100 protein-coding genes, 1 tRNA gene and 10 pseudogenes (1 of these 111 running past the window's edge) are annotated in these 115343 nt (G+C 61.5%); 54 read left to right on the top strand and 57 right to left on the bottom strand.

What is annotated here, in order from left to right; translation table 11 throughout:
* The 12 genes from AB3X94_RS03950 to AB3X94_RS03895 form a co-directional block, all read left to right on the top strand.
* A protein-coding gene (locus AB3X94_RS03950) for an efflux RND transporter permease subunit (RefSeq protein ID WP_368610828.1) crosses the window boundary here: on the top strand, positions 1–21 show its 3' end. It extends 3105 nt beyond the left edge of the window; only the last 21 of its 3126 coding nucleotides appear in the window; its start codon lies off the left edge, out of view; it ends in the stop codon at positions 19–21.
* The gene (locus tag AB3X94_RS03945) at positions 18–3332 is read left to right on the top strand and encodes an efflux RND transporter permease subunit (RefSeq protein WP_176106905.1); all 3315 of its coding nucleotides are present in this window, start codon (positions 18–20) and stop codon (positions 3330–3332) included. The genes AB3X94_RS03950 and AB3X94_RS03945 overlap by 4 nt, the downstream gene beginning before the upstream one ends.
* Positions 3329–4957, top strand: coding sequence for an efflux transporter outer membrane subunit (locus AB3X94_RS03940; RefSeq protein WP_368610827.1), 1629 nt, complete (start codon positions 3329–3331; stop codon positions 4955–4957). The genes AB3X94_RS03945 and AB3X94_RS03940 overlap by 4 nt, the downstream gene beginning before the upstream one ends.
* Positions 4958–4966: 9 nt before the next feature.
* The gene (locus AB3X94_RS03935; protein ID WP_176106903.1) at positions 4967–5590 is read left to right on the top strand and encodes a chromate transporter; all 624 of its coding nucleotides are present in this window, start codon (positions 4967–4969) and stop codon (positions 5588–5590) included.
* Positions 5591–5634: 44 nt separating this feature from the next.
* Complete coding sequence (locus AB3X94_RS03930; protein ID WP_176121023.1) at positions 5635–6171, top strand: chromate transporter; 537 nt, start codon at positions 5635–5637, stop codon at positions 6169–6171.
* 234 nt (positions 6172–6405) lie between these two features.
* The gene (locus tag AB3X94_RS03925) at positions 6406–7803 is read left to right on the top strand and encodes a PLP-dependent aminotransferase family protein (RefSeq protein WP_368610826.1); all 1398 of its coding nucleotides are present in this window, start codon (positions 6406–6408) and stop codon (positions 7801–7803) included.
* Between the two features lie 182 nt (positions 7804–7985).
* Entirely contained in the window at positions 7986–9017 is a 1032-nt protein-coding gene (gene eutB / locus AB3X94_RS03920; RefSeq protein WP_176106901.1) for a hydroxyectoine utilization dehydratase EutB, read from the top strand.
* Positions 9014–10018 carry a cyclodeaminase gene (locus tag AB3X94_RS03915; RefSeq protein ID WP_368610825.1) on the top strand — a complete coding sequence of 335 codons (1005 nt, stop codon included), beginning with the start codon at positions 9014–9016 and terminating at the stop codon, positions 10016–10018. The genes eutB and AB3X94_RS03915 overlap by 4 nt, the downstream gene beginning before the upstream one ends.
* Before the next feature lie 53 nt (positions 10019–10071).
* Complete coding sequence (gene doeB / locus AB3X94_RS03910; RefSeq protein ID WP_176121026.1) at positions 10072–11097, top strand: N(2)-acetyl-L-2,4-diaminobutanoate deacetylase DoeB; 1026 nt, start codon at positions 10072–10074, stop codon at positions 11095–11097.
* Between the two features lie 7 nt (positions 11098–11104).
* Complete coding sequence (locus AB3X94_RS03905) at positions 11105–11596, top strand: Lrp/AsnC family transcriptional regulator (RefSeq protein WP_013092605.1); 492 nt, start codon at positions 11105–11107, stop codon at positions 11594–11596.
* A gap of 168 nt (positions 11597–11764) precedes the next feature.
* Entirely contained in the window at positions 11765–13288 is a 1524-nt protein-coding gene (locus AB3X94_RS03900) for an NAD-dependent succinate-semialdehyde dehydrogenase (protein ID WP_368610824.1), read from the top strand.
* Positions 13289–13332: 44 nt separating this feature from the next.
* The gene (locus AB3X94_RS03895; RefSeq protein ID WP_368610823.1) at positions 13333–14730 is read left to right on the top strand and encodes an aspartate aminotransferase family protein; all 1398 of its coding nucleotides are present in this window, start codon (positions 13333–13335) and stop codon (positions 14728–14730) included.
* 56 nt (positions 14731–14786) lie between these two features.
* On the opposite strand, the gene AB3X94_RS03890 is transcribed toward AB3X94_RS03895, so the two are convergent.
* The 5 genes from AB3X94_RS03890 to doeA all read right to left on the bottom strand — a co-directional run bounded on the left by AB3X94_RS03890 (position 14787) and on the right by doeA (position 19973).
* Positions 14787–15191: a hypothetical protein gene (locus tag AB3X94_RS03890; protein ID WP_368610822.1), complete on the bottom strand. Its 405-nt coding sequence runs from the start codon at positions 15189–15191 to the stop codon at positions 14787–14789.
* Positions 15192–16361: 1170 nt separating this feature from the next.
* On the bottom strand, positions 16362–16925 hold the full coding sequence (locus tag AB3X94_RS03885) for a paar repeat-containing protein (RefSeq protein ID WP_368610821.1): 564 nt from the start codon (positions 16923–16925) through the stop codon (positions 16362–16364).
* Positions 16918–17367, bottom strand: coding sequence for a hypothetical protein (locus tag AB3X94_RS03880; protein ID WP_368610820.1), 450 nt, complete (start codon positions 17365–17367; stop codon positions 16918–16920). The genes AB3X94_RS03885 and AB3X94_RS03880 overlap by 8 nt, the downstream gene beginning before the upstream one ends.
* 228 nt (positions 17368–17595) lie before the next feature.
* Positions 17596–18687, bottom strand: coding sequence for an alcohol dehydrogenase family protein (locus AB3X94_RS03875; RefSeq protein ID WP_368610819.1), 1092 nt, complete (start codon positions 18685–18687; stop codon positions 17596–17598).
* A gap of 65 nt (positions 18688–18752) precedes the next feature.
* Positions 18753–19973, bottom strand: a complete 1221-nt coding sequence (doeA, locus tag AB3X94_RS03870) for an ectoine hydrolase DoeA (protein ID WP_176106892.1) — start codon at positions 19971–19973, stop codon at positions 18753–18755.
* Positions 19974–20304: 331 nt separating this feature from the next.
* Between doeA and ehuA the strand changes: the two genes are divergently transcribed.
* The 5 genes from ehuA to eutA all read left to right on the top strand — a co-directional run bounded on the left by ehuA (position 20305) and on the right by eutA (position 24308).
* Positions 20305–21207, top strand: coding sequence for an ectoine/hydroxyectoine ABC transporter ATP-binding protein EhuA (gene ehuA / locus AB3X94_RS03865; protein WP_281374989.1), 903 nt, complete (start codon positions 20305–20307; stop codon positions 21205–21207).
* 83 nt (positions 21208–21290) lie between these two features.
* Complete coding sequence (gene ehuB / locus AB3X94_RS03860) at positions 21291–22133, top strand: ectoine/hydroxyectoine ABC transporter substrate-binding protein EhuB (RefSeq protein WP_176378668.1); 843 nt, start codon at positions 21291–21293, stop codon at positions 22131–22133.
* A gap of 74 nt (positions 22134–22207) precedes the next feature.
* Complete coding sequence (gene ehuC / locus AB3X94_RS03855; protein ID WP_368583082.1) at positions 22208–22867, top strand: ectoine/hydroxyectoine ABC transporter permease subunit EhuC; 660 nt, start codon at positions 22208–22210, stop codon at positions 22865–22867.
* A gap of 4 nt (positions 22868–22871) precedes the next feature.
* On the top strand, positions 22872–23531 hold the full coding sequence (gene ehuD / locus AB3X94_RS03850) for an ectoine/hydroxyectoine ABC transporter permease subunit EhuD (RefSeq protein ID WP_176106888.1): 660 nt from the start codon (positions 22872–22874) through the stop codon (positions 23529–23531).
* A 3-nt stretch (positions 23532–23534) separates the two neighbouring features.
* A complete protein-coding gene (eutA, locus tag AB3X94_RS03845; protein ID WP_368610818.1) occupies positions 23535–24308 on the top strand; it encodes an ectoine utilization protein EutA in 774 nt (257 codons plus the stop codon).
* Between the two features lie 27 nt (positions 24309–24335).
* Here the strand turns inward: eutA and AB3X94_RS03840 are convergent, their stop codons facing one another.
* On the bottom strand, positions 24336–25439 hold the full coding sequence (locus AB3X94_RS03840; RefSeq protein WP_368610817.1) for a poly(3-hydroxybutyrate) depolymerase: 1104 nt from the start codon (positions 25437–25439) through the stop codon (positions 24336–24338).
* A 267-nt stretch (positions 25440–25706) separates the two neighbouring features.
* Here AB3X94_RS03840 and AB3X94_RS03835 point away from each other — a divergent pair, with 267 nt between their 5' ends.
* Positions 25707–27062, top strand: a complete 1356-nt coding sequence (locus tag AB3X94_RS03835) for an MFS transporter (RefSeq protein ID WP_176106886.1) — start codon at positions 25707–25709, stop codon at positions 27060–27062.
* A gap of 62 nt (positions 27063–27124) precedes the next feature.
* Here AB3X94_RS03835 and AB3X94_RS03830 read toward each other — a convergent pair whose 3' ends face one another.
* Together AB3X94_RS03830 and AB3X94_RS03825 are read right to left on the bottom strand one after the other, a co-directional pair.
* Positions 27125–27514: a hypothetical protein gene (locus tag AB3X94_RS03830; protein WP_176106885.1), complete on the bottom strand. Its 390-nt coding sequence runs from the start codon at positions 27512–27514 to the stop codon at positions 27125–27127.
* Positions 27515–27775: 261 nt separating this feature from the next.
* A complete protein-coding gene (locus AB3X94_RS03825) occupies positions 27776–29554 on the bottom strand; it encodes an arabinofuranosidase catalytic domain-containing protein (RefSeq protein WP_368610816.1) in 1779 nt (592 codons plus the stop codon).
* Between the two features lie 22 nt (positions 29555–29576).
* Between AB3X94_RS03825 and AB3X94_RS03820 the strand changes: the two genes are divergently transcribed.
* Positions 29577–29819, top strand: a complete 243-nt coding sequence (locus AB3X94_RS03820) for a hypothetical protein (RefSeq protein WP_246391957.1) — start codon at positions 29577–29579, stop codon at positions 29817–29819.
* Between the two features lie 383 nt (positions 29820–30202).
* Here AB3X94_RS03820 and AB3X94_RS03815 read toward each other — a convergent pair whose 3' ends face one another.
* The 5 genes from AB3X94_RS03815 to coxB form a co-directional block, all read right to left on the bottom strand.
* Complete coding sequence (locus AB3X94_RS03815) at positions 30203–30901, bottom strand: hypothetical protein (protein ID WP_368610815.1); 699 nt, start codon at positions 30899–30901, stop codon at positions 30203–30205.
* A 20-nt stretch (positions 30902–30921) separates the two neighbouring features.
* The gene (locus AB3X94_RS03810; RefSeq protein WP_176106882.1) at positions 30922–31692 is read right to left on the bottom strand and encodes a tetratricopeptide repeat protein; all 771 of its coding nucleotides are present in this window, start codon (positions 31690–31692) and stop codon (positions 30922–30924) included.
* Positions 31693–31884: 192 nt separating this feature from the next.
* Positions 31885–32220, bottom strand: a complete 336-nt coding sequence (locus tag AB3X94_RS03805; RefSeq protein ID WP_176106881.1) for a hypothetical protein — start codon at positions 32218–32220, stop codon at positions 31885–31887.
* Complete coding sequence (gene ctaD / locus AB3X94_RS03800) at positions 32217–34754, bottom strand: cytochrome c oxidase subunit I (RefSeq protein WP_368610814.1); 2538 nt, start codon at positions 34752–34754, stop codon at positions 32217–32219. The genes AB3X94_RS03805 and ctaD overlap by 4 nt, the downstream gene beginning before the upstream one ends.
* The gene (coxB, locus tag AB3X94_RS03795; protein WP_176106879.1) at positions 34751–35437 is read right to left on the bottom strand and encodes a cytochrome c oxidase subunit II; all 687 of its coding nucleotides are present in this window, start codon (positions 35435–35437) and stop codon (positions 34751–34753) included. Before coxB ends, ctaD begins: the two co-directional genes overlap by 4 nt.
* A gap of 96 nt (positions 35438–35533) precedes the next feature.
* Here coxB and AB3X94_RS03790 point away from each other — a divergent pair, with 96 nt between their 5' ends.
* The gene (locus tag AB3X94_RS03790) at positions 35534–36001 is read left to right on the top strand and encodes a DUF2231 domain-containing protein (protein ID WP_246391955.1); all 468 of its coding nucleotides are present in this window, start codon (positions 35534–35536) and stop codon (positions 35999–36001) included.
* Here the strand turns inward: AB3X94_RS03790 and AB3X94_RS03785 are convergent.
* On the bottom strand, positions 35965–36477 hold the full coding sequence (locus AB3X94_RS03785) for a CopD family protein (RefSeq protein WP_176106877.1): 513 nt from the start codon (positions 36475–36477) through the stop codon (positions 35965–35967). The two genes, AB3X94_RS03790 and AB3X94_RS03785, sit on opposite strands and share 37 nt — an antisense overlap.
* Entirely contained in the window at positions 36474–37199 is a 726-nt protein-coding gene (locus tag AB3X94_RS03780) for a cytochrome c oxidase assembly protein (protein ID WP_368610813.1), read from the bottom strand. The genes AB3X94_RS03785 and AB3X94_RS03780 overlap by 4 nt, the downstream gene beginning before the upstream one ends.
* A 324-nt stretch (positions 37200–37523) precedes the next feature.
* On the opposite strand from AB3X94_RS03780, the gene AB3X94_RS03775 reads away from it, so the two are divergent.
* Entirely contained in the window at positions 37524–37682 is a 159-nt protein-coding gene (locus AB3X94_RS03775) for a hypothetical protein (protein ID WP_176106876.1), read from the top strand.
* 108 nt (positions 37683–37790) lie between these two features.
* Here the strand turns inward: AB3X94_RS03775 and yfcF are convergent, their stop codons facing one another.
* On the bottom strand, positions 37791–38423 hold the full coding sequence (gene yfcF, locus AB3X94_RS03770; protein ID WP_368610812.1) for a glutathione transferase: 633 nt from the start codon (positions 38421–38423) through the stop codon (positions 37791–37793).
* A gap of 534 nt (positions 38424–38957) precedes the next feature.
* Here yfcF and AB3X94_RS03765 point away from each other — a divergent pair.
* The 3 genes and pseudogenes from AB3X94_RS03765 to AB3X94_RS03755 all read left to right on the top strand — a co-directional run.
* Positions 38958–39042, top strand: a tRNA-Leu gene (locus AB3X94_RS03765).
* Positions 39043–39215: 173 nt separating this feature from the next.
* Positions 39216–40167, top strand: a pseudogene (locus tag AB3X94_RS03760) (tyrosine-type recombinase/integrase); the annotation flags it as partial.
* Between the two features lie 12 nt (positions 40168–40179).
* Positions 40180–40530: pseudogene (locus AB3X94_RS03755) on the top strand (IS30 family transposase); the annotation flags it as partial.
* Positions 40531–41073: 543 nt separating this feature from the next.
* Here AB3X94_RS03755 and AB3X94_RS03750 read toward each other — a convergent pair.
* The 4 genes from AB3X94_RS03750 to AB3X94_RS03735 all read right to left on the bottom strand — a co-directional run bounded on the left by AB3X94_RS03750 (position 41074) and on the right by AB3X94_RS03735 (position 45052).
* Positions 41074–41430, bottom strand: coding sequence for an MFS transporter (locus AB3X94_RS03750; protein ID WP_368610811.1), 357 nt, complete (start codon positions 41428–41430; stop codon positions 41074–41076).
* A 254-nt stretch (positions 41431–41684) separates the two neighbouring features.
* Complete coding sequence (locus tag AB3X94_RS03745) at positions 41685–43133, bottom strand: amidase (protein WP_368610810.1); 1449 nt, start codon at positions 43131–43133, stop codon at positions 41685–41687.
* Positions 43134–43151: 18 nt separating this feature from the next.
* On the bottom strand, positions 43152–44264 hold the full coding sequence (locus AB3X94_RS03740) for a GTP-binding protein (RefSeq protein ID WP_368610809.1): 1113 nt from the start codon (positions 44262–44264) through the stop codon (positions 43152–43154).
* Between the two features lie 86 nt (positions 44265–44350).
* The gene (locus AB3X94_RS03735; RefSeq protein ID WP_176106871.1) at positions 44351–45052 is read right to left on the bottom strand and encodes a cyclase family protein; all 702 of its coding nucleotides are present in this window, start codon (positions 45050–45052) and stop codon (positions 44351–44353) included.
* Between the two features lie 300 nt (positions 45053–45352).
* On the opposite strand from AB3X94_RS03735, the gene AB3X94_RS03730 reads away from it, so the two are divergent.
* A complete protein-coding gene (locus AB3X94_RS03730) occupies positions 45353–46186 on the top strand; it encodes an IclR family transcriptional regulator (protein ID WP_368610808.1) in 834 nt (277 codons plus the stop codon).
* A 216-nt stretch (positions 46187–46402) separates the two neighbouring features.
* Here the strand turns inward: AB3X94_RS03730 and AB3X94_RS03725 are convergent, their stop codons facing one another.
* From AB3X94_RS03725 to AB3X94_RS03710, 4 genes are all read right to left on the bottom strand, one after another.
* Entirely contained in the window at positions 46403–47809 is a 1407-nt protein-coding gene (locus AB3X94_RS03725) for an MFS transporter (RefSeq protein ID WP_368610807.1), read from the bottom strand.
* A 144-nt stretch (positions 47810–47953) separates the two neighbouring features.
* Positions 47954–48700, bottom strand: coding sequence for an SDR family NAD(P)-dependent oxidoreductase (locus AB3X94_RS03720; protein WP_176106868.1), 747 nt, complete (start codon positions 48698–48700; stop codon positions 47954–47956).
* A 37-nt stretch (positions 48701–48737) separates the two neighbouring features.
* Positions 48738–49175: an SDR family NAD(P)-dependent oxidoreductase gene (locus tag AB3X94_RS03715; RefSeq protein WP_217709885.1), complete on the bottom strand. Its 438-nt coding sequence runs from the start codon at positions 49173–49175 to the stop codon at positions 48738–48740.
* Positions 49165–49383: an SDR family NAD(P)-dependent oxidoreductase gene (locus tag AB3X94_RS03710; protein WP_217709884.1), complete on the bottom strand. Its 219-nt coding sequence runs from the start codon at positions 49381–49383 to the stop codon at positions 49165–49167. The genes AB3X94_RS03715 and AB3X94_RS03710 overlap by 11 nt, the downstream gene beginning before the upstream one ends.
* A gap of 478 nt (positions 49384–49861) precedes the next feature.
* On the opposite strand from AB3X94_RS03710, the pseudogene AB3X94_RS03705 reads away from it, so the two are divergent.
* The 3 genes and pseudogenes from AB3X94_RS03705 to AB3X94_RS03695 form a co-directional block, all read left to right on the top strand.
* Positions 49862–50191 (top strand): annotated as a pseudogene (locus AB3X94_RS03705) (LysR substrate-binding domain-containing protein); the annotation flags it as partial.
* Positions 50192–50888: 697 nt separating this feature from the next.
* Positions 50889–51215, top strand: coding sequence for a hypothetical protein (locus AB3X94_RS03700; RefSeq protein ID WP_176110485.1), 327 nt, complete (start codon positions 50889–50891; stop codon positions 51213–51215).
* A 157-nt stretch (positions 51216–51372) separates the two neighbouring features.
* Positions 51373–51660, top strand: coding sequence for a GYD domain-containing protein (locus tag AB3X94_RS03695; protein WP_176106867.1), 288 nt, complete (start codon positions 51373–51375; stop codon positions 51658–51660).
* A 270-nt stretch (positions 51661–51930) separates the two neighbouring features.
* On the opposite strand, the pseudogene AB3X94_RS03690 reads toward AB3X94_RS03695, so the two are convergent.
* From AB3X94_RS03690 to glcD, 6 genes and pseudogenes are all read right to left on the bottom strand, one after another.
* A pseudogene (locus AB3X94_RS03690) lies at positions 51931–52140 on the bottom strand (DUF1269 domain-containing protein); the annotation flags it as partial.
* A gap of 204 nt (positions 52141–52344) precedes the next feature.
* Positions 52345–53226 (bottom strand): NmrA family NAD(P)-binding protein, encoded by an 882-nt coding sequence (locus tag AB3X94_RS03685; RefSeq protein ID WP_176106865.1) that lies wholly within the window; start codon positions 53224–53226, stop codon positions 52345–52347.
* A 151-nt stretch (positions 53227–53377) separates the two neighbouring features.
* A complete protein-coding gene (locus AB3X94_RS03680; protein WP_176106864.1) occupies positions 53378–53950 on the bottom strand; it encodes a TetR/AcrR family transcriptional regulator in 573 nt (190 codons plus the stop codon).
* 572 nt (positions 53951–54522) lie between these two features.
* Positions 54523–55788, bottom strand: a complete 1266-nt coding sequence (gene glcF / locus AB3X94_RS03675; protein WP_368610806.1) for a glycolate oxidase subunit GlcF — start codon at positions 55786–55788, stop codon at positions 54523–54525.
* Positions 55789–55823: 35 nt separating this feature from the next.
* Positions 55824–56891 carry a glycolate oxidase subunit GlcE gene (gene glcE / locus AB3X94_RS03670; protein WP_368593462.1) on the bottom strand — a complete coding sequence of 356 codons (1068 nt, stop codon included), beginning with the start codon at positions 56889–56891 and terminating at the stop codon, positions 55824–55826.
* Positions 56891–58390: a glycolate oxidase subunit GlcD gene (glcD, locus tag AB3X94_RS03665; protein ID WP_368610805.1), complete on the bottom strand. Its 1500-nt coding sequence runs from the start codon at positions 58388–58390 to the stop codon at positions 56891–56893. The genes glcE and glcD overlap by 1 nt, the downstream gene beginning before the upstream one ends.
* Positions 58391–58639: 249 nt before the next feature.
* Between glcD and glcC the strand changes: the two genes are divergently transcribed.
* The 3 genes from glcC to ggt all read left to right on the top strand — a co-directional run bounded on the left by glcC (position 58640) and on the right by ggt (position 62913).
* The gene (glcC, locus tag AB3X94_RS03660; protein WP_368610804.1) at positions 58640–59404 is read left to right on the top strand and encodes a transcriptional regulator GlcC; all 765 of its coding nucleotides are present in this window, start codon (positions 58640–58642) and stop codon (positions 59402–59404) included.
* 326 nt (positions 59405–59730) lie between these two features.
* Positions 59731–60291 carry a hypothetical protein gene (locus tag AB3X94_RS03655; RefSeq protein WP_368610803.1) on the top strand — a complete coding sequence of 187 codons (561 nt, stop codon included), beginning with the start codon at positions 59731–59733 and terminating at the stop codon, positions 60289–60291.
* 888 nt (positions 60292–61179) lie between these two features.
* Positions 61180–62913 (top strand): gamma-glutamyltransferase, encoded by a 1734-nt coding sequence (gene ggt / locus AB3X94_RS03650; RefSeq protein ID WP_368610802.1) that lies wholly within the window; start codon positions 61180–61182, stop codon positions 62911–62913.
* A 101-nt stretch (positions 62914–63014) separates the two neighbouring features.
* Here the strand turns inward: ggt and AB3X94_RS03645 are convergent.
* Positions 63015–63098 (bottom strand): annotated as a pseudogene (locus tag AB3X94_RS03645) (oxidoreductase); the annotation flags it as partial.
* A 210-nt stretch (positions 63099–63308) separates the two neighbouring features.
* Between AB3X94_RS03645 and AB3X94_RS03640 the strand changes: the two are divergent.
* Together AB3X94_RS03640 and AB3X94_RS03635 are read left to right on the top strand one after the other, a co-directional pair.
* Positions 63309–64220 (top strand): dienelactone hydrolase family protein, encoded by a 912-nt coding sequence (locus AB3X94_RS03640; protein ID WP_368610801.1) that lies wholly within the window; start codon positions 63309–63311, stop codon positions 64218–64220.
* Between the two features lie 205 nt (positions 64221–64425).
* A complete protein-coding gene (locus AB3X94_RS03635) occupies positions 64426–64863 on the top strand; it encodes a LysR substrate-binding domain-containing protein (RefSeq protein ID WP_312883557.1) in 438 nt (145 codons plus the stop codon).
* Here the strand turns inward: AB3X94_RS03635 and AB3X94_RS03630 are convergent.
* From AB3X94_RS03630 to AB3X94_RS03590, 9 genes and pseudogenes are all read right to left on the bottom strand, one after another.
* Positions 64835–66259, bottom strand: coding sequence for an amidohydrolase family protein (locus tag AB3X94_RS03630; protein ID WP_368610800.1), 1425 nt, complete (start codon positions 66257–66259; stop codon positions 64835–64837). The two genes, AB3X94_RS03635 and AB3X94_RS03630, sit on opposite strands and share 29 nt — an antisense overlap.
* A gap of 10 nt (positions 66260–66269) precedes the next feature.
* Positions 66270–67085 (bottom strand): ABC transporter permease, encoded by an 816-nt coding sequence (locus AB3X94_RS03625; RefSeq protein WP_176110482.1) that lies wholly within the window; start codon positions 67083–67085, stop codon positions 66270–66272.
* A gap of 29 nt (positions 67086–67114) precedes the next feature.
* A complete protein-coding gene (locus AB3X94_RS03620) occupies positions 67115–67939 on the bottom strand; it encodes an ABC transporter ATP-binding protein (RefSeq protein ID WP_176106857.1) in 825 nt (274 codons plus the stop codon).
* 4 nt (positions 67940–67943) lie between these two features.
* Positions 67944–68981 (bottom strand): Rieske 2Fe-2S domain-containing protein, encoded by a 1038-nt coding sequence (locus AB3X94_RS03615; protein ID WP_368610799.1) that lies wholly within the window; start codon positions 68979–68981, stop codon positions 67944–67946.
* Between the two features lie 30 nt (positions 68982–69011).
* Complete coding sequence (locus AB3X94_RS03610) at positions 69012–69992, bottom strand: ABC transporter substrate-binding protein (RefSeq protein ID WP_176106855.1); 981 nt, start codon at positions 69990–69992, stop codon at positions 69012–69014.
* 973 nt (positions 69993–70965) lie between these two features.
* Positions 70966–71340: a VOC family protein gene (locus AB3X94_RS03605; RefSeq protein ID WP_368593473.1), complete on the bottom strand. Its 375-nt coding sequence runs from the start codon at positions 71338–71340 to the stop codon at positions 70966–70968.
* 27 nt (positions 71341–71367) lie between these two features.
* The gene (locus AB3X94_RS03600; RefSeq protein WP_176106853.1) at positions 71368–72090 is read right to left on the bottom strand and encodes a YafY family protein; all 723 of its coding nucleotides are present in this window, start codon (positions 72088–72090) and stop codon (positions 71368–71370) included.
* A 413-nt stretch (positions 72091–72503) separates the two neighbouring features.
* The gene (locus tag AB3X94_RS03595; protein WP_368611016.1) at positions 72504–72755 is read right to left on the bottom strand and encodes an HNH endonuclease; all 252 of its coding nucleotides are present in this window, start codon (positions 72753–72755) and stop codon (positions 72504–72506) included.
* 608 nt (positions 72756–73363) lie between these two features.
* Positions 73364–73582 (bottom strand): annotated as a pseudogene (locus tag AB3X94_RS03590) (FAD-linked oxidase C-terminal domain-containing protein); the annotation flags it as partial.
* Here AB3X94_RS03590 and AB3X94_RS03585 point away from each other — a divergent pair.
* The 3 genes and pseudogenes from AB3X94_RS03585 to AB3X94_RS03575 all read left to right on the top strand — a co-directional run.
* Positions 73570–73827, top strand: a pseudogene (locus tag AB3X94_RS03585) (hypothetical protein); the annotation flags it as partial. The pseudogenes AB3X94_RS03590 and AB3X94_RS03585 overlap by 13 nt on opposite strands.
* A gap of 90 nt (positions 73828–73917) precedes the next feature.
* On the top strand, positions 73918–75969 hold the full coding sequence (gene fusA / locus AB3X94_RS03580; RefSeq protein WP_368610798.1) for an elongation factor G: 2052 nt from the start codon (positions 73918–73920) through the stop codon (positions 75967–75969).
* Positions 75970–76471: 502 nt separating this feature from the next.
* A complete protein-coding gene (locus AB3X94_RS03575; RefSeq protein WP_368593478.1) occupies positions 76472–76975 on the top strand; it encodes a hypothetical protein in 504 nt (167 codons plus the stop codon).
* Positions 76976–77316: 341 nt separating this feature from the next.
* On the opposite strand, the gene AB3X94_RS03570 is transcribed toward AB3X94_RS03575, so the two are convergent.
* From AB3X94_RS03570 to AB3X94_RS03535, 8 genes and pseudogenes are all read right to left on the bottom strand, one after another.
* Positions 77317–78516, bottom strand: a complete 1200-nt coding sequence (locus tag AB3X94_RS03570) for an acyltransferase family protein (RefSeq protein WP_368610797.1) — start codon at positions 78514–78516, stop codon at positions 77317–77319.
* A gap of 536 nt (positions 78517–79052) precedes the next feature.
* Positions 79053–79139, bottom strand: a pseudogene (locus tag AB3X94_RS03565) (IS3 family transposase); the annotation flags it as partial.
* Positions 79135–79977 (bottom strand): annotated as a pseudogene (locus AB3X94_RS03560) (IS30 family transposase); the annotation flags it as partial. The pseudogenes AB3X94_RS03560 and AB3X94_RS03565, both read right to left, overlap by 5 nt.
* A 695-nt stretch (positions 79978–80672) precedes the next feature.
* On the bottom strand, positions 80673–81692 hold the full coding sequence (locus AB3X94_RS03555; RefSeq protein ID WP_368610796.1) for a D-cysteine desulfhydrase family protein: 1020 nt from the start codon (positions 81690–81692) through the stop codon (positions 80673–80675).
* A gap of 73 nt (positions 81693–81765) precedes the next feature.
* On the bottom strand, positions 81766–82962 hold the full coding sequence (locus AB3X94_RS03550) for an aminotransferase class V-fold PLP-dependent enzyme (RefSeq protein WP_368610795.1): 1197 nt from the start codon (positions 82960–82962) through the stop codon (positions 81766–81768).
* A gap of 27 nt (positions 82963–82989) precedes the next feature.
* The gene (locus AB3X94_RS03545) at positions 82990–83463 is read right to left on the bottom strand and encodes a RidA family protein (RefSeq protein WP_176121049.1); all 474 of its coding nucleotides are present in this window, start codon (positions 83461–83463) and stop codon (positions 82990–82992) included.
* 104 nt (positions 83464–83567) lie between these two features.
* Positions 83568–84479 carry a transcriptional regulator GcvA gene (gene gcvA / locus AB3X94_RS03540; protein WP_176106847.1) on the bottom strand — a complete coding sequence of 304 codons (912 nt, stop codon included), beginning with the start codon at positions 84477–84479 and terminating at the stop codon, positions 83568–83570.
* Between the two features lie 80 nt (positions 84480–84559).
* Positions 84560–85855 (bottom strand): L-fuconate dehydratase, encoded by a 1296-nt coding sequence (locus AB3X94_RS03535; RefSeq protein ID WP_176121051.1) that lies wholly within the window; start codon positions 85853–85855, stop codon positions 84560–84562.
* A 193-nt stretch (positions 85856–86048) separates the two neighbouring features.
* Between AB3X94_RS03535 and AB3X94_RS03530 the strand changes: the two genes are divergently transcribed.
* The 9 genes from AB3X94_RS03530 to AB3X94_RS03490 all read left to right on the top strand — a co-directional run bounded on the left by AB3X94_RS03530 (position 86049) and on the right by AB3X94_RS03490 (position 96173).
* Positions 86049–86810 carry a GntR family transcriptional regulator gene (locus tag AB3X94_RS03530; RefSeq protein ID WP_368610794.1) on the top strand — a complete coding sequence of 254 codons (762 nt, stop codon included), beginning with the start codon at positions 86049–86051 and terminating at the stop codon, positions 86808–86810.
* A gap of 90 nt (positions 86811–86900) precedes the next feature.
* Complete coding sequence (locus AB3X94_RS03525) at positions 86901–88418, top strand: sugar ABC transporter ATP-binding protein (protein ID WP_176106844.1); 1518 nt, start codon at positions 86901–86903, stop codon at positions 88416–88418.
* Positions 88419–88431: 13 nt separating this feature from the next.
* On the top strand, positions 88432–89460 hold the full coding sequence (locus AB3X94_RS03520; protein WP_013092574.1) for an ABC transporter permease: 1029 nt from the start codon (positions 88432–88434) through the stop codon (positions 89458–89460).
* A 119-nt stretch (positions 89461–89579) separates the two neighbouring features.
* Positions 89580–90521: an ABC transporter substrate-binding protein gene (locus AB3X94_RS03515; RefSeq protein WP_176121054.1), complete on the top strand. Its 942-nt coding sequence runs from the start codon at positions 89580–89582 to the stop codon at positions 90519–90521.
* 330 nt (positions 90522–90851) lie between these two features.
* Entirely contained in the window at positions 90852–92801 is a 1950-nt protein-coding gene (locus tag AB3X94_RS03510; protein ID WP_368610793.1) for a putative bifunctional diguanylate cyclase/phosphodiesterase, read from the top strand.
* 29 nt (positions 92802–92830) lie between these two features.
* On the top strand, positions 92831–93253 hold the full coding sequence (locus tag AB3X94_RS03505) for a hypothetical protein (protein WP_176106841.1): 423 nt from the start codon (positions 92831–92833) through the stop codon (positions 93251–93253).
* A 115-nt stretch (positions 93254–93368) separates the two neighbouring features.
* Positions 93369–93593: a hypothetical protein gene (locus AB3X94_RS03500; protein ID WP_368611015.1), complete on the top strand. Its 225-nt coding sequence runs from the start codon at positions 93369–93371 to the stop codon at positions 93591–93593.
* Positions 93594–93826: 233 nt separating this feature from the next.
* Positions 93827–95533, top strand: a complete 1707-nt coding sequence (locus AB3X94_RS03495; RefSeq protein ID WP_368610792.1) for a fibronectin type III domain-containing protein — start codon at positions 93827–93829, stop codon at positions 95531–95533.
* Positions 95534–95732: 199 nt separating this feature from the next.
* Positions 95733–96173 (top strand): hypothetical protein, encoded by a 441-nt coding sequence (locus tag AB3X94_RS03490; RefSeq protein WP_176106839.1) that lies wholly within the window; start codon positions 95733–95735, stop codon positions 96171–96173.
* A gap of 66 nt (positions 96174–96239) precedes the next feature.
* Here the strand turns inward: AB3X94_RS03490 and AB3X94_RS03485 are convergent, their stop codons facing one another.
* Positions 96240–97391, bottom strand: a complete 1152-nt coding sequence (locus AB3X94_RS03485) for a peptidyl-alpha-hydroxyglycine alpha-amidating lyase family protein (RefSeq protein WP_368610791.1) — start codon at positions 97389–97391, stop codon at positions 96240–96242.
* Between the two features lie 263 nt (positions 97392–97654).
* On the opposite strand from AB3X94_RS03485, the gene AB3X94_RS03480 reads away from it, so the two are divergent.
* Positions 97655–97948 carry a DUF1330 domain-containing protein gene (locus AB3X94_RS03480; RefSeq protein WP_176106837.1) on the top strand — a complete coding sequence of 98 codons (294 nt, stop codon included), beginning with the start codon at positions 97655–97657 and terminating at the stop codon, positions 97946–97948.
* A 47-nt stretch (positions 97949–97995) separates the two neighbouring features.
* Here the strand turns inward: AB3X94_RS03480 and AB3X94_RS03475 are convergent, their stop codons facing one another.
* From AB3X94_RS03475 to AB3X94_RS03465, 3 genes are all read right to left on the bottom strand, one after another.
* The gene (locus AB3X94_RS03475) at positions 97996–98847 is read right to left on the bottom strand and encodes a carbohydrate ABC transporter permease (RefSeq protein ID WP_176106836.1); all 852 of its coding nucleotides are present in this window, start codon (positions 98845–98847) and stop codon (positions 97996–97998) included.
* Positions 98844–99734, bottom strand: a complete 891-nt coding sequence (locus tag AB3X94_RS03470; protein WP_176106835.1) for a carbohydrate ABC transporter permease — start codon at positions 99732–99734, stop codon at positions 98844–98846. Before AB3X94_RS03470 ends, AB3X94_RS03475 begins: the two co-directional genes overlap by 4 nt.
* A 172-nt stretch (positions 99735–99906) precedes the next feature.
* Positions 99907–101139, bottom strand: a complete 1233-nt coding sequence (locus AB3X94_RS03465; protein ID WP_176106834.1) for an ABC transporter substrate-binding protein — start codon at positions 101137–101139, stop codon at positions 99907–99909.
* A gap of 320 nt (positions 101140–101459) precedes the next feature.
* Between AB3X94_RS03465 and AB3X94_RS03460 the strand changes: the two genes are divergently transcribed.
* The 7 genes and pseudogenes from AB3X94_RS03460 (at position 101460) to AB3X94_RS03430 (ending at position 109253) form a co-directional block, all read left to right on the top strand.
* A complete protein-coding gene (locus tag AB3X94_RS03460; RefSeq protein ID WP_368610790.1) occupies positions 101460–102245 on the top strand; it encodes an SDR family oxidoreductase in 786 nt (261 codons plus the stop codon).
* A 64-nt stretch (positions 102246–102309) separates the two neighbouring features.
* Positions 102310–103392: an ABC transporter ATP-binding protein gene (locus tag AB3X94_RS03455; protein WP_176106832.1), complete on the top strand. Its 1083-nt coding sequence runs from the start codon at positions 102310–102312 to the stop codon at positions 103390–103392.
* Positions 103393–103462: 70 nt separating this feature from the next.
* A complete protein-coding gene (locus tag AB3X94_RS03450) occupies positions 103463–104326 on the top strand; it encodes a MurR/RpiR family transcriptional regulator (RefSeq protein WP_176106831.1) in 864 nt (287 codons plus the stop codon).
* 417 nt (positions 104327–104743) lie between these two features.
* Entirely contained in the window at positions 104744–105979 is a 1236-nt protein-coding gene (locus AB3X94_RS03445) for a YbfB/YjiJ family MFS transporter (protein ID WP_368610789.1), read from the top strand.
* Positions 105980–106023: 44 nt separating this feature from the next.
* Positions 106024–107226, top strand: a pseudogene (locus AB3X94_RS03440) (CpaF family protein); the annotation flags it as partial.
* A 52-nt stretch (positions 107227–107278) separates the two neighbouring features.
* Positions 107279–108256 (top strand): type II secretion system F family protein, encoded by a 978-nt coding sequence (locus AB3X94_RS03435; protein ID WP_176106829.1) that lies wholly within the window; start codon positions 107279–107281, stop codon positions 108254–108256.
* Between the two features lie 28 nt (positions 108257–108284).
* Positions 108285–109253 (top strand): type II secretion system F family protein, encoded by a 969-nt coding sequence (locus tag AB3X94_RS03430; protein WP_368610788.1) that lies wholly within the window; start codon positions 108285–108287, stop codon positions 109251–109253.
* Between the two features lie 10 nt (positions 109254–109263).
* Here the strand turns inward: AB3X94_RS03430 and AB3X94_RS03425 are convergent, their stop codons facing one another.
* From AB3X94_RS03425 to AB3X94_RS03405, 5 genes are all read right to left on the bottom strand, one after another.
* On the bottom strand, positions 109264–109908 hold the full coding sequence (locus tag AB3X94_RS03425; RefSeq protein ID WP_176106827.1) for a trimeric intracellular cation channel family protein: 645 nt from the start codon (positions 109906–109908) through the stop codon (positions 109264–109266).
* Between the two features lie 57 nt (positions 109909–109965).
* The gene (locus AB3X94_RS03420; protein ID WP_176106826.1) at positions 109966–110421 is read right to left on the bottom strand and encodes a MarR family winged helix-turn-helix transcriptional regulator; all 456 of its coding nucleotides are present in this window, start codon (positions 110419–110421) and stop codon (positions 109966–109968) included.
* 96 nt (positions 110422–110517) lie between these two features.
* The gene (locus AB3X94_RS03415; protein WP_176106825.1) at positions 110518–111045 is read right to left on the bottom strand and encodes a GNAT family N-acetyltransferase; all 528 of its coding nucleotides are present in this window, start codon (positions 111043–111045) and stop codon (positions 110518–110520) included.
* Positions 111042–111629 carry a helix-turn-helix domain-containing protein gene (locus tag AB3X94_RS03410; RefSeq protein ID WP_368610787.1) on the bottom strand — a complete coding sequence of 196 codons (588 nt, stop codon included), beginning with the start codon at positions 111627–111629 and terminating at the stop codon, positions 111042–111044. Before AB3X94_RS03410 ends, AB3X94_RS03415 begins: the two co-directional genes overlap by 4 nt.
* A gap of 148 nt (positions 111630–111777) precedes the next feature.
* Complete coding sequence (locus tag AB3X94_RS03405) at positions 111778–112974, bottom strand: M23 family metallopeptidase (RefSeq protein ID WP_368610786.1); 1197 nt, start codon at positions 112972–112974, stop codon at positions 111778–111780.
* Between the two features lie 651 nt (positions 112975–113625).
* Here AB3X94_RS03405 and AB3X94_RS03400 point away from each other — a divergent pair.
* The coding region (locus tag AB3X94_RS03400; RefSeq protein ID WP_368610785.1) for an ESPR-type extended signal peptide-containing protein at positions 113626–115343 on the top strand (1718 nt) is incomplete at its 3' end.

Genomic DNA, 115343 nt, shown 5'->3' with positions numbered 1-115343 from the left:
GGCGCGGAGGGCACGCGGTGAACATCCCGGCGCTCTTCATCCGGCGACCGGTCGCGACGACGCTGCTCGCGATCGCGATCCTGATCTCCGGCACGCTCGCCTATTTCCGCATGCCGGTCGCGCCGCTGCCGAACATCGCGTTTCCGGTGATCGTCGTGCAGGCCAACATGGCCGGCGCGAGCCCGAACATCATGGCGTCGACGGTGGCCGAGCCGCTCGAACGGCGGCTCGCGACGATCGCCGATGTCGAGGAGCTGACCTCGATCAGCTACGTCGGCTCGTCGATGATCATCGTCGAGTTCGGTCTGAAGCGCGACATCAACGGCGCCGCGCGCGACGTCGAGGCGGCGATCCAGGCCGCGCGCGCCGATCTGCCCACCACGCTGCGCAGCAATCCGAGCTACCGCCAGTACAACCCGGCCGACGCGCCGATCGTGGTGCTGTCGCTGACCTCGGACACGCTGACCAAAGCGCAACTCTACGACTCCGCCGATTCGGTGATCCAGCAGCAGTTGTCGCAGGTGCAGGGCGTCGGTCAGATCACGCTCGGCGGCGGCGCGTTGCCGAGTGTGCGCGTCGAGTTGCAGCCGGGCAAGCTCAATAGCTACGGCATCGGCATGGAAGACGTGCGCGCGGCGATCAGCGCGGCCAACGCCGACAGCGCGAAGGGGCATATCGACGTCGGCGATCAGCGCTACGTGGTCACCTCGAACGATCAGATCACGCACGCGGCGCCGTATCGCGATCTGGTGGTCGCGTATCGCGACGGCGCGCCGGTGAAGTTGCGCGACGTCGCCCAGGTGCGCGACTCGAACGAAAATATCCGCAATGCGGGGCTTTTCAACGGCAAGTCGGCGATTCTGGTGATCGTCTATCCGATGCCGGGCAGCAACGTGGTCAGCACCGTGCAGCAGATCCGCAACGTGCTGCCGGCGATCGAAGCGACGTTGCCGAGCAGCGTGCACGTGGATGTCGCGATCGATCGCTCGCAGTCGGTCACGTCGTCGGTCGGCGATACCGAGCGCACGCTGTTCATCGCGGTGCTGCTGGTGGTCGGCGTCGTGTTCATCTTCCTGCAGTCGCCGCGCGCGACGCTGATTCCGGCGGTCGCGTTGCCGCTGTCGATCGTCGGCACCTTCGGGCCGATGTATCTGCTCGGCTATAGCATCGACAACCTGTCGCTGATGGCGCTGACCATCGGCACCGGCTTCGTCGTGGACGACGCGGTCGTCGTGCTCGAAAACGTCGTGCGGCACATGGAGCTGGGACTGAGTCCGAAAGAGGCCGCGGTGAAGGGCGCGGGCGAAGTCGGCTTCACGGTGATTTCGATGAGCCTGTCGCTGATCGCGGTGTTTCTGCCGATCATTCTATTTCCGGGCATCGTCGGACTGATGTTTCATGAGTTCGCGATCACGCTGTCGATCGCGATCCTGATCTCGCTGGTGATCTCGCTGACGGTCACCCCCGCGATGTGCGCGTACGTGCTGAGCCGCGACAACACGGGTCATTCGAAAGCGCGCTGGGCGCAGTGGATCGAGCGGCAGTTCGATCGCTTCAAGGATGTCTATGCGCGCTCGCTGACGGCCGTGCTGGATCATTCGCTGCTGGTGATCCTGCTGCTGTTCGCGCTGCTGGTCGGCAACGTGTTCATGCTGAAGCTGGTGCCCGCCACCTTCTTTCCCGAGCAGGACACCGGCATCGTGATCGGGCAGATCATCGCTGATCAGAGCATTTCGTTCACGGCGATGCAGAAGAAGCTCGCGCAGTTGCAGTCGATCGTGCAGAGAGATCCGGCGGTGCAGTCGGTCGCGGGCTTTACCGGCGGACGCGCGCTCAATACCGCGAACGTGTTCATCGAGTTGAAGCCGCTGTCGCAGCGGCACGCGACGGCCACCCAGGTCGTGAACCGCCTGCGTCCGAAGCTCGACGAAGTGTCGGGCGCGCGGCTCTTTCTGCAGGCGCAGCAGGACTTGCGCATCGGCGGGCGGCAATCGGCGGCCGAGTACCAGTACACGCTGACGAGCGACGATTCCGCAGCACTGTTCGCGTGGACGCCGAGACTCGTCGCCGCATTGTCGAAGGAGCGCGGACGGCTGCTCGACGTGAACTCCGACTTGCAGCAGAACGGCCTGCAGACCTACCTGACGATCAATCGCGCGACCGCCGCGCGCTTTGGCTTCGCGCCGAACCAGATCGACAATGTGCTGTACGACGCGTTCGGCCAGCGCACCGTGTCGACGATCTATAACCCGCTGAACCAGTACTTCGTCGTGATGGAGGTCGCGCCCGAGTACTGGCAGTATCCGGAGACGCTGAGCCGGATCTATCTTAGCGCGTCCGCGGGTAATCCGACCGGCACGGCCGCGACGCAGATGCCGCATGGCACGGTGTCGGCGACGACTCGCGCGACCACGGCCAGCGCATCGTCGAACACGAACTCGCGCAACTCGGACGCGCAGTCGAACGCGACCAACAACAGCATCGCCAATAGCAAGGGCGGCAGCTCGACCGGCAGCGCAGATAGTACGGCTGCCGAAACGATGGTGCCGCTTTCGGTGCTGACGTCGTACAGGAACAGCCATACGTCGACGCAGGTGAACCACCAGAGCGGGCTCGTCGCCGCGACGATCTCGTTCAACCTGCCGGCCGGCGGGTCGTTGAGCCAGGCAGGCGCGGCGATCAACGAGACGATCCGCGACATCGGCATGCCCGCGAGCATTCACGGCTCGTTCGCGGGCGCGGCGGCGGCCTATTCGCAGTCGCTGGGCGTGGTGCCGCTGCTGATTGTCGCGGCGCTCGGCGTCGTCTACATCGTGCTCGGCGTGCTGTACGAAAGCTCGATCCACCCGCTGACGATCCTGTCGACGCTGCCGTCCGCGGGCATCGGCGCGACGCTCGCGCTGCTGATCTTCGGCACGCCGTTCTCGGTGATCGCGATGATCGGCATCATCCTGCTGATCGGTATCGTCAAGAAGAACGGCATCATGATGGTCGACGTCGCGATCCAGTTGCAGCGCCACGAACGGATGCCCGCGCGCGACGCGATCCACGCGGCCGCGCTGATCCGTCTGCGGCCGATCATGATGACGACGTTCGCGGCCGTGCTCGGCGCGGTGCCGCTCGCGATCGGCATCGGCCAGGGCGGCTCGCTGCGCCAGCCGCTCGGTATCACGGTGATGGGCGGGCTGATTCTGAGCCAGATGTTCACGCTCTATACGACGCCGGTGATTTATCTGTATCTCGACCGTCTGCGCGCACGGCTGGTCAGATGGTCCGCGGGTCTGCGCTGGAACCGCGACGCGACGCCGGGACAACCGGATACGAAGGCATGACGATGAAGATTTTTTCTGAACGAATGACGGGGCCGCGCGCCGGGTTGCCGGGCGTCGCGACGCTGGCCGTCGCGCTGCTCGCGCTGTTCAACGCCGGCTGCATGGTCGGCCCGGACTATCACCGGCCGCAGGTCAGCGTGCCCGCCACGTACTCGGAGCTGCCGGGCTGGACCCAGGCCGAGCCGAACGCGACCGGCCCGAAGGGCAGGTGGTGGACCTCGTTCAACGATCCGCTGATCGACGAACTCGAACCGCTCGTCGCGGTGTCGAACCAGACCGTGCGCGCGGACTACGCGAACTACCAGCAAGCGCTCGCCGAAGTGCGCGCCGCGCACGCGGCGCTGTTCCCGACGATCGGCGCGACCGGCTCGGCGACGCGCGAACGCGCGAGCAGCGGTTCGGTCAGTGCAGCGGGAAGCTTCGTCAATGGTACGTCGACGCGCATCGTCAATTCGGGTTCGCTGGAAGGCAACGTGAGCTGGGCGCCGGACCTGTGGGGTCAGGTGCGCCGCACCGTCGAGGAAAACGCCGCGAGCGCGCAGTCGAGCGAAGCGACGCTCGCGAACGCGACGCTCTCCGAACAGGTCGCGCTCGCAACCGCGATCATCGAATTGCGCACCAGCGACGCGAACATCGACCTGCTGCAGCAAACGGTCGTCGCATATCAGCATGCTCTCGACGTCGTCACCGAGCAGGATCGCGCGGGCACCATTCCACCGAGCGACGTGATCACCGCGCGCAGCCAGTTGAATACCGCGAAGTCCGATCTGATCGCGCTCGGCGTCGCGCGCGCGCAGCAAGCGCATGCGATCGCGGTGCTGGTCGGCAAGAACCCGGAGGAGCTGTCGATCACGCATAGCACCGCGATGCCGGCGCTGCCGTCGGTGCCGGTCGGCGTGCCGTCGACGCTGCTCGAACGGCGGCCCGACATCGCCGCCGCCGAACGCAAGATGGCCGCGCAGAATGCGGCGATCGGCGTCGAGGTGGCCGCGTATTACCCGGACATCTCGCTGTCGGCCGCGGCGGGTTTCACGCAGTCGCCGCTGTCCGGTCTGCTGAAGGTCGCGAACTATGTGTGGTCGCTCGGCGGCAGCGCGACCCAGACGCTGTTCGACGGCGGCCTGCGCAGCGCCGACGTCGATGCGGCGAAGGCGGCCTACGACTCGGCCGTTGCCAACTATCGCGGCACGGTGCTGGGCGCGTTCCAGAACGTCGAGGACGATCTGTCCGGCCTGCGCATTCTCGCCGAGCAGGCGGACGTGCTCGAAACGGCGGTGCTCGATGCGGACCGAGGCGCGGAGATCGCGTTCAACGAGTACCAGGCGGGCACCGTCGATTACACGACGGTCGCGACCGCGCAAGCGACGCAGCTGACCACGCGGCAGACCGCGCTGAACGTGCAGGAATCGCGCTTGCTGCACGCGGCGTCGTTGTTTGGCGATCTGGGCGGCGGGTGGTCGACCGGTGAGCTGCATGATCCGCGGCATCCGGCGGCGGCTGCATCGTCGGCAGCGTCTGCGGCTTCCTCGCCTTCGGCGGCGTCTGCTCCATCGGCTACGTCAGCGGGGACATCTGCGGCTATCATGCCGGGCGCGCGGCAAGCGCGGCACGATCAAAACGACTAAGGACGAGCATTGGCCAAAGGCATCCACGGGCACCACGTCAGCGGCCCGGTATCGGCACCCGAAGATGACGCGCCACACCACACACCGCCTCGCGATGTGACCTCGCTGGGCCTCTTTCTGATCTTCGCTCGCATCGGTCTGACGAGTTTTGGCGGCGGCTTGAGCGGCTGGTTCATGCGCGAGTTCGTGCACGACCGGCACTGGATGAGCGAAGACGAATTTCTCAACGGCCTCGCGTTGTCGCAGGCGCTGCCCGGCGTCAACGTGAAGAATCTGGCGATCTGGATCGGTTACCGGCTGCTCGGCTGGCGCGGCGCCGTCGCGGGATTTTTTGGCATCATTTTTCCGGCCGCCGTCGTGATCATTCTGCTGGGCGCGTTCTTTTCGGCGATCGCGTCGTTTCCGCTCACGCATATCGCGCTCGCTGGCGCCGCGGCCGGTGCGATCGGGCTGTCGCTGTCGATGGCGATCACCGCGGCGCGCCGCTTGCCGCGCCGCGTGTTTCCCTATCTTGTGCTGCTCGCGACGTTCGCGGCCGCCGCGGTGTTTCGCGTGTCGCTGGTGTGGACCGTACTGATTGCCGGCGCGTTGAGCGTTGGCTACGAGTACGTGCGCGAGGCGCGCCAGCCCTGATCGGCTTTTGTCGCCACAAGTCAAACTCCCCTAAAGCTTCCGCCGTGCTCAGAACTCTTATCGCGCTGTTTTCGGTTTTCGCGCCGCTGTCGATCGTCACCGTCGGTGGCGGGCAGGGGATCATCCCCGAAGTGCAACGCCAGGTCGTCGACGTGCATCACTGGATGACCCACGCGCAATTTCTCAGCGACTTCGCGATCGCGCGGCTCGCGCCCGGTCCCGGCTCATTGCTTGCGACGCTGATCGGCTATCAGGTCGGCGGCGTCGGTGGCGCGCTCGTCGCGACCGTTGCGCTATTCGGGCCGACGGCGTTTCTGATGTATGGCGTCGTGCACGTATGGAATCGGCACGAAGGCGCGCGCTGGCTGAATGCGTTGCAGGCTGGATTGCGCCCCGTGGCCGCCGGGCTGATTCTCGCGGCCGTCTATGTGCTGATCAAGGACCTCGAAGGCGGCTGGATTGCGTGGCTGACCGCGGCAATCGCGACCGTGCTCGTGATGAGGACGCGTATCAATGCATTGGTGCTGATCGCGGGAGGGGCGATCGTTTTTGTGCTGATGCATTTTGCGGGGTTGCTGTAGCGCGGGGGGAACACAACTACCTTCGCCAGTCGAAACGTTCAGTATCTGACGCGATTTTCCGCCGTGACTGTGCTCAGGCGATGAACCGAATCGCCTGCATCCCACCCCACATTTTTTCGCCCCAATTGCTCTAGGACAATTATTTTCCGCCCCGTTTTTGCCTCACTATTGGAGATCAGGCAAGGCGACACGACTTCAAACGGAGCCGGCGTCGCGATAAACGGAGGAGCAACTGTGATCGAGCAATGGCGCGATGCCGTGCGCGCGGTGCACGGCGTGGAGTCGAAATACAAGCGGCTGGTCAAGGCGATTGCCGGCGACATCGAGAACACGTCGCTGCCGCCTGGCGCGCGCCTGCCGCCGCAGCGCGACGTCGCCGCCGAACTCGCGATCAGCGTGCAGACCGTGACCAACGCATACAAGGAACTGGAGCGGCAAGGGCTGATCCGCTGCGAGGTAGGGCGCGGCAGCTTCGTCGCGGCGCGCGTCACCGAAACGATGTCGAGTTACATGCTCGATACGGCCGAGCGCTCGGTCGTCGATTTTTCGATCGCGCGCATCATTCACACGTCCGAGCACGATGCGATGTGGCGCAAGGTCTGCGCGACGCTCTCGACGCTCGACGATCAACCGTGGATTCGCGCGTTCCGGCCGATCGCGGGCTTCGAGCATCATCGCCAGGCGGGCATTGCGTGGCTCGCGTCGCTCGGCATGCCGGCTTCGGCCGATACGCTGCTCGTCACCAACGGCGCCGCGCACGGCATCTTTCTCGCGCTTGCTTCGCTGGTGGGACCGGGCGACACCGTGCTGTGCGAAAGCCTGACGGATCACGGCGTGATAGGTTCGGCCAACGTGCTCGGCTTCACGCTGAAGGGCCTCGAAATCGACGAGTACGGCATACACCCCGAACACTTCGAGGAGATGTGCGACAGCGAGCGCATCTCCGCGCTCGTCTGCACGCCGACGCTGAACAACCCGACCGTCGCGCTGATGCCCGATTCGCGGCGTCGCGCGATTGCGAAAATCGCCGAACGCTACGGCGTCTACGTGATCGAGGACGACGTGTACGGCCCGTTGCCCGCCAAACATTCCACGCCGATTTCGAGCCTGATTCCCGATCTGTCGTTCTACTGCACGAGCTTGACGAAGTCGGTGATGGCCGGTTTGCGCATCGGCTATATGACGACGCCGCGCCGGCTCGCGCTGCGCGCCGAGAGCGTGCTGCGCGTGAGCAGCTGGATGGCGACTCCGCCGATGGCCGAGATCGCCACGCGTTGGATCGTCGACGGCACGGCCGCGCGGCTCGTCGAAATTCAGCGTGAACGGCTCGGGCGGCGTCAGGCGCAATTGCAGCAGACGCTCGGTAAATATGTCCTGGGCGCGCATCCGCAGGCATTGTCGGCATGGTTGCGGGTGCCCGATCACTGGCGCACCGACCGGCTGGTGCGCGAACTGCGCAACCGCGACATCGCGGTGACGTCGCCCGATCCATTCCTCGTGCGCGACGCGGACCGGCCTAATGCGGTGCGCGTTTGCGTCGGCGCCGAGGTTAGCGAAGACACCTACAAAGCCGCGCTCGAAACGATGCACGATGTGTTCGAGCAATACCCGCAGGTGCACGACTTCACCTGATCGCGCGGGTGCGCGAATTGCGTGCGCACTGACCGAAATGAACTAGGACAATAAAAATCCTTTTTTAGAACACTAGACTGGGCTGCATGGAAAACGATGCGGCCGCGAATCACTGCGTTTATCTGCGACAGCCGTGCCCGCATCGAATAGCGAATCGACCACTTTGATGCAGGGCCTCGCGCATGTCCGTTCCATCGTCAGCCGATCTGTCGTTAGCCGACATTTACCGCGCGCGCAGCCGTATCGACGGCCGCGTGTGCCGTACACCGCTCGTCGAATCACCGAGCCTGTCGGCGCACGCCGGCACGCCGGTCTATCTGAAGCTCGAAACCGTGCAGCCGACCGGCAGCTTCAAGCTGCGCGGCGCGACCAATGCGCTCGCGCAACTGGCCGAGCAGGGCTGCACTCGCGTGGTGACCGCATCGACCGGTAATCATGGCCGCGCGCTCGCGCATGCGGCGCGCGCGCTCGGTATCGACGCAACCGTGTGTCTGTCGCGCCTCGTGCCCGCCAACAAGGTCGATGCGGTGCGCGCACTCGGCGCGCACGTGCGGATTACCGGCCAAAGCCAGGACGAGGCGGAGCACGAAGCATTGCGACTCGCGCGCGAAGAAGGTTATGCCTACGTGCCGCCATTCGACGATCCGCGCGTGATCGCTGGACAAGGGACGATCGGGCTCGAAATCGTCGAGGCCTTGCCCGATGTCGCGAACATCGTCGTGCCGTTGTCGGGCGGCGGGCTGTTTGCCGGCATCGCGCTCGCCGCGAAAAGCACGAGTGCCGCGATCGGTTTGACCGGCGTGACGATGGCGCGCGGCGCCGCGATGCACGCGAGTCTCGCGGTCGGTCAGCCGGTGCTGGTCGAGGAAGTCGATACGCTGGCCGATTCGCTCGGCGGCGGCATCGGACTCGAAAACCGCTACACGTACGCGCTGACGCGCGATCTGATCGACGAAACCGTGCTGCTGGATGAGGCATCGATCGCGCGCGGTATCGCGCACGCGTATCGGCAGGAACGGCTCGTCGTCGAAGGCGCGGCGGCGGTGGGGATTGCCGCGGTGCTCGATCGCGCGCTGCCCGCTGAGCGCATCGCACGCGGGCCGCTCGTGCTCGTCGTGACGGGCGCGAACATCGATATGGATCTGCATCGGCGGATCGTCGGCAACGAAACATCGCAAGCCGCACCGCTACCGAACCCACATACCGCATCATGACCTCGATCACGCTCCTTGGCGAAGCCGAGCTTCGCAATCTCGTGCCGCTCGATCTCGCGGCTATCGACCAGATCGAAGCCGCCTTTGTCGCGCTCGCGACCGAAGCGGTCGCGATGCCGCCGATCCTGCGGCTCGATCTGCCAGCGCATAACGGCGAAGTCGATGTGAAGACGGCCTGGCTGCCGCGCCTCGACAGCTTCGCAATCAAAGTCAGTCCGGGCTTTTTCGATAACCCGTCGCTTGGTTTGCCGAGCCTGAACGGCCTGATGCTGGTGCTGTCGGCGAAGACCGGATTGACCGAGGCGGTGCTGCTCGACAACGGCTATCTGACCGCGATACGCACGGCGGCCGCCGGCGCGGTCGCGGCGCGCTGGCTCGCGAAAGCCAACACGCCGCACGTCGCGGTGATCGGCGCGGGCGAGCAGGCGCGCCTGCAACTGCGGGCCCTGATGCTGGTGCGCCGCGTCGAACACGTACGAGTGTGGGCGCGCGACGCGGCGAGCGCGCTACGTTTCTCAGCAGAAGCGAACAACACGCTCGGCGTGCGCTGCGACGTCGCGGCCAGCGTTCACGACGCGCTCGCCGAAGCGGACGTGGCCATCACGACGACGCCGAGCCGCACGCCGCTCATCGAAGCCGCCGATCTGCATCCGGGCCTGCACATCACCGCGATGGGCTCGGACGCCGAACACAAGAACGAAATCGCGCCGGCCGCGCTCGCGGCGGCGCGCTACGTGTGCGACCGCGCGCAGCAAACGCGGGTGCTCGGCGAACTGCATCACGCGATTGCCGCGGGCACGATGCGTGACGATGTGGCGATCGTCGAAATGGGTCAGGTGATAGCCAAACAGGCGGCGGGCCGCACGAGCGACACCGACGTGACGATCTGCGATCTGACCGGAACCGGCGCGCAGGACACCGCGATTGCCGCGCTCGCCTTGCAGCGCGCGCGTGCCGTGAAGGCGGGGACGACATTTGGCAACGACGCGCCGCTGAAATGACGCGCGATCAACGGTAAAACGCCGCACAAGCGGCTCACGAAGGAGTAGCACAGATGCGGGCATCCCCGATTCAACCGACGGTCGATTTCAACGCCGACGGCGAACAGCATGGTTTCCTGAAGCTGCCTCATTCTCACGACGTCTCCGCGTGGGGCGCGGAGATGATCCCCATCACCGTGATCCGCAACGGCGAGGGACCGACCGCGCTGCTAACGGGCGGCAATCACGGTGACGAATACGAAGGGCCGATCGCGCTGTCGAAGCTCGCCGCCACCTTGAAGGCGAGTGACGTACGCGGGCGTGTGATCATCGTGCCGTTCATGAACTTTCCGGCGTTTCGCGCGGGCACGCGCACGTCGCCGATCGATCGCGGCAATCTGAATCGCAGCTTTCCGGGCAAACCAGACGGCACCGTGACCGAGAAGATCGCCGATTATTTTCAGCGCTATCTGCTGCCGCTCGCCGACTATGTGCTCGATCTGCACGCGGGCGGCCGCACGCTCGACTTCGTGCCGTTCGCCGCGATTCACGTACTGCCCGATGCGACGCAGCAGGCGCGCTGCGAAGCGGCGATGCGCGCGTTCGGCGCGCCGTACTCGATGCGAATGCTCGAGCTAGATAGCGTCGGGCTTTACGACACGGCCGTCGAGGAAGCCGGCAAGGTGTTCGTGTCGACCGAGCTTGGCGGCGGCGGTACCGCAACGGTGCAGAGCGTGGCGATTACCGAGCGTGGTGTGCGCGGTTTTCTGCAGCATGCGGGGATCATCGAGCAGGACGAATCGAGCCGTAACGCGCCACGCACGACCACGCTGCTCGATATGCCCGATGGCACCTGCTACACGACGAGCGAGCACGATGGTCTGCTCGAATTGTGCAAGGACCTCGGCGAGATGGTCGATAGCGGCGAGGTGATCGCGCGGGTTTACGATGCGAATCGCACCGGTGCCGCGCCGATCGAATATCGCGCGCGACGCGCGGGCATGCTCGCCGCGCGGCATTTTCCGGGGCTGGTGCGGATCGGCGATACGGTTGCGGTGGTCGCCGACGTGCTCGAACGTGGCATACCGGTAACGGTCTGAACGCGCGATGAAATTCGACCGCTACGATCTCGCGATTCTGCGCATTCTCGCGCGCGACGGACGAATCACGAAGTCGCGCCTCGCCGAAGAAATCAATCTGTCGATTTCGCCGGCATGGGAGCGCGTGAAGCGCCTCGAAGAAGAGGGCGTGATTCGCGGGTATCGCGCGGATATCGATTGGGTGCGCGCGTTCAAAGGCAGCCGCGTGGTGGTCGAGGTGACGCTAGCGCGTCATACCGCACCGGACATGCGGCGCTTCGAGGAGCGCATCGCGGCCGCGCCCGAAGTCGTGCAATGCCTCGCGACTGGCGGCGGCGTCGACTATGTGATGCACGTGCTGTCGCGCGATATCGACCACTATCAGCGCTTCATCGATACGTTGCTCACCGACGAATTGGGCATCGAAAAGTACTTCACCTATATCGTCACGAAGGTGGTGAAAAGCGGCGCCGAAGGACTGCCTGATTGGGCGGAACAATCGATTGGCGAGAACGGTTGAATGGCGCTGTAAATGCGGTCCAAATACGGTCAAAAGTCCCGCCCGAAAAAACATCAATCACGGGGCGAATTGCAGAAAAAACGCAGTTTTCCAACCGCGACAACAAAAAAATCCGCAGTGCCCGAGGACCTACAGTGATAGCAGAGACATCGCACACAGGAGGTCGTCATGTTGCTGGGTCATCCGGTCCTATTCAAATCGCTGTGCTACGTGGATGGACGCTGGGTCCATAGCGCGAGCGCCGCGAGCGTCGCAGTGCAGAATCCCGCGAATCAGGAAGTACTCGGCCATGTGCCGATGCTCGACGCGGCGCAGATCACCGCCGCAGTCGATGCCGCGCAGCGCGCGTTCGACACGTGGCGCTGGGTACCGGTCGCCAAACGCGCGGCGCTGCTATTGCGCTGGCATGAACTGATCCTGCGTCATCAGCAGGATCTCGCTGCGATCCTGTCACTCGAACAGGGCAAGCCGCTTGCCGAAGCGCGCGGCGAAATCGCGTATGGCGCGAGCTTCGTCGAATGGTTCGCGCATGAAGTGCGGCGCCTGAATGGGCGCACGATTCCGACGCATATCGATGGCGCGCATCTTGGCACGATCATCGAGCCGGTCGGCGTCGCCGCACTGATCACGCCGTGGAATTTCCCGTGCGCAATGCTCACGCGCAAGGCCGCTGCCGCGCTGGCCGCAGGTTGCACGGTGGTCGCGAAGCCCGCGCACGAGACGCCGTTCTCCGCACTCGCGCTCGCGCAACTCGCCGAAGAAGCCGGCTTTCCGGCAGGCGTGTTCAACGTGGTGCTCGGCGAGCCGCAAATGGCGATGGAAACGCTGGTTTCCGATAGCCGCGTGCGCTCGGTCAGCTTCACCGGATCGACGCGCGTCGGTGCTCTGGTTCAGCAAACGGCCGCACGGGCTGGCATCAAAAAGACCGCGCTGGAACTCGGCGGCAATGCGCCTTTCATCGTGACCGAAGATGCGGACCTCGCACAGGCCGTGCGCGTCGCGGTCGCGGCGAAGTTCCAGACCTCGGGCCAGGACTGCTGCGCGGCGAACCGGATCTTCGTCGCGCGTTCGTTGTATGAAGCGTTCGTCGCGCAATACAGCGATGCCGTGAGGGCGTTGAAAGTGGGCAATGCATTCGACCCGCACGTGGACGTGGGCCCGCTGATGCACCAGGCCGCGTTCGACTCGACCGTGCAGCGCGTCGCCGACGCGCGCGAGAAGGGCGCGCGCATCACGGTGGGCGGCTCGGCGCACGAGCGCGGCGGCTGGTTCTTCGAGCCGACCGTGGTGGCCGATGCTGCGCCCGGCATGCGCATCTATGACGAAGAGAACTTCGCGCCGATCTCGGCGGTCACGCCGTTCGATTCGCTCGACGAAGTGGTCGAACGCGCGAACGACACCGAGTACGGACTCGCCGCCTACGTGTGCGCGAAAGATCTGAACACCGTGTTTCAACTGATCCGCCGACTCGACTTCGCGATGGTGTCCATCAACGGCGCGAAGTTTACCGGCGCGCCGATTCCGTTCGGCGGCATCAAGTCGTCGGGGCTTGGACGCGAAGGCGGCGTCGAAGGCTTCGAGCCGTTCGTCGAGACACGTTATTTCTGCCTTGGCCAGCTCGGCTTGCCGGTCAGCGACAGCGCCCCCGCTCGTGCCGCGGCACACGCGATGGCGACGGACGCAACGGCCTGAACCTACTGTTTCATTCATCAAGACATCACACGAGGGAGCGACACATGACTAAATTCGATCAACTGCTGAGCGCCGATCGCGCACACTTCATGCATCCGTCGACGCACGCGCACGATCACGCGAGCGGCGCGCTGCCGGGCCGGATCGTGACCGGCGCGAAGGGCATCCGTATCGAGGACCATCAAGGCAAATCGTTTATCGATGCATTTGCCGGCCTTTACTGCGTGAACATCGGCTACGGCCGCACCGAAGTGGCAGAGGCGATTTACGAGCAGGCGAAGAAGCTCGCGTACTACCACACGTATGTCGGCCACTCGACCGATACGATCATCGAGCTGTCGTCGCGCATCATCGACTGGTCGCCGAAGGGCATGAAGAAGGTGTACTACGGCTTGTCGGGTTCGGACGCAAACGAAACGCAGATCAAGCTCGTCTGGTACTACAACAACGTGAAGGGCCGCCCAAACAAGAAGAAGATCATTTCGCGCGACCGTGGCTATCACGGCTCGGGTATCGTCACCGGTAGCCTCACGGGCTTGCCGAGCTTCCATCAGTTCTTCGATCTGCCGGTCGAGCGCGTCAAGCACACCGTGTGTCCGCACTGGTATCGTCGCGCGCCGGCGGGGATGAACGAAACGCAGTTCGTAGCGTACTGCGTCGACGAACTCGAAAAGCTGATCGCGCGTGAAGGCGCCGATACGATCGCGGCCTTCATCGGCGAACCGGTGATGGGCACGGGCGGCATCGTACCGCCGCCGGCCGGTTACTGGCCGGCGATCCAGCAGGTGCTGAAGAAGCACGACATTCTGCTGATCTGCGACGAAGTGGTGTGCGGCTTCGGCCGGCTCGGCTCGAAGATGGGCGCACAGCACTTCGGCATTCAGCCGGATCTGATCACCGTCGCGAAGGGTTTGACGAGTGCGTATGCGCCGCTGTCGGGCGTGATCGTCAGCGAGGGTGTGTGGGATGTGATCGATAAGGCATCGCAGGAATCGGGCGCGTTGGGGCATGGCTGGACCTATTCGGGCCATCCGATTTGCGCGGCCGCGGCGCTCGCCAACCTCGACATTCTGGAGCGCGAGAACCTGACGCAGAATGCGGCGCAAACCGGCGCTTATCTGCTCCAGCAATTGCATGCGGCGTTCGACTCGCATCCGCTCGTCGGCGAGGTGCGTGGCGAGGGCATGCTGGCCGCGCTGGAGTTCATGGCCGACAAGGATCTCCGCACGCCGTTCGATGCGGCGCTGAAGGTTGGGCCGCGTGTGTCGGCTGCGGCGATGCAGCGCGGACTGATCGCGCGGGCGATGCCGCATGGCGACATCCTTGGCTTTGCGCCGCCGTTGGTGACGTCGCGCAGTGATGTCGACGAGATCGTCAAGTTGACGCGCGAAGCGGTGGATGAGGTTGCGTCGCAGGTGTTTGCGCCGGCTGCTTCGCTTTGATGAACTGAGGTGTGAGAAAGCCCCGGCTGCTGGGATGTGGTTTGTGGTCGGGGCTTTTATTTACTTCGGGCGGAATTGATGTCAGGCGGTTCAATTTCGATAGAATCCAAGGTTTCGCTGACCGATCGTGTTTCGCGCAGATCACCGCCCACGATTTCGTGCTGGTGTCTGTCGAGAAATCGGATCTTCGTGTCGATTATCAACGTAACTGGGACGTCACCGTGGGACCTATGCCACACGGCTTGAAATTTATACGGTCCCATCCGAGCACCGCCCATATGCGGCATTGTCGCGCTACCTATCCTGTTTCCCCATCCCGTATCCGTAACTGAAAAGTTTTCAGTTATGAACTGTTCCAATTCAGCGCGCGCCTTGAGCATTGGAACAATGTCGCCGTGAAAACTGACCGATCCATCCGCATAAGCGGTCGGAATCAATAGCGCTCCGACGAGCGTAGCCATAAATCTTTGAGCACAGATCCTTTTATTCACGATTCAAGATCTAGAAGATCTGGAAGAGCATGCCTTTAAATCTATGCCGTGCTTTAGTCCTCCCGGAACGGACTCCGGTTGCCCTTGTTCCGCAGGTCCTATCGTCACGCTATCGATATGCTCTTCAATGCGGACTGCCTTAAGCAAACTTCCATTGACCTTCCTGCCGCGCGAGTCGATAAAATCTATACGCGTGTTTATCGTCAGAACTACTGGTTTTGAACCTGAATTCCCGCGCCAGTTTGCCCACATCGAATAAGGCCCGATTCGGGAACCCCCTAAAGCTTTCGATTGAACGTCTCCAATTCGCGTTCCCATTGGATCGCTGACGATATCGAAGTTGCAGAGAACGAGTTCTCTTAAAACCGTGCTCTGATTCAATAGCGGTACGATAGACGAATCGAAATCGACTGAACCCGTACCATCTAGCGCGAAAGTAGTCAGCGGGAGACACAACAGGAGCGGAAGCAGTCTTTTCATTTAATAACCCAGGAATTTGACCCGGCGAGAGCCGACAGCGTTGTGACGATGCATTGGCACGCTCCTCCTCGGATGGCGGCGGCTTCGCGCCGCCTTGTCACTGACGGCTATAGGTACATGGACCCGCATCAGAACCGCTGGAAATTGTGCTTGCACGACAAGATGCTGCTTCGTAGCGACCGCTTCTCTGATTGAAGCGAAACCGGGTTGTGTAACACGTTATCGCCGTACAAGCCGTCTCTGCGATGTCTCGCATTCCACCATGCTCCACTTGCAAGATCTGAAAAACATCAGCATTTCCTTCATGCAGGATGCGCCCGTTAGAAACAAGCCAGTGCTGGAATTGATGGGCGCCATAGAAAGGTGCAAAATATGGGTCCAAGGTGGGCCGCACGAATCGGATTTCCCGCCCCCTAAGGCTAATTGGGACGGTCTTCCATACGAGCCTTGTGCTTGGGTCCTTCGGTATCTCGCCCGCTTGTGCATAGCCAGTTAAATCCTGCGCTCGCTCTTCATGTCTCATCAATGCGCTTGCGAACGCATGAGTGACGTGATCCCATCCGCTCGTTGAGTCTTCAGTTCGATTCTCGAACAAGATTTCTGAGGCAACTGCATGACCAGTCGTAAGGCCCGCGAGTAGTAGCGCGATAGCAGTATTTTTCATTTTGGTGTCCCGCCGCCCGCAATAAACCACGCCTTTAGAGTCGCAAAGTCATGAACCTGAAAGGACACCCATTCATGAGGCTTTAGCTTCTCAATGGCATGCTTAATGTCTCCGGCTATCACCAAGTCAATTACATTGTGGAGGCGAACGTCTTCAACCGCGATAAGGTCCTGAGTGTGCGGCGAAAAATCGTCGAGACCCATCGCCTTTTTGCCATGTTCGGTCCACGCGGCTCTGTTAATCTGGTACAGACCGGCAGCGGTAGTGTGTCCATCTTTACCCGGCCCCGGGTGAGTTGATTCGTCGGTAAAGGTCCACGTCGTATTTCCCGGATACCACCCGTACTTCGCGTGATAGTCGCCGCCTTCAGATTTCCCAATCATATAGAGGAACGCCTTGACGTTGGCATCCTTGAAATATTCCTCGTTCTCTTCGAGGCGCGTCTTTTGTCGTGACGCAACGCGAACCTGTTTCGCGGCGCTGTCGGCGGTACTCGTCGTCGTTCTTCGTGCGGTATGGTTGAGATGCTGGCCCGAAGGGGAGATTACGGTCTTAGGCATGTTTCGCGCCGTTGCAATAAATATTGATTTCTTCAGCCGAACTGGTCATGGAAAGACGGTGCGTATAGCCGCTCGCGTCGGTCATTCCATGTTCTATATCGCCGCTTGCCCGTTCGACGGCATATTCAATGTTGGCTAAAGGCTTACCCGTGTGAGTGTCGAGAAGTTGGAATTGCTCGTTGTAGTTGATACGCCTGGTGACCGGGGTGCGTCCGCGACAATCACACGCCCATGCGTAACCTAGCGCTTTAGCCATGTCATAACCGGTTGATAGCGAACGCAGCCGATCAAAGGGAAAGAACTCTCCGGTTTCTGCATTCATAGCCTGTGCCGACGGCATCGGCGGGAAGTTGGCGTAGATCGAATAGGTAATGCGACAAAGGTCACAGACCTCCTCGTCCGGCATCTTCTTTCCAGCGCCATCCTGATTCCGTTTCTCCATTGGATTCCTCATGAATTTTCCAGGCGATGTCGGATACTTACCCATCGAAACGAACCACGTCAACAGCTTTAAATCGAGATAAGACTGTCTTGAAAAACATTGACGACGACTGCTACGCGCGAAAAAGAAAGCCCGCCATGAGGGGCGGGCGGGCTCGGAGGGTGACAGTGTGCGGCTAGAGCTGGGAAGGGCCGTAATGCATCGGCCAGTGTTTAATCGCAATGAGAGTTAATGCGAAGCTTCGTCGCCGTAATGCCGATCCGGAATCACAACGATATTCCCCACGAAGCGCTTTTCAATAAACCGCGTCTGCGCCTCATGAAACTTCGACAGCGGATAAGTCGCTGCGAGAACCGGCCGAATCGTACCGCTCTGAATATAGTCGAGCACGCGTTTGAACGCGCCGCGCGTGCCCTGCGACGATCCATTCAACTGCAACTGCTTCAGATACATCGTGCGCAAGTCGAGTTGCACGACCGGCCCTGCGATCGCGCCCGCGGTCGTGTATCGCCCCTCTGGCCGCAGCACGTTCAACAGCTTGCCGAACAGCGCCCCGCCAACCAGATCGGCAACCACGTCGACAGGCCGGCCGTCGGTCATCCGTTCGACGTCCGCGATGAAATCGTCGCTGTCGCGCAGCATCACGCGTTGCGCGCCGAGCGCGAGCACCGCTTCTTCCTTGCCCTTGCTGACCACCGCATACGGAATTGCTCCGCGCGCGCGGCATAGCTGGATGATGGCCGAGCCGACGCCGCCGGACGCACCGGTAATCAGCACCGCTTCGCCGCGCTTGACGGCCGCGCGTTCGATCATCTGCTCGCCGGTGTGATAAGCGCACCAGAACGTCGCGAGCTCGGCGTCGGAACACGTGGAGTCGACGCGATGCGCGTTGTCCGCGGGCACGGCCGTGTATTCAGCGTACCCCCCGTCGCGGCCGTGGCCGATGTAGTCGATATCGGCGAGGCTGTCGTCGTCGCGGTTGTAGATCGACGCATCGACGATCACGCGCTCGCCGATCCGCGCATCGCTGACGCCGCGACCCACCGCGACCACGCGGCCGACGATATCCGCGCCCTGAATGCGCGGAAACGTCAGCGTCGAGCGGCCGCGTCGCCACGTCGAAACCGCTTGCGGGTCGTCGTCGGTGCCGTAGGCGCCCTCGCGGACCCACACGTCGGTATTGTTGAGACCGCATGCGGTCACATCGATCAGTACTTCGCCGGCCGCACAGGACGGCACCGGCACGTCGCCGCGATAGACCAGTTTGTCGAGGCCGCCGTGCCCGGTCAGCACGACGGCCTTCATCGTTTTCGGCAGCATGTTTCCCCTCGTGTTGAGACGGGCATCGTGCTCCGCGAGTCGATGCGGGCACGACGCCCGTGCGCTTACGGTTTGACGAACAGCTTGCGTGGCGTGCGGCAGAAGGTCTCGACACCGGTCCTGGTGATCAGGATGCTCTCGGTGATTTCGAGGCCCCAGTCGTCGAGCCACAGGCCCGGCATGAAGTGGAACGTCATGCCGGGTTCGAGGACGGTCTTGTCCCCAGGACGCAGGCTCATCGTGCGCTCGCCCCAGTCCGGCGGATAGCTCGCGCCGATCGGATAGCCGCAACGGCTGTTCTTCTCGATGCCGTATTTGTGCAGCACCGCGAAAAACGCATTAGCGATGTCCTCGCAGGTATTGCCCGGTTTCGCCGCGGCAAGACCGGCCTCGATTCCTTCGACCACCGCGCGCTCGCCCTCGATGAAATGCTTCGGCGGCTTGCCCAGATACACGGTGCGCGACTGCGGGCAGTGATAGCGCTTGAAGCAGCCGGCGATTTCGAAGAACGTGCCGGCGTCCTTCGCGAACGGCGTGTCGTCCCAGGTCAGATGCGGCGCGGCCGCGTCGGCGCCGGTCGGCAGTAGCGGCACGATCGCCGGATAGTCGCCGCCATGACCGTCGATGCCGGTAATGCCTGCCGAGTAGATCTCCGCGACGAGGTCATTCTTGCGCATGCCCGGCTCGATTCGCTCGAGGATATGCGCGTGCATCTTCTCGACGATGCGCGCGGCCACGCGCATGTACTCAATCTCGCGTAGCGATTTGACCGCGCGTTGCCAGTTGACGAGGCCGGTCGCGTCCTGCCATTTAGCGTCCGGCAGATGCGCGACGAGCGAGCGATAAGCGGCGGCGCTGAAATAGTAGTTGTCCATTTCGACGCCGATCTTCGCGTTGGCCCAGCCGCGCGCCGCGATCACCTCGCGCGCGAGATAGTCCATCGGATGCCGCGCGGTGGATTGCACGTAGTGGTCCGGATAGCCGACGATCTGATCGTGCTGCATGAAGACGGTGCGCTTTGCACCATTCGCGTCCTGACCGCGGCCGAACCAGACCGGCTCGCCATCGAGCGCGAGCAGCACGCACTGATGCACGTAAAACGACCAGCCGTCATAGCCGGTGAGCCAGGCCATATTGGTCGGGTCCGACACGATCAATAGCTCGATGCCGGCCGCCTGCATGGCCTTGCGCGTCTTGGCAAGACGCGCGGCATATTCGTCGCGTTCGAACGGCAGGCGCACGACGGGCACCTCAATTCGCGATTCCTGTTGCGTCGTATCTGACATCTTCCCCTCTCTCTGAGCGTGACGTCGTTGCGGGACGTGGCGCGCGTTGCATGTGAATGCGGCGCCACGGGTATTTCTCGGCGCAGTCTAATGCCGCGAAAAAACGCCTCCGAATGTGCTAGTTCAATGTTGGTGAGGTCATCGGAGCATGCTGTGGTCTTGTTGCAGTGCACTCTTGGGCCGCCTTCGCCGGCGCGGAAAAAAGAATTGTTCTAGAGCAATCCGGTTTGCAAATATGGCTGCGTATTCTGGTCCGCATCACTGGCATTTCCGGCGCCGCAGCCGCATTCCATTGACTCAAATCACGTACGACGAACGGGATCGAATCGATATGAACACTGCGCGAGTTACCGATCTACTGAGCGCTTCAGGCATCGCCCCGGCAAGTCTTTCCTCCGAACGCACGGCCACGCCCGCAGGCACTCAGGCGCGCCGTGACCAAAGCCCCGCGAATAAGCCATTGATCCGACTCGACCGGATCACGAAACGATATGGCGCGCTGACCGTGCTCGACGAACTATCGCTCGACGTGATGCCCGGCGAGAAACTGGCGCTGATCGGTCCGTCGGGATCGGGCAAGACGACGATCCTGCGCATCCTGATGACGCTCGAAACGATCGATGGCGGCCATATCGAGGTGGACGGCGAACAACTGTTTCATATGCCGCGCGGCGGCCAGATGGTGCCCGCGAACGAAAGGCATCTGCAGAAGATGCGCGAGAAGATCGGCATGGTGTTTCAGCACTTCAATCTGTTTCCGCACAAGAGCGTGCTCGACAACGTGACGCTCGCCCCGATGCTGACGAAGGGCGAGAGCCGCGAGTCGGCGGAGAAACGCGCGCTAGAGTTGCTCGACATGGTCGGCATGGCCGACAAGGCGAAAAGCCGTCCCGCACAACTGTCGGGCGGCCAGAAGCAGCGCGTGGCGATCGCGCGGGCGCTCGCGCTCGCGCCGCGAATCATGCTGTTCGACGAAGTGACGTCCGCGCTCGACCCCGAACTCGTCGAGGAAGTCCTGAACGTGATGCAGCGGCTCGCGCGCGAAACCGATATGACGATGCTGCTCGTCACGCACGAAATGGGCTTCGCGCACGATTTCGCCGACCGCGTGCTGTTCTTCGATCGCGGCAGGATCGTCGAGGAAGGCAAGCCCGAGGACATCTTCACTCATCCCGTGCATGAGCGGACCCAGACCTTCCTGCGCAAGATCCTCGCCGCGGGGCATCGAATCTGAGCCGAGCCGCAACAGATTGTTTTTCCCATGCTGCACATCACCCACTACTACGTCATACCACTACGCCAAAGGAGCCAGAGATCATGAAGCTGAAGGGGATTCTGATTGCGGGAGGGTTGTCTCTGCTGACGCTCGCGAGCCTCGCATATGCCGCCGACGACAAGCTCACGCAGCTGCGCCAGCAAGGTTTCGCGCGCATCGCGATCGCGAACGAACCGCCGTTCACCGCAGTCGGCGCGGACGGCAAAGTGACGGGCGCGGCGCCCGATGTCGCGCGCGCGGGGTTCAAGAAGCTGGGCGTCAACGACGTCGTCGCGTCGGTCTCCGAGTATGGCGCGATGATTCCGGGCCTCGCGGCCGGGCGGCATGACGCGATTGCGGCGGGGCTGTTCATGACGCCGCAGCGTTGCGCGGCTGTCGCCTATTCGCAGCCGGTGCTGTGCGCGGTCGAAGCGTTCGCGGTCAAGAAAGGCAATACGAAGAGCATCAAGACCTACGAGGAAATCGCGAAAGATCCGAAAGCGGTGATCGGTGTGGAAGGCGGCACGACCGAGCAGAAGCTCGCGACCGCCGCGAATATTCCGACCGATCGCGTGATCATCGTGCCGGACGGGCAAAGCGGTCTGAAGATGCTGCAGGACGGCCGCATCGACGCATTCGCGTTGCCGCTTCTTTCGATCACCGATCTGCTTTCAAAGGCGAAAGACCCGAACCTCGATTCGATCGCGCCGGTGCAGAACACGCCGGTGCAATGCGACGGCGTCGCGTTCCGCAAGCAGGACACCGCGCTGCGCGATGCGTTCGATGTCGAGCTGAAGAAGATGAAGGATTCCGGCGAGTTCGCGAAGATCGTCGAGCCCTATGGCTTCTCGGCGAAGGCGGCGATGTCGGCGAGCCGCGAACAACTGTGCGCGGCGAAGAACTGAGGCCGCGATAGCACGCCATGCGCGCGGCACGGTCGCGCGCATGGCCCCCGATACATTGCGCGCGAGGTGCGTCGATGAACCACTGGTCCGGTTATTTGCAGCTGATTTTGCAGGGGGCGCGGACAACCGTCGAACTGACGCTGATGGGCGCGGTACTCGCGCTCGTCATGGCGTTCGTCGCGGGGCTCGGGCGTCTGTCGCGCTTCTTCGTGGTGCGCGCGTTGGCCACGTCGTATATCGAGTTCTTTCGCGGCACGTCGATCTTCGTGCAGCTGTTCTGGGCGTACTTCGTGTTGCCGATGGCCGGCCTCACGCTGACGCCGCTGCAGGCCGGCGTGCTCGCGCTTGGGCTTAACGTCGGCGCGTACGGCGCCGAAGTGGTGCGCGGCGCGGTCGCCGCGATCGGCCACGAGCAGCGCAGCGCCTGCATTGCGTTGAATCTTTCCCGCTATCAGCGCATGCGGCACGTGATCCTGCCACAGGCCTTGCCGCTGATGCTGCCCACCTTCGGCAACAACGCGATCGAGCTGCTGAAGGGCACGGCCGTCGTGTCGCTGATTTCGCTCGGCGACATGACCTTCCAGGCGCAAGTGGTGCGCTCGCAAACCGGCAATACGTTGATCCCGTTCGCGACGATTCTCGCGCTGTACTTCGGCATGGCCTGTCTGATCTCGTTCGGTATGCGCAAGCTGGAAAGCCGGATGAGTTTCGGTCTCGACCGCATCAGGAGATAGACGTATGGAATGGGACTGGAGCTTCGTGCGCGAGATTCTGCCGCTGCTGCTGCAAGGGTTGGAGATCACCGTGCTGGCTACCTTGCTGGGCGCGGTAGTGGCCGCCGTGGTCGGCATGGTGATAGCCATCTTGCGGCTCGCACCGAATCGCGTGGTGTCGCGCGGCACATCGGCGATTGCGAGCTTTATTCGCGGCACGCCGCTGCTGGTGCAGCTGTATTTCGTGTTCTACGTGCTGCCCGACATCGGCATCCGGATGCCGGCCCTCGCGGCCGGTGTGCTCGCAATCGGCGTGCATTACGCGACATATGCGGCCGAGGTCTATCGTGCCGGCATCGAAAGCATTCCGCGCGGGCAATGGGAGGCCGCGAAGGCCTGCAATCTGAGCCCCGCGCAAACCTGGCAGCACGTGATCCTGCCCGAAGCGGTGCCGCCGATGGTGCCGGCGCTCGCCAATTACCTGATCTCGATGTTCAAGGAAACGCCGTTGCTGTCGGCGATCACGGTCCTCGAATTGATGAATCAGGCGAAGATCATCGCGAATACGGATTACCGCTATCTGGAGCCGATGACGCTGGTCGGCGTGCTGTTCCTGATCATCAGCCTGATCGCGGTGGCCTGTGTGCGCCTCCTTGAAAAGCGTTTTCCGGCTCCGGGACATTGAACGATGCAAATAACTATTCGGCAGTTCGAGCGCGCGCCGAATTTGATCGAACGCGCTTTCGAAAAACGTATCGGCCTCGTGATTCTCGCGACCGATCACACCACCGAGCCGGATTTCGCGGCACTCGTTGCGAGCGAGCGGATCGGCATCTACGTGAATCGCGTGCCGTATGCGAACCCGGTCACGCCCGACAATCTGCGCGCGATGCAACCGTCACTGACCGCGGCCGCGGCGCTGATCCTGCCCGACGAAACGCTCGACGTCGTGATGTATTCGTGCACGTCGGCATCCGTGATGATCGGTGATGCGCAGATCGAGCGCGCAATTCATGCAGCGAAGCCATCCGCCCGAGTGGTCACTCCAACGAATGCCGCGGTCACTGCGCTCGACACGCTCGGCGCGCGGCGTATCAGCGTGCTGACGCCGTACACCGCCGAAACGAGTGGGCCAATGGCGGAGTACTTTGCCGCACAAGGCTTCGCGATCGATCGCTTCTCTTGCGTCGGTTTGACCGACGACCGGGAGATGGCACGGATTTCGCACGACGATATCGTCGCCTTTGCGCGCGAAGCGACGGCGCGGGACTCCGACGCGTTGTTTATCTCATGCACCGCTGTGCGAGCCGCGCGGATCATCGCGCGAATCGAAGAGGCTACGGCCAAGCCGGTGGTCAGCAGCAATCTCGCGACCGCATGGATGTGTTTGCGGCTGTGCGGCGAGAACGACGCGAGGCCGGAGCAGGGGCGTTTGATGACGCTGCCGTTGCTGATGCGCTGATACGAATGACGTTGGGCTTTCAGCCACTCAGTGGCTTGCGCCCGACGTTAACCGTTCGATCATGTTGCGGATCGCGCGCATCTGAACGCCTTGCTGATCGGCGAAATGTCGGCCGGTATATCCCCACCAGTCCCAGCATCCGTTCGGGTTGGTTATTGGAATCGATACCGCCTGCGGATACAGCACGACGATCCGGTTGTTGTCCGCCCACTGCGTATAGCCGGCGTGCCGGACGAACGTGGTTCCGTAGGAGAGCCCGGTCGGTGAGCCGAGCGGGACATACGCCTGCCCCTGCCGGCAGCCATGCAGCGCAACGTGCAGCCGGCACGGTGCTCCGGCATTGCATGTGCTCGGTACATACAGCCATCCGGTGGCGTCCATGCCCGTCCTGCGCAAAATGCTCGCTGGCTGGCTGGCCGGTAGATAACGGCTCTGATCGAAGCGGATGAAGCGTCCCGGCGGCGTTGCCGCGGCAGGCGGCGCGAGCGGAGCAGGTCCGTAGATCCAGCCCAGTATCTGCTTCGCGCCATCGACATCGCACTTGCCGATGAAAGGCGATTCGCTTTTTGCGCAGGCCACGCCATAGTCGATGGTGGGCATCGTGTGGCCCGCATCGGCAATGCCGATTTGAGTCATGTTCTGTGCCGGCACGCCGAGTGCCGCATAGAACGCCTGCAACTGGGCGACGATGGGCGCAGGCACGGTCGCATCTTTCGCTCCCGATATCGTGACGATTCGTTGGCCCATGATGCTGGCGACATCGTCGATCAGGCGACTGGCCGAAAACGTCCTGGCCATCGAGACGAGCCGTGGCACATTGGTGCTGTCAGGCGAGACCCGGCAGGCGCTCGCCGGCCGGATGGTGCATGAGCACCGGGTGGTGGCGATCAGAAGGCTGTTTCGCGAGCAATAGTACGGACCGGCCGCAACGACGCCCACGCCCTTGATGATCGACGAGTACGCGACCGCCAGTTGCACCGCCATGAACCCTCCCGCCGAGAGGCCGGAGACGGAGGTCTGCGAGATATCGATGTTGAGCGCCGGCAATGGCGGATAGCTGGCCGATTCGGCGTAGCACCCTGCCGATGGCATCGACAAAGCGGTGATACATATGCAGAGCGCTGCTTTCACCGGTTGGCCTCGCACTCGAATGCTTATCGGTAGAACGAACGACGGCTTGAAATTTTAAAGCGTGCATTGCACCCGAATCGTGTTGTTTTTCCCCATCGCGCACGACGTATCGCCCACGCACGCGTACGGATTACCGCATCCAGGGCGGGCTTTATGGAAAACCCCGATGCCTGCATCGTCCTAGAACATCGTTGCGGAAGCGTGCCGCCGGTATCGTGGATTCGGGCGACGTTGCCTGTGTCGCATAGAGACATCCCAGGAGGAGACATGCATTACGCACATTCATGGACCGCGCAGAGCGCGCAACCGCAAGCGCAAGCGCGCAGCTTGCTGCGACGCGCGATCGCCGCATCGGCGCTCGGCAATGCAACCGAGTGGTTCGACTACGGTATCTACGCCTATGGCCTCAGTTACATTTCGGCCGCGTTGTTCCCCGGCAGCACGTCGCAGGCTACGTTATTCGCACTCGCGACGTTCGCCATTTCGTTTCTCGTGCGTCCGTTGGGCGGCCTGTTCTGGGGGCCGCTCGGCGATCGCCTCGGCCGCAAGCACGTGCTCGCTTTGACGATCATCCTGATGTCGGTCGCAACGCTGCTGGTCGGACTCGTGCCGACTTACGCAAGCATTGGCTGGTGGGCGCCGACGATCCTCGTCGTGCTGCGAATGATCCAGGGCTTTTCGACGGGGGGCGAATATGGCGGCGCGGCGACTTTCATGGCCGAATACGCGCCCGACAAGAAGCGCGGCTTTTGCGGCAGCTTCCTCGAATTCGCGACGCTGTCGGGCTTCTCGCTCGGCGCGTTTCTGATGCTCGGCTGCTCGGTCGCGCTCGGCAACACGGCGATGCATGCATGGGGATGGCGTTTGCCGTTTCTGATTGCGGCTCCGCTCGGTCTGATCGGCTTCTATCTGCGCTCCAAGCTCGAAGACACGCCGGTCTTTCGCGAGCTCGAAGAAACGATGCACAAGGAGCAGCATAGCTGCGTCACGCTGAAGGCATTGCTGAGCGACTATTGGCGACCGCTGATCCAGCTCGGCGGACTCGTGGTTGCTTTGAATGTCGTCAACTACGTGCTGCTCGCCTATATGCCGACCTTCATGCAGAAGCAGCTTGGCATGAGCGACAACATGTCCCTGCTCGTGCCGCTGATCGGCATGCTCGCGATGATGGTGTTCCTGCCGTTTGCGGGCACGTTCTCGGATCGCGTCGGACGCAAGAACGTGTGGTGGTTTTCGCTGGTCGGCCTGTTCGTCGCGGCGATTCCGATGTTCCTGCTGATGAAGCTCAGCGTGACCGGTGCGTTCATCGGCTTTGCGGTGCTCGGGCTGTTGTACGTGCCGCAATTGGCCAGCATCTCGGCGATGTTCCCCGCGATGTTCCCGACCCAGGTCCGTTACGCGGGGATGGCGATTGCGTATAACTTGTCGACGTCGATTTTCGGCGGCACGGCGCCGATGGCGAACGAATGGCTGGTCGCGCATACGGGCAATGCGTTGGTGCCCGCTTACTACATGATGGCGGCGTGCGTCGTTGGTGCGATTGCGCTGGTCTTCGTGCCTGAAACGCGCGGGTGTTCGTTGCGCGGGCAAGGCATTCCGGGGAAGCAGGAAGTGGTTGGTTGAGGTGACATGGCGTGGCCGACCGCATATCGATGCGGTTCGGCCGCGCGTGTTCGATTGAGTGTTTATTTCAGCTGGCTTTCCGCGAGCCTCGACTTCAGCAGTTCATATTTCTCCCGCGACGTATCCGCGAACGCCGCCTCACGACTCGAACGCGTATCGTCGAATGGAATCGGCTCGGCAAACTGGCTGACGGTCAGATCCCATCTCTTGCCGTCGATCAGGTTGTAGAAGTGCGTGCCGCCGGACGTACGCGTCGTCAGAATCTCGCCACCGAAGCAGTCCTGCACGATCAGAGACGTCACGCTGCAATGATTCTGCGCCGGATTCGTCGACAACCACGCGTGGGTCGGGCTCGACGTATCGCCGGCCCACACACGTGCAAGGGCGCGGTAAAGATCGATGGGCGTCGCAAAGGTCTTCGAAACGGCTGGCGTCTGTGCTTCCTGCGTCATGGCGGCAATCCTTCGTTCGATGAGCGGATAAGGTCGTGGAAAACAAAAAGCCCCGTCGTTGCCGGCGGGGCTTTCTGGCGCATGCCGCTGCGAACGATGTCTAGCGGCGTATGCGTATGCGAGTCCCCACAGGCAGTCCCATATGCGCATGATGATGCTTTGCGATCGAGTGGGTCATGAGGGCTTGCATAGTGAGCGAGTGTGCCTTCGATCGCGCGACGCGTCAACGAATCATCGATAGCTGCGTGGCGCTGATCGTGATTACGACTTCGTGCCGCTCAGAATCGCGAGGCTCGGGCAGTAATGTGTCGCGCTCAAATACGCGGCCTGCTGCGAACGCACGCCTGCACTGTTCGACGTCGGCGGATCGATGAACACCTGCGCGTTGTTCGATCCCGCCGGTGCGGTCAGCGTCATCGTCACTTTCCACCAGTTGCCGGCTTTCACCGCGCTCAGCGCCGTCGCTTGTCCCGCGCCCCACGTGCCGCGCACGATCGCGCCGGTGTTCGTGTTCAGCACCCAGCCGAACTCGGTGCCGCTCGGGTCGTCGGTCTGGATCGAGCCGCCGGGGAATACCGTTGCGTTGGTGGTGGCGAGCACATAGTCGGTGAACGTGTACGACTGGCCGCCCTGTACCCGGATCACTTCGTGGATGTTCGACACGGACGAACCATTCGTGCTCGTGACCGTCGCGGCGCCACTATTGACGCCGGAGATGTCGGTAGCGGGCACGGCAGTGCCGCCGTTCGACTGGAACCACGCATCCGGCGTCGCGAGACTGAGCGGCGAATTGATCAGGTTGTTCGCGTAGCAGGCCGACGCGGCCGCGTCGGCCGGCGGTCCGTAGAAGCTTGCGATGCTCGACTGGATCGCGTTGTCGGTCGTATCGGACGTCGCCTTGGTGATGATCGCGCCTTCGAAGAACTGGATCGGCGCGGCGCTGCCGTCGCCGCCTTCGCCGAGCGACAGACCGCCTTGCCATTGGCCGTTGAATGCGTGACCGGCATCGTTGCCGAAGATCAGCGCTTCAGGCGGCGCCTGATCGTACAGCGCTGTCAACACGCTTTGCGAAGCGGAACCGCCTTTGACCGCGAATAGATTCAACGCGTTGACCGGCGAGTACTTCGATAGCACCGTGACGAACTTCTCTTCCGCCGGCTGCTGCGGGCCATACAGATAGACGCCGGCTTCGGCATCCACACCCGGCCAGTTCGTATCGAGTGCATTGCACACGGGGTCCTTCACGTTCGACGGCTGAATCGAGTCGCCGTCGCAATAGCCGAATACGGCCGCGTTGCCGTTCGAGAACGCGAGCGCGAACATTTCGCCTTCGATTTCGCCGTGCGCATAGGTGCTCGGATTCGCGCTGCTTTCCATGTTGCCGTAGGTGCCGCAGCAGGTCGACGATTGGCTGTAGTGCGCGCCAGCGACCATGTACTCGGCGATTTCGCTATCGCCGATCGACTGGTTCACCGTCCCGAAGCGTTTGCGGTAGGCCTGCCCGGCGAGCGTGCCGAGAGCCGCAATCTGGACACCGTTCGTCGTGACGAACCCGAGCTTGGCCGGTGTGCCGGGCAGCGCTGGCAAGTCGTTGCCGATCGTCAGTTGCTGCGTCGGCGTCTGTGCGGTCAACGCGGTCGGCGGCTGAAGCAGCTGCACGGTCAGGGTGCCGGAGGTGCCGGGCAGCGTGATCGTCGCGAAGCCGTTGAGCACCGGAACCGTGGTCGTTTTGCTGCCGTTCTTGACGCTTAGCGATTCGGTGCCGTCCTGGTTCAGCGTCAGCGTCGCGGGGACATTACCGAACGCGCCGTTCTTCAGCGGCGCGACCAGATCGATCTGGTCGTAGATGTAGGTAACCGAACAGGTCGTGTTGTCGCAGAAGGATTGCGCGCTCTGCACATTCGCCGAGCCGACCAGCGAGCGGTCGCCGCCCTTCAGCGTGCTGTTGGTGTACGGATAGACGTCGAGCGTCGTGTTGTCGGACGCGCGTTGAATCTGGAACAGCGGGCCCGTGTAGTTCTTCGTCAGCAGCCGGGTCACGCTGTGCGCGGCGGAGCAGGGCGTGTTGGCGGTTGCGGCGGCGTCGCAGGGCAGCGGCGGAGTCGTCGAGTTGTTGTTCGCCGATGCGTTCGAATTCGATTGCGATGCGTTGCTGGATACCGCGGCGTTCGAGGTGGCCGCGTTCGCCACCGGCGATGTCGATACGCCGCTATTGTCGCCATTACACGCGGCGAGTCCGACGACCATCGCCAGCCAGACCGCCACTAATCTTATTCTTCTGGACATCATGACCTCCTCCTGTTGAACCGCTGATCGATTGGAAATACCTATTGTTGGTTGCTCCGCAAGACGGCCGCTGGGGCTGGCGGCTAACGCCGGCAGGTAATAATATTAGTCAACAATATCGATTTGCCGGCATGGGGTAATCCCGCATGCGGGCCTTAGGAGAATGAAGGAGTCAAAGCTGGATGTGGAGTACGCATTCCGCATACATGCGGGGCTTTACGGAATTATTACTAATATTTTGGCCGGTGCGACACCCACGGCATGCTGCCGCGATGACGTGATTGCGAGCGCCGTGGCGAATCAGCGCGACGCCGTGAAGCGAGGGGAATAGAAATGAAAGTGACGCGCGGCGAATCAGAGCTTCAACCGCACATGGCTTGCGCCGATGTACTTCAACGCAATTCAACCACCGGACAGAATCGTGTCCTCGATTTCATAGCGTTCGTTGCCGACCGAAATCAGATTGATGCCGGCATGTTTGCGCGTCAGCGTGTCGCCGGGCGTCGGCTGATCGTTCACGGACGCAGCGGTGCCCATCACACGGCCGTTGACGGCGAAGAAAATCGCTCGCGTCGTGCCGTCCGGCCAATACACCACGACCGTTGTCGATCGATCGCTGTGATGCACGACGCCGAACTTGCACATCGTTCTGGTCTGTCCGTTGCCCCGCTCGCATGGCAGTGTGCCGCTCGCGCTGATCGGCGATTCGTTTCCGGGCGCGTGACCATTCTGCGAACTAGTCTGAGCGCCTTCCGTCGAAATGGAAATCAGCGTCACGCCATCCGCTTCGCCGACCACGCGCGCGCGCCGCTGGTGCTCGACGATCGCACGCACGGCGGCGCTGTCGCGAGGACCTGGGCAACCGACCAGCATCGCCATATGGTCCAGATAGTTCGCGGTCGCGGCCGACTCGCCGAGCCGCCGGCAGACATCGCCCGAGTGCGGATAGCCATCGCCGAGCACGACGAACGAGGCGGGCCATTTGAACGGCCTCTCCGTGCCAGCGGCCTGCGCGGAAGTCGAGGCGCCGCCGCTACCGAAAGCCATCGCTGCCATTGCGGCATACAGCGCCAAAGCGAAAGACCGGGTTGCGCGTCGCATCGATGTTCTCCTCGGCATGCTCAGGTTCGAGCCGCACCGGCCGCCAACGCGGCCTGCGCCCGCTGCAGCCACTCGCGATTGTGTTCGCGCGCGTGACGCGGCCAATGTTTGGCGTCCTGCACGATTTCCGCGTAGAGGGCACCGGCGCGGCGGCGGTCCGCGTCTTCCGGTTGCGCGGCGAGCCAGTCGGCGAACAGGCAGCGCGCCGCGACGTCGGTTGCGCAGGTCAGCGAGTGTTCGAATGCGGCGCGCGCACCGGGCGCGCTCAGCGCGGCCAGCGTGCGCGCGTACAGCAGCGCCGGCTCGCCCTGATTGCGCGCGTGCGGATTGACCGAGAACAGATTTGCCAACGTCGTATCGGCGGCCGTGTAGTTGCCGAGCGCGAACTGCGAGCGCGCAAGACCTAGCAGTAGCGCGGGATCGTTTGCAAAGGGACCATTCGCCGCGGCCTGGAAATGTTCGAGTGCTTCGCGCGGATTGCCGGCCGCGAGCAAGGCCTCGCCGAGCCGCATCCGATGCTGCACGGTCGGCGCGCGCTCGAAAGCGGCGCGCGCTTCACGCAGCGCGCGATTCGGATCGACGAATTGCGTGATCGCCTGCGTGGCCACTCGCGCGCCGCGCGTATGGCGCAGACCCGGCAGATAGATCGCGAAGAAGTACACGACGCTGCCGAGGAGCGGAAAGGCAAACAGAATGAATAGCCAGTAGATGCCTTGGTTATTGCGCATCGCGTGGATGGCGAAGAAGATCGCAATGAAAACGTGAAGACCAATTCCAAAGAAGTAGGGCATATCGATTCAACCTTCGAGCATGAGGAAAAGCGACGAAACCGTAGCGCTCGGAATGGTAGCGGATGCGCGGCACCTTCAGTTCGCCGAGCGTCAACGAGTCCCAGGTCTTGCCGCCAAACAGTAGCACGAGCGGGCTGCGTCGGTGCTTGTCCATGCCGGGGTGCGGCGGCCGCCCTCGCGCTCAGTGCACGTTCAGACGCAGGTGGTGAGCAGCAGCGCGGGCCCGAACGTGATCACGGTCGCGACCAGCGCCGCGATCAGGGTCCAGACGACGACGGTATGCACGAACGAGCTGATACGTTCGGGCCCAGGGTCGCGGGTCGCGGCGCGATAGCGCCATAGCCAGCCGATTGCGACCAAATGCAGCAGCAGAATGATCGCGAGACTCGCGCGCAGCGGGCCGGCCGGCCACGCGAACGCGCAGCCAATTGCATGCAGCGCATACAGGATCACGAACGCGAGACACCAGATCGTGAAGCCGACGGCGAGCCACCACAACCGACGCGGCGAAAGCGGACGCGCGCTCATGGTCTGGCTCCCAGCATGGCGACGAGGCTCGGCAACGCGAGCACGAGTCCGAGCGCGATGACGCCCGTCGCCAGCGTGTAATCGATCCACAAGCGCGTAAGGCGCAGATCGGTCAGGCGTCGCGCGGAAACGAAGCCCGCGCCGACACGCAGCACGTTGCTGATCAGGAACAGCAGCCCGACGCCCGCGTGAACCGCGATATACGTGAGCAGCGCCGCCGCCGTCGCGCCGAGCGCATGCTCGCGCGGATTCGGTGTCACGCCGTCGATCAGCATCACGCAGGCGACCAGCGCGACGATCAGCGCGATCGCGCAGAGCCCGATCGTGCCGTGCGGTTTGCGCTCGGCGGCGGCCGCGCGCAACGAGCCACGCGTGGCGGCTGCGGCCACCGCGAGCGCGACGGCCGCGACGAGCGCGAGCAGACGGTTCGGATGCGGCGCGACCGCAGCCGGCCAGTTCGGCGCGGCGATCCACAGATAGAACGTGCCGAAGACCAGCGACGTGAACAGCGTGCCGTCCGCGACCAGCGCGCAGATCATCGAAAGCCATGACGGCGCACCGGCCACCTCGGTATGCGGCGGCACGCTGACGCCGCGGCCGACCGGCAGCGCGCCGTAATCGCGCGCGTGCCCCGCGCTCTGGCCCGCGTAGATGAAGAGACCAAACGTCGCGAACGCGAATGCGACCGACAGCAGATAGAACTTGAACAGCATCGCGAGCACCGCCGCGGCCGTCACGAGTGCAGTGACGAGCGGCAGATACGTCGAGTTCGGCAGCACGATCAGCTGTTCGGCCTCGCCCGAAGTCATATGCACGCCTAGCGCCTCCTGCCAGCCGTTGCGCGTGAAGCCGAGGTAGCCGTCGCCGCGTGCGAGCGAGGTCGCCAGCTGGCCCGGGGACACCTTTTCGGTTTCGGCGTCGATGTGCGGGATCGACGCGAATGCGTACGGCGCGGGCGGAATCGGCATCGCCCATTCGAGGGTGGTCGATTGCCACGGGTTGCGCCGCACGCGTTGGCCGAAACGCAATTGCACGATGATGTCGATCACGACGAGCGCGAAGCCGATCGTCATCACGAAGCTGCCCACCGACGACAGCAGATTGAGCCCGTTCCAGCCTTCGTCGCCGCTATACGTGAAGACGCGTCGCGGCATGCCGAGCAGGCCGGTCAGGTGCATCATCAGGAAGGTCATGTTGAAGCCGATGAACACGAGCCAGAACGCCGGCACGGAAAGCTTATGCACGGCGGTGCGCCCGGTCAGCAGCGGCAGCCAGTAATAGAACGCGGCGAGCATCGGAAACGCCAGCGCGCCGGCCACCACGTAGTGCATGTGCGCGACGACGAAGTAGGTGTCGTGCGCTTGCCAGTCGAACGGCACGATCGCGAGCATGACGCCTGTGAGCCCGCCGCATGTGAACACGAAGAAGAAGCCGAAGATGTACAGCATCGGCACATCCCAGCGCGGGCGGCCGTGCGACAGCGTGGCGAGCCACGCGAAGAACTGGATCGCGGTGGGCACCGCGACGATCGCCGAGCCCGCCGAGAAGAACGCGAGCGCCAGATGCGGAATGCCCACCGTGAACATATGGTGCACCCAGATGCCGAAGCTCAGGAACGCGAGCGCGATGATCGCGACGACGATCGCGCGATAGCCGATCAGGCGGCGTCGCGCGAACACGGGAATCATCGTCGACAGCACGCCGGCCATCGGCAGGAAGATGATGTAGACGTCCGGGTGGCCGAATAGCCAGAACAGGTGCTGCCATAGCAGCGGATCGCCGCCGCGCGTCGGATCGAAGAACGGCAGGTTGAACGCGCGCTCCACCTCGAGCAGGATCGAGCCGAGGATCAGCGGCGGAAACGCGACGATCATCATCATCGCGGTGACGAGGATGTACCACGCGAAGATCGGCATCCGATCGAGCGACATGCCCGGCGCCCGCATCTTCAGGATCGAAACGACGATTTCCATCGCGAGCGACAATGCCGAAATCTCGACGAACGTGATGCCGAGCAGCCAGACGTCGGCGTTCAGTCCGGGCGTGTACACGTTGGAGCTGAGCGGCGTGTACATGAACCAGCCGCCGTCGGGCGCGCTGCGCAGAATCAGCGCCACGGTCAGGATCGTGCCGCCGAACAGATAGCACCAGTAGCCGTAAGCCGTCAGGCGCGGAAACGCGAAGTCGCGCGTGCCGAGAATCTTCGGCGTCAGATAGACCGCGAAGCTTTCGACCATCGGGATCGCGAACAGGAACAGCATCATCGATCCATGCATCGTGAAGACCTGGTTATAGGTCTCGACATCCATGAAGGCCGCATGCGGTGTCGCGAGTTGCACGCGCGTAAGCATGCCGAGAATCCCGGCGATCGCGAAGAACACGAACGACGTGATCATCATGCGCATGCCGAGAACCGTATGATTGACCGCGGCGAGCTTCTGTACGCCCGGCCCGGTGTCCCAGATCGCGGCAAGCTGGCGATGCAGCCGCAGCGCGGTGATGCCCTGTGATGGCGGCTCGACGGGCACACTCATTTCTTCACCTCCCCGTTGGCGGCGGCGCTTTTGACAGCAGCCGGAAAATCTTCCGGACGATCGACGATCACGGTGAAGTGCATCCCCGCGTGACCGATGCCGCAAAACTCGTTGCATTGTCCGGCGTACCGGCCGGGCTCGTCGGCCTCGATGCGCAGCAGGTTGTGGTGGCCCGGCACCGCGTCGATCTTGCCCGCGAAGCGCGGAATCCAGAACGCGTGCACGACGTCCATGCTGGTCACGACGATGTCGACCGGCGTGCGCGCGGGCAGATGCAGCACGCTGTCGGTTTCGACGTTGCCCAGTTCCGGGTAGCGGAAGGTCCATCGCCATTGCTGCGCGATCGCCTCGATGCGCGCGGGCGCGTGCGCGCGCAACGGCAACAGCAACTCGCCCGCGTATAGCGCATAGCAGATCAACGGGATCAGGATCACCGCGGGCAGCACGAGACCGCCGAGCGCGATCCAGCGCGCGGATGACACATGCGAGCCCCAGCCGGGCCGGAACACCGTCAGCAGAAACAGTACGAGCACCATCGCGAACAGGATCGCGGCGCCGGCCAGCATCACCCACCATAGCCCGGCGATCGATGCGGCGGCCGGACCCGACGGCTCGAGCGTCGACAGCGGCCCGCTGCAGCCGGACAACGCGGCGAGCGATGCGGCTTGGACCGCCGGACGCAAGCAGCTATGATGGTTTGCAGCACCAGACATTCGATGCGAGGGCACACCACCATGGCAAACAAACGTAATCCTGGAAATGAGACGCGAAGCGAAGTGATGCTTGAGCTGTTGCGGCTCGACAAGGGCTCGGCGGTGGCGCTCGTCGGTCATCCGATTCACGTGATGATGGTGCATTTCCCGATCGCGTTCGTCGTCGCGACGTTGGGCGTCGACGTGATCTACTGGTGGACGGGCGACCCGTTCTGGGTTCGCGCCGGCTTGTGGGCCGCCGGCTTCGCGTTCTGGAGCGGCGTGGCCGCGAGCGTGGTCGGTACCGCGGAACTGCTGCTGGTGCGCGGCATCCGCCTGAAGGAAGCAAGCTGGTCGCATGCGGTCGCCGCGATGACGCTCGTCGCGCTCGCGGGAGCGAACTGGGGTGTGCGTCTTTACTACCCCGATGAGATCCTGCCGCATGGGCTCTTGCTGTCGGTGCTCAGCTCGGTAATGACGGGCTTCGCCGGCTGGCATGGGGGCAAGCTCGTGTTCGATCATGGCGTGGGGATTCTCGTTTCGCCAAAGGAGTGATGCAGCCATCGGCCAAGTCCGCCGGGCTCGAACAGATGCGGGGCCAGCAGGTTCGAGTCGATGTGGGGCTTGGCCAGCACGATCCAGATGATCGCGACGATCACAACCAGATAAGCGATGGTCAGCGCGATCGCCGAGGCACGGCTGAAGCGGCCGTCGGGCAGATACAGATCGTGCAGTACGAGGCCGGCCAGTACGTGCAGCATCGCCATGATGCCGACGAACACCATCTTCGCGGTGAACCATTCGACGAAGGTGGCCTGCAGAAAAATCAGCGCGGTGCCGCTCGCAATCGCGACGAAAGCGGCGGGCGAAGTCAGTTCCACGAACACGAGACGCGTGATGCGATGCAGCCGGTCGAGCTCGCTGCCGGCCGCGAGCCCGCGACGCTGCCAGAACAGATACGGCAGCACGAGCAAACCACCCGACCAGATCGCGATCGCGGCCAGATGAACGAACTTCAGAAGGGTCGTCACAGCGCGGGCTCTCTGACGCGCAGGCTTGACCAGACGAGCCAAAGTCCTGCCGCGAGATAAGGGATCATCGCCAGTACCCACATCAACAGCCCGGCGAGTTGCTGGTCGGCGAGCGGCGTAAGTCCCCACGCGGCGGTGGTCGCGAAGTGCGCGACGTAGAGCGGCACCGGCGCGAACACGATCAACGCGCCGAGCAAACCCATATGGCCGATCGTCGCGACCAGCGCCATCAGCGCGGGGCCGGTCGGCAGCGACGGCGAGAAGATGCTGCGCCACATGAGCCATGCACTGCCAAGCAAAGTGACCTGCATCAGCCAGTAGCCGGGTACGCTCGACAGTCCCCACGCATAGGGCCCCGGTGCATGCCACAGCCAGATGATCACGGCATGCGCTGCGACCACGGGTACAAGCGGCGAATACGCGAGGCGCGGCAACGGAAACGCAAGGGTGAGCAGTGGAGCTACTGCAGCGATCAACATGACGTGATGAGTGACGCGCGCGGAGAACAATGCCGAGGACAACGCGCAAAGCGGCGACACGAACACGAGGGCCATCAGCGCGACGGCGCCCCATCCCGCCCGTGCATTCGCCGAGCGGCCGCTGGCCACGACCCATGCGAACGCCGCGAGCGCGACCAGCAATGGCGGATCGGTATTCCAGCGCAACCACAAGCTCTCGGGGACAGCCGCGGGACCACAGTAGGCGACAGGAAAATATGGCATGGCGCGATGTCTTCAACGAGTCCAGGTGCTTCTTTAGTACACGCAAGCAAAAGCGTGACAGATAACACCTTTGAAATGTCGGGACGGCTCACGATCCAACTGATCGCTTGTGTACTCTAGCGCAAATAAGCTGTTTAGGGACGGCTATCTGACTCGTGTAAGTTTTGCGTGACAGAATGTTTTCAATTTGTCGCTCGCACTCTTTTTTGCCAGCGGGATAAGCGCTGATGTATTGGCGGCGATAAGATTGCAATGGTGCGGCGCAATACTTCAGGCGCGGCCTGCCCAGCATACTATGATGAAATCATGTGACGGAGGCCCGCCATGTTTCATGATCCCATTCGAATTCCCGCAATCATCGAATTGTCATTGCTTGCGATCGTGCTGATTGTTGTCAGCATCCTGCGCGTCAGGCAGCAAAGGGAGCGGGCGCGAAATCGGGCAATGGCGGAGCAGCGACGGTCTGATAAAACGCGAATGTAATATTCGCTTTTACTGCATCTTTTAGTGCTTCTCTATTCAGATATGTTGCTGGTCTTTGCCACTTCTATTGACGGTTTTTCGGCGTGGCATGCAGCCACGCCGATCGGGTTATAGCGCTGGACGCTCCAGTTGGACCCACTGCTGCACGCTAGCGCGCTGCCATTGTTGTGTGGCGTAGTCCTTGAGCTTGTGCGGAACGAGATCCCCATTCAGCACGAGGCGATTGAGCATCAATGCGAGGTCCATATCGGCGATGCACCACTCGCCGAACAGATTTGGCGAATTGGCTGGAAGCAATGCATCGGCGGCGGCGAAGAGTTTTTGAGCCGCTTCCTGTGCGCGCGACGAAAGCGGGCCGCCGCTCGATCCGTAGAAAATGACTTCGGTGGAACGCTCTTCGCGAATCGGCAGCAGATCGCTGCGCAGCCAGGCTTGCACCTGGCGCGCTCGTGCGCGCAGACGCCGATCTTGCGGATAGACCGGAGTGTCCGGGAAAGTGTCTTCGAGGTACTCGGTGATCGCCGAGGACTCCGATAGCGCAAAGTCTTCGTGTATCAGCGTCGGCACGCGCTGCGTCATTGAAAGGGCCGCGTAGTCGGCGGCGAGATTTGCTTTGCTCGCGAGATCGATGGTCGAAAGGTCGAACGGCAAGCGCTTCTCGCGCAGCGTCACGAAGACGGACATCGCGTAGGGGCTCGCGAATTGGGTGTCGGTGTACAGGTGGAGGCGGTCTTGTGGCATACGGGCTCCGTTTCGTTAGTCAACGATGTCGAGATTGGAATACTAACCGCCCGTTGCATGCCGTGCGGCCTTTCACCAGTGCGGATTGGCCATCTCGCAGGCCAGCAGGCAGCCTAATGCCGACACGGTGCCGACTGCGCCGAGACCAAAACCTACAGCAAGATTTTCCGCCGTCGTTGCGCAACCCTGCAGCATGGATAGCGACGTCAGCAGCGACGCGAGAAGAAGACGATACCGAAGTCGCGAAGAATGTGTGCGTCGTGGTGACATGGTGTGTTCGCAGTGGAGAGCGCTCTTTCAGCGCATCAGCGTGCGAGCATAGCGGCCCACCATTTGCCGCATTCCCCGGAGTAGCGGCCCACAAACGTCAAACCTTACTAGCTGTTGCGAGACGACGGGCAGCGCTTGAATCGGTCGCCGGGGTGCGTTACTGCGTGAGACCACATCGTTTCTTCCTCCGGTATCTCAGCCGCCGAACAAAATCACGCGAGGGGCTTCAAAAAAAATTTTTAGCTGATACAATGGCGCCCCTCTGCCCAGGTGGCGAAATTGGTAGACGCACTATCTTGAGGGGGTAGCGCCGAAAGGCGTGTGGGTTCAAATCCCGCCCTGGGCACCAAAGTATATTCCGGCAAGTTCCGGAGAAATACGGAAACCCGCGACAGCACAAGGCTTCGCGGGTTTTTTTGTTTCCTGCATTGTGCGGTGAAGTGCTGGGACAACCAGCGCAATTGGTGGCATTTTTGGTGGTATCGGCTGAATTTCTGCTGTGATACTGCAGGAGATACCACCATGCCGCTCACCGACACACAGGTGCGGACCGCACGTTACAACCCAGAGGGCGCCGGCAATCGGTTGTCCGATGGTGGTCGCATGTACCTCCAGCTGGACAAGTCTGGCGCCAAATACTGGCGTATGAATTACCGGTTCGCGGGCAAGGACAAAACACTCGCTCTCGGCGTTTATCCGGATGTGTCATTGGCTGCGGCACGGAAGAACCGCGACGAGGTCCGTGCGAGACTAGCTGCGGGCATGGACCCAACTGCGGTAAAAAGGCTGATAAGCGTGCAGCCCGACTCGCAGCAGGCAATACGTTTGAAGCGATTGCATTGGCATGGATGCAAGAACGTAAATCCTACGTAGAACCTCGCCAGCGTGAGAACACGCTCGCGCGTTTCAAGAACGATGCGTTCCCGTGGCTCGGCAAACGTCCCATTTCCGAGATTGATGCCCCAGAGATTCTTGAGACTCTGAAACGCGTCGATAGCCGCGGCGCGCGCTATACCGCCCATCGCTTGCGCGGAGAAATTAGCCGAGTCTTTCGATATGCGATCAAAGAGAACTTCTGCAAGTCGGACCCAGCCCGCGATCTTGTTGGGGCTATTCCACCCGCGCAAACAACCCACTTCGCGTCGATCATTGAACCGGACAAAGTAGGTGAAATGCTGCGCGCGTTCGACGGCTTTAGCGGCACATTTCCGGTTTTCTGCGCGCTCAGACTTGCTCTCCGATGCTGTTCGTCCGGCCTGGCGAGCTTCGTAAGGCAGAATGGAGTCACATAAATCTGGACCGCGCCGAATGGCGCTATGCGGTGACGAAAACTGATACGGCTCATCTTGTACCGCTCGCTGCACAGGCCGTCGCTATCTTGCGGGAACTCAAGGCGTTGACCGGCAATGGTTTATACGTGTTCCCGGGCGCGCGCGATCGCAAGCGTCCAATGAGTGAAGTCACAATCAACGCGACCAGCAAGGACAGCGAGGTGGTTGCCAATGCGCTCATCAAACATGCCTGCAAATTGCCGCAGGAACTCTCCAAATCGCTAACCTGTGATCGCGGCACGGAGATGACCAGCCACAAACGCTTTACTATTGCCACTGACATTGCCGTCTACTTCTGCGACCCCCAACATCCCTGGCAGCGTGGGTCGAACGAGAACACGAATGGACTGTTGAGGCAGTACTTCCCGAAAGGTACCGACCTGTCAGTGTATTCACAGGCCAAACTCAATGCTGTGGCAAGACGCCTCAATGAACGTCCGAGGAAGACACTGAACTACGGAACGCCAGCCGAGCGGTTTAACCAAACTATTGCATCGACCGGTTGAATCCGCCCCCCAGCAAACGGTCATTCGATTCGCGAAGCTGGACGTTGTTTCTCTCCACCGCTGTCATCGGTCCATCGTCCATCAACCGCTCGACGGCTGAATAGCAATAAGGTCCGTCGCCAGAACTAACGCGCAAGTCATGGTCCTAATATTCTACTGGCGTAAGCCGGACATGAATTGAAATCGTTCTCGATGACCCGGAAAAACGTCCCAGTAGCCGATATCGGGCGCGAAGATCAAGGATGGGGCCGCATCACGCAATGCCCCCTTAAGAGCCAGCTGTGCCTTAGAAGAAAATCCTCCAAGCACAAAACATAGTGAGCCATCGGGTATGAATCCGGCCAGGACCTTGGTAATTGGAAATTCGGGCTCTGGTAAAGGCTGGCTCTCCGAGCAGCTCGCCGCTTCGCACGGTGACAACTGGGTTGGTCTTGACCTGTTCAACTGGGAGCCAAGTGGTTACAACACCGCCCGCAAGCGAGAAGATGTGATCGCGATGGCACGAGCCGCAACCGCCGAAGATCGTTGTGTAATCGAAGGAATCTATGGTTGGATCGTCTCCGAGATTCTGTCCGCTGGGACAGCGTTGATCTGGATAGATGTGGATGAATCTGAATGCGTGTCTGCGTGTCCAACATTCGCCAACGCGGAGTGCGGCGCGGAGACGGCGGATGCCGCGAGACCGGTCATGAGCATGCGGTTGCGACCCAGCTGATCGGACCAGTTTCCTATCGTCAGCAACGCGCCGAGCGCGCCGACCGCATAGCACGCGAAGATCACTGTGATGGTCGCCGGACTAAAGCCGAAGGCGGTCTGGTAATCATGATAGATCGCCGTCGGTAGCGTCGTGCCTGCCATGTTGATCATGAACACCAGCGCGACTGCGAGATAGGCCTGCATGCGACGTCAATACCAATTAGAGAAAGTTGTACATCTATCAGCACACTTTGTGCACGAATTTTCGCATGCTGCCAGATCATTCGTCAGCGCTTAAGTGCGGGATCGACGACGGCCAGCAGGCGCTCGTATCGGCAATTAGGTCTGAGTCCAAAGAGGTTGCGAAGCTAGTCATCCGGCTCATGTCATCAGAGTCGTCGATCTTGATCCTCGCAGGCCCAAGAACTGCACTTCAATCCGATCCGAGCTCTATCTCCTCAAAGTCGCTGACACGATCCTGTTCTTGTATATTCCCGGTCCGTTCCCCCGTTTATTGGTGGTGCTTTGTGAAGCCAGGGGCGAGCGCTCTCGAACGCAGCGGCCGCGCGGAAAATTTCCGTCTCACAGCCGGTTTTGGCGACCATTTGCAGCCCTACGGGAAGGCCACTGGCTGTAAAGCCGACTGGGATTGACGCAGCGGGCTGACCGGTCAGGTTGAACGGATAGGTGTAGTACTGCCACGTGCAAAGGTTCCGTCCCTGCGACTGTCCGGGGACGTCAATGCCAATGTCGAACGCCGGTATGGGAACAGTAGGTGACAGCAGAAGGTCGAAAGGTTCAAATACGGTTCGAACCCTTTCGCGGAATTCGTAGCGCTCGAAAACACGTCCGTAATACTGCAACAGGCTCTGTTCAAGAGCGTTGTCGAGCACACCGGCTACTGCTTTGTCCAGTAGTTCTCGGGACTCAAGAAGCGTGCCATGCAAACGCGTTCCTACCCCGGCATAGAATTCTGCCGTCCATATGTCAGCCGGGTCTTCTCCGATTCCAGTCTCTAGAAGGACTACTTCACAACCCATATCCTCGAACGTGCGGACCGCGGTTTCGGCAATTTTCTCTACTTCGGCGTCAGCCCTTGCGTAGCCAAGAGTTGGACTCCACGCGATGCGCATACCTTCCACGGGTTGTTGGCACGCGCCCAGGAAATCCGGAACTGCACCCTGCTGCGAAAACGGATCGCGGGGGTCTCCGCCGGCAATGACAGACAGCAGCAACGCTGCGTCCCGAACGGTTCTGGCAAGGGGGCCGACATGGCCTAATGTGGGCGTTGCCGACACAGGAAACACCGGTACACGCGCAAACTGAGGCTTGATTCCGAAAACTCCGCAAAATGAAGCGGGGGTGCGAATCGAGCCGCCGCCGTCCGTACCCAAGGCAAACGGAGTAATGCCGGCAGCGACGCTCGATGCGGCGCCACAGCTGGAGCCTCCGGGAGTCCTGGTCAGATCCCAGGGGTTTCGGGTAATCCCCGTGAGGGGCGAGTCTCCAACGGCTTTGCACCCGAACTCGCTGGTTGTCGTCTTGCCAACGATACAGGCTCCAGCCGCCTTTATCCGCTCAACTGAAGGAGCGTCGCCGCCGGCGACATTCTCTGCCATTACCCTCGAACCAAAGGTTTGACAAACCTCGCCGACAGCGATTAGATCCTTCACCGAGACCGGGAGTCCGTGCAGCGGCCTGAGCGACTCACCTCTCATGACGGCCTGTTCAGCGCGTCGAGCGCTTTCGAAGGCAAGTTCCGGCGTGAACGTTGTGAAGCAGTTTAACCGTGGCTCAAGCGCGTCGATGCGCTCATAAACATCCTTCAACAGCTCGACAGGCGAGATCCGCTTCTTCGCGATTGCATCGCGCATGTCGAGCGCGGTGGTGAAATCGAATGAGTACATTCTCAAAAACCTTCTTACCTAGACCATGACCACGCCGTGCTTCACGACGTCGGGGTTATTTGCGATGCAGGCCCTAAAACCTGCAATGATCCCATCCCGTTCGAGGTGCTTTCCGATTACGACGAGGCGAGTCTCTGATAGGCCTCGAGGCCACGCTTCCGCGTACGTAAGGGGGCTGAAGACATTCTGGACACCCTGCAAGATGATGGGACGGTCCGCGCCAGAGAACTTGATCAACCCCTTGACTCGATAAAGATTCGTACCGTAGGTCTGTGTCAGTTGTGTCAAAAATGCGAGAAACTTTTCGTGATCAACTGCATCAGGCTCACGAAAACTTACGGACGACACATCAGCATGGGGATGTGGTTGCTCGTGGCAGTGGTGATGTTTCCCAGAAGCGCACAAGGTACAGGGCTCGCTCTCGGACGTGCCTTCCGATTCACTCCCCATACCGATCCAGTCCGTGACTGATTGTTCCTGTGTGCTCGGATCAAATAAGCCGAGGTCGAGCAATTCGGCGGCAGGCACGTCGCCGAAAAGGACAGTAGTCTTTGCTGCGATCGGATTCAGTGCCTGTACCAGCGAGACTGCGGAGTGGTATTGGTCGCTATCAACCAGGTCACGCTTATTGAATATGATCTTGTCTGCAAGTGCAATTTGCCGCTCAGCCTCTGGCGCGTTCTCCAGCTGACCTTCCACATGCCTTAGATCGACCAGCGTCACGATGGCGTCCAGGCGGTATGTAAGATTCAGCGACATATCCGTGTAGAAAGCTTGCGCAAGCGGCAGAGGATTTGCAACCCCTGTGGTCTCGATAAGCACGCGATCGAACTGAATGTTGGGCTCAGCAAGTCCCGCTTTTCGCATATATAGCTTGTACAGCGACTCCATGAGGTCATCCTTGCTGGAACAACAAATGCATCCGTTACTCAGCTCCAGCATGTCCTCTGACGCGCGGCTGATCAGGTCACCGTCGATGCCGATTTCCCCGAACTCGTTCACGATGACCGCGATTTTTTTGGAGTCGGGGTTCGACAGGATGCGGTTCACCAAGGTGGTTTTTCCTGCGCCGAGAAAACCTGTAAGAAGCGTGATGGGGATGCGTTGATCGTTGTCAGCGGAGGCGTTCATGGTGTGGCCTGCTCGATTGCGTGGAGGTGCGGCCGGGAACCCGTATCCGATTCCCGCCGGGTTGCTGGGTACACCAGCTGACAAGGTCAGTCGTTGAGGACAGCCCAGGCGCGGACAGGCGAGCCGCTTCCGTTTTGGATCTTAAGCGGCGGCCCGTAGAACATGAACTCACCTTTACCGACCAGTTCCTCGAGATTGACCAGCCATTCGTAATGAGTAATTCCCCGGTCGCGACATACGCGATGGCTTGGAAACAGGTTATGCGACGGTTTGTCCGTGGACGGCCCCTCCACTCCATGCAACCTGGAGCCGCGATCCGCAAGCCAATGGGTTGCTTCAGCGGTAAGACCTGGGTTGCTCCATACGACCTTCAGGTCTGGATAGTGTCGCTTGTGAAGACCGGTATTCATCAGCACAATGTGGCCGTCAATCTTCACCCCTGCCTTCTCCTCACCTTCTTCAAGATCTCTGACGTCGATGTCACCAAGATCAGGGATGTGCGTCATGTCCAGGCAGACCGCTTTCCCCATGAACATCGACAGAGGCATCTCGTCGACTGGTTGGCCCTTCGGGTTCGTGTGATAAAAAGCGTCGACGTGCGTTGCGATGTGATCCAAGGTGCTGATGAAGGTCGTTGCGAAGGTCATCGGGTCCTCCGGCACGCCCAGGCCCAACGAGAGCGACTTCTCATGAGTGAGGTGAGGCGCAATGATTGGCCGCTGAAAAAGCTTGTGTGCGGGCATGTTGTCCGCCAGGGTCAACGTCAGGTCTACGATTCGTTGCGGCATGGTAAGTCTCCTTAATATCTGTTTCTCGAAGTGAACCGGGTGGTAGGCGTAGCGGTGAGCACCTGCTGCACGACAAATCCGCAATACGGACAACGGCTAAAGATAACCACCCGTCTCGCGGTCGTCAGGCATTGGGTAGCGCTCTCTGGCATGCCCTCAAATCTCCGCTTAATCAATGCTGTCCCTTCGATACAACCATAACCTCCCAAATCTCCTGGAACAACGGGGCGCCCGCAAAAATGAGTCCGCCATGCGGACTATTAGGGTGTAGGATAATCACTTTGGTGGGCACGTTACGACATGGATATTGAAAGCGAGAGCCAATCGTCAGCGACGAGCAAAGGTTCGGGAACACAGAGCATCGAACGCGCAGCTCGGATCTTGCGAGAGATCGCATCATTCAGCGTGCACGGGTTGCGCTTATCGGACCTGGCCACTCAACTGAAGCTGGAGCGCCCGACGATCCACCGGATCTTGAGTTGTCTGGTGAGGGAAGGGCTGGTCATGCAGCACCCGCAAACGCGCCGGTATTTGCTCGGCCACGGCTTGTACGAACTCGGCCTGACTGCTGCAACGCAGTTCAAATTGCAGGCGATCTGTGAGCCGTCGTTGAAGCGGCTCGCCCAGTCGACCGGGGACGTCGCGTTCTTGACCATTCGTAGCGGCTCGGACGCCATTTCGATCGCGAGAGTTGAGGGCGGCGGACCCGTGACTGTACCTGCCATACAGATCGGCGTGCATCGACCGCTGGGGGTGGGCGCAGGCAGTCTCGCGCTGCTAATGCTTCTCCCGGATGACGAGATTTCCCGTATTTGCCATGCAAACGCAAAGCGACTCTTCACCTATGGCGGGTTGTCGGTGCCATCATTGCTCAAGATCGTGAAGCATTGTCAGGACGTCGGGTACGCAACGCACGACAGCAGTCTGATCCCCGGTCTCAGCGGAGTGGGCACCGTGATTCGGGACAGCGGTGGCGCTCCACTCGCCGCGCTTAGCGTAACCGCACTTGCAGGCAGCTTGTCGCAGGCCCGGCAGCAAGAACTCGTTTCACTTCTCCGCACTGAGTCGCGCGTCATCCAGAACCTCGTGCACCAGGCTAACCTCGACACCACGGATTTGCGCGGACGCGTCTAATTTGAACGACGTTTGGTCCAGGTAGGTGGTCTGGCTGGCCCGAAGCACTCGGCCCAGTGAGACCATCGCCATCAGTTCCGGACAATGTGGGGATGTGGCAGATGGGAGTTGTATCGGCTGGGTGACTCGTCACGGGCGGCGGAGTCTTGTAGCGGGGGGCAAATGCAGGCGCACGGTTGTTAGGTCTCGCGCGCCTGCCGTTGAGGTCGATCTGGTTTATTCGATTACAACGCCATAGCGGCCGCTTTCCTGCGCCTCCACCAGGCTCGGTTCGGGCACTGCCTCGCTCCAGGTATGCTCTTCCGGATCAACGTGACGCGTCGCGAAGATCAGCAAACCGGAGAGGAAGCAGGGAACCGCGCCGAAGAACAGGCCTGCGTGGAGCCAGTCGCTTCCCGAGCTAAGCGCCGCCGTAATACCAAGGCCGGCCAAAATTGCGCCAATCGGCCCCATCGCATGGACAATTGCGCTGCCAGTGCCACGAATTGCGGTCGGATAGCTTTCGCCGATGAAGAACAGGGCAGCGGCGTACGGGCCGTTCAGGAAGAACAGGCCGAGGCTGTAGAGACCGACCACGACGTAGAGGTCGTGCGGGCCATACAGCATCCCCGCGAACGCGAAGCCGCCAAGCATCCATCCCAGCGCCAGAGTGTTTCGCCGGCCAATCTTGTCGCCAATGAAGCCGTGCGAAAGGTAACCGATGTACCCGACCACGTTCGACAGGACGAGAATCAGCAGCGAGTTCTCGAACGAAACGTTGTGGACTTGCGTCAAAACCGTCGTGCCGAGTACGCCGAAGACCTGGATCGCGGACCAGTTCAAGAGAAAGCCGCCGCCGAGAACCAGCGTTGGACGGAGCGACTCGCCGCGGAAGGCCGCCCAGATACCAGCCGAGGAATGTTGCTCGTAGTCAATTCCGTGACGCGCTGCGATCTTGCGGGCAGCTTCTTCCTCACCACAGTCACGAAGATGCTTCACGTGCTTGTGCACCAGGAACTGCGGGCTCTCCTTCAAACGTCGCGTCATGAAGAAAATGACTATTGCAGGGAAAGTCGCGAAGACGAAGCAGCCTTGCCAGCCTACCCTCGGCAACAGCAAAGCCGTGAGGCCAGCGGCGACGAGCGCTCCGATCGGCCATCCACCCTGTACCAGGCTATAGATGAAGCCCTTGCGCTTGTTCAGTCGCGCGTCGTTGGCCGCAGTGTAAAGTTCGTTCAAATACGTCGCATTGACCGTCTCTTCCGCATACCCGAGACCAGAGAGCGAGCGAATAAGAATCAGGGGCCAGCGCCCGAGAGATCCGCCAACCACAGTGAGCCCGGAGCAGACTGCAGCGCCGGCGACGGTGAACAGGAGGCTGTTCTTGCGTCCCGCCTTATCGAGAATCGGTCCGATTACAAACGCGATCAGCGCGGTTCCGGCGGCAACCAAGGTTGCTATTTCGGCTTGCTCCGCAGCGTCCCACTTGTAGTGGGCTCCAATTTCTGGAAGGAGCGTGCCAAACAGGATGAAATCATAGACTGCGAATACCCACGCGAAGAAAGCGACGACGGTGGCTCGCTTTACATCACTCGGCAGTATCGAATCGACCCGAAAGTCATTTGGGCTTTTGAACTTGGCCATTTTGAACTAATCCTTAGCCTCACGGCATAAATAATCCTGTATTCAGTTTAAAGAAGGACAACTGAATAACATGTTTGGTCATTCATTTGGATTGGTGAGTGGGCTTAGCTACAGCGCAGATAGCGCCTGAGCTACGGCCAGCGGTCAGATCATGTAGTCGCCGCCATTTGGATTGATGGTGGCGCCGAGGAAGTAGGATCCGGCTTCGGAAGCAAGCAATACGGCAGCAGGCGCGATTTCGTCGACGGAAGCTGCTCGTCCGATCGGCAATTCCGCGAGCTTGGCGCGTCGGAACGTTTCGGGAAGACTGCGGAACAGTTCCGTGTCGACCGGTCCAGGACAGATCGCGTTCGCAGTGATTCCCTGGTCAGCCACCTCATACGCGAGCGAGCGGGTAAAGCCAATTACGCCAGCCTTCGCTGCGGCATAGTGGGCAAGTTCCTTCGCACCTTTATGTGCAAGCTGAGAGCTGATGTTGATGATTCGGCCGTGCTCGCGCTGGCGCATACCAGGAAGGACAGCTCGCGTACATAGGAAGACACTGCGCAGGTTAATCAGCATCATTCTGTCCCACATATCCGTGGGCATATCGGCGACGAGCGATGCGGACTCGATACCCGCGTTGTTGACCAGAATGTCAATGCGGCCGAGCGCGGCGATTGCGGTATCGACCGCAGCGTTCACCTGCGACTCTTCGCCAACATCGGCGGAGACAGCAACGCCTCTCACCCCGAGGTCGCGAATACGTGCTGCGGTGTGCTCTGCGTCTACCTTTAGGCGATCAAGTACGGCGACGTCTGCGCCTTCCTTCGCGAAGGCCAGGGCGATGGCTTGCCCGATTCCGCGCGCAGCGCCTGTTACCAAAGCCGTCTTACCAGTTAGGGTGCTCATGATTTCCTCCAAACGTGATTATGAGCGGTTGAATTGATTAATGGCTTTGGATGGCCAAGCCGCCATCGACCATAATCGTCTGTCCGGTGAGATACCGGGCTTTGTCCGAAACCATGAACGTAATGACATCCGCCATGTCTTCCGGCTCACCGACACGGCCGAGCGGAACTGATGCCGACACAGCATTGAGGCCCGATTCTCCTTTCGAGTGCTGCTCAGACAGCGCCTGCGCGGTACGAATAAACCCGGGCGCGAGGCCGTTGACGCGGATCCCGTGACGTCCTAGTTCGAAGGCAAGGCCACGCACCAGACCGACTACACCCGCTTTTGCCGCCGAGTAGTGTGCATGTTCATCCCATCCGTAGGCGATGCCCATGATGGACGACACAGCAACGATGCTCCCTGATTTCTTCTGCTTCATGCCCGGCAGCGCTGCACGAATGATGCGGAAGACGCCTTTCAGGTCAATATCCATCGTGAGATCCCACTTCTCGTTTAAGCGGATGGAATTCAGCCCGTCCCCCGGCTAACCGAATCTCCGCCGTTACCGCTTCTCCTTCTGCCTGTAGAACGTCGGTGACGATCACCCTGTAGTTCAACGCACCGAATGCCTTCGCGGTGGCTCGTCCGATCCCGATTCCGGCGCCGGTGATCAGAACCACGTTTTGATCCTGGGTACTCATTTGGAATCCTCATTACAAGGGAGTTTGATTGGGCAATTTCTGACCGCAACCTTGAGATTGGGGCCGGGAATGTAACGGTGTGTCGGCTTGGTCGGTCACGTTCTTACGTGAGTTCCACTATAGAGCCGCCACATTTGTTTTCAACGGCGTCGAAAACAAAGAATTCCGTATTGTGGACTCAGGTATAAACCCCGATAAATCTGCTCTCCCGTGGCGCGCGACTTTCAGAAGCGGAGTGCTACCACAAATCGTCTTGTAAGCCTTTGTTTTGTATGACTTTGACCGTTCGCAATGCACGCGGCATCAGCCACTCGGTCGTGCGCGAGCGAAACTCTCCGAGCAAAGAGGCAAGGTTTCCATGATATGGAGCAGTTTCGTCGAGCAAGGCCGCGCATCGTGACGCGACGAGCTAGGCCAACTGGAAGCCGGCGCAGATGGCCGGACCTCCTTGTTGGCTGCCGTTGGATGTTCGGCCACTCGGCCGGCGGGAATGGGTGAGTGCCTGAGTATTCTGAAGGCCGGGTCATGGACGTTGCACGACGGGAAGCGAACCGCCACTGTACCTGTGGGTGGCAGGTTCGCGCTCAACAGGGTTGGCATGATCCGCAGGCTGTCGACGCTCGACATGGCATCATCCTGATGCCAGAGGAAATCGTCTCGGATGAACTGGCCAGCGGGAGGCTGCGCCGCCATCATGCGGGCATGGCACGGCACGCCGACGCCCGTCTATGCCATCACCGAAACCCGGTTGCTGCCCGCGAAAACGCAGCGCTTCATTGAGTTCCTGCAGGAACGATTAAAGCGGTAGCCCGCGCGGATGACAGGTTATTTCCCTCTATGCGGTCGCGAACCTCCGTTGCCTGGTGCCAGTGCGACTGTTCAACCGCTGCGGCCCCAACGGCCGTGAAGGGTCGGCAAAACTCATACATCAATGGCGATAATTGACATTGACCGGCTCAGATTATCCTGGTAGCAGCAAAGACACGCACGCCGATGCGTGTCGGATGCCCTACAGGTTGCCCGAATGAAGAGGATTCCTTTGTAAATGCTGGCCATGCCTTCCGCGATCGAATCAGGGTACCGTGACTAGCGAGGCTTTGGGGCGCGAACGCGGCACGGTTTGTAGCTGAATTTTCCGTTCACGTGACGGCGTCCTTCATGCGCTGATGTCGCAGCGGCACCTCAGTCGCAGTCGCGAACGCAGCACTCGTTTCGTCGAAACCTGTGTTAGGCTTACTGGATCTTCACACAGCAAGCGCCTATGTCACGTCGTGCGCTGCTCGTCGGCTGTCACGCTGATTTCGTCGGGCACTGTGCGGACCGCTGCAGGCGACCGGTTGTGACCTACACTGGAAATGCGTCTTTCGCGTGCCCAGGTGCCGCCGTGACGCAATGCAACATCGCTGGCCGCCGACTGCATCAGGCGAATGGCGATGGCACGGGCAACACACCCTCATCTGCTGCCTGAATTCCTCTGGATCTGATGTTCAAGAAAGGGGGGCATCATGTTGCAAGCCAGTGAAATCCAAAAGCGTTTTACTCATCTTCAGCAAACCGTCAGCGAGGCATCACGTACCTTGCACGCCGACGCGACCATTCCTAAGCACTTGATGAACTGGATGGATGAGCTCGAAAAGGAATGCAAATCGGCGAAGAAGATCATGTCGTCCAAGGATGAGGATCGCATCCGGCAGTGCGTGGATGATCTCGAACGGATCGGTGATCGTGCGGAACGCGCTTGCCAACAGGCCAGTGGTCTGGCCGACGGAATCGTGGATACCGTCAGTTCAATGCATTCTGAACTTTCCGACCTGAAGCGACAACTGCACTGACCTGGCAGGGAGCCCCGGTCCAACCCGCCGGGGCTGGTCGCACTTCTACACCTGCGCTTCAAGACGCACCGCAACGCTTCTGCTTGACGCGCGGCCGCTTGTTTCCTTCGGACTGTCGTGCCCGATAGCGGGCCAATTCTTTGCTCGGAGGTATGCCATGGCTACCTACGTCATCCTGAGCCGTCTCGCTCCTGACGCATTCACGGATCCCAGTGAACTGAAGCAGCTCGCCGCCACAGTGGCCGAAAAGATCAGGACCGAATGCCCTGCCGTGACCTGGAAGGACAGCTATCTGACGCTCGGGCGCTTCGACGTCCTGGACGTTGTCGAGTCGAACGATCTGAAGCAGCTCGAGCTGGCGGTTTTAATTATCCGCGGCTATGGACACGCCGCTACCGAGACCCTACAGGCGACGCCGTGGAACGAGTTCATCGCGGCCCTGTAGCGCCGATCGACGGATCGGGCTCGAGGCGACGAAATGCGCCAGGTCGGCGCGAACTGATTTGGCTGAAGTTCGGTGCAGAGTGCGATGAGCGACCGCAGCTACCATAGGGTTTCCTGATGTTGGCCATACCTGTAGTTCGCGCGCACTCGGCCCGGGATGCGGTCAGTACCGCATGTTTCAGTTCGCCAGCCAGGCACCTGCCGAGACCCCCATAGCCATGCGAACGCGAAGACCAGCACCCTGCCGCCCCCCGCTCGTCTCGACTGCTTCTCAGGGGAAGATCGGGGTCGTGGGCTCCGCACCTTCGAGATCGGCCTTCGGAAAATGCTGCGCGACCATCTGCTCGATCTCCTGTTCGCGCGATCCAGGCACGTCGGCCATGATCAGGAGCTGGCCGTCGCGTATGGCGCCACGAAAGCGCTCGAGTCGTGTATTCGGGTCGTCGACGCCGATCATCGTGGCCGTCCAGGCCCCGAAGCCTCCCGTTGGGGAATGCCTGATTGAAGGAGAGACGACATAAGACGTCTTGATTTCCTCGTACCTGACACGACGACGGCGAAGGCGATCGTAGATGACTTGCTGCCGATGCTGTTTATCGTACCCTGCCGCAGGCAATCAGGGGCGTAGGTGACTTGCCGATATGAAGCGGTGACAAAGCATCGGAAGCAAGCCGGCCGCCGCCCATCAGCCTTCGAAAAGCTGCCGGTTGGCGCGGACAAACTCTTCAACGGTTTGCGGCGCCTGTCCGGTGACTTGCTCGATGATGCCGTCTTTGCCCGCGAAGACACCGTTCTGGTAGTCGATGGCAACCTCAATGAAGTGCTGGATCATAAACTCCGGAAGACCGTACTTTTGCAGGTGTTCGCGATATTCGTCGAGCGTCGCTGGGTTATAAACAATTTCCCGGTCGAGAACCTTGCCGATTTCATCCGCGATGCCCTGATGGTCGAGTTCGATCGGACCGCACAGTTCGTAGGTATTGCCAATATGGCCGGAAGGATTTGTCAGTACGGTAGCGATGAAACGCGCCTGGTCTTCCGCGGCAATCGGTGCATGGCGTCCGTTTCCGTAAGGAAGGGTAATTCTCCCTTCGTTGACGATGGTATCGAGCACCCATGGGAAGATCAGCCATTCCGAGAAGAACGTTGGTCGGATGTGAACCGTTGGCACGCCCGACCAGTCGAGAACCCGTTCTGCGATCCAATGATTGCGCGCCGCGTGACTCTTCGAGTCTTCCCGCGCGGAGATTTGCGACATTTCTGCGAGGACTTCCACCCCCGCACGCCGTGCCGCGTCCGCGAAATACGCTGTCGCCTCGATGAAGCCCGGCCGCACCGGATAGCACAGGTATGCGCCAGTCACGCCGTCCATTGCGCGGAGCACATCGTCATGCTCGAGCAGATCGCCGACGACGACTTCGGCGCCCTGGGCACGAAGCGCTGCACTGCGTTCGTCTTCCTGGTGTACTAAGGCTCGGACAGCATGCCCGTCGTTCAACAGATGACGAATGGTGTGGACGCCTGTCTTGCCTGTGGCGCCAGTGATCAGATATTTACGTTGCTGCATGATGAACTCTCCAGTCTAACGATGTGAGCACTCGTCGCGAGTGCGGGGCTACCAGATCTCGCCGCCATCGAAAAATCGTTTCGAAACCATAAAGTGCATATGCACATCTAGATGCGCGCGCAATGCACTCAGTTTCAGGCTTGCACACCACCTACATCTTGATGAGGCGTTCTTGGACCGTCTGAAGAATTGCCGCGGACTCGTCAGGGTCTTCAACGATACGCGCCATGGTGAGAGCGCCGATCATCGCCGAGAGAGCGAAGATCGCTTCGGACCTTGCTGCTGCATGGTGCCGACGCCCGGACCGACTTGCCAGACTGTCGACGAGACCGTCGAACCCGCGCGCGGCAACTGCCCGCGTTTGTCCGTCGGCGCGCGCGAGCTCGCTGCCCATGCCCGCGAGCGGGCAACCGTCTGCCGGTGCGTCGCGGTGGGACGTCGACACGTAAGCCTCGACGATGGCCTTGAAAGCTTTAGCGCCGGTGCGCTCGCCCGCGGCCGCTTCGAGCTTGCCGATGATCTCGGTTAGCGCGGCTTCGCACGCTTGTGCGATTAAATGGTCTTTGGACTCGAAATGCCGATAAAAACCACCGTGCGAGAGTCCCGCGTCAGCCATCAGATCCGCCAAACCTGTCGTCTGGATGCCGTTCGCCCTGAACGCGCGAGCCGCAACATCGACGATTCGACGGCGGGTCTCAGCAGTTTCAAGTTTCGATCTCCTCATGACGGGGCACTCCGTGACGTGTTGTTCAGATGATAGTTATCATCTAAATCATGATCAACGCGTTTTCAGCAACATTGAGTTTCAGCAGTCGAATGGGGCCTGATTGATTAGGTCGCATGGTCCACGCATCGGTCGCATGGTCCACGCAACGAAACCGGTCAGCTGACGACGCCTGAAATTCATCGGCGCGTAGCCACGGTCGTAAGAGGCATTTTTCGGGCAACTTCGTCTAGCGCCTCCGGCAGAGGGCGCCGATGCGATGCGGCTCCAGCGAGGTCGACACGTTTGGGACTCAACGATTCGGCACTACAAGTGCACGACTCGGCCGGCGGGCGACCACCCAGAATGCAGTTTGATAACTGGAACCGCGCGACTCACGCGATGGAGGAAAGTCTCGTCCCGTACGCATCTGCCCAACTTTACGTGGCGAGGCGAAAAACTGGACTGAATCCAACGTCCAGGTGCTCAGCTTTCCCGAAGATCTTTCTTCTGACGCAGAGGACGAAGTGTCCGTTTCCGCGGCATCCCCCGAAACGGACACTTCATTGCAGAGTTGCGCAACCGAGAGGACTTCAAGGCAAGGACGCATCTATCAGCTCAATCCAATGACGCACTGGTGTGCGGCCCGCTCCGTCCAGATGCACTTGGCATCCGATGTTGGCCGTGACAATCAACTCCGGCTTACCGCCCTCCAGCGCATCCAGTCGGTTGTTGCGCAACCTTTCCGCCAAGTCAGGCTGGGTAATGGAATAGGTGCCCGCCGAGCCGCAGCACAGATGTGCGTCAGGCACAGAGGTGAGATCAAAGCCTAACCGTTGCAGGATCGATTCGACGGCTCCACCCAGTTTCTGCGCATGCTGCAACGTGCAGGGACAGTGAAACGCGATTCTTCGCGGTACTGGCTTTGGACGTTCATCCCTCAACGAAGCTTGCGTGTCCTCCGGAAGATCCGTCTGCAAGCGCTCGATCGGCTCTCGAGCCAACACCTCGACCAGGTCCAGTGCCAGTTCGCTCACCCGCTGTGCTTTCGCTGCATAGGACGGGTCTTCGCGCAGCAGGTGTCCATACTCCTTGACGAACGCACCGCAGCCGCTCGCTGTTTGCACGATCGCTTCGGCGCCGGCCTGGACGGCGGGCCACCACGCATCGATATTGCGTCGTGCACGCGCGAGACCAGCGTCTTGAGCATTCAAATGATAATCGCTCGCTCCGCAGCAGCCGACCTGATTGGAATTGGTGATGCTGATGCCGAGCCGGTCCAGCACGCGTGCGGCAGCCGCGTTGGTGTTCGGCGATAGAGTGGGTTGGACGCAGCCTTCCAGAATCAGCACGGTCCGTTGATGCCGTGGTGTAGGCCGGGACAGTGAGCGGACGACGCGCTTAGGGACTTTGCGTCTCAGCGGCGCCGGTAGGAACGGCCGAAGCACTCGACCGGCTTTTAGCAGCGCTTCGAAGACCATGGGATGAGGAATCGTCCGGCGCAGCCCTTCGCGCAGCAGGCGTTCGGTGGCTGGTCGTCGGACACGCCGTTCCAGTTCAGCGCGGCCGATGTCTAGCAGCGCGTGATAGGTGACTCCGGAGGGGCACGTAGTTTCACAATTGCGGCAGGTGAGGCAGCGGTCAAGGTGCAGCTGCGTTTTGCGTGTGACTGGCTCCCCTTCGAGCATTTGTTTGATCAGATAGATGCGACCGCGTGGTCCGTCCAGTTCATTGCCGAGCAGTTGATAAGTAGGACAGGTCGCGTTGCAGAAGCCGCAGTGCACGCACGAGCGCAGGATCTGTTCGGCTTCGTCCGCGCGCGACAGAGTCTTGGCCGCATCGCTGAGATTCGTTTGCATGCTGAAAATCCCTTTGGTAGAGCGACTAGACGTTTTCAAAGCCCGGCGTACATGCGACCGGGATTGAATAGGCCGCACGGATCGAGTCGCTGCTTCAATTGCTGATGAAAGCGCAGTAAAGCGGGCGAGAGCGGAGTGAAGGGCTCAGCGTGGACCCAGGGGCTGAAGCTGACAGCATGGCCGCCCGCCGCGCGTGCGATCTGCCGAATAATCTCGGCCGGCGCTTCGCTTTTCAACCAGCGCTGTGCGCCGCCCCAGTCGAGCAAAGCGTCACCTGGCAGGTCGAACAACGGCGTGGCGTTCGGCAACGACAGCCGCCAAAGCGGACGCGGGTCCGCAAAGAAAGCCAGACGATGTTCGCGCAGGTCGTTCCAGTATTCCGGACTCAGTTCGCTGCCGCCTATGCGATCCACCGCCGACGCCACAGAGCCTACGCCTCCTTCGAGTCGCACATGCAGACGGCCGTCAACGTGACACGCAGCGCTGATCGGAAGCACGGCACGGCGCCAAGCCGATAGTTCGCATAGTGCTTCGTCCGCGTTGAGTTCGAGCATGAGGCTCGCGCTTGCACGGGGTTTCGGCAACACCTTGAGTGACACTTCTGTGACGAGACCGAGGCAACCGAGACTACCCGCAAGCAAGCGGGACACGTCGTAACCAGCCACGTTCTTCATCACTTCGCCGCCAAAGCGTAGATGCTTCGCGCGGCCTGTGATAAACCGGCATCCGAGCACGAAGTCCCGCACCGAACCGGCCCACGGCCTGCGCGGACCAGAGATGCCGGCGGCCATCATGCCGCCGACTGTGGCGGCGCTATTGAAGCCGGGCGGCTCGCACGGCAACATCTGGCCAGCCGCGTCGAGTGTCGCGTTAAGTTCTATGAGCGGCGTGCCAGCGCGTGCCGTAATTACTAGCTCAGTGGGATCGTAGCTCACTACACCGCGATGCGAGCGTGTGTCGATCGGCGTGCCGCGTACGGGACGGCCGAGGAAGCCCTTGCTATTGCCGCCGCGAATCCCGAGCGGAGTGCCACGGGCGAGCGCTTGTCCGACTTCGGCGACGAGACGTTCGCTGTCGTCCATAGAGACGGGTTCTGTGTGCATCAGAAACGCTCCAGTTCGGGAAAGGGCAGTACGCCGTGGTGGACGTGCATCGAACCGAACTCGGCACACCGGTGCAGGGTGGGAATGTTCTTGCCGGGGTTGAGCAGGCCTGAGGGGTCGAACGCGGCTTTCAGCGAATGGAAGAAGGTCAGTTCGTCGCTATTGAACTGCGCGCACATCTGGTTGATCTTTTCACGGCCGACGCCGTGTTCCCCGGTGATGCTGCCGCCCACTGCAACGCACAGCTCGAGAATGCGCGCGCCGAGCACTTCGGCACGTTCGGTTTCGCCAGGTGCGTTCGCGTCGAACAAAATCAGAGGATGCATATTGCCGTCACCCGCATGGAAGACGTTCGCTACTTGCAGCCCATATTCGTTCGACAACGCTTCGATGCCCTTCAGTACGCGCGGCAATTCGCGGCGCGGAATCGTCCCGTCCATGCAGTAGTAGTCGGGGGAGATACGGCCCACAGCAGGGAATGCATTCTTGCGGCCAGCCCAGAACCGCTGCCGTTCGGCTTCGTCCTTCGCGGCCCGGATGTCAGTAGCGCCCGCCGCACGTAGGAGAGCTTCCACACACGCGAGGTCTTCCTGCACGTCGCTATCGACTCCGTCCACTTCGCACAATAGGATCGCCGCGGCGTGAACCGGATAACCGGCATGGATGAAATCCTCGGCCGCGCGGATCGCGAGGTTGTCCATCATTTCGAGGCCTCCCGGAATGACACCCGCGCCGATAATCTGGGCCACTGCTGCTCCAGCTTTTTCGACGTCGTCAAAGCTGGCGAGAAGCACTTTTGCGCTTTGCGGCTTCGGTAACAGCTTCACCGTGACTTCTGTGACGATGCCGAGCATGCCTTCGGAGCCAGTGAAGAGCGCGAGGTAGTCAAACCCCGGTGCGTCGAGAGCGTCCGAGCCGAGCGTGATGCGTTCGCCGTCGATAGTGAGGATCTCGAGCTTGAGAATGTTGTTGACGGTGAGCCCATATTTCAGGCAATGCACGCCACCTGCATTCTCTGCGACGTTGCCGCCAATCGAGCATGCGATCTGTGATGACGGGTCCGGCGCGTAGTAGAGGCCGTGAGGCGCTGCGGCCTGCGAGATAGCGAGGTTGCGCACACCCGGTTGTACGCGCGCGGTGCAAGCTTCGGGATCGATTTCGACAATCCGATTGAAACGCGCCATCACCAGAAGGATGCCTTTCTCGAGCGGCAGCGCGCCCCCTGACAGACCTGTTCCGGCGCCGCGTGCCACCACCGCAATTTGCTGGGCGTTGGCGAATTTCAGCAAGGTCTCGACCTGGTCGACCGTGTGCGGCAGCGCAACCAGCATCGGCGTTGCGCGATAGGCGGCAAGGCCGTCACATTCAAAAGGCCGCAGATCTTCCTGCTCGTGGAGCAATTGCAGGTCGGGGATCAACGCCAGCAACTGCGCGATGACCGTGGCTTTGTCGTGTGTCGCAATTGGGCCGTCGATTTTCTCGTCGTAGTGGTAGCTCAAGGGGGGTCTCCTGGCCTTGTGCCTGACGTGCGATCGCGGGGCAATGTCAGCGGCGTGCAGGCTCTCTGTATGGCATTGTTGCGGGTGTGCACGCGGCTGTCGATGGCATTATCTGGTGGTCTTACCAGTTTTTATCGGCACGAATTTCCGCTGACTGAGCCAGAGCGGCGATTAGTAAAGGAGTCGTCGCTTATACCGATAGTATCCGTGATAGCATTGGTATGTGGTCATACCAGTGGAATACCGGCGATGCAGGCAGAGATTACGGAGAACGCTAGGCAGGTTGCCGACGTGGTCGCCGAGCGGATTGAGCGACTTATCGTAGACGGCGTCCTGAAAGCCGGGCAGGCGTTGCCGTCGGAGCGACGCCTCACCGACAAGCTCGGCGTTTCGCGAACGGCGCTGCGCGAGGGGCTCAAACTGTTACGAGCTCGCGGCATCATCGAAACATCGCAGGGGAGGGGCTCTTTCGTTGCGAACTTGAGTGTGCAGCCGGCGCTGACGCCACTGATGCATCTGCTCGGCTCGCAACCGCGCACGCTTTACGATCTGTTTGAGGTTCGCCAGATGCTGGAAGCGGAATCCGCTCGTCTTGCGGCGCTGCGTGGCACTCCCGCCGACTTCGTATTGATTACGCGCCGCTATGAAGAGATGCTGGAGGCCCACGGTAAGGAGACCAGCGCGTCGACCCATGCGCGGCTCGACCACGCATTTCACCTTGCGATCTGCGAGGCATCCCATAACCCCGTGCTGGTGCATACGTTGAGTTCGCTGACTGAGCTGCTGCTCAGCTCGGTGTTCGCATCGGTGAACAATCTCTATCATCGCGAGCCGCAAAAGCGTGTCATCGATCGCCAGCATGCAAGGCTTTATAACGCTGTCACCGGCCAACTGCCCGAACAGGCGCGCAAGGCAGCGTCAGATCACATCGCGAGCGTATGCGCAAATCTGCGGGAAATCGAACAGGAGGAGCAGCGGCTCGTGCGGGCAACGTTACGCCTGGAGGGTTGGTAGTAAATCGGTGGCGGTGTTTGCGCATTGACTCAGGTTTTTTGTTACCAGGTGAGGGTCGTTGCCTCATGTAATTTGCTACCCGTCAGAATGCAGGCGGGAGCGACTTATGACAAGGCGACTCAGCATGACAACACGACAGGAATTGACTGAAGCAGTCGGCGAGCGGTATCGCCGTTCTGACCGGAATGAGAAACGCCAGATACTGGACGAATTCGTTGAGTTGACGGGTTACCATCGGAAGCACGCGATCCGGGTGCTGTGCCGGGAGTTGCGGCCGCCAAAGGTAAAGCTCGACCCTAGCCGCATCACTGACAATGGAGGTTCAAGTGCGCAATGTGCTGGTGGTTGCTCTCCTCGCCCTAAGTATGACGACTTTGTCTTACGGCTTCGACGGAAGCGGGTCAGGCGGTAGGGAAAGCGGCGAACGGGGTGGACAACGCACTCTGAAGGTCTTTGACAGCCAAGGCAAGATGGTGGGGCCGCTGGTTAGCTATGTACCGCTTGGCACTATTCTTCTCGTGAACGGCGCGGTGATTTTTGCTCCGATTCAACGGGTAAGCATCAATAGCGGTAGTCAGCATTCGGCGTCGCAATTTCAATGGGCGGGCGACTTCTCTGCATATCCGACGCCAGACTGCAGTGGCAGCCCGCTGATCACTCCGAACGCTGCCGCAACCTCGCAAGTACGGCCATCCCAAATCGTCAGACAAGGAGTCGATGCGACCGTATATATTGCGGGCGACACTTACTCAGTCCAGACGACCTTTATGTCTTTCCTGGTGAGCGGCCGATGCGCGCCCGGTCAGGAGACGTTGGAAGCCTGGGCTCCCGAAAGCTCCTATTCGCTCACGCAACACTATCCCGAGCCGCTGACAATTCATTACTGAGCGCCCCGCTTGCCTGCTCCACGCGCTTCGGCGCAGTACTTTGCCGTGCCATTTCGCCGACAACAGTCTCAACGTGTCGCGCTCATCATCGCTCTGTTGCGCGCTCAAATTTGGTCGCAGCAGGGCATTCACATCGCGGCGCTACGACGCGTTTCGGATCCAAGGTAAGCCGTATTAACCGCGCGCCTGCCGCGCCAAGGCGCGAACAGTCTCGGAGCCGCGGCCGCCATGCTCAAAGAATGACTATCGGACGCTTTCACCGAAGGCTCAGACAGACATCTGATTCTCCGGTGCGCATGCCGGTCGATCTCAAGGGCTGTTCCCGATGTCGCAAGCGACGTTCGAATGGCAAGATGACCGCATCGATGAGCGACCGCTTGTGGCCCGGACGCGGTCCGACGATGATCTTGCAACATCGAGTGGCTATCGCCTGTCGTCGACCGGCAGCTCCCGTAAAGGGTCAACCCTTTCCGACAGCCGTCCTTCAACGCTGCGATCCCGCCATCTCGATTGAAAGCGTGTTCGGCCGCTCGCTCGTCTCTGGACATAAGCGACACCTTTCATACGCACCCGCGAATCCCTTGTCAGCCAAGGCTCGAACGGGACGGGGACGATATCTCGTGAGTTGACATTCTTAATGCGGTCTACGGCTGAAGCGGACGGACGCGCTGTCGGTCATCCAGCAGCTCACGGAGCCCATGTTCGAGTCCCGGCAGCCAGTCGCGCTGGACCAGCCGCCTCGCGGAACTCGCTCCACAAATCGTCAACCCGGCTGGCACGAGCATCAGAGGGGATGCAGCGGCATTCGCAAACCGGTCAGTGGCATGTTATTCGCCGAGGGCGAGACTTTTCTGCCACCAAGGGAGCAACTATCATGGGGGACATTCAATGAAGCTTTTAAACAGGGCGCAATCGTCCGCGAGCGGCTTGGCACTGGTCACACTCGCAGCCGTTTCGACCGGCTTTCTCGAATCCGCACCGGCCTATGCGAAAGTTCCTGAGAAACAGCAGCCGGCCGTACTCACCGCGTCGGCGATCGCCGTGGCCGACAAATACAGCGCCGATGCTGCAGAGAAGATCTTCAAGGAAGGCGGCAACGCGGTCGATGCCGCGGTCGCGATTGCCTTCACGCTTGCGGTGACGTATCCGGAAGCGGGCAACATCGGCGGCGGCGGCTTTATGACGCTGTACGTCGATGGCAAGCCGTATTTCATCGACTATCGTGAGCGCGCACCGCTCGCTGCCACGAAGAACATGTATCTCGACGAGCAGGGCAATGTCATCAAGGGCAAGAGCCTGTACGGCTACTATGCCGTCGGCGTGCCGGGCACGGTCGCCGGCATGTGGGAGGCACAACACCGCTTCGGCAAGTTGAAATGGAAGCAGGTACTGGCGCCTGCCATCAAGTATGCCCACGACGGTTTCGAAGTCGACGAGCAGCTGGACAAGCGTCGCGAAGAGGCCTCGAAAGAATTCGAGGGCAAGACGAACTTCGATACGTATTTCGGCAACCTCAAGCAGGGCGTCAACTTCAAGCAGCCCGATCTCGCCGCCGTGCTGGCACGCATTGCCGACCAGGGCGCTAAAGACTTCTACAACGGCAAGACCGCCGATCTGATCGCGGCATCGATGCGTGGCCACGGTCTCATCACGAAGCGCGACCTGCAGGACTACAGGGCGGTATGGCGTCAGCCGATTCAGGCCGACTGGAATGGCTATCGCGTGATCACTGCACCGCCGCCGAGTTCGGGTGGCATCGGCCTCGTGCAGCTGCTGAAGATGAAGGCTGACATCGCACCTGACTTCAAGGACGTGACGCTCAATTCGGCGCAGTACGTGCACCTGATCGCGGAAATCGAAAAGCGCGTGTTTGCCGATCGCGCGCAATATCTGGGCGATCCCGATTTCTACAAGGTGCCGGTCGCGCAACTGACCGATGAGGCATACATCGCCAAACGCGCTGCTGAAGTCAACCCGACTACGCCGTCTGATACGAAGAGCGTGCAGCCGGGCCTCGGAACGACAATGCCGGAGAAGGCTGAGACGACGCATTTCTCGGTGATCGACAAGTGGGGCAACGCGGTGTCGAACACATACACGATCAACGGCTATTTTGGCTCGGGCGTCGTGGCGGAAGGCACGGGCATTGTCCTGAACGACGAAATGGATGACTTCTCCGCGAAGCCGGGTGTCGCGAACATGTTCGGCGTGGTGGGCAGCGATGCGAACTCGATCGAACCGAAGAAGCGTCCGCTGTCGTCGATGAGCCCGACGATCCTGACGAAGGGCGGCAAGGTGTCGCTCGTGATCGGCACGCCGGGCGGCTCGCGCATCTTCACGTCGATCTTCCAGGTGACCAACAACATCTACGATTTCAACATGCCGTTGCCTGAAGCGGTGGCTGCGATGCGCTTCCATCACCAGTTGCTGCCGCCGAACACGATCTTCTGGGAGCCGTACAAGCCCATCGACGGCGAACTCGCGAAGCAGATCGAAGCCAAGGGTTACGTGCTGAAGGGCCAGGATTTCAGCGGCGACATCCAGGCGATCAAGGTCAACGGCGATACGCCGGAAGCTGCCGCCGATCCGCGCGGCCGCGGCGTGACGCGGGTGATTCACTAGTCTGTTTTCTCGTTTGTTGCCGGCGACATGCGGGTTGCGTCGCCGGCTGGCGGCGATACTTCGCAAAGCGTCGCGACGAGTGCTCAAACCTGCGCCGTCCCTCAGTCAAAGAGCTCGGCGCCATTCACAAAGCTGGCATCGCCGGAGGCGAGAAACGCCACTGCCTTGCCGATCTCCGAGGGCTGACGGCCAAAGCACCGTGTAAGACGACTGCCAGCCCTCTGAATCTGCCATCCATCAACCGTTGCTTGATCTTGCGCAGTAGCTACGAGGGAAACGCCAAAGAGCCGCCAAGACCCGAATGCGAACGTATTCGATTGATGCCCGCGCCTATGATGAAAATGGAGCGGATTCGTCGATCGATAACCGCGCCCCTGACACGTTGGAGGTTCCGGATGAAACGCTCGCTGGCTACCTTGTTCGTTACGGTTTTGCTACTTATGCCGTGCGGCATCACGAACGCGTGGGAGGAAACGTCGCACCTGCGGATTAATTACGTCGCCTACCCGGTCATCTGGAACGGCCAGACAATCATGATCGCCGCGCGTCTGCAGATCCCGCTGGACGTAAGCGGGAAACTTCCTGCGGTCATCCTGATGCACGGAACGTCCGGCCTCAGTTATCGCGGCGTCTACTACGCAGCGGCACTCAATCGCGCCGGAATAGCGACGCTCGAGATTGATCAATGGGGCGGGCGCAACCTTCCGGGTGGATCTTCCAGCCGCCCCAAAAATCTCTCTGACAACCTGCCCGATATCGCCGGCGCTTACCGTCTGCTAGCCGAGCGGCCAAATATCGACGCGTCGCGAATTGGAATTCTGGGCAGTTCTATGGGCGCCATAGAGAGTTTGCTGATGATGACCCATCGCCACAGCGACGCTCTTCTAGGCGATCAAGTACACCTGAAGGCCGCGGTAGCTTTTTACCCCGTCTGCTGGCTGTTCAACCACGTACCGGGCGCCGAGTTTGGGAATCTCGTCGACGCGCCAGTCAGGATTTTCGTCGGGACCGCGGACGACTATGACGGCGGAGATGCCGCCTGCCAGGATTTGCTGCACAGCCTGCCTCCCAAGGACGCGATGCATCTGTCGATACGCAGCTTTCCCGGCGCCACCCACGAGTTCGACGTATTCGACGGCCCGCGCGAATTCAACGATCCAGGGGCCAACCGCCGTCATGGAGGCACCATTCGTGTGCGTCCCGATCCGCAGGCACGGCAACAGGCTCGCGACGACCTCGTGCAGTTTTTTACCAACGCGTTCAACCAGGACCGGGTCGACCTGCCCCGACATGTGACGCCAAACTGATCCCGTCGTCCTTTACCCCCGGCGGTCGTATCTCGCGCAATCACCAAATTGTCAGAAACCTGGCTCTTGAGCGGACGCTCGCGAGCACATTACGACAGACCGTTCATGGCCGGTTGTACCCATCCAGTTATGCGCGATCTCTGTAGCGCGTGTGCTCGAAGCGGATGTGGTTCCGTTTCGCATGAAAGGCGTGGTCGATCCGCTCATGCGCGCAAAGCATTTTCACCTGACCGATCTCGAGTCGGCGAACCTGCTCGTCAGGGAGCGCGGCTCGGGTACGCGTGTCGCGATTGGACGTCTTGTCGAAGCGGCCTGGTTGAAGCTGCATGACGCGTCCGAGCTATCGAGCAATGACGCGATCAAGCCGCTCGTCGAAGCGGGACTCGTGGCGTTCCTTTCGCTGCACGCGTGTGCGCTCGAGATGCAGGCGGGACTCCTGGCGAGGCTTCCCGTGCCGTCTACACCGATTGAGCGAGCGTGGCATGTCGCGAATATGTCGGAGTGGCGCCTGCCTCAGGTCACCAACGCGCGCCGGGAGTTCCTGATGCAGTCGAGGGCCGCCGTAGCAGGCCTGACTTCGCCACCGGAAATACACAGGCGGGCGAGAGCCGCCGTTACGCCACTTCTGCCAGTATGCCGCTGACCTCGGCCAGCGCTTGCCGTCGCAGTTCGCCGAGATCGACATTCGCCACGGCATCGTCCTTCACCACGCAGCGTCCCGCCGAGAATAGTGCCGCGACCGTCGGCCGTCCGCCCGACGCCACCGGTCCGATCGCTGGATCGTGCAGACCGAAGTAGCGGGGATCGTCGAGCCGGTACACGGCGATATCGGCCGAGTAGCCCGACGCAATTCGCCCGACGCCTTCGAGCCCAAGCACGCGCGCGCCACCCGCCGTCCCCCAGTGCACGACTTCTTCCACCGAAGCGGCGTCGGCGCCGCCTTCGAACGTGCCGCCGCGATAGACAGGTTGCGCCGCCATGCCGCGCCGCGCGCGCTGCGCGAGCCACGCCATGTGGACCTCGGAGATCATGTCGGCGGCTTCGTTGGACGCCGCGCCATCGACGCCGATCGACACTCGCACGCCCGCGTCCGCCATCTGGCGCACCGGCGCGATGCCGCTGCCGAGCCGCCCGTTCGATTGCGGACAATGCGCGACCCCGGTCCCAGTCTCGGCGAGCAGCGCGATCTCGCGCGCATCGAGCTTGACGAGATGCGCGAACCAGACATCGTCGCCGAGCCAGTCGTATTCGCCGCAGAACTCGACGGGCGTCGCACCATGGATCGCCTTCGCGCTGTCCTGATAGCCGACCGTCTCCGACAGATGACTGTGCATCCTCAAGCCGAGCCTGCGCGCGACGCGGGCGGTCTCGCGCATCTCGTGCGGCGAAATCGAATAGAGCACGGTGGTCGGCGCCATCGCGACACGACGCATCGCGCGCGGTGATGCATCGTGATAAGTCGATGCCAGCCGCTCGATATCGGCGAGATATGCATCGAGCGACTCAGGCCGAAGCGCGGTCGGCAACTCGGCTTCGAGCTGGCGCGTGCGCGTCGCACCGCCGCGCAGCAGCACGAAGCGCAGGCCGAGCTTGTCCGCTTCGTCGAAGAGAATCGCCGAACTGTCGAACGGCATGCCCGGGTAGTACAGGTAGTTGTGGTCCGCGACCGTCGTGCATCCCGAGCGCATCAGTTCGATCAACCCGATGCGGGCAGCGAGGCGGAAGCGCTTCTCATCGAAGAGTACGCGAAAACGATACGGCGTCGCGGCGAGCCACGGCGTGAGGGAGGCGTTGAGTCCCGAAGGATCGCCCTTGAGCAGCGACTGGAAAAGATGATGATGTGTGTTGACCCACGCCGGATAGACCACGCAATCGGAGGCATCGACGATCGTCTCGCCCTCGCGCGGCGCGAGCCTGCCAATCGCTGCGATCGTCTCGCCTTCGATGCGGATGTCCGGTCCATCCACGCGCGCCGGTTCTTCGGCGCTGCCGTCGCCACCGGTCATGATGGCCGCTGCATTGCGAATCAGTATGCTCATATTGATGGTCTCAGAGTTCGCTCTCGTGCCAGCCGCGCAAGCCGATGCGCGCGACCCACACGGTGATGCCGAACAGCACCACGCCCGTGAGCGTGATCAGAAAGAGCGCCGCAAAAAGGCGCGGAATGTTCAACTGGAATCCCGCCTGCAGAATCTGATAAGCCAGACCCGAGCCGCTGCCGCCGGTTCCCGCGACGAACTCCGCGACGACCGCACCGATCAGCGAAAGTCCGCTCGAAATCCGCAAGCCGCCGAAGAAATACGGCAGCGCGCTCGGGATGCGCAGACGCAAAAGCGTCTGCCAGCGTGTCGCGCGATTGATGCGAAACAGGCTGACAAGGCCCGGATTAACGCTGCGCAAGCCGAGTGCGGTGTTCGAGATGATAGGGAACAACGCGACGAGCGTCGCGCAGATCACGAGCGCGAACGTCGTGTCCTTCACCCAGATGATGATCAGCGGCGCAATCGCGACAACTGGCGTGACCTGCAGCAAGATCGCGTAAGGAAAAAAGCTCGCCTCGATCAGCGGACTTTGCGCGAACAGCAGTGCGACCGCCACGCCCAGGACTGTTGCGAGTGCGAAGGCGAGCAGCGTGATCTTGAGCGTCGCGAGAAGACTCATGACGAGCATCGGACCATCGGCGACCAATTGCAGCGCGATGTCGTGCGGCGCGGGCACGAGATACACCGGCACCTTGAAGAGCGCGCACCAGCCTTCCCAGACCAGCAGCATCAATATGCCGACGACACAGGGCGCCATCGCCTTCGCCACGCCGGGCCGCTGTAACAGCGCAGGGCTGCGCCGGCGCTCGGCTTTCGAATGCATCGCAGGCTTCGTTACAAGCGTCTGACTACTCATGATTGCGCTCCCTGGGTATCGACCTGCCTGTCTTCATTCGATGCCAGATGCGCGTCGGTGATCAGGTCCGACAGCGCCTTGCAATGCTGCATGAAGGGTGCCGAAACGCGATACGCTTCGTCGCGTTCGGCCGGCCCGCCGATCGGCACGTCGGCGATGATGCGCCCGGGCCGCGCCTGCATCACAACCACGCGTCCCGACAGATACACCGCCTCGTAGATGCTGTGCGTGACGAACACCACGGTCATGCCGCGCTTCCTCCAGAGCGCGCGCAGATCAGCATCGAGCTTGTTGCGGGTGAATTCGTCGAGCGCGCCGAATGGCTCGTCGAGCAGCAGCAGGTCGGGTTCCGTGACGAGCGCCCGTGCCAGCGACGCACGCATCTGCATCCCGCCCGACAGCTCGCGCGGACGCACCGTGCCGAAGTCGCCAAGACCGACGTTCGCGAGCGCAAGGGCGACACGCGCGTCGGCTTCGCGTCGTGGTACGTGCGCGAGGTCGAGTGGCAGGCGCACGTTGTCGGCAATCGACGCCCAGGGCATCAGCGTGGCTTCCTGGAACACCATCGACATGCGCCGCCCGACCGATCCGACGACGCTGAACGGCTGGCCCCACCACCGCATGTGACCGTGCGTGGGTGTCTCGATGCCGGCGAACATCTTGAGCAGCGTGCTCTTGCCACAACCCGACGGTCCGAGCAGCGAGACGAATTCTCCCGCGCCGATGGTGAGGCGTATATCGTCCAGTGCGATCGTGCCGTTCGGATAGACCTTGTCGATACGCTGGACGGCGAGCGCCGTGTCTTTGCTGTCTTCGCTCATGGCCTCATGCCTCCTCTGTATCGATGCGGAACACTTCGTGCTCGCCATGCCCTTCGAGTAGCTCGAGCAGCATGCGGCGCATCAGCAGTCCGGGCTGATCGGATGCCATGTGGCATTCCTGCTGGCGGCGCACGTCGATGCACGCGTCGTAGTCGGTGGTTTCGAGAATCTCGCGGTCTTCATCGGTGATCGGCCGGTCCCAGTCGATCAGCTCCTGGGTCGAACATTGCGCTTCGGTGTCGTTGCGATAGAGCCATTGCACGAGCATCATCGTTCTGTCGTCGATCGGCGTTGCGCAGTTGTAGATGATGTGATGCACGCCGCTTGCCGGATACATGCAGCCGAAGCGCCGCGCGAACGGCACGTACCATCGGTTCATCAGATGGCGCTCGGTGATGTCGTCGGTGGTGCCCGTGATCCGGAAGCTCGCTTGCGGGTTGCGGATCGGCACGCGCGTCTCGGCCTCAAAGCCCCATTCGTTCGGACGGAACTCGTACTTCGATGGCTTCGGATTGTCGAAGAGACCGAAGTTCGACTTGTGCACGAAGCTGAAGTGCGAGTTGTCGAACGAATTCTCCATCATGCGCAGCGCGCTCGTGTTCCACTGTTCGTAGAACTGCAGGATGCGCCGGTAGCCCGGTGCGTTTTCCTCGGCAAATTCGGGAATCGGCTGCAGCGGATCGTCGAGCGCAACCCACGCGTAACCGTAGCGCTCCTCGCAGCGATACGACTGCACGATCGCGCGCGAGGGAATCTCGCCGCCCGCGTTTTGCGGAATGCGCACGCACTTGCCGCTGCAGTCGTAGGTCCAGCCATGATAGCCGCAGGCGATGTTGCCATCGGCATCGACGAATCCCTTCGACAGCTTCGCCGTGCGATGGCAACAGCGGTCGCGCAGCGCATGCGGTTTTCCGCCCGCGCCTTTCCACAGGACGATCGGTTCGTTAAGCAGCGTGAACGGCTGCGGACCTTCGTCCAGTTGCGAGATCGGCATGACCGCGTACCAGAAGCGGCGCAAGACTTTCTGACGTGTGACCAGCATGATCGGACTCCTTGATTCCGTGACGCCCGCTCAGGGCATGACCTTCGCGTTCTGGATGTACTGCAGCGTATAGGCGCTCTTGTAGTCGGTGCTCGCTTTGAGCAGCTTCGCGCCGACCATGTAGTCGTAAGTCTTCTTCCAGCGCGTGTCGGTCATCGCGCCGATGCCGAGCGTCGATGCATCTCCGCCCGTCACGAGCTTCAGCTTCTTCAGTTGCGCCACGCCAAACGCGAGCTGCGCATCAGTCATCTCGGGATTGTCCTTCTTGATGAGCGCGTTGCCCGGCGCCGGATTGGCGAGATAGCTTTTCCAGCCTTCCATCGACGCCTTCACGAAGCGCGCGACCACATCGGGCTTCTCGGCAAGAGTCTTCTTCATGCCGACGATGGTGGTGTTGTAGGGCGGATAGCCGGCGTCGGCAAAAAGGAAAAAGTGCGTTTTCACGTTCGCGCGATCGGCCTGGAACGTCTCGGATGACGGATACGCCTGCATCGCGACGTTCGCATCAGCGAAGAACGGCTGGATGTTGAACGTATAGGGACGCGTCTGACCGTCGCTATAGCCATACTTCTCCTTGAGCCAAGGCCACCACGACGTGCGGCCGGAGCCCGCGACGAGGATCGTCTTGCCTTTGAGGTCCGCGAGGCTCTTCACGTCGTCGTGCGTGAGCATGCCTTGCGGGTCGAACTGGAACGAGGCGGCGACCGTCGTCACAGGAATCCCCGCCTCGACGCTCGACAGCACCTGGAAGTCGTAGCCGAGAATGAAATCAGCCTGGCCGCCGACGAGCAACTGCATACCGTTGACCTGCGGGCCGCCCATCTTGATCGTGATGTCGAGCCCGGCTTTCTTGTAGAGGCCCGTGGCCTGCGCCTGATAGAAGCCGCCGTGCTCGGCCTGCGCATACCAGCTCGTCAGGATGGTGATGTGATCGTCGGCGTGCGCCGATGTCGTCGAACAAATACTCGCGGCCAGAACGATGCTGCTCAAGATGCGATTCAATACACGCATGAAAAGGGCTCCCCTGTTAGAACGTAGGAAGACCATGCGGACGTAAGAACGTGTCGGGCGCTATGCGCTCGGCGTGCCGGATGACGATCGAGGAAGATTCGGGGCGATTCACGCAACGCTTCCTGTCGACGGAATCCGGACGATTCCGTTCGAACGTCGAGGCTGGTCGACGTAGGCGCGCGATGCGCCCCAAGAGCAATGCCCCACGCCGGTCAGATACGCCGACGCTAGCCGCTTATACTCTGCAACGCTTTAAGCGATATCCATGCCAGAGATTCGTTGCCGGGACTGGCGTACCTTGGGTCGTTGCAAGCCTGTCCGAGCGGGCGATACAGGGGCAGCGGCGCCCAATCATGAAGCATGGACGCACTGTCAAGGAACGCCTTCGGCCCTCACAGAGCTCGGATCGGATTCGGCCAAGCCATTTACCCAGTACATGACGGATTGCGGGGGTAATGAGTATGCGAGCGCCACCTAGCACCTGGACTGGATAGGCAAGGTGTATGTGAATCACCGATATAGCTTGGCAAGCGGCCATTACGGAGGGCGGAGTTCGAGTGGCAGCAGTGGGTCGCGAAGACTCGTTCATTGACGTGAGAAGTGCCGTTTAGGCTTATTCGACGCCTGGCCGTCGGCGCCGCGGCACGCTCACAGCAATGTGAATGAGGGCAGGCATCGAACAACCCTAAACGCGAAGAGTCCTTCGATGACCCTGAAGAGGGTCATTCACGCTCGTCCCGCGACGGCGCAGATCTATTCTTTACCCGCTCCCTCATCCACTCTTAAACTCTCCATCCTGAACGGTCGGTCACCACCCTGCATAGCTCTACGATCTTCAGGGCGCTGTTGAATGTCTCATACTCGCCGTACTGACTCCCACAGAGTCCGGCTCTTTTCAACCCACAAGAGACGTTCGGGTCTTCCAGAAACGGCCATTCATGCGAGCACCGGGCCACTGCGACGGCGGGCTTTCTCAACGCACGGGCCGACAAAATATATTGACGAGATTTCCATCCGGGTCGCGCAGCAGTAGCGAGCGATTGCCCCAAGGCATCAATGTCGCCGGCATCACGATGGTTTTACCGGACGCTTTCATCCGTTCGAACACCATGTCGACGTCCTCCACTTCGAACTCCAGGATTGCCGATTGATTGGCTGCGGCAGTGGCCGCTCCGACATTGAAAAGCTTGATCAGGTGCTCAGATGAAATCGCGAGGGTCGTGCTCGCGAATCGCATTTCGGCAAACCCATCGGCTAGCCGCACAGCCTCGATCCCGGACAGCCTCTGATAAAACTCGACCAGCCGTTCAATATCTGCGGTTACCAGTCGAACCGATGCAAACTTCATTTTAAGCTCCTTTAAAAGAGCTTCAGTCTACTGGGGCATGCTGTCAGATTCTGGCAGTATCGTGCGACTAGCGACCTGATTGAGTTTGCGCCATTCTCGAAGCAGAGTGGAACGCCGCTTGGGATAGCGCTCCATCTTTTGCTCGACGCTCAAGATCCGATCCGAACGGAAATTCCGAAAATCGGCTCGAAGCTCGCACCAACACATCAGCACCCGTGCCTGGTCGAAATACACCAGGGCAAAGGGCCAAACGACGCGCCGCGATTGAATGCCGCTGCCGTCCACGTAGGTAATCTCGAGCTTCAACTCTGCACGGACCGCGGCACGCAGCAGGTCCGGCGAGATCGTGTGGGCAGGTCTCGTCAACGGCGCGCCGACCAGCAGCGAAGATTCCTCTAGCTCGCGGCGCAGTTCGGCGGGCAGCACGGCCGCTATCTTTGCAAGCGCGCCGAGCGCACCCCCTGATAGCGTCTCGTCGCAGCGATCGGCCACCCAGCGCATGCCAAGCACCAAAGCATCGAGTTCCTCCGAGCGGAACATGATGGGTGGTAGCATGAAGCCCGGCTTCATCACATAGCCAATGCCCGGCGCCCCCTCGATGAGTGCGCCCTGGGCCTGCAAACTGGCGATGTCCCGGTACAAGGTGCGAGTGCTTACGCAGAGCTCATTGGCGAGAGTTTGGCCGCTCACGGGACGTCGATAACGACGTAACACTTGCAGGAGTTGAAGGAGGCGTTCTGCACGGGACATACGTGAATTGTGATATTGGCACGGAGGGAAATCAACAATGTGATCCGGTGCTTCGAACCGAATGCAGTTCATTCGTTCCGAGGACCATTGCATTGTCGACGATCTATACGGCTCTGTCGAACGTCCTTTCCTGGCCGAGAGCACCAGTTCAACGCTGGTTCTGTTGAGGTGCCGTTGAACGCTTCGACGGCAGCTTTCGGGCGGCTTCTGTGGATGAGTACAGCCGGCCAGCTTCGGACTTCGGCTGGCGTCGCGAGTCCGCCATTCGCATGTCTCAAGCTTCCAAACTTCGGACGTTCGCATATCGCCGACTGGCGGTTGATCAGCCGAAGCGCTCAGGCCGCTTGGAGATTCGCCACCCCTGCCTGCGCTAAATGTTGGCGTAACGTGGCCAAGGCAGGATTGTCGAAGACCTATTTGGCATGCCACTTTCCTCGATCCACGCATCGCTGAACATACATCCTGTGTTCGTTCGGATCGCGCGCGACCTTTCTATGGTGTCGCCGTGCATTACAAACTCGGCAGGCTGCAACAATGTTCCGCTTGCAATTCGCGCCCCCATCAACCCGAGCACGAAGATGCTCGCCTGTGCAGTGCAGTTGCGGCGCTTGACGGCGGGAGATGTTGTATCGCTCAATGAACGGCTCAGCGCTGCCGTCCCACATTGGATAACCGCAATAGAAGCAAAGACCGGATTGACGTTTGAAAGCACGAGCGCGGTGTAGCGCGATGGCGAAGGCATGAGCGACTCCAGATGTCAGGAAGATTCCGGGAAATTTCGAAACCCGCTCGCCCTTTAGGTGCCCACGGGAAGCAGCCAACCCAGTGGCACTGGCACCACATCAACTCTTCAAGAGATTGACGCACCAAGTCTAGTGCGACTTGGACTTCAGGCAAGTTGGTTTTCAGCAGAATTTGCTCCCACCCGACAACGGCTTGTTGTGCGTTCCTTGATAGTTTTCTCGATGGCGTTGGAGGAGGAGTGTTTGCCCTAGGCCTTCTCAAAGCCACTGTTACGGTCGACTATTCGCCGATCAACTCGACGGACCGTGCGGCGGCTGTACTTCTTAGGTGATCCTTGCTCTGATCCGGGCGGTTCAGGGGTGACTCATGCACTTCGCATGGTTCGCCGTCCGGCAGCCCAAGTCAAAGCGGTGTGAGACTCAGTTCGGGCCAGTTGCAGCCGTTCGACCGGACATGCTGTCGGACATTCGAAGGACCGCTTCACCAGATATTCGCCTTTGCGGCTCAATATCCGAGGTGCTGTGCGGCGTCACAGCACTTCGCCGGGATTCAGGATATGCTTGGGATCGAGCGCTATCTTGAGCCGACGCATCAGGCTTATTTCAGCATCGCTGCGCGTGCAGGCGAGGTAGGGGCGTTTCAGCACGCCGATTCCGTGCTCCGCCGAAATCGGTCCGCCCGTTTGTTGCATGACAGCGTAGGCGGTTCGATCGAGTTTGTCCGCCAGCGCTACGTCCAGCGAAGAAAGGCGATTACCTCGAATTCTTCGCGTGGATCGATTTGCTGTGCGCACTGTCGACCTGCCTAGGTGGCGATCTGTCAGTGCCAGTGTGGGGCCCCGACGCGCGCGATCCGCAGGAAGTGTGCCGGCCGCTTGGCATCGAAGTCTGGCAACTCGCGCCAAAGATGATGCTCGACGGTTGGTCGCCGCCAGCTCTCGCCGCCTACAAGGGGCAGCACGGCATGGTGTTGAATCAGCCACAATGGGAGTGAGCTTGCGGCTACCTGAATCGTCCGATTAACACGCGCGGCGAACAGGCTGGTTTTCGCCAACAATGGCCTCACCACGACGAGAGGGCGAACATGCGCTATAGCCCCGATATGATCCGCACCATCGCTCTGGCCGGGCATGCCGGCAGCGGCAAGACCTCGCTTGTGGAAGCGCTGCTGTACCACGGCGGCGCGCTCCATGCGCCCGGCAGCGTCGCGCGAGGGACTACGGTCTGCGATTTCGAACCGCTCGAGCGGAAGTATCACCACTCGCTCAACTCCACCGTCACGCACCTTCATTACCGCGACACTCGCATCTATCTGCTCGATACGCCCGGTTACCCCGACTTTTCCGGGCCGTCGTTCAGTGCGCTGCCGGCCGTCGAGACGGTCGCCATCGTCATCCATGCGCAGACCGGCATCGGAATGACCACCCGGCGCATGATGAATTGGGCGAGCGAACGTAAGCTTTGCAGAATGATCATCGTGAATGGTATCGATGAAGAAAAGGTCGACCTTCCAGCGCTACTCGCGCAAATCCAGCAAACCTTCGGCAGGGAATGCCTGCCTGTTAACCTGCCGGCGCAGCACGGCCGCCAGGTGGTGGACTGCTTTTTCAACCCTGCTGGAGACGCCGATTTCCTGTCCGTTGAAGCTGCGCACAGTGCGCTGGTCGATCAGGTGATCGAACTCGACCCGGAGCTGATGGAGCTATACCTGGAGCAAGGCGAGGCGATCCGCCCGGAGCAGTTGCACGAGCCTTTCGAGCGTGCGCTGCGCGAGGGCCATCTGGTGCCGGTGTGTTTCACCTCGGCGACCAATGGCGCCGGCATCGAGGCTCTCCTCGATGTGTTTGTCCGGCTCCTGCCCAATCCGCTGGAAGGCAACCCGCCGCAGTTCTACCGCGACGCCGGCTCCCACAAGGAAGTCGTGCGTGCCGAACCCGTCGCCGACAAGCACGTGCTGGCCCACACCTTCAAGATCGTGATCGACCCTTACATTGGCAAGATCGCCGTGTTCCGCATCTATCAGGGGACGATCGAGCGCGATAGCCTGCTGTATATCGGCGACAGGCGGCAGCCGTTCCGGGTCGCCCATCTGTTGATGTTGCAGGGCAAGGAGCACGTCGAGGTCCTGCGAGCCGGTCCCGGCGATATCTGCGCGGTGGCCAAGGCCGACGACGTCGGCCTCGATGCCGTGCTACACGACGCGGCCGACGACGGCAACATTCACCTCGTCCCGCCGGACTTGCCGACGCCCATCTATGGTCTCGCGATCGAGCCGGCGCGCCCGGGCCACGAGCAGCGGCTGTGGGAAGCACTGCAGAAGCTGAGCGCGGAAGACCCGTGTCTACACATCGAACGCGAGGCGAGCACCAACGAGACCGTGGTGCGAGGCCTCGGCGAGTTGCATTTGCGCTATATGCTGGAGCGTCTGTCCGACCAGTACAAGCTCGAAGTCGTGACACGGCCGCCGAAAATCGCCTATCGCGAGACCATCGGCGCAAGCGCCGAGGGACACTGCCGCCACAAGAAGCAATCCGGTGGCGCCGGGCAGTTTGGTGAAGTGATGCTGCGCGTGGAGCCGCTGCCGCGAGGCGCGGGGTTCGAATTCGTCGACGCTGTCAAGGGCGGCGCCATCCCTGGCCAGTTCATTCCCGCCGTGGAAAAAGGTATTCTTCAGGTGATAGAAAGCGGGCCTCTTGCCGGTGTCCCGATGCAGGACGTGCGCGTCACGGTCGTCGACGGCAAGAGCCATTCGGTCGACTCAAAAGAGGTGGCATTCGTCACCGCCGGGCGCAAAGCCTTCATCGATGCGGTGCTCAAAGCCCAGCCCATCGTGCTCGAACCTATCGTGGATATCGAGGTAACAACGCCAGAACCGGCAATGGGCGAAATAATCGGCGATCTGTCGTCGCGGCGCGGCCAGGTTCATGGCTCCCGCCCGTCCGCCGGGAACGCCGTGGTCGTTGCAGGACAGGTGCCGCTTGCCGAGCTCAACCACTATCAGTCGCGTCTGAACGCGATCGCCGGTGGACACGGCAGCTACAGTATCGAACTCAGCCATTACGCGCCGGTGCCCGCTGCCACGCAGGAATCGTTGGTGGCGCAGCACAAAAAACGAAGCGACACGGTCCAGCCGTGAATGGCCGGCTGTCCTGTGGCATCTGAGGGACATCATGAAAGTTATCGTGCTCGGTGGCGGCTGGTCGGTGTGACAGCCGCGTATCAGGTGCAGAAGGATGGCCAGGAAGTCGTGATCATCGAGCGCCATCCGGTCGTTGCAGCGCAAACCGTCTGAACGTCTGTTCGGCAGTAGGGGCGAATGACAATTTTTGACCGGGTCTAGCCGGTTCAACTTGCGAGCTTTCCCTCGACCCCGCTCGTCACGACGAATTCATGCCGCTCTGGCCGGATGTGAAAGACAGTCGCCTCGCAGACACGATCGTCGTCCAGCCGCGTCGCCCGCCGCGTCAGTAGCAGCGGCGCGCCGACATCGATTTCGAGACTTCGAGACATGCGGCAAGGTCTTCCCCCGGGAATGCCCGCGCCGCACTGGAAACATCTGTCTCCAAATCGCGTCTCCAGGCTGGTTTAGTAAAATGAGAGCTGCAAAAACTTCAATGAACTCGCCACTCAGACACTCCATGGACATTTTTTACTATTGGCAGAAACTCGAGCAAAATCTGAAGGAAGGACCGGTCGGGTATTTCGGCTCGAACAATACAAAAATCCTGGAGCTGACACAGCGATTGCCTAAGCGTATCTGGGTCTTCAAGACCCCGAGAGGAATGAAGGGCTCCATCCAACTAGTCGGGTCACTCCTTGTCAGCGAGACACCGTGCGTCGCAGTCAAGACTGACTATCCCAACGTGATTTACTACGACCCGTTCTCTTCCGAGTCGGTAATGTACATCGACTCGGGCACACCACAGCGCATCCAGGAGGTCTCTGGATACTTCCAGTACCGGTTTCACTCTGCCTTTAGCTCGAACTTTCAGGGAGACGCCGGTCTGCAAGCTATGGAGTCGAACGTCGTGCGCGGGTTCGAAGCGCTGGTCGCTGACTGGGACACGTGTCAGATGCTCGACCGTGTTAAAAATCGCGAGAAGGTTCAGCCCATCAATCCTTTCGCACAACATTCAGCGTAACAGAGGCTTTGTTGCGTGACCTGTCCGGTAGCTGAGTTGGCATGGCTAGCCGCACTTTCCCATATTGCCCAGCGAACACAGTATGTCGCCGTGAGTGGATATCAGACGGCCATCGAGGCGCCGCTTGCATCGATGATCGTCGCGCTGCTGCGCGCAGCTGGCTGTTGCTGCTGACGATGCTCTGGCTGCTGACCGAATGGCTCGGACCGCGTGGCATCTGAATGACTGTGGCCGTCACTGAAGCGATCACGCTTGCCGCGAGCATCGTGCTTTATCTCACGCGCGGGCCGGCTTCGATTCAGCGGCCCGTGCCCGCGGAGATGAATCGAAGCCGGGCGCTTTCATAGGCGCTCGGTCGTCAAATGAAAGCGCCGGTCGACCGTGGCGAGCAGGCGCTTCGACAGGCGCGTGGCGCGCCCCTGAATCAGCCGGTCCGACACGCGCGACAGACCGTAGGACACGAACAGCACTGCAATCAGCGTCGCCCCGAAAAGCATGAGCGACGTCTCGCCGCTCTCCTCGCCGAACAGTCCGTCGAAGAAATGAAAGGTCATATAGACGCAGATGAAGTGCCAGAGATAAATGCCATAACTTTCGCGCCCGAGGGCCGCGGCGCAGCGTCGAACCAAGGGCATGCTCGGCGCCGCATGCCCTTTCTCGCGTTCCTTGCGGGCATGGCGCGAGCACACGAACAGCAGGAACGCCACCGCACTGCACGCGGCGAATACAGGCGCGAGCGCATTTGCCTTGTCGAGCCATACACCGAGCGCGGCCGTGACGAGCGCGAAGCCCAACGCAAGCAACAGATAGAGCCACGACACGCGCCCGGTCACATCGGATGCGCCGAGCAAATGCGAGCGGAACGCGTACCACGCCCACATGCCGACGATGAAGCACGGCCCCTGTACCGGCGGCCAGAAGTAGCTGAACGTATTGTTGGCCACATTGCATTCGAGCGTGCCGTTGCAATCGCTCATCGACAGCACCGCGAGCGACAGGCCCAGCATCAGGATGGTGGCCAGCAACAGGCGCGTGCGGTTCATCGCCAGAAAGAACAGCAACGGCGCGATCAGATAGAAAAGCATCTCCACACCGATCGACCAGCCGCCCGGCACGACGTTGTTGATCGCGGTCGGCGACAGCGCATGAAGGAAGACCATGTTGAGCAATACGTCCATCGGGCCATGCGCGCCCAGAATCCATGCACGCTCGATGCCTGAGCGCATCGCGCCGTAGCTGATGAGGCCATAGACCGCGATCGCCGCGTAATACAACGGCGCGATACGAAAGAAGCGCTTGATATAGAAGCGCAGCGTGACGTGACCCGCGCCCGCGCAACGCTCGTGATCCATTTCGAGCGTCATGAAGATCGTAATCGCGCTGATCACGAAGAAAAGCTGCACGCCGTACTGGCCCATTTGCGCAAGCAGTGTTACGCCTCCCGGCAAATTGGGAAACTGAAACGACAGGTGTACTGCAACGACCCCGACGATCGCAAGCGCCCGGCCTGCATCGAGCGCGGCAACACGTCCCTTCTGCATCGATGATCTCCTTCGCGTTGATTCCGACCTTCAAAGGCTCCAACCTTCAAAGGCCGATAGGCCGGTGGACAAAGACGCTTCCGGCGCAGTTCCTCCCAGGCCGTGTTTGAGGCCCAAGTCTTACAAGAAGAAACGCGATACACGCATGGATACAATTTCGGCATTGGCCTCCGCGCATAACACATTCTTTATCGGGAACATGTATGCGAATTCCTGTCATATGTGACTGTCACGGGTGAAACCGGCCACTGAAACATATCGCCTAGCTTTGAACGGACGCCTGATTCGCCAAAATCCGCCAAAGTAATAAAAACTTGGTGGATTACCTGACAGAGCGACAGCACCCCGGATGTCCTGACGTCTACCTTGAGCCCATCTGGCGTGCCTTGGGCCTGCTGATCGTCAACCATCGGAATAGAGCCGTTCGATGTTCCGCGACTGACGCGAGGGTTGTCCGACACACGGCCGTCGACGTGTCGCCCACTAAAAAACGGGCTCGCCATGAACTTCACCCCACCAAGTTGGACGGTAAGTTTCTAGGCCGCCAGAAGCTGGGTCCTGTATTGCACGGGACTCAGCCCATTGAGTTCGAGCTTGATACGCTCGTGGTTATAGTAGTGAATGCACCAACAGATCGGTACCTTTCGGGATGTACTGCCTCAATAGTCCATTGGTGTTCTCATTCGACCCACGCTACCAGGGATGTTGCGGGTCGCAGAAGTAGACGGCAATGTCTGTGGCAACGGTGAAACGTCTGTGGTTGGCCATCTCCGTTCCACGATCCCATGTTAGCGATTTATAAAGTTCCTGTGGCAACTTGCAGGCATGCCTGAGGAGTGCATTGATGACCGTCTCGCTGTCCTTGCTGGCTATCTTCACCAGCATCACGTAGCGTGTCTGGCGCTCGACGAGCGTCGCAATCTGGCTGTTCGCGCTGCCGCACAGCAGATCGCCTTCCCAGTGTCCCGGTACCGCGCGGTCTTCAACTGTCGCTGGACGTTCGCTGATCGATACCGTGTCGCGAATCCTGCCGTGATCATCCGTCTTCTGTGTGTGATGGCGCGAACGGCGCATGGCCCGGGTGCGCCGCAAATGGTCCAGCAGTTCCTTCTTCAGGGCACCGCGTGCCTGGATGAAGAGACTGCGATAGATGGTCTCGTGTGACACGTGGAAATCCTCGTTGCCCGGGTATGCCAGCCTGAGCCATCCGGCGATCTGCTGGGGTGACGATTCCAGCTGGAGTTTGTCTGCCACGATGCGTGCCAACATCCGGTGTTCAACCAGTTTGCAGAGTTTGGGCCGTTGCGCCCGATCCTAGGCAAGCTGGTCGGCACGGCTTGCCCGATAGCCGTCCGGTCCACTGTTGCGTTTGATTTCGCGGCAGATGGTGGAGGGAGCCCGTGAAAGCCGACTGGCTATTAACTGGATCGAATCGCCAGCAACGAGCGCCCTCGTCTTCCGACGCGATCCACCTAAAGCCGTTGAGTGCCGGGAGGAAATGCCGGTATCACTGACGGTATCGGCGGCGCTATGGGACCCCTGTCAGGCCCAACGCTGGGTTTGCGGCGGGTGGTGTATGGGTAGGATAATGGGTAGGCGGCGGGCTGGGAAAGCGGGAGTCAAACCTGGCGCGGCTTTCCGGGCGGTTGTTGGACCCTGCTGCCTGCAGCAAACCATGTCGGGCGTCTCTTGGCAACGGTTGGCAGATACGGCTGACGTGGGTTAGAGACTGGCCACTATGCGCAGCCGCGAAGTGTGAGTTGGCAAGTCGGATTTACGGTGGCCGGGCGGCGGAGGAGTCGAACCTGGCCAGGCTTTCCTCGCGGTTGTAGAAAAGTCTGTGTGATTTGTTGCCTGTTGATGGAGAGGTCCCGGTCATCCTGCCGAATTTTTGTCAACGCTAGCTCATAGCGGATACCTCGATCAACATGCCGTTTCTGGTGGTATATCGGGTGGTATGTCACTCCTGAAAAATCAACAGACCCTTGCCGGAAAGCCGATTCCGGGCATTTTTCAAATCCCGCCCTGGGCACCATTTCGAATCGTCGATTCGAATCTTCAAGCGCTTCGCGCTTTCTTCAGACAACGCCGGCCCGTATCAGACCATCGCGTTGTCTCCGCTTCTTCTGCGATTCACTTTCGTGGCGCTTCATCGCTTAGAACTCGTTCCGATAGGCAAATAGCCCCGGAAGTCCGCCGCTCATCACGAATAGAATTTTCTGTCCGGCCGGATACTTGCCGGTAGTCACGTTTTCTACGAGCCCGGCAAAAGCTTTGCCGCTATACACGGGATCGAGCAGCAGACCTTCCGTCGATGCCATCAGCCGAACGGCAGCGCGCATGTTATCGGTCGGAATGCCGTAGCCGGGTCCAAGCTGCGCCTCGTCGATCGAGATCGCGTCATCATTCACGCTTAGGCTTGGGTCGATCAATCGAACCGTCTGATTCGCTTTATCCAGGGTAATCGTGCGCGCATGCCCGGCATTCCCATACACCGTGAATGCCGCAATACGTGACGGATCCAGGCCCAGCGCAACCAAACCTGCAACCAGTCCCGCATGCATGCCGCCGCTTCCGTTCGGCACCACGATGCGATCGAAAGCCACGTTTTGCGCCTGCGATTGCGCGACGATTTCAGCGGCGCAATCCGCATAGCCGAGGCAGCCGGCCGGGCTCGAACCGCCCAACGGACACACATACACGTTACGGCCCTGCGTCTGCAACTCGTTCGCGCGTTCTTCGGCGAATTGCAGTGCGTTGGCCGCGCCGGGAAGATCGTGCACGCGAGCATCGAATAGCGCATCGAGCAGCACGTTGCCGTTCTCCATGTAGTCGTGATCGGAACGGGGCACGGTTCTCGTCAGCACCAGTTCGCATTGAAGTCCGACGCGAGCCGCCGCGGCCGCCGTCAGGCGCGCATGGTTCGATTGACGTGCGCCGACGGTAATGATGGTGTCCGCGCCACGCGCGAGCGCTTCGCCAATCAGGAATTCGAGCTTGCGCAGCTTGTTGCCGCCGCCACCCAATCCCGTCAGATCTTCTCTTTTGACGTAGATGTCCGCGCCGCCGAGGCGAGCGCTCAGACGCGCAAGGTGCTGAATTGGCGTCGGGCCTTCGAGAAGCGCGTGCCGCGGAAACCTTGATAAATCGAGGCGGTGCGATAAGGCGGAGTTCATGGTCGTGGGCGGGCGAGAGAGTTGAAAGAGACGCTTCTATTCATTTGATTGACGCAAAACTCGCTTTGAGTACTTAATGCGCCAACGTCCGTATTCCAGCCAGCAATTTATCAACTTCGGCGTCAGTGGTTAGATAGCTGACCGATGCGCGCGCGATCTGCGTCAGCCCTCTGATCGTCATATCGAACGGTGTATATGCGACGCCATTCGAGCCGATCGTGATGCCGTGTGCCGCCAATGCGCGTCGCACCGACATGGTGTCGAGTCCGGCGACGTTGAACGACACCAGACCGGATCGTTCGACACCCTGGTCGAGTACGGACACGCCCGGCATCGCGGCCAACCGCTCGCGCAATAGCTGCGCGGTCCGATCGATCTGCGCGCGGATATTGTCGATGCCGATTTCCAGCGCTTCGTCCAATGCATTCGCCAATCCGCAATGCAGTGCAATCGACGCTTCCGATGATTCGAGACGCGCGGCATCGTCGCGCAGTACCGGCTCGCCGTTGGCGTCGAGCGGCGCGGAATAGGTGTCGACGAAGGCTGGCATCAAGCGGGGCAGAAAATTCCGCCGCACGAATAACAGCCCGGTGCCGCGCGGTCCGCGCAGTGCCTTGCGGCCCACGCCCGCCAGCACGTCGCAGCCGAGTTCGACGACGTCGATCGGCAGTTGTCCGATGGCCTGCGCCGCATCGATGAAATACGGAATGCCGTGACGGCGCGCTATCTGCCCAACCGCGGCAGCCGGATTGATCAGTCCGCCATTGGCCGGTAGCCACGTGAGTGCAATCAGTCGGACCCTGTCGTCGAGCATCGCTTCGAGTGCGCCAGGATCGACCCTGCCGCTGGCATCGGAAGGAATCGTCTCTATCGATGCACCCGCGCGCTGCGCCAGAAGACGCATCGTCGCGAGATTGCCGCCCCATTCGTGCCGCGCAACGAGGATGCGTTGCCCCTCGCGCCACGGACCCAACGCCGCGAAAGCTGCGCCCCAGCCCGGCGAGTTGCCGGTCGTCAGCGCGATCTCGGCAGGCTGAGCGTTCAGCAGTCGCGCGGCGAGCGTGCGGGCCCGCTCGGTTTGTTCGCTAGCAGCCGCGCCCGCTTCCATGGGTCCCATCGACGCTTCGCGCAACAGATGCGCGTGAATCGCTTCGAGCGTGGCGGCCGACGGCAGCGACGCGCCCGCATGATTGAAATGCGTGGTACTGAGAACACCGGGTGTGCGGGCACGTAATGCATCGATGACTGCGGGCGACAGCGGAGAAGACATTGGCGGCTCCGAGTGTATGAGTGGAATTCAAGCGTTTTTCAATGCGACAACCGCTTCGACTTCGACGGCGACTCCCGCCGGAAGCGACGCGACACCGACCGCGCTACGCGCGTGACGGCCGGCGTCGCCGAAGATCTGCACCATCACGTCCGACGCGCCATTGGCGACCGTGCTCTGCGCACTGAACGCCGGCGTGCTCGCGATGAACACGTTCAGGCGCACGACGCGTGCCACGCGCTCGAGCCGGTCGCCTGTCGCCGCGACGATCTGCGCGACGACACCGAGCGCAGACAGCCGCGCGGCCTGAGCGCCTTCGGCGTCGCTGATATTGTCGCCGAGACGCCCGAGATATGCAGGCTGTCCGTTGTTGCGCGAAATCTGACCAGAAATGTGAAGCAGATTGCCCTCTTGCACGAATGGCACGTAATTGGCAGCGGGTGCGGACGCGGATTCAAGCGTCAGGCCGAGGCTGGCGGCGCGGGAGGTAATCGAGGAGGTCATCGGAAGGGTACCGTTTTAGTGACGGAAAAGCTTCGATGCTATTGATTCGCGCTGCACGCGACCAACGAATTATCGCGCTCGACGTATGAGCCAGACTAATGCGTTCAGCCGAGCGGGTCTTGCTGCGCCGTTTGCACGATCCATGAGCGGAATGCGGTCGCGGCGGCATCGAGCTTGCCCTTGCGCGTGACGAGCCACCACCCGATGCGCGGATCGTCGAGCACCGTGTCGGGCAACGCAGGCACCAGCGAGCCTTGCGCGAGCTGCTGCGCGATCAGCCGATGGCGGCCCATTGCGATGCCCTGTCCGGCCAGCGCCGCTTCGACGACGATGTTGTAGTCGTGCAATTGCACCCGTTGCGCGTCGCCGAGGTCCAGGCCGGCATGACGCGACCATGCTTCCCATTCGAACGAATGCGTCGAGTAAGAAATCAGCAATGGGAAACGCAGCAGGTCCAGTGCTTTGCGCGGACGCTTTCTGCCGGCAAGCAGCGACGGACTGCACACCGGCGAAAGACGCTCGGACATGAGCCTTTGCGAAGCGACACCCGGCCAGCCGCCGCGTCCATAGCGAATCGCCACGTCGACTTCGCCGCCCGGCACATCGGCGAGTGCGATGTCGGGCCGCAATTGCAGTTCGATATCCGGATGCGCGAGCGGGAACGTATGCAGACGCGATGCGAGCCAGCGACTCGCGAATGAAGACAGCAGGCCCACGTTCAGCGTTTTGCGTTCGGTGGAGAATGCTCGCACTTCGCTGGTGCCGAGCCGCAGCAGTTCGAAAGCGGCGTGGACTTTCGCATAGTACGCGCGGCCTGTCCCGGTGAGTTCGATCGCGCGGGTTTGGCGCTCGAATAGCGCGATACCCAGATCGGCTTCGAGCTTCTGGATATGGTGGCTGACCGCGCTTTGCGTGACGAACAGTTCTTGCGCCGCGCGGCTGAAACTCAGGTGGCGCGCGGCGGCTTCGAAGGCGCGCAGCGAAAGCAGAGGCGGTAAGGGGCGGGCGGTGCGCATCGAATCGGACGATAACAGCGTGAGTGAAGTCTGCCGTTATACGCCTGAAGGGACGCAAATAAAACCCTTACCGTCCGGCTTCATTCCTGCCACGCCGCTCCTTCCGGATACCAGTACTTGTCCAATGTCCCTTCCAGCATCTCGATGCTATAGCCCGGCCGTTGTGGCGGCATGTAGTGCCCGTTGCGGATCACCACGGGGTCCACGAAATGCTCGTGCAGATGATCGACATATTCGAGCACGCGATTTTCGAGCGACGCCGACACGCAGATATAGTCGAACAGCGAAATATGCTGCACGTACTCGCACAGGCCGACGCCACCCGCATGCGGGCACACCGGCACACCGAACTTCGCGGCCATCAGCAGTACGACGATCACTTCGTTGAGTCCACCGAGCCGACAACTGTCGATCTGGCAAAAGTCGATGGCTTGCGCCTGCAGCAGTTGCTTGAACATCACGCGATTGTGGCAATGCTCGCCGGTTGCGACGCCAATCGAACCGAGCCGCCGGCGAATCGCCGCATGACCGAGGATGTCGTCGGGACTGGTGGGCTCCTCGATCCACCACGGGTCGAACTCGGCGAGACGACGCATGTTCGCGATCGCCTCATCGACGTCCCACACCTGGTTGGCGTCCATCATCAGTTTCAGGTTCTCGCCGATCTCTTCGCGCAGAATGCGCGCACGCCGCACGTCTTCTTCCAGGTCGCCACCGACCTTCTGCTTGAAATGCGTCCATCCCTGCGCGACGCCTTCGCGCGCGAGCCGGCGAATCTTGTCGTCGTCGTAACCGAGCCATCCTGCGGATGTCGTATAGGCCGGGTAGCCGTGCGCGAGCATTTCCTTTTCTCGCTCGCCTTTGGTCTTCGCATGACGATGCAGCATCGCGAGTGCTTCGTGCGGCGTGATCGCATCGGTCACGTAACGAAAGTCGAGGCAGCGCACGAGTTCTTCCGGACTCATGTCGACCAGCAGCTTCCAGACCGGCTTGCCGACGGATTTCGCCCACAGGTCCCACACAGCGTTGACGACCGCCGCGGTGGCAAGATGAATCGCGCCCTTGTCCGGACCGATCCAGCGTAGTTGGCTATCCGAAGTGAATGCGCGCCAGAAAGCACCCATATTCGCGGCGATATCTTCGAGCTTCTTGCCGACGATCAATGGCGTGAGTGCATTCACGGCAGTCACGCAGATTTCATTGCCGCGGCCAATCGTGAACGTGAGACCGTGGCCAATCAGGTTCGGCGTGTCGGTTTCGAGCGTGACGTAGGTGGCGGAGTAGTCCGGCGCGGCATTCATCGCGTCGGAGCCGTCCAGTGAACGTGAGGTGGGAAACCGGATGTCCCGAACGGACAGCCTTGTGATCGTCGTCATCTGCGCACCCTCCGGGGCTATGGCTATCGGCTTGTCGTCTGCGGACGCAGACGGGATCGGCTACATGCGCACGTTCTCCATGTGCGCGTTCCTGCCGCGTGTACGGGTAAGCCCTTGGTTCCCAGATACCAGGCATCCCTAGGTATTCCCCAGGCATTTGTACGCGTTGACAACACGGCATTCCCTTTCTAGCATGCTAGCATGTTCTATCGAAATCAAGGCCTCCGTGAACTCGTCAGCCGAACTGGAGAATGCCGCTGGCAATCCTTATGTCGCACTGCAAAAAGTTGGCGGTGGCGAGCGCGGCAGTTTGACCGACGCGGTGGAGGCGGCGTTGCGAGAAGCGATCGTTACGTTGGCGTTGGAACCCGGCATGATGATCGACAAGATGGCCGTGTGCGAACGGATGGGGGTGTCGCGCTTTCCGGTGTCGTCCGCGTTGGCAAGGCTTGCGCATGCGGGTCTCGTCGAGGTATTGCCGCAGCGCGGCACGCGCGTCAAGCCGATCGCGCTCGACGACATCCGCCAGCATCTATTCATACGCAGCGCACTGGAGGTCGAGACGGTGCGCGGCGTGGCGCGAATGCACGACCGGGCCACGCTCGACGCATTGGCCAGCAATCTCGACCAGCAGCGCACTCTGGCTGGAAGTGGCGAACGTCTGGCGTTTCATGCGCTCGATCTGGCTTTCCATGAAATCCTGCTCGACGCGGTCAACCTGCCGCGCGTAAAGGAAATCGTCGCGGTGTCGCGCAATGCGCTGGACCGCGCGCGGCAATTGCTCGCAAGTCCGGAACGGCTCGTGCATACGCTGGAAGAGCACGAGAGCATCTTCAAGGCTCTTTGCGCCGGCGACGGCGATGCGGCCGCGAAAGCGATGCACGATCATCTCGACCAGGTCGTCGCCGAATTGCACCGGTCCGCGAAAGAGCGGCCCGACCTGTTCGCGCCTTGAATGAAAGCTGCAATGAAAGCCGTTGTCGAGTCGTAAAAAGCTCCACCGTAAAAGCGTTGGTGATATAGGCAGCCGTCGACAGATCAGCACATGAACCCACTCATTTCCGTCAACAAGCTTTGCAAGAGCTTTCCGGGCGTTAGAGCACTTCATGACGTCCGCTTCGAACTCATGGCCGGTGAGGTCCACGCGCTGATGGGCGAGAACGGCGCCGGCAAGTCGACGCTGATGAAGATTCTTGCCGGCGTCTATACGCGCGATTCCGGCGAAATTCTGTTCGACGGCAAACCCGTCGACTTTCAAGGCCCGCGCGACGCGCAAGCCGTCGGCATCGGCATCATTCATCAGGAACTGCAACTGATGAATCATCTGAGCATCGCGCAGAACATCTTTATCGGCCGAGAGCCGCGCAAGGGTCTGGGTCTGTTCCTCGACGAAGACAAGCTGAATGCGCAGGCACGCGAGATTCTCGCCCGCATGCACGTGAAGCTCGATCCGCGCAAGATAGTCGGCACGTTGACCGTCGCGAGTCAGCAGATGGTCGAGATCGCGAAAGCCCTGTCTTTCGATTCGCGTGTGCTAATCATGGACGAGCCCACCTCCGCGCTCAACGATGCCGAGATTGCCGAGTTGTTCCGGATCATCCGTCAATTGAAAGAGCGCGGCGTCGGCGTCGTCTATATCTCGCACAAGATGGACGAGTTGAAGCAGATCACCGATCGCGTCACTGTGATGCGCGACGGCGAGTATGTGGCCACCGTTCCGACCGAGGGCACCAGCGTCCAGACGATCATCGGCATGATGGTCGGGCGCACGCTCAGCGACATCGCGCCGGTGCAGAGCGCGCCGGCGAAAGGCGAACTCGCGCTCGAAGTGAAAAATCTCGTCGCGGGTCCGCTCGTGCGCGACGTCAGTTTCGAATTGCGCAAGGGCGAAATACTCGGCTTCGCCGGCTTGATGGGCGCGGGCCGCACGGAGCTCGCGCGTGCGGTGTTCGGCGCCGATCCGGTCGAATCGGGCGAGATTTTTGTGAAGGGCGTGAAGGCGTCGATCAAAAGGCCCAGTGATGCGGTCAAGCGCGGCATCGGCTATCTGTCGGAAGATCGCAAGCGCTTTGGTCTGGCCACCGGAATGGATGTCGAATCGAACATCGTAATGTCCGATCTCGGCAAGTTCCTGTCGCTCAATATGTTCCTGCGCAGCGGGCAGATTCGTAAAAGAGCGCAGCACTTCATCAAGCTGCTTGCGATTCGCACGCCTTCGGCGACGCAGCAGGTTCGGCTCCTGTCGGGCGGCAATCAGCAAAAGATCGTGATTGCGAAATGGCTCGAGCGCGATTGCGATGTCCTGTTCTTCGACGAACCGACGCGCGGTATCGACGTCGGCGCGAAAAGCGAAATCTACAAGCTGCTGCGCTCGCTGGCGGCGCAAGGCAAGGCGATCGTGATGATCTCCTCGGAGCTGCCCGAAGTTCTGCGCATGAGCGACCGCATCGTCGTGATGTGCGAAGGCCGCATTACCGGCGAGCTGTCCGCCAGCGAAGCGACGCAGGAGCGCATCATGCATCTCGCGACGCAGCGCGAATCCCTGAAAACGGCACAAGCCTGAAGAGGTCTATGACATGACAATGCAAACGGATACCGCGGCGCTGGACAACGAACGGCGCACTTCCGGGCTGAAAGCGCGAATTTTTGCGCCGACCGCCGTGCAAAAGATGCTCGCGTTCGCGAGCCTCATTCTGCTGCTGGTGTTCTTCAGCTTCGCGTCACCGGCCTTCATGCAGATGGACAACATCCTCGGCATTTTGCAGGCGACCGCTGTGAACGGCGTGCTGGCGATCGCGGCCACGTTCGTGATCATCACTGGGGGTATCGATCTGTCGGTCGGTACGTTGATGACGTTCACCGCCGTGATCTGCGGTGTATTTCTCACCTACTGGCATCTGCCGATGTGGATGGGCGTACTCGCGGCACTGGCGACTGGCGCGGTATGCGGCACGATATCGGGCACCTTGACCGCGAAAATGAAGATTCCGCCATTCATCGCGACGCTCGGCATGATGATGCTGCTCAAAGGGCTTTCGCTCGTCGTGTCGGCTGACAAGCCGATCTATTTCACCGATACCGAGAACTTCTACCGTATTTCCCAGGACTCGCTGATCGGCTATTTCCTGCCGAGCGTGCCGATTCCGAATGCGGTACTTATTTTGTTCTTTCTCGCGATCGTCAGTTCCATTACGCTCAATCGCACTGCGCTCGGCCGCTACACATTCGCACTCGGCAGCAATGAAGAAGCGGTACGGCTTTCGGGCGTCAATGTCGATCGCTGGAAGATCGCGATTTACGGCGTGGGCGGCGCGATCTGCGGCATCGCGGGTCTCCTGATCGCGTCGCGGCTCAATTCCGCGCAGCCGGCGCTCGGCCAGGGCTACGAGCTCGATGCGATCGCGGCGGTCGTGATCGGCGGCACGTCGTTGAGCGGCGGTTCGGGCACGATCCTCGGCACCATCATCGGCGCTTTCATCATGAGCGTGCTGACCAACGGGCTGCGCATCATGTCGGTCGCGCAGGAGTGGCAGATCGTCGTGACGGGTTTAATCATCATTCTGGCGGTGTATGCGGACATTCTGCGGCGCAGCCGGGGAAGTTGATGTAGGAGCAAGGAAGCAGCAAATAAGCAGGGAACGCAGGAGCAGCAGAGAGAGGGCACGTGAAGGCTCCCTCGAAAGCTCGATAGCGGCTTGATAGCCCAACCATTGGAGGAGGCCCCATGTTGAAGAGAAGACTAATCGGTATCGTGGTCGGTGTCGGTGCGCTCGTTGGCGGAAGCAGTCTCGCGTATGCGGATGAGCAGTATATTCCGCTTATTTCGAAAGGCTTCCAGCATCAGTTCTGGCAAGCCGTCAAATCGGGTGCCGAGCAGTCCGCGAAAGCGAACAACGTCAGGATCACGTTCGAGGGACCGGAAACCGAAGCGATGGTCGACAAGCAGATCGATATGCTGTCGGCCGCGCTCGCGAAGAAACCGCAGGCGATCGGTATTGCGGCACTCGACAGCAAGGCGGCCATCCCCTTGCTCAAGCGCGCGCAGAACGACAAGATTCCGGTGATCGCATTCGACTCTGGCGTCGACAGCGATATTCCGTTGACGACCTGCGCAACGGACAACCTCGCCGCCGCCGCGCTCGCCGCCGACAAGATGGCCGAGTTCATCGGCAATTCTGGCGAAGTCGGCGTCATCGTGCACGACCAGACCAGCCGCACCGGTGTCGATCGTCGCGACGGTTTCGTCAATCAGATCAAGTCGAAGCATCCGAACATCAAGATCGTGTCCGTGCAATACGGCGCCGGCGACCACCTGAAGTCGGCGGAAATCGCCAAGGCCATGATCCAGGCGAATCCGAACCTGAAGGGCATCTTCGGCGCGAACGAAGGTTCCGCGGATGGCGCAGCGATTGGCATCAAGGAGTCGGGCAAGAAACTCGTGCTGATCGGCTTCGACTCCGGCAAGGAGCAGAAGGACAACATCATGTCGGGTTTGATGGCCGGCGCAATTACGCAGAACCCGGTCGGTATCGGCAAGTGCACGGTCGACTCGGCGGTCAAGGCGCTGCATGGCGAGAAGCTGCCGAAGAAGATCGATACCGGTTTCTACTGGTACGACAAGACCAACATCAACGATCCGAAGATCGTAGCCGTGCTGTACGACTGAGCAAGGCCGGCGATCGCGACTCGGGAAGCCGGGCACGCGGAAATCGTCAAGGAGGAAGAGCCACGCTCTTCCTCTTTTTTATTGCCTTTGCGCGACATAGGAATGACGCCAACCGAGCGGGGCGCTGCGCCGCAACAACGTGCGATCCGAAACGCTCGCACCGGGTCGAGCGGCTGCGGATTAGCGACGGTCCATTGCCATAAAAGCGTGGCTAATAGTCATTTCACGCCATTGCCCGCATTAATCTGATATTTTATGTTTATGTAATCGTTGCACGAGCCGTCCATTCGCATGCCGATTCGGACCCACTAACCGTCGAATGCGCAGGTCATGGCTTTTACCGAACCAAGGTCTCCATTTTTCAAGTGGCTCGTGTCCTCGGCTCAGAACCTGAGTCCGGACAACCGGCAGATTCTGCTCGCCAACCTGTTTACGCGAACCGCTTCTATCATATTCGCATCGATTTGCGAAATCAGCGTTTGCGCTACTGCGTATTATCTTTATCCAATTCCGCTGTATGCCGCGTGGGGCATTGCGGTCGTCGCATTGCTGATCGTGCGGCTCCTGTTGATCTGGCTATGCCGCACGCGCGCCGCGAAAGGGCTGCCCACACCGACTTCCGCGTTTCTTTTCGCGAGTCTGTTGTGGAGCGCGCTATTCGGCTTCGGCACATTTCTGTGCAATATCAGCGGAAGTCCCACGCTTTTTCTGCTTGGAAACGTTTGCGCGGTCGGTGTAATCGGCGGATTGGCCGGACGTAATGCGAGCACGCCGCGGCTTGCGTTATTGCAGATCGTTTTTATTCTGAGCTTTCTGAGTATCGGTGCGGCGATGTCGCCAGGCAATGGCAAGCTCGTGTTGCTATTTCAGGCACCCTTTTGCGCGGCCGGCTTTTTCACGGTTGCGCTGCGCAGCAATCGCGACACCGTCGCGTTGCTGCTCGCGCGCGAAAACAGTCATCGCCTCGCGCGTCAGGACAGCTTGACCGGTTTGCCGAATCGCGCGCGCATCAGCGAGCTGCTGCTCGAGCGCACCGGCGAGAGTTCGACCGGGCAGCGCGGGGCGTTCGCGGTGCTGCTGATCGACCTCGATGGCTTCAAGGCGATCAACGACAGTCTCGGCCATGCCGCCGGCGACCAGATTCTGCAGGAAGCGGCGACGCGTTTGTGCGACGTGCTGCCAAGCGGCGACCAGGTTGGCCGCCTCGCGGGCGACGAGTTCGTGGCGATTTCGGACGGCGCCGGGCAGCTTCGCGACGTGCGCGTGCTGGCCGATCGCATCGTCAGAACGCTGGCGCGGCCGTTCGTGCTGAGCGAAGCGCTCGTGCATATCGGCGCGAGCGTCGGCATCGCGCTGTACCCCGAACATGCGAATACCGGTCCGCAATTGCTGATCTGCGCCGACCGCGCGCTGTATGGCGTCAAGCGCAGCGGCAAAAGCGCGTTTGCGATTTTCGATGCCGAGAAGCACGTATCCGACGAAAGCCTGAGCCTGCTGCGCAGCGACCTCGAAGGCGCGCTGAAGTCGTTCGATGGTTTGCGCATGGAGTATCAGCCGATCATCGATCTTCACACCGGCGCGGTCGCGGGTCGCGAGGCGCTGATTCGCTGGGCTCATCCGACGCGCGGCGAGTTGTCGCCGTCGGCGTTCATTCCGACCGCCGAGCGCACCGGCCTGATTCTCCTGTTGGGCGAATGGGTGCTGCTGCAATCGTGCATGGCGGCGTCGACGTGGCGCGACAAGGTGATCGTCGCGGTCAACGTATCGCCGGTGCAGTTGCGCGAGGAATCGTTCGCATCGACGGTGACGGCGATACTTCGGAAAACGAGGCTGCCGCCGACGCGGCTCAATCTCGAGGTCACGGAAACGGCACTGCTGAACGACGATGAAGTGACCCGCCGCAACATCACCCGGTTGCGCGCATTGGGCATCGGGCTGGCGCTCGACGACTTCGGCACCGGCTTTTCGACGATGTCGACGTTGGTGCGCTTCTCGTTCGACAAGCTGAAGATCGACAGTTCGTTCGTGCGCGAGGCCGTGCATGGGCGCGAATCCGCGGCCGTGGTGCGCGGCATCGTCGCACTTGCGCGCGAGATCGGCATGCCGACCACGGCCGAGGGCATCGAAACCCAGGAGCAGCTCAATTTCGTGCGCGTATGCGGTTGCACGCATGCGCAGGGCTATCTGCTGGGCAAGCCGATGAGCAGCGAAGAAATCGAGCAGTGCGAAGCCGCGCTCGACGCGCGTGTCGCCGACAAGGCGGCGCCCGCGGACTTTTGATAACCGTTACCGACGCGATCGAGGTCGTGATGTCATCTCCCCTGCAATTCCAATTGCGGATCACCGCGTCGGCGGAGCTCGCCAACTCGCTGCGCGCGGACCCTTCGTGCGCCGCGCATCCAGCACTTCGCGCCCTTTTGCAAACGCAACACGCCACGCTCAAATGCCAGTTCGATGCATTCGCCGACTACGTGAGCGAAGCGGAAAGAATGGGCGCCGAGAACTACCCGCTTTATCAATGGACGCGGCAAACCATCGAGAACCCGGAGAAGAAAGCGAAATACCTCCGGTCGTTCACGCTTTACGTGAATGGCGACGAGGTGTATGGCAAGGATGTCGCCGATGCGCTCGAAGTCGGCTTGTCGAAGCTGATCGACGCGAACGGCATTGTTCGTGTGTCGAGGTTCGACACGAATCCCGCAAACAATCCACAGCCGCCCGCGCGCATGTGAGGCGACCGTTTAATTTTCACTCTGAAAGCTTCACGGTCAACCGGCTTAACATTTGACGACACGCCACGAAGTTCGTGAGACCATGGAAGTTCGCTTATTTTTGTGGGAGCGCGACATGGGACTTTTAGACGAAGTGGGCAAGATTGCCGGCGCGGTCGCCGCCGTTGAAGCCGAGGAGAAAGTCGATCCGGCGGCGGGCCTGTTGGCCAAAGGCGTGGCCGCCGTCGCCGGTTTCGAAGGCGCCGGCAAGCTCGAAGAGCTGGTGGAAAAGAAAGAAGAAGAGAAGAAGGACGACGCCGACAACGCTCGAGCCGCGGACGATACGAGTTCGCAAACCTGAGCGACGCTCGGGCGGATTGCCGGATGCATGCGCGTGATCGAATTGCGCGCTGCACCGGCAATTCGTTTTTCTGAGCGTTTCGATCTCAATCCCCACCTTCCGCTGTTCTCCCGATGTTTTCATCGGGCTGTCATCGCCGTCCGGCTACGATCGTCCGTCACTTTCCTTCCGCGCTCGCCCCGCGGGGTGTTGTTTTGCGCTGGCGTTCTTCCAACCGAACAACCATACCGGACATGTCGAACAGAAAAATCGTCAAGACAACGCCTGCCGATGAGCACGGCGCATCGATCGTCTCGCGTCGCGGCTTTCTGAAGTTCGCCGGCGTGTCGAGTCTCGCGACGGCGGCGGGCGCGCTCGCATCGACCGCGCGCGGCGCCAATAGCGGCACACCCGATGGCACGCCCGAGCAGATCCACCTGACCTGGGGCAGCGACCCGACGAGCGAAGTTACCGTGTCGTGGTCGTCGCTCGCGCCGGCGGTCAATCCGCAGGTGCGCATCAGCGGCACCCGTCACGGCGACCACGCGAAACATACGGTGCACGCGGTGCAAAGCACTTACACCGACGGCCTCAACGGCGAGGTCGTGTTCAACTATCACGCGCGCGTGCGCGAGCTGAAGGCCGACACGACCTATCAGTACGAAGTGACGGCCGATAACGACAGCAACGCATCGCAACCCTTCGCCGCGAGTTTTCGCACCGCGCCGCGCGGCCGCGCGCCGTTCCGCTTCACGAGCTACGGCGATCTCGCGACGCCCAATACGAACTGGGTGCTGTCGTCGCCGCAAAGCCGCTTCGCGGTGGCGGCCGTCGAGAGCTTCCAGCCGCTGTTCCATCTGCTGAACGGCGACCTCTGCTATGCGAATCTGAACCCGATGCAGCAGCCCCAGGTGTGGCGCGACTTCGGTAACAACGCGCAGACCTCGGCGTCGAACCGGCCGTGGATGCCGTGTCCGGGCAATCACGAGCTCGAATTCAACAACGGCGAGCAAGGGCTTGCGTCGTATCTGTCGCGCTACATGCTGCCGGACAATCACACGCGTTTTCCGGGCCGCTGGTACAGCTTCCGGGTCGGCTCGGTGCAGTTCATTTCGCTCGATGCGGACGACGTCGTCTATCAGGATGCCGCCGCGTTCGTCGCCGGGCCCGCGCCGTTGACGCCGGTCGCGAGTACCGGCAATCCGCCGATTCCAGCGGGCACCTCGCTGTACGTGCGCGGCTATAGCAATGGCGAGCAGACACGCTGGCTAGAGAAAGTGCTGGAGCATGCGTCGCACGATAACGACGTGGACTGGATCATCGTGCAGATGCATCAGGACGCGCTCAGTTCGTCGAAGACCGGCAACGGTTCCGACAAGGGCATTCGCGAAGCGTGGCTGCCGCTGTTCGATCGCTATGGCGTGGACCTCGTGCTGTGCGGTCACGATCACGACTACGAGCGCAGCTATCCGGTGCGCGGTTGCAATCACAACCGGGGCACCGACATCGCGACGGGGCGCCCGGTCGATACGTTGCAGCCCAAGCCGATCATGTCGGCGGTATCGGCGGGTGCATCGACGTTCGATACGAGTCACGGCACGATCCACCTGATTCTCGGCGGCGGCGGCACGAGCGCGCCGCTCGACGTGTATGGCGTCGATGCCGGCACGGGCCTGCCGCAGGCGCGCATCTTCACGAAGCCGAATCGCCCGGTGCCGGCGACGACCGCGGGCGCGTTCGTGCGCGCGAGCGCCGACGCGGTCGAAGACGCGATCTGGTCCGCGCAACGCGACACCGGCACCGGCTACGGCATCGCGGTGTTCGACTACGATCCGGGACAGCCCGGCGGCGACACGACGATCACGATGAACTACTACCATGCGCCTGGCGCGGATCAGACGCCGACACCGGAATATGCGCTGTTCGAGACGATCGAATTGAAGAAGAAGCGGCGCGGGTAGAAGAGTAGATTCAGACCGCTAACCGGCATTCACTCCAGGGGCCGCTCACCACGAGCGGCCCTGGTTTTTCGCGGTCACCGAAAAAACAATACCCCATTCATTTTGTTACACGTCTTACCGGGATGGCCGGTCGCAGTTACAAAGGCCTTTCGCAAGCCCCGCTATACTCGGCGCCGTCTCACTAAAACAAAGACCCGATATGTCGAAGAAGATCATCCAGATGGTTGCCGTGGCTGCATTGAGCGCCGCGGCGTCGTTGCCGGCCCTCGCCGGTGATATGAACAACATGCTCGGCGGCGCGCTCGGTGGCGTGGCCGGCGCGGCAGTCGGCGGCGCGGTGGGTGGCAGCACCGGCGCGGTGATCGGTGGCGCGGTGGGCGGTGGTGCGGGCGGCGCGGTCACGTCGAATCGTCGCGAACGTACCGGCGCGATCATCGGCGGCGCGCTCGGTGGCGGCGCGGGCACCGCGGCCGGCAACGCAATGGGCGGCCGCACTGGCGGCCTCGTCGGCGCGGCGCTGGGCGGCGGCGCGGGTTCGGCGCTCGGCGGCAACATCTCGCGCTCGAACTCGTACGCCGACGACTACTCGCGCGACTACCATTCGGGCAAGCGCCATCACAAGCATCGTCATTACGACTGAGATGGCTTGACATAGACGGGGCTGGTCCGCGTGCGCATCACAGGCGAACGCGGCGGCCCTCGTCCATCACTCATGCAAGACCAGTTTCTGAATGCGCCAGTTCAGCAACTCGGCAACGAATAAGACGTTTTCCGAAGGGCACGCCATCTCGTGAATCCAGCCGAACTGTTTCGGCTGTTTGCCCGCCTTGCCGAGTACGCCGAGCACTTTGCCATCGAGCGTCATCTTGTAGATGCGGCCCGGAAACGCGTCGGCGCTATAGAGCACCTGATTCGGTCCCGGCGAAATGCAGATCGCCCAGGGTGAGCCCGGCGCGAACGTGCCCGCGGCGAGTTCCGCTTCGCTCGGCATGTTGCCGATCGCGGGACGCGCGTCCGGCGGCACCGGTACGTCGATCGTGAACTGCCGCAGGAACGTGCCCTCGGTATCGAACACCTGGATGCGCCGGTTGCTCCGATCGGCCACGTACACGTGGTCGTGCGCATCGACTGCAATGCTATGCGGCGTATGGAATTGCCCGGGTCCCGTGCCGCGATCACCCCATGACTTCAGCCAGTTGCCGTCGCGATCGACCTTCGCGACGCGCGAGTTGATGTATCCGTCGCTGATATAGGTGTTGCCCGCCTTGTCCCACGCGACGTCGGTCACCTGGCGAAAGCGTCCGGGTTCGGACGGCAGCGGCGGATTCGGATGCTTGAGCGGCGCGGTCTCTTCGTCCGATGCTTCCTGCTTGCGGCCGAACACCATCGCGACGCGTCCTTCCGGCGTGAATTTGATCACCATGTCCGAGCCCTTGTCGGTGACCCAGACGTTGTCATGCCGGTCCACCTTCACCGTGTGCGCGAACGACCACGCGTACAGGTTGTGGCCGATCTCACGCACGAAGCGTCCATCGGGCGCGAACTCGAGCAGTTGCGCGGCGGCCGCGCCATACGCGGGGCCGGTGGTGTTGCCGCGCGACAGCACGAAGATATGGCCACGCGAATTGAGCGCGACGCCCGAGCATTCGCCGAAGTACGTGTCGTTCGGCAAACGTACGGGGTTGGCAATCGAGTCATAAGCAATCGTGGGCACGTCGGGTGCGTCCGCGGCGAACGCGGACGGCATCGCGAGTCCGGCGGCACTGCCCGCAAGCAGGCTCATGAAAGTCCGGCGGCTCATCGCCCGATGGTCGGGACTGCCGCAGCATGCACAAAACGACTCGTATCGCTCGCTCATTCGTTGTCTCCTTTGATCCATCGCTTGAAGTGTGCAAAGGCAAGCCTAGTGCACAAAACGCTTAATAGCTAAGTCGTTTTGCGATGCTGGGAGAGACACTTCCGTTATGCGCTCCACATGCTCTTTCGCGACCGGCTGACAGTCAGATGGAATGTGCGGTGAGGGCAGGGCATCGCGAGCCAGCCCGCTTTGCTACCATGCAAGACAGCGACCGCCATGGTCCGCTTTCATCCCGCGTTGGTCCATCACACAAGGAGATTCGAATGAGCAAAGGTTATTGGGTGACGTCGTACCGCAAGACGAACGATCCGCAGAAACTGGCCGCGTACGCGCAACTCGCCCCGGCCGCGGTAGCGGCGGCAGGCGGCAAGTTCATCGTGCGAGGCGTGGCGGACGAGGCGCGCGAGCAGGGCCTCAAGGAGCGCACGGTCGTGATCGAATTCCCGACCTACGAGGCGGCCGTCGCCGCTTACGAAAGCGACGAGTACAAGAAGGCGCTGGCCGCATTGGGCGATGGCGTGGAGCGCGATCTGCGCATCGTGCGCGGCGCCGACTAACGCGCGAGCCGCATGTGCATACTGCGCGGCACTCGCCGCGCAGCCGCTTACTTCACCGCGCCGAGCGCGAGCCCCTTCACCATATAACGCTGCAACCACGCAAACACGATCGAAACCGGCAGCGTCGCGCCCAAGGTCGCGGCCATCACCAGATGCCATTCGACCACGTACTTGCCCGCCACCATATCGGTCACCTGCACGGTCAGCGTCTTGTTTTCCGGCGAACGGATCAACGTATAGACCACCGCGAACTCGTTCCACGCATTGATGAACGTGAAGATCGCAGTTACGACGATCGCCGGCACCGCGAGCGGCAGAAACACCTTGAACACCGCGCGCGTACGGCTGCAGCCTTCGAGCCACGCGGATTCCTCGAGATCCTGCGGCACGGTCTGAAAGTACGACGACAGCATCCACACCGCGAACGCGATATTGAACGCCGCGTACGACACGATCACGCCGATCCTCGAATCGACCAGATTGCCGTCGCCCCACGGAATCATCGCCGCGAGCCGGAACAGGCCGACCACCAGCAGGATCGGCGACAGCATCTGCGTGACGAGCAGGAACTGCCTGTACAGACCGCGTCCGCGAAACGGAAAGCGCGCGAGCGCGTAAGCGGCGGGCAGGCTCACCGCGAGTGCGAGCGCGGTGGACAGGCAACTGATGATCGCGCTGTTGCGCAGCGCGACGCCGAAGTTGGCCGCGTCCCACATGTCGACGAAATTGCGCCACTGCCACTGCACCGGCAGCCAGCGCGCCGGATAGACGAAGATCTCCGACGCGGGCTTTACCGAAGTGAAGAACATCACCGCGAACGGAAACAGTATGACGATCACGAGCGGCGTCAGCGCGATCCAGCACCACAGCGAGCGTTTGGTCTTCGCGCTCAGACTCATGACGGCACTCCTTCTTTCGTGCGTTGCAGACGCAGATAAGCGATCGAGAACGCGAACAGCATGACGAGCATGATCAGCGAAACGGCGGCCGCTTCGCCGGGGCGTCCGAGCCGGAAGCCGAGTTCATACAGATAGGTGACGAGGATGTGCGTGCTGTTGTCGGGGCCGCCTTGCGTCATCACCCAGATGATCGGAAACGAGTTGAACACGTAGATCACGTTCAGCAGGATCGCCATGTTGATGAACGGGCGCAGCAGCGGCATCGTCAATTGACGGAACTGCTGCCACGCGCTCGCGCCGTCGATCCGCGCAGCTTCGTAGATATCGCTCGGCACCGAAGACAGGCCGCCAAGAAAAATCGTCACCGTGAACGGAATCGACACCAGAATGCCGACCGCGATTTCGACGGGGAACGCGAACTCGGGCGTCGCGAGCCAGTGAATCGGGCCGCTGATCAGGCCGAGCCGCTGCAGCGTCACGTTGACCATGCCGTAGTCGTCGTTGAAGGCCCAGCGCCAGACGACGGCGGTCATCGTCAGCGAGACGGACCACGGCAGCATCACGATCGTGCGCGCGACACCGCGGCCGTGGAAGTCCTGATTCAGAATCAGTGCGACAGGTACCGAGATCAGCACCGTGCCACCCACCACGCACACGGTCCAGATGATCGTGCGGCGTACCGAAGCGAGAAACACCGGGTCCTGGAATACGTTGATGAAATTCTGCGCGCCGGTGAAGTCGCGAATCGCGCCGAAGCGCGACACCTCATGCAGCGATTGCCACACGATGTTGAAAATCGGATAGCTGATGATGAACAGCGCAAGCACGAGGCTAGGCGCAATCAGCAACCAGGGCGCGTGCGCGCGCGGAGAAACGGAGCGGCTCATGCGTGCTCGATCGTAAGACGCGCCCGCTTTCTGGCGGCGGGCGCGACGGAATGGGCCGGTGGGTGCGTCGTGCTGCATAGGCTCGAATATTGGGGGGTGTGCGCAACGCGCGGCGCTTCAGCTACGGCGCCGCGCGTCCCCTGTTCGTCTCGTTACTGCCGGAAACCGCGTATCAATGACCGAGCGACTTGTTTGCCTGCGCAGCCGCCGCATTCAACGCGTCAGCCGGTTGCGCCTTGGTCAGATATATCGCTTGCATCGAATCGGTCACGGCCTTCGCGGTGTCTTCCCAGCCGGTCACGGTCGGCGCGAAGTGAGCCGTGGGCAGCAACGCGATGAACGCCTTGATGTCCGGATCGTTGAACGCCGGGTCCGCCGCTTCGGCCTTCGTGGTCGGCAGGAAGCCCTCGGTCGTCGTGAACTCGACGCGCGGTTCCTTCGTGAACAGATAGTCGAGGAACTTCCACGCGGTCTTCTTCGCCTTCGAGTTCTTGAACATCACGATCGAGTCGGTGACCGCGTAGGTGGCATGCGTCGTGCCCATCGGCACCGGATCGATGCCGTACTTCAGGTTCGGCGCTTCCTTCTTGATCTGCTTCGCGAGGAACGGCGCGGAGATCACCATCGCGACGCGGCCCTGCTTGAACAGGTTCTGCACGTCTTCGCGGCTATAGCCGGTGACGCCCGGTTGCGTGAGGCCCTGGTCGATCATCTGCTTGTACATCGTCGCGGCCTTCACGCCCGCCGGCGAATTGAACGCGGCCTTGCCGTCCTTGCCCACCACGTCGCCGCCCATCGTCCACAGCGCGTAGTAATAGTAGACGTCGGTTTCGATTTCCTTGCCTTGCAGGCCGAAGCCGGCGATGCCTTGCGCCTTCAGCTTCTTCGATGCATCGATCACGTCGTTCCAGGTCTTCGGGCCGTCGGGGTAGCCGACCTTCGCGAGCATGTCCTTGTTGTAGTACAGCGCGCGTGCGGAAGCGGCGATGGGCAGCCCGTAGGTCTTGCCGTTGATCTGGCCGGGCGCGAGGAACGGACCGATGAAGCGGGCCTTGAAGTTCGCGTCCATATAGCCGTCGAGCGGCTCGGCGACGTCGTCCTTCACGAAGTCGAGCAGCCACCGCGTGCCGACGATCGCGAGGTCCGCGTTGGCGCCGCCGGAGATGTCCGTTTGCAGCTTCTGTTGCAGCGTGTCCCAGTTCACGTCTTCGATCTTGATGGTCGTGCCGGGGTTGGCCTTCTCGAAATTGCGGGCCATTTTCTCGAAGTACGGCGCGGTCGCGTCGCTGTAGTGCGCGACCGTCACGCGGACCGTTTCGGCGTGGGCCGACACGGCGATACCTGCAAACGCGAGCGCCACGGCGACTTTGCCTAGCGCGAGGGAAGCACGGGCATGCAACGACATTTTTCTCTCTCCTGTGGGTGGTTTGCTGCCGTCGCCGGCCGCCTTGGGTAAATTGTTTGAAAAAATCCTACATGACGCAAAATAGCTTGTCACGTAGGGTCTGCGATATTTTTTCCTCGGTGATTTTGTGCATAAGATGCTGGAAAGCATGGGGTATTCTGCACTGCGCGATGTTACGGAAACCCACTCTTCGGGATGACCGGGCAGTCGTCGCAAAACGCTTTTTGTAAGAAATTTACAGCGAGGCGCGCGGCGCGAGCCGGGTGGCGGAAGGCGACGGCAAGACGGCCGAATCGGCCGGGCGAACGAGCGAGGAACACATGGATCGTGTCGTATTGGTAACCGGCGCATGCGGCGGTATCGGCAGCGTGTTATGCGAGCGCTTCGTGGCGGCGGGCGACACCGTGCTCGCGCTCGACATCGACGCGGCAGCGCTGCAAGCGCTGAGCGCGCGACTCGGCGCACAACAGGGCGCAGTCAAAATCGTGCCGGTCGCGGTCGATCTCGGCGACGCCGCCGCGGTGCAGCAAGCGGTGGCCGCGGCGGTCGCGCAGCGCGGACCGGTCGACGTGCTGGTCGCGAACGCGGGCGCGGCGCTCGGCGCGTCGCTCGCGACTACCGACGCCGCGAGCTGGCAGCGCGACATCCATCTGAATCTGAACGGCACGTATCACACGGTCGAGGCGGTGCGCGCGTCGATGATCGAACGGCAGCGCGGCGCGCTCGTGCTGATCGGCTCGGTGAACGGTCTCGCGGCGCTCGGTCACCCGGCATATAGCGCCGCGAAAGCCGGCCTCATCAGCTATACGAAGGCGCTCGCGATCGAGCTGGGCCGCTATGGCATTCGCGCGAACATCGTATGCCCGGGCACTGTGAAGACGCAGGCGTGGCAGGCCCGCGTCGACAAGAATCCGCAGGTGTTCGAGGAACTGAAGAAGTGGTACCCGTTGTGCGACTTCGCGACGCCCGACGACATCGCCGATGCGGTGCTGTTTCTCGCGTCGCCGCAAGCGCGCGTGATCACCGGAGTCGCATTGCCGGTCGATGGCGGCTTGATGGCGGGCAACCGGCTAATGGCGCAGGAGCTGACGCTCGAGTCGTTCTGAGCCACGCACGGCGCGCGCATTACGACACCCGCAATACAACACGCAGCAAGACGATGAGGACAGCATGGCAGCAGTGCAACTGAGCGGCATCTTCAAACGCTATGGCGACACCCAGGTCGTGCATGGCATCGATCTCGACATCGACGACGGCGAGTTCGTCGTGCTGGTCGGTCCGTCAGGCTGCGGCAAGAGCACGCTGATGCGGATGGTGGCCGGGCTCGAGGAAATCAGCGGCGGCGATCTGATGATCGGCGGCACGCGCGCGAATACGCTCGCGCCGCAGCAGCGCAATATCTCGATGGTGTTCCAGAGCTACGCGCTGTATCCGCATCTGTCGGTGTATGAAAACATCGCGTTCGGTCCGAGAATTCGCAAAGAGTCGTCGGAGAAATACAAGCCGCGCATCGATGCGGCCGCGAAGATGCTGAACCTCAGCGGCTATCTGGACCGTTTGCCGCGCGCGCTGTCGGGTGGTCAGCGGCAACGTGTCGCGATGGGCCGCGCGGTGGTGCGCGAGCCGTCGCTGTTCCTGTTCGACGAGCCGCTGTCGAATCTCGACGCAAAGCTGCGCGTGCAGATGCGCACCGAAATCAAGGCGCTGCATCAGCGCTTGAAGAACACGGTGATCTACGTCACGCACGATCAGATCGAAGCAATGACGATGGCCGATCGCATCGTCGTGATGAACGCGGGACGGATCGAGCAGATCGGCCGTCCGCTCGAACTCTATGACCGGCCGGCGAATCTGTTCGTCGCGAGCTTCCTCGGCTCGCCGTCGATGAATTTCGTCGAGGGCGTGATCGTCACTCGCACCCAGGGTGCGGGCCTCGCATTGAAGCTCGCGGACGGCAGCGAGGTCGCGCTCGAAAGCACGCCTGCGTCGGCCGTGGTCGGTGCGCAGGCCACGCTCGGCGTGCGGCCCGAGCACATCGAGATCACGGCGCAGATACCGGATGCCGCGCTCGACGTCGAAGTGATCGAGCCAACTGGCGCCGAGACGCACTTGTACGGGAAAATAGGCGGCTCCGCGTGGTGCGTGACAACGCGCGAACGCTCGAAGATCGAGCCCGGTCAGCGCGTTGCGCTGCGTCTGCCGGCCGAACACATTCATCTGTTCGATACGGAGAGTGGACGCAGGCTGGTTTGATCAGGCCGATTGAAGCGAAGAAGCTGCGAGCGACGCGGAACCATATGAAACAGCCCCTAAGGAACACCGGGTGTCCGCACCGAACTTGATTCCCCATATCCGCAACGCACTCGCGAGTCTGCGGCCCGCCGAGCGCAAGGTCGCCGACATGGTGCTTGCCGACGTCGACTTCGCGATGCGCGCGAGCATCACCGATCTCGCGCAGCGCGCCGACGTGTCCGAGCCTTCCGTCACGCGTTTTTGCCGCGCGATCGGTGCGCACGGTCTGCGCGACTTCAAGATGCAGCTCGCGCAAAGCGTGGCGGGCGGCTTGCCGTATGCGTCGACCGCGGTCGCGCGCGACGACGACGTGCAGACCTTGATGGACAAGGTCGGGGAAGCGGCGATCGACGGCATCACGCATGCGCGCGGCGCGCTCGATCCTGCGGTGGTCGAAAGCGCGATCGCGGCGCTCGTGAGCGCCCGGCGGGTGTTTTTCTTCGGCGTGGGTTCAGGTTCCGGGCTCGTCGCGCAGGATGCGGCGCTGCGGTTCTTGCGCATCGACATCGCGGCGGCCGCTTTCACAGATGGTCATTTGCAGCGTCTTTACGCGGGCCTGATGGAGCCGGGCGATGTCGCGTTTGCGATCTCGCATTCGGGGCGCAGCGTCGAAGTCAACGAAAGCATCCAGATCGCGAAGGAGCGCGGCGCGACGACGATCGCGCTGACCAACGTCGGCTCGCGGCTCGCATGGCTCGTCGATATTCCGCTGCTGCTGCGCGTGGCGAGTCCGATCGATCCGAATACGCCGGGCGTATCGCGGCTCGTGCATCTGTGCATCATGGATGCGCTCGCGATCGGCGTCGCGCTGAAGGCCGGGCCCGAGACGCTGGAAAAGATGCGCCACGCGAAAGCTCGGCTCGTGCCGCATGAGCCGGAAGGGGCGGGCGGGTAGAGCGCTCGAAGCGCTGGCGCGCCGTCCTCTTCGGCCAGCCAATCATCGACACCTTTCACCGGCTGCGCGACCGTTGCCGCCGCGCGAACCTTGCCGCCCATCGGCAGATCGAGCAACTGCCACTTGTCATGCCTCGCGAGTTCGAGCGAGAAGCTCGCGGCTTCATCCGACCACAGCAACCGCTCATCGATATCGACCGACGTATTGCGCAACGCGCAACGCAGGCGCTTGCGCAGCGTCGTGTTCGGATGCAGCCGCGCGCGCTCGCGCTCGGCCACAACTGCAACTCGCGTAGCTCTGCAACTAACCGTCAAGCCGAAACGTCTCTCCCGGCTATCATGGCAATCTGCCGCATACGTCCGACTCATCATCCAATCAGAACCGGCTCGCAGCGTTCTCGTTCAGGTCCGTCCGTCCATGTCCCTCCGTTCCGCCGACACCGCATCGCACGCTTCAACCACGATCACCCCCCGCCGTCTGCCGACACTGCTGCTGGCCGCCGCGCTATCGCTCGGCAGCGCAACAGCGCTCGGCCTCGCGCGCTTCGCCTACGCGCTGCTGTTGCCGTCGATGAAGCTCGACCTCGGCTGGAGCTTCGCGCAGGCCGGCGCGATGAACACCGCGAACGCGCTCGGCTATCTGCTCGGCGCGCTGGTGTTTCCGCGCCTCGCGCGCCGCTGGTCGGCGGGCGCGCTGTTCGCGGGCGGTTGCGTGCTGACCGCGCTGTTGATGGCCGGCAGCGGCGTCACCGCCAGCACGGATGCGCTGCTGACACTGCGCGTAATCACCGGCGCGAGCAGCGCGGCGATCTTCATCGGCGGCGGCGTGCTCGCGGCGCGGCTCGCGTCGGCGCGCCCGCGCGACGCGGGGCTCGTGCTCGGTCTGTATTACGGGGGCACCGGCTGGGGGATCGTCGCGTCGTCGTTGCTGGTGCCGGTGACGATCCTTGACGCCGCCCACGGCTGGCAGTTCGCGTGGTTCGCGCTCGCGGCGGCCTGCGCGCTGTTCGCCGCTGTCGCGATCGGCGCGTCGCGCAGAATCGAGCGCGCGCATACGAGCGCGGCGGCTGCCGCGCATGCAGCCGGCGCCACTTCCGCGCCGGGTTGGCCGCACTTCGCAGCCGCGCTCGCGGGCTACGGACTGTTCGGCGTCGGCTATATCGGCTACATGACGTTCATCGTCGCGCTGCTGCGCAACGCCGGCATGAGCGCGGCGGTCGTCACCGGCTTCTATCTGCTGCTCGGCGCCGCGACCGTGGTGTCGGCGCGGATCTGGTCGACGCTGCTCGATCGCATGCGCGGCGGCCAGGCGCTCGCCGTGCTCAACGCGCTGCTGGCGATCGCGACGCTGCTGCCCGCGCTGTTCACGCAGCCGTGGGTCGCCTTCGTTTCGGGCACGCTGTTCGGCGCGACGTTCCTGTCGGCGGTCGCATCGACGACCGCGTTCGTGCGCCACAATCTGCCCGCGAGCCACTGGGCGAAGGGCATCAGCGCCTTCACGATCGTGTTCGCATTCGGGCAGATCGTCGGGCCGGTGGTGATCGGCTGGGTGTCGGATGGCGCCGGGCTCGCGCGCGGGCTCGTGTATTCGGCGCTGCTGCTGGCGGGCGGCGCGGTACTCGCGGCGTGTCAGAAGGCGTTGCGCGCGGCGTGAGCCGCGTTACGCGTGCTGCGCGTTCAGCGATAAGTCCAGAACCGATGCCGCCCGAGCAGGTCCGCCAGGAGATCGCGACGCTGATCGGCCGCATTCTCGAAGACCAGAAGGCGCCCGCCAACGATCTCGAACGCCGGCAACTCGTCGGCGACGTGCACGACGAAATGTTCGGCTTCGGTCCGCTCGAAGTGCTGCTGCGCGACCCGACCGTATCCGACATCCTGGTGAACACGCATCGTCATACCTACGTCGAGCGCCGTGGCCGGCTGGAGGCGACCGAGGTGACCTTCTACGACGACGCGCATCTGATGAAGGTCATCGAGAAGATCGTCTCCGGCGTCGGCCGCCATATCGACGAATCGAGCCCGATGGTCGACGCACGCCTGCCGGACGGCTCGCGCGTGAACGCAATCATCCGGCCCTGCGCGATCGACGGTCCGTTGCTGTCGATTCGCCGTTTCGCCGCGAATCCGTTGCAGGTTGCCGACCTGATCGAATTGCAGAGCCTGACGCCGCCGATGGCGGAAGTGCTCGACGCGCTCGCGCGCGCGAAGGTGAACATCCTCGTGTCGGGCGGCACGGGCAGCGGCAAGACCACGCTGCTGAACGTGCTGTCGGGATTCATTCCGGGCGACGAGCGCATCGTCACGATCGAGGACGCGGCCGAGCTGCAGCTGCGCCAGCAACACGTGCTGCGGCTGGAGACGCGTTCGCCGAACATCGAGGGACGCGGCGAGATAACGCAGCGCACGCTGGTGCGCAACGCGCTGCGGATGCGCCCCGACCGCATCATTCTCGGCGAGGTGCGCGGCGCCGAAGCGCTCGACATGCTGAACGCGATGAACACCGGCCACGAAGGCTCGCTGTCGACGATCCACGCGAACACACCGCGCGATGCGCTGACGCGCCTCGAAAACATGATGACGCTCGGCGGCCTGTCGCTGCCGACACGCACGATGCGCCAGCAGATTTCGTCGGCGATTTCGGTGGTCGTGCAAGCCACGCGTCTGACCGACGGCCGCCGCAAGATCGTCAGCATTTCGGAGCTGACCGGCATGGAGGGCGACATGATCAACATGCAGGAGATCTTCGTGTTCCGCCGCTCCGGCGTCGATACGAAGGGCAACGTGCGCGGCCATTTCTGCGCGACCGGCGTGCGGCCGAAATTCGCCGAGCGCTTGCAGGCATTCGGCGTGGCGCCGTCGGAGCAGATCTACGATCCGGCGCGGCGCTTCGAAACGACATGACGTGCACGGGCAACGCGCACAGACCGCTTGCCCGGTGTTTCAGGAGACTTGCATGAGCCCGATTTTCTACGCGTCGATCATTCTGCTGTTCGCGGCCGTGGTGCTCGCGACGGGTGGCGTCTACGAGTATTGGAACAGCCGGCACGGCCCGGTCGCGCGCCGCGTCGATGCGCGGATTCGCGCGGTATCGGCCGGCGGCCCGATGAGCCGGCAGCGTCTGTCGATTCTGAAGACACGCACGATGGCCGAGTCGGCGGTGCTCGCGCGGCTGCTGCTGCGTATTCCGCGCGTGCATGCGCTCGATCTGTTTCTGCAGCAGTCGGGGCTGTCGTGGTCGGTCGGCCGATTCTTCGGCACCTGCGCGGTGTTGCCGCCATTCGTGCTGATCGTGGGCGCGAGCCTCAGGGTGCCGTGGGTCTTCACGACCGGCGCCGCCGCTTTATGCGCGTTGCTGCCGATCGTCTACGTGCAGCGGCGCCGCCACCGGCGCATTCGTCAGCTCGAACGGCAACTGCCGGACGTTTGCGACATGCTCTCGCGAGCATTGCGCTCGGGCCATGCGTTCACCGGCGCGATCGATATGGTCGGCGCCGAGTTCGCCGAGCCGATGAGCGGCGAGTTCCGCATCGTGTTCGATGAGATCAACTACGGCGTGTCGATCAGCGAGGCGCTGACGAATCTCGCGACCCGTGTGCCGATTCGCGATCTGCGCTACTTCGTGATCGCCGTCGTGATCCAGCGCGAGACCGGCGGCAATCTCGCCGAAGTGCTCGACGGCATCACCGCGCTGATCCGCGACCGCTTCAAGCTGTTCGACAAGGTTCGCGTGCTCTCCGCCGAAGGCAGGATGTCCGCGTGGGTGCTGGGCCTGCTGCCGTTCGGCGTCGGCGGCGCGATGATGGCGATCAACCCCGGGTTCCTCAACGTGCTGTGGTGGGACCCGGCGGGCGTCAGGATGATCGCGGTGGCGAGCGTCGCCATGCTGTTCGGGATTCTGTGGATGCGGCACATCGTGAAGATTCGCGTTTGAGCGGGCTCGATGTCATCGGAGAAGGACCATGCAAACACTGAACATCACGCAGATTCTGTTGCTCGCCGGCGTATTCGCGATCGTTTTCGCGGCCGTGTTCGGCGCGATGCATCTGAGCACGCCGCGCGACATGAGCCGCCGCATCGAGCAGGCGGGCGGTGCGAATGCCGTGCCGGCGCCGGAGCAACTCGACGCCGCCGCGCAGACGCCGTGGTACGAAAAGCTCGTCGAGATCTCGCAGCCGATCTCGAAGCTGTCGGTGCCGAAGGACGGCTGGGAGCAATCCGCGCTGCGTGTGCAGTTGATGAACGCCGGCTGGCGCTCGGCCAACGCCGTGCCGATCTATCTGGCCGCGAAGACCGCGCTCGCGCTGACGTTGCCGCTCCTGGCGATGCTCGCGCTGTACGGCTCGTCGTTCGCGAGCTCGCTGCTCGAACGCGCGATCGTGCTCGTCGTGCTGGCCGCGCTCGGCTACTACCTGCCGAACGTCGTGCTGTCGCGCTGCACGGCAACGCGCCAGCGCAGCATCGTCGAGGACTTTCCCGATGCGCTCGACCTGCTGACCGTATGTGTGGAAGCGGGGCTGGGCCTCGATGCGTCGCTGATGAAAGTCGGCGAGGAAATCCGCCTGCGCAGCGCGGTGGTCGCGAGCGAGCTCGAACTGATGCTGCTCGAAATGCGCTCGGGTTTCTCGAAGGAAAAGGCACTGCGCAATTTTTCGCTGCGCACCGGTGTGGAAGACATCGACTCGTTCAGTGCAATGCTGATCCAGGCCGAGCGCTTCGGCACCAGCATCGGCGCGTCGTTGCGCGTGCTGTCCGATATGCTGCGCACGCGCCGCCGGATGCGCGCCGAGGAGCGGGCCGCGAAGATTGCGCTGAAGCTGCTGTTTCCGCTGATGTTCTGCATTTTTCCGGCGCTGCTGGTCGTGCTGATGGGGCCCGCGATGATTCATATCTATCGCGATCTGCTGCCGAGCATGGCGGGCGGCGCATGACCACAGCCCGCTATGAATTGTCGCGCGTCTCGGCCGCGCGTCTGCCCTGGAAGACCGGGAGCCGCCAGCCGTAGCGCAGCGACGCGAGCCGCACCAACATGCAAGCCAACGTCGCGAACCACGGCGTCCACCAGTCCGTCCAGCCCGCATACGAAAAGCCGACCTGCACCGCCGCGCCGAACAGCGCGGCAGACGCATAGATCTCGCGCTCGAGAATCGCGGGCACGCGCGAGAGCACGACGTCGCGCATCACGCCGCCGCCCACCGCGCTGACGACGCCGAGCAGGATCGCGAGTTCGGCATTGTGGCCATACGTGAGCGCTTTCTGCGCGCCCGACACCGCGAACAGACCGAGCCCGATCGCATCGAAGAACAGCACCGGCTGACGCAGCCGGCGAACCTGCGGATACGCGAGAATCGTCACCGCGGACGCTGCGAGCGCGGTGGCCAGATAGCGCCAGTTCGACAGCCCCGCCGGTGGGATCGCGCCGATGCACACGTCGCGCACGATGCCGCCGCCGCACGCGACCATGAAGGCGATCACGATGATGCCGAACAGGTCGAGCCGTCGTTGACGTGCGGCGACCGCGCCGCTGATCGCGAATACGAAGGTGCCGATCAGATCGAGAATGGTGTAGACGGCGTGTGAATTCACTGAGTGGTTTCGTGTTGGGCGAGCGCAGGGAGGGCGCTGCGAAATGCGGACCGTCGGTCAGGAGCTCGCGGGCGGCGCGCTTGCGGACTCGCTTTCGAGCAGGCTACGCGAAAGCTTGCTAAGCAGACGTTCGAGCGTTTTACGTTCGTTCGCGCTCAGCGCCTTCGCGAGCTCGACTTCAAGCTCGGTGCCTACCGCTTCGGACGCTTGCGCAACTTCGAGGCCGTGATGGGTGGCGCGTAACGCGATGCTTCGACGGTCCGATGCATGCACGTTGCGCGTGATCAGGCCGCGTGATTCAAGCTCGGCGAGAACTTTGGAAAGCAGCGTCTTTTCGATCAACGCGCGCTGCGAAACGGCCTTGGGCGTGATGTCGGGCTCCGCGCATACGAGGCGCAGCACGCGCAGCGCGCGCACGTCGAGATCCCAGCGCTCGCGGTAGACCAGGTTCGCGCGGTTGATCAGCAACGCGCTGGTCAGATCGAGCCTGAAAGTCAGGAAGTCCGAGTACAAGAATTTGCTCCGCTGTCGACCGTTATCCGTCGTGCAGGCATTATAGGCAAGTAGTTGAAACTTTCAAATACTTGCGCCGCGTGGACTGCGTGTGCGTCAAAGCTGTTTGAAATAGAAGGTGGTGGCGCACAACGCGCCGTCGGGCATCAGCGCGTAGTTCGGCACGCTGCCGACGCGTTGCCAGCCGGCGCGCTGATAGAGTCGCTCGGCATCGCCGCCGGTTACGGTGTCGAGCACGAGGACCGATTTTTTCTCTTCCCGCGCAAGGCGATCGAGTTCGCTCATCAGAGCGTGCGCGACGCCGTGCCGGCGTGCTCTTCTGTGTACGAGCATCTTCGCCACGTCGGCTCGATGCGGCTGATTTTCGGGTTGCGCGATGATCAACTGCACGGTGCCGACGATGCTGCCGTCTCGATCTTCGGCGATCAGCAACGCGCGTTCGCCGCGTGCGACGCTTTGGGCGACGTTGCGCCAGAACGCGAGGGCTGTGTTGCGCGAAATCGGCAGCATGAAGCTGACCGATGCTCCGCCTTCCACGCAGTCGATCAGCACATCGGCGAGCGCTTCGATGCAGGCCGCCGCTTCGTTCGCGCCGACGCGCCGAATGGTCACGTTATCGCTCATCCGCTTCTCCGTTCATTGATGGGGGACGTGCTCAGCGCGACCAGATAGCGCGCGCGTTTGCGAGTGGGGTTGCGAAACACGATAGGGCTGTCGAGCCGCATCGCCAGGCAGTCGCCTGACTTGAGCCGCCAACTGGTGTCGCCGACCGTGATTTCCATCGACCCGTCGAGCATCCACACCTGTTGATCAATGTCCGCGTCGCGCGTGCCGGTTTCGTAGCTGACGCGCTGACCGGCAGGGAAGTCGACTTCGACCAACTGGATCGCCGAGCGCGCGGTAGGCGACAGATGACGACGCACATAACCGGAACCCGGATCGGTCCACACCGCCTGTTCGGACGCGCGACTGACCGGCGACGGCTCGGCCACCGCTGCGCCATCCTGCTCGAACAGCGATGCGAGCGGCACGTTCAACGCGGTGGCAAGTTTATCGAGCACGGTCGCGGTGGGGCTGCTTTGCCCGCGCTCGATGAGCGAGATATTCGAGCGGCTGACCTTGCTGCGCTCGGCCAGTGCGTCGAGCGACCAGTTCTGAGCGTCCCGTAGCGCTTTGACTCGACGAGCGATCAGGGCGTTGATGTCCATGCTATCCAGTTTAAGAGATTATTTGTCTAGTAAACTAGAGATGGTTTTTTTGATTGTCAATAGTGGGCGGCGCGTGCTCGCTCGCAATCGCACGCATTGCAACGCTCGCGGTCTTTGAGCTCGCGTTTCAAGTCAGCGAGCTGTGCCGCTATGCAGGCGAATTCGGCGTGCCTGCGGTATTCGACGCCATCCTGTTTGCCGGAGCATCGACGGGCAATGCAGCGAGTTGTTCACGCAGGGCGCCCGTCATGCTGTCGAACGCAATCCGCTCAGTGGTCGTGAGCGGCGAAGCGCCAGTTCGGCCTGTCAAAGTGAGCGGATCGATCGGTTGATCGTACTCACGCACCTCAAAATGCAGATGGTTGCCCGTAGCCGTACCGGTGCTGCCCACCGAGCCGAGCGGTTGTCCTTCGGCGACCGGTTTGCCGACCCGCAAATCGCGGGAAAAGGCGGACAGGTGTGCGTAGTGCGTCGTGAAACCTCGCGGATGACTGAGTACGACGATGTTGCCGTATCCGGGTTTGAAGCCGATGAACCGCACGGTTCCTGCGGCGGCCGCGACGACGCGTGTCCCCTTCGGTGCGGCAAAGTCCACACCTGTGTGCATCTGGTGTTTGCCCTTGACCGGATGGGTTCGGTAACCGAATGGCGAACTGAGCCGCACGTAGTTGAGGGGCATGGAGAACGGCTTCGCGGCGAGTCCACGCCCGTCGAATGAATAGTAGTCTCCATCGGTGCGCCCCGGTGCGACAAACCAAACGGCCTGGTAGACCTCACCGCCCGAGCGGAGCTCGACCGCCGTTAGACGCTTGCGCTGTGCGTTCGTATCGTCGCTTTCGTAGAGAACACGATAAGTGTCGCCCTTGTGCGCGGGCGCGGCGAGGTTGAGTCGAGGAGCGAAAATATGCGCGATCTGCTCCTGTATCTCCGCCGGCACGCTGTCCCGCGCCAGCGTGTCGCGCAACGTTGCTTCGATCTTCCCTGCGTAAAAACCGCTGTCGAGATCCGACATGACAAGCGGTGCAGCGTGGGATAGCTGACCATTGCGGGTTTTGCTGCCGGAGTCATTGACAGCCGGCGCCGTCACTTCCAAGGCTCGGGACAATTGGCGTGCACTTGATCCGTGCCCGCGACTGACGATCTCCGCTTCCGTAACCTCATTCGGCGCTCCCAGCATCGCAACCATGCCAAACAGAAACACGGCGGCCGCCGGAGATTTAAATCCGCAATAGACCGAATGAACCACATTCTCGGAAATAACCTGAGCGCGAGAGCAGGCGTGACGTAAATGGCGTAAGCGCATCATTTCAAAACCTCGCAGTCGGAATAAAAGGGCTGCAGGCATGAAATGACGTCGCTTGAAACGCCACGGGACCCCGATAAATCGAACAAGGGATTCTCTTTCTCGCTACACAACCCGGTATAAGGAGCTTTCAGTCTATGGGGCGCAACGGGCTATCAATATCGGGAGAATCCGAATTTTGAGATAGGCTCGGCGCCAGTACCGTCAACCGCATGAGCGTCGTCCCGCCATTTTTTCATGCAGGGCGAACCGAGTGCTTTCGCGGATGGCGTTCCCGCTCGCGCTGTCGGGCGATCCAGCGTTTCTTCAGTGCAGCGGACACGCAGGCTTGTTTAAGCCTGCGTGTCTATCGCAGGTTGTAAAAAAACACCAGTTACCGGTTTTCGCAAAAATCGCAGTTTTCTCTTAAAACCTCTTATGCGCAGCCGCCAAGCGATTTTTAGGGTGCTTGGTATTAAATTGATTTTTCAAATAGATCTAATAGCTGAACTCGATCGACGATTCGGATCGGTCCTATTTTTATCCTATCCCAAAAATCTAAGATGAAATCAGTTTCAAAGATTCGAAGGCAACGGGAATTCTGTGTGTTCTGTATTTAATGGTAACGATTTAATTGTATCTGGTTAATTTCCGTGATTTTCGGGTGGCGATTCGCCGCAAATCTATTTTCATTACCTTGATAGGGATAGGATCATGAACAAGTCGTATATCAGCGTCTGGAACGAAGCCCTGGGTTCGTGGGTAGCTGCGTGTGAAAACTCGAAGACTCGTGGCAAGCGCGGCAAGTCGAAAGCAGTCAGTCTGATGGGTGCGGCGTTGCTGGCGACGAGCGCAATTGCGCCTCTCGCGCATGCGCAGTACGCGGCGGGTAGCGGCTTTGCAGAGGGCCCGTCCTCCGTGGCAATCGGTGCGGATTCCGGCAATGCTGCATTCGCTTTAGGCGATAGCTCCACTGCGGTCGGCTCGAACGCGGCCGCGACGGGTGCGGGCAGCGCGGCCTTTGGTAACGACACTACGGCAATCGGCACGGGTTCGTTCGCCGCTGGTGGCGGCAGCCACGACGGCTCGACCCCTGGTGCAATCGCAGCGGCGGACTGGTCGGTGGCGCTGGGCCGGTCGACTGTCATGTACGGTGCGACCGCTGGCATTGCGATCGGTCTGAACAATACCGCCTCCGCTGCTGGTGCGGTGGTGATGGGTTCGAACTCGATCGCTTCGGGTTCCGACTCGATCGCCTTCGGTACCGGTACGAGTGCGACCGCGGCAAACTCCGTGGCGCTGGGCTCGGGTTCGATCGCCGACCGCGAAAATACGGTGTCGGTTGGCAGTGCGATGGCCATGCGCCAGATCACCAATGTTGCGGCCGGCACGCAAGACTCGGACGCGGTCGTCGTGTCGCAGCTCAAGGGCGTGACGACCGCGCTCGGCGGCGGTGCTGCGGTCGATGCCGACGGTTCCGTCAAGGCGCCTGCGTACAGCGTGGGCGGTACGACGGTCGACAACGTGGGTGACGCGTTCGCCAACGTCGATGCCCGTACCACGCAGAACACGGCCAACATTCAGAACATTGCCGGTGACGTTATGAACATCACGAACGGGCTGGACAACGGCACGATCGGTCTGGTGCAGCAGGATGCAACCAGTCGTGACATCACGGTGGCAAAAGACGCTGACGGTTCGGCGATCAACGTGGCAGGCACCGCGGGCAACCGTACGGTGACGGGGGTGGCTGCAGGCGCAGTGCGGGCATCGAGCGTGGACGCGGTCAACGGTGGCCAGCTGTACGGCACGGCGTCGAGCACGGCCCGGGCGCTGGGCGGTGGTTCGATCGTGCTTGCGGATGGCTCGATCAGCGCGCCGAAGTTCAGCGTGGGTGGCACGACGGTGTACAGCGTGGCCGAAGCCGTGACGAACCTCGACGGTCGCACGACGCAGAACACGGGCGACATTGCGCAGAACGCGGGCGATATCGCGCTGAATGCAACTGACATCGCAAAGAACACCAGCAACATCGCGCAGAACGCGTCCAGCATCACGAACGTCCAGAACCAGTTGTCCGAAGGCACGGTGGGTCTGGTCCAGCAGGATGCAACCACCCGCGACATCACGGTGGCAAAAGACGCTGACGGTTCGGCGATCAACGTGGCAGGCACCGCGGGCAATCGTACGGTGACGGGGGTGGCTGCGGGCGCAGTGCGGGCATCGAGCGTGGACGCGATCAACGGTGGCCAGTTGTACGGCACGGCGTCGAGCACGGCCCGGGCGCTGGGCGGTGGTTCGATCGTGCTTGCGGATGGCTCGATCAGCGCGCCGAAGTTCAGCGTGGGTGGCACGACGGTGTACAGCGTGGCCGAAGCCGTGACGAACCTCGACGGTCGCACGACGCAGAACACGGGCGACATTGCGCAGAA

Source organism: Paraburkholderia sp. BR10923 (assembly GCF_040948765.1).
Classification (GTDB): domain Bacteria; phylum Pseudomonadota; class Gammaproteobacteria; order Burkholderiales; family Burkholderiaceae; genus Paraburkholderia; species Paraburkholderia youngii.
This window is presented reverse-complemented; position numbering and strand designations above follow the sequence as displayed.

Coding starts and splice junctions, on each gene's coding strand:
- AB3X94_RS03940 (WP_368610827.1), top strand. CDS start 3,329: ATGACGATGAAGATTTTTTCTGAACGAATGACGGGGCCGCGCGCCGGG.
- eutB (WP_176106901.1), top strand. CDS start 7,986: ATGTCCGTTCCATCGTCAGCCGATCTGTCGTTAGCCGACATTTACCGC.
- AB3X94_RS03915 (WP_368610825.1), top strand. CDS start 9,014: ATGACCTCGATCACGCTCCTTGGCGAAGCCGAGCTTCGCAATCTCGTG.
- doeB (WP_176121026.1), top strand. CDS start 10,072: ATGCGGGCATCCCCGATTCAACCGACGGTCGATTTCAACGCCGACGGC.
- AB3X94_RS03905 (WP_013092605.1), top strand. CDS start 11,105: ATGAAATTCGACCGCTACGATCTCGCGATTCTGCGCATTCTCGCGCGC.
- AB3X94_RS03900 (WP_368610824.1), top strand. CDS start 11,765: ATGTTGCTGGGTCATCCGGTCCTATTCAAATCGCTGTGCTACGTGGAT.
- AB3X94_RS03895 (WP_368610823.1), top strand. CDS start 13,333: ATGACTAAATTCGATCAACTGCTGAGCGCCGATCGCGCACACTTCATG.
- AB3X94_RS03890 (WP_368610822.1), bottom strand. CDS start 15,191: ATGGCTACGCTCGTCGGAGCGCTATTGATTCCGACCGCTTATGCGGAT.
- AB3X94_RS03885 (WP_368610821.1), bottom strand. CDS start 16,925: ATGCCTAAGACCGTAATCTCCCCTTCGGGCCAGCATCTCAACCATACC.
- AB3X94_RS03880 (WP_368610820.1), bottom strand. CDS start 17,367: ATGGAGAAACGGAATCAGGATGGCGCTGGAAAGAAGATGCCGGACGAG.
- AB3X94_RS03875 (WP_368610819.1), bottom strand. CDS start 18,687: ATGCTGCCGAAAACGATGAAGGCCGTCGTGCTGACCGGGCACGGCGGC.
- doeA (WP_176106892.1), bottom strand. CDS start 19,973: ATGTCAGATACGACGCAACAGGAATCGCGAATTGAGGTGCCCGTCGTG.
- ehuA (WP_281374989.1), top strand. CDS start 20,305: ATGAACACTGCGCGAGTTACCGATCTACTGAGCGCTTCAGGCATCGCC.
- ehuB (WP_176378668.1), top strand. CDS start 21,291: ATGAAGCTGAAGGGGATTCTGATTGCGGGAGGGTTGTCTCTGCTGACG.
- ehuC (WP_368583082.1), top strand. CDS start 22,208: ATGAACCACTGGTCCGGTTATTTGCAGCTGATTTTGCAGGGGGCGCGG.
- ehuD (WP_176106888.1), top strand. CDS start 22,872: ATGGAATGGGACTGGAGCTTCGTGCGCGAGATTCTGCCGCTGCTGCTG.
- eutA (WP_368610818.1), top strand. CDS start 23,535: ATGCAAATAACTATTCGGCAGTTCGAGCGCGCGCCGAATTTGATCGAA.
- AB3X94_RS03835 (WP_176106886.1), top strand. CDS start 25,707: ATGCATTACGCACATTCATGGACCGCGCAGAGCGCGCAACCGCAAGCG.
- AB3X94_RS03830 (WP_176106885.1), bottom strand. CDS start 27,514: ATGACGCAGGAAGCACAGACGCCAGCCGTTTCGAAGACCTTTGCGACG.
- AB3X94_RS03815 (WP_368610815.1), bottom strand. CDS start 30,901: ATGCGACGCGCAACCCGGTCTTTCGCTTTGGCGCTGTATGCCGCAATG.
- AB3X94_RS03810 (WP_176106882.1), bottom strand. CDS start 31,692: ATGCCCTACTTCTTTGGAATTGGTCTTCACGTTTTCATTGCGATCTTC.
- AB3X94_RS03805 (WP_176106881.1), bottom strand. CDS start 32,220: ATGAGCGCGCGTCCGCTTTCGCCGCGTCGGTTGTGGTGGCTCGCCGTC.
- ctaD (WP_368610814.1), bottom strand. CDS start 34,754: ATGAGTGTGCCCGTCGAGCCGCCATCACAGGGCATCACCGCGCTGCGG.
- AB3X94_RS03790 (WP_246391955.1), top strand. CDS start 35,534: ATGCTTGAGCTGTTGCGGCTCGACAAGGGCTCGGCGGTGGCGCTCGTC.
- AB3X94_RS03780 (WP_368610813.1), bottom strand. CDS start 37,199: ATGCCATATTTTCCTGTCGCCTACTGTGGTCCCGCGGCTGTCCCCGAG.
- AB3X94_RS03775 (WP_176106876.1), top strand. CDS start 37,524: ATGTTTCATGATCCCATTCGAATTCCCGCAATCATCGAATTGTCATTG.
- yfcF (WP_368610812.1), bottom strand. CDS start 38,423: ATGCCACAAGACCGCCTCCACCTGTACACCGACACCCAATTCGCGAGC.
- AB3X94_RS03750 (WP_368610811.1), bottom strand. CDS start 41,430: ATGCAGGCCTATCTCGCAGTCGCGCTGGTGTTCATGATCAACATGGCA.
- AB3X94_RS03745 (WP_368610810.1), bottom strand. CDS start 43,133: ATGTACTCATTCGATTTCACCACCGCGCTCGACATGCGCGATGCAATC.
- AB3X94_RS03740 (WP_368610809.1), bottom strand. CDS start 44,264: ATGAACGCCTCCGCTGACAACGATCAACGCATCCCCATCACGCTTCTT.
- AB3X94_RS03735 (WP_176106871.1), bottom strand. CDS start 45,052: ATGCCGCAACGAATCGTAGACCTGACGTTGACCCTGGCGGACAACATG.
- AB3X94_RS03730 (WP_368610808.1), top strand. CDS start 45,353: ATGGATATTGAAAGCGAGAGCCAATCGTCAGCGACGAGCAAAGGTTCG.
- AB3X94_RS03725 (WP_368610807.1), bottom strand. CDS start 47,809: ATGGCCAAGTTCAAAAGCCCAAATGACTTTCGGGTCGATTCGATACTG.
- AB3X94_RS03720 (WP_176106868.1), bottom strand. CDS start 48,700: ATGAGCACCCTAACTGGTAAGACGGCTTTGGTAACAGGCGCTGCGCGC.
- AB3X94_RS03715 (WP_217709885.1), bottom strand. CDS start 49,175: ATGGATATTGACCTGAAAGGCGTCTTCCGCATCATTCGTGCAGCGCTG.
- AB3X94_RS03710 (WP_217709884.1), bottom strand. CDS start 49,383: ATGAGTACCCAGGATCAAAACGTGGTTCTGATCACCGGCGCCGGAATC.
- AB3X94_RS03700 (WP_176110485.1), top strand. CDS start 50,889: ATGTTGCAAGCCAGTGAAATCCAAAAGCGTTTTACTCATCTTCAGCAA.
- AB3X94_RS03695 (WP_176106867.1), top strand. CDS start 51,373: ATGGCTACCTACGTCATCCTGAGCCGTCTCGCTCCTGACGCATTCACG.
- AB3X94_RS03685 (WP_176106865.1), bottom strand. CDS start 53,226: ATGCAGCAACGTAAATATCTGATCACTGGCGCCACAGGCAAGACAGGC.
- AB3X94_RS03680 (WP_176106864.1), bottom strand. CDS start 53,950: ATGAGGAGATCGAAACTTGAAACTGCTGAGACCCGCCGTCGAATCGTC.
- glcF (WP_368610806.1), bottom strand. CDS start 55,788: ATGCAAACGAATCTCAGCGATGCGGCCAAGACTCTGTCGCGCGCGGAC.
- glcE (WP_368593462.1), bottom strand. CDS start 56,891: ATGCACACAGAACCCGTCTCTATGGACGACAGCGAACGTCTCGTCGCC.
- glcC (WP_368610804.1), top strand. CDS start 58,640: ATGCAGGCAGAGATTACGGAGAACGCTAGGCAGGTTGCCGACGTGGTC.
- ggt (WP_368610802.1), top strand. CDS start 61,180: ATGAAGCTTTTAAACAGGGCGCAATCGTCCGCGAGCGGCTTGGCACTG.
- AB3X94_RS03640 (WP_368610801.1), top strand. CDS start 63,309: ATGAAACGCTCGCTGGCTACCTTGTTCGTTACGGTTTTGCTACTTATG.
- AB3X94_RS03635 (WP_312883557.1), top strand. CDS start 64,426: ATGCGCGCAAAGCATTTTCACCTGACCGATCTCGAGTCGGCGAACCTG.
- AB3X94_RS03630 (WP_368610800.1), bottom strand. CDS start 66,259: ATGAGCATACTGATTCGCAATGCAGCGGCCATCATGACCGGTGGCGAC.
- AB3X94_RS03625 (WP_176110482.1), bottom strand. CDS start 67,085: ATGCATTCGAAAGCCGAGCGCCGGCGCAGCCCTGCGCTGTTACAGCGG.
- AB3X94_RS03620 (WP_176106857.1), bottom strand. CDS start 67,939: ATGAGCGAAGACAGCAAAGACACGGCGCTCGCCGTCCAGCGTATCGAC.
- AB3X94_RS03615 (WP_368610799.1), bottom strand. CDS start 68,981: ATGCTGGTCACACGTCAGAAAGTCTTGCGCCGCTTCTGGTACGCGGTC.
- AB3X94_RS03610 (WP_176106855.1), bottom strand. CDS start 69,992: ATGCGTGTATTGAATCGCATCTTGAGCAGCATCGTTCTGGCCGCGAGT.
- AB3X94_RS03605 (WP_368593473.1), bottom strand. CDS start 71,340: ATGAAGTTTGCATCGGTTCGACTGGTAACCGCAGATATTGAACGGCTG.
- AB3X94_RS03600 (WP_176106853.1), bottom strand. CDS start 72,090: ATGTCCCGTGCAGAACGCCTCCTTCAACTCCTGCAAGTGTTACGTCGT.
- AB3X94_RS03595 (WP_368611016.1), bottom strand. CDS start 72,755: ATGTGGGACGGCAGCGCTGAGCCGTTCATTGAGCGATACAACATCTCC.
- fusA (WP_368610798.1), top strand. CDS start 73,918: ATGCGCTATAGCCCCGATATGATCCGCACCATCGCTCTGGCCGGGCAT.
- AB3X94_RS03575 (WP_368593478.1), top strand. CDS start 76,472: ATGGACATTTTTTACTATTGGCAGAAACTCGAGCAAAATCTGAAGGAA.
- AB3X94_RS03570 (WP_368610797.1), bottom strand. CDS start 78,516: ATGCAGAAGGGACGTGTTGCCGCGCTCGATGCAGGCCGGGCGCTTGCG.
- AB3X94_RS03555 (WP_368610796.1), bottom strand. CDS start 81,692: ATGAACTCCGCCTTATCGCACCGCCTCGATTTATCAAGGTTTCCGCGG.
- AB3X94_RS03550 (WP_368610795.1), bottom strand. CDS start 82,962: ATGTCTTCTCCGCTGTCGCCCGCAGTCATCGATGCATTACGTGCCCGC.
- AB3X94_RS03545 (WP_176121049.1), bottom strand. CDS start 83,463: ATGACCTCCTCGATTACCTCCCGCGCCGCCAGCCTCGGCCTGACGCTT.
- gcvA (WP_176106847.1), bottom strand. CDS start 84,479: ATGCGCACCGCCCGCCCCTTACCGCCTCTGCTTTCGCTGCGCGCCTTC.
- AB3X94_RS03535 (WP_176121051.1), bottom strand. CDS start 85,855: ATGACGACGATCACAAGGCTGTCCGTTCGGGACATCCGGTTTCCCACC.
- AB3X94_RS03530 (WP_368610794.1), top strand. CDS start 86,049: ATGCTAGCATGTTCTATCGAAATCAAGGCCTCCGTGAACTCGTCAGCC.
- AB3X94_RS03525 (WP_176106844.1), top strand. CDS start 86,901: ATGAACCCACTCATTTCCGTCAACAAGCTTTGCAAGAGCTTTCCGGGC.
- AB3X94_RS03520 (WP_013092574.1), top strand. CDS start 88,432: ATGACAATGCAAACGGATACCGCGGCGCTGGACAACGAACGGCGCACT.
- AB3X94_RS03515 (WP_176121054.1), top strand. CDS start 89,580: ATGTTGAAGAGAAGACTAATCGGTATCGTGGTCGGTGTCGGTGCGCTC.
- AB3X94_RS03510 (WP_368610793.1), top strand. CDS start 90,852: ATGGCTTTTACCGAACCAAGGTCTCCATTTTTCAAGTGGCTCGTGTCC.
- AB3X94_RS03505 (WP_176106841.1), top strand. CDS start 92,831: ATGTCATCTCCCCTGCAATTCCAATTGCGGATCACCGCGTCGGCGGAG.
- AB3X94_RS03500 (WP_368611015.1), top strand. CDS start 93,369: ATGGGACTTTTAGACGAAGTGGGCAAGATTGCCGGCGCGGTCGCCGCC.
- AB3X94_RS03495 (WP_368610792.1), top strand. CDS start 93,827: ATGTCGAACAGAAAAATCGTCAAGACAACGCCTGCCGATGAGCACGGC.
- AB3X94_RS03490 (WP_176106839.1), top strand. CDS start 95,733: ATGTCGAAGAAGATCATCCAGATGGTTGCCGTGGCTGCATTGAGCGCC.
- AB3X94_RS03485 (WP_368610791.1), bottom strand. CDS start 97,391: ATGAGCGAGCGATACGAGTCGTTTTGTGCATGCTGCGGCAGTCCCGAC.
- AB3X94_RS03480 (WP_176106837.1), top strand. CDS start 97,655: ATGAGCAAAGGTTATTGGGTGACGTCGTACCGCAAGACGAACGATCCG.
- AB3X94_RS03475 (WP_176106836.1), bottom strand. CDS start 98,847: ATGAGTCTGAGCGCGAAGACCAAACGCTCGCTGTGGTGCTGGATCGCG.
- AB3X94_RS03470 (WP_176106835.1), bottom strand. CDS start 99,734: ATGAGCCGCTCCGTTTCTCCGCGCGCGCACGCGCCCTGGTTGCTGATT.
- AB3X94_RS03465 (WP_176106834.1), bottom strand. CDS start 101,139: ATGTCGTTGCATGCCCGTGCTTCCCTCGCGCTAGGCAAAGTCGCCGTG.
- AB3X94_RS03460 (WP_368610790.1), top strand. CDS start 101,460: ATGGATCGTGTCGTATTGGTAACCGGCGCATGCGGCGGTATCGGCAGC.
- AB3X94_RS03455 (WP_176106832.1), top strand. CDS start 102,310: ATGGCAGCAGTGCAACTGAGCGGCATCTTCAAACGCTATGGCGACACC.
- AB3X94_RS03445 (WP_368610789.1), top strand. CDS start 104,744: ATGTCCCTCCGTTCCGCCGACACCGCATCGCACGCTTCAACCACGATC.
- AB3X94_RS03435 (WP_176106829.1), top strand. CDS start 107,279: ATGAGCCCGATTTTCTACGCGTCGATCATTCTGCTGTTCGCGGCCGTG.
- AB3X94_RS03430 (WP_368610788.1), top strand. CDS start 108,285: ATGCAAACACTGAACATCACGCAGATTCTGTTGCTCGCCGGCGTATTC.
- AB3X94_RS03415 (WP_176106825.1), bottom strand. CDS start 111,045: ATGAGCGATAACGTGACCATTCGGCGCGTCGGCGCGAACGAAGCGGCG.
- AB3X94_RS03410 (WP_368610787.1), bottom strand. CDS start 111,629: ATGGACATCAACGCCCTGATCGCTCGTCGAGTCAAAGCGCTACGGGAC.
- AB3X94_RS03405 (WP_368610786.1), bottom strand. CDS start 112,974: ATGCCTGCAGCCCTTTTATTCCGACTGCGAGGTTTTGAAATGATGCGC.